This is a genomic window from Bradyrhizobium sp. UBA2491 (assembly GCF_002341725.1).
In the GTDB taxonomy this organism is placed as follows: domain Bacteria; phylum Pseudomonadota; class Alphaproteobacteria; order Rhizobiales; family Xanthobacteraceae; genus Bradyrhizobium.
Genome location: NZ_DDOP01000044.1, coordinates 14,810 through 123,461 on the forward strand (window position 1 = coordinate 14,810; position 108,652 = coordinate 123,461).

Annotated in this window: 99 protein-coding genes; 62 read left to right on the plus strand and 37 right to left on the minus strand. The window is 65.1% G+C overall.

Annotation, left to right across the window (positions count from 1 at the left end; translation table 11 throughout):
- Both B2W55_RS14590 and B2W55_RS14595 read right to left on the minus strand, forming a co-directional pair.
- The coding region (locus B2W55_RS14590) for an efflux RND transporter permease subunit (RefSeq protein ID WP_291532235.1) at window positions 1–2,900 on the minus strand (2,900 nt) is incomplete at its 3' end.
- A complete protein-coding gene (locus B2W55_RS14595) occupies window positions 2,897–4,066 on the minus strand; it encodes an efflux RND transporter periplasmic adaptor subunit (RefSeq protein WP_024582202.1) in 1,170 nt (389 codons plus the stop codon). The genes B2W55_RS14595 and B2W55_RS14590, both read right to left, overlap by 4 nt.
- Window positions 4,067–4,248: 182 nt before the next feature.
- Between B2W55_RS14595 and B2W55_RS14600 the strand changes: the two genes are divergently transcribed.
- The 7 genes from B2W55_RS14600 to B2W55_RS14630 all read left to right on the plus strand — a co-directional run bounded on the left by B2W55_RS14600 (window position 4,249) and on the right by B2W55_RS14630 (window position 10,924).
- Entirely contained in the window at window positions 4,249–4,710 is a 462-nt protein-coding gene (locus B2W55_RS14600; RefSeq protein WP_024582201.1) for a MarR family winged helix-turn-helix transcriptional regulator, read from the plus strand.
- A gap of 93 nt (window positions 4,711–4,803) precedes the next feature.
- Complete coding sequence (locus B2W55_RS14605) at window positions 4,804–5,043, plus strand: hypothetical protein (RefSeq protein WP_024582200.1); 240 nt, start codon at window positions 4,804–4,806, stop codon at window positions 5,041–5,043.
- A gap of 260 nt (window positions 5,044–5,303) precedes the next feature.
- Entirely contained in the window at window positions 5,304–7,883 is a 2,580-nt protein-coding gene (locus B2W55_RS14610) for a TonB-dependent receptor (protein WP_024582199.1), read from the plus strand.
- 20 nt (window positions 7,884–7,903) lie between these two features.
- Window positions 7,904–8,593 carry a Fe2+-dependent dioxygenase gene (locus tag B2W55_RS14615; RefSeq protein WP_024582198.1) on the plus strand — a complete coding sequence of 230 codons (690 nt, stop codon included), beginning with the start codon at window positions 7,904–7,906 and terminating at the stop codon, window positions 8,591–8,593.
- 3 nt (window positions 8,594–8,596) lie between these two features.
- Complete coding sequence (exbB, locus tag B2W55_RS14620) at window positions 8,597–9,649, plus strand: tonB-system energizer ExbB (RefSeq protein ID WP_024582197.1); 1,053 nt, start codon at window positions 8,597–8,599, stop codon at window positions 9,647–9,649.
- Window positions 9,650–9,652: 3 nt separating this feature from the next.
- Entirely contained in the window at window positions 9,653–10,117 is a 465-nt protein-coding gene (gene exbD, locus B2W55_RS14625) for a TonB system transport protein ExbD (protein ID WP_024582196.1), read from the plus strand.
- Window positions 10,118–10,129: 12 nt separating this feature from the next.
- The gene (locus B2W55_RS14630; RefSeq protein ID WP_024582195.1) at window positions 10,130–10,924 is read left to right on the plus strand and encodes a TonB family protein; all 795 of its coding nucleotides are present in this window, start codon (window positions 10,130–10,132) and stop codon (window positions 10,922–10,924) included.
- Between the two features lie 209 nt (window positions 10,925–11,133).
- On the opposite strand, the gene B2W55_RS14635 is transcribed toward B2W55_RS14630, so the two are convergent.
- Window positions 11,134–12,117 carry a DMT family transporter gene (locus B2W55_RS14635; RefSeq protein WP_200894420.1) on the minus strand — a complete coding sequence of 328 codons (984 nt, stop codon included), beginning with the start codon at window positions 12,115–12,117 and terminating at the stop codon, window positions 11,134–11,136.
- Window positions 12,118–12,194: 77 nt separating this feature from the next.
- On the opposite strand from B2W55_RS14635, the gene ftrA reads away from it, so the two are divergent.
- Complete coding sequence (ftrA, locus tag B2W55_RS14640; protein ID WP_024582193.1) at window positions 12,195–13,250, plus strand: transcriptional regulator FtrA; 1,056 nt, start codon at window positions 12,195–12,197, stop codon at window positions 13,248–13,250.
- Between the two features lie 27 nt (window positions 13,251–13,277).
- Here ftrA and B2W55_RS14645 read toward each other — a convergent pair whose 3' ends face one another.
- The 4 genes from B2W55_RS14645 to B2W55_RS14660 form a co-directional block, all read right to left on the minus strand.
- A complete protein-coding gene (locus B2W55_RS14645) occupies window positions 13,278–14,498 on the minus strand; it encodes an ABC transporter substrate-binding protein (protein WP_024582192.1) in 1,221 nt (406 codons plus the stop codon).
- A gap of 196 nt (window positions 14,499–14,694) precedes the next feature.
- Window positions 14,695–15,102 carry a hypothetical protein gene (locus B2W55_RS14650; protein ID WP_024582191.1) on the minus strand — a complete coding sequence of 136 codons (408 nt, stop codon included), beginning with the start codon at window positions 15,100–15,102 and terminating at the stop codon, window positions 14,695–14,697.
- A gap of 87 nt (window positions 15,103–15,189) precedes the next feature.
- On the minus strand, window positions 15,190–15,870 hold the full coding sequence (locus B2W55_RS14655; protein WP_024582190.1) for a site-2 protease family protein: 681 nt from the start codon (window positions 15,868–15,870) through the stop codon (window positions 15,190–15,192).
- An 86-nt stretch (window positions 15,871–15,956) separates the two neighbouring features.
- Entirely contained in the window at window positions 15,957–16,871 is a 915-nt protein-coding gene (locus B2W55_RS14660) for a DMT family transporter (RefSeq protein ID WP_024582189.1), read from the minus strand.
- A 93-nt stretch (window positions 16,872–16,964) separates the two neighbouring features.
- Here B2W55_RS14660 and B2W55_RS14665 point away from each other — a divergent pair, with 93 nt between their 5' ends.
- The gene (locus tag B2W55_RS14665) at window positions 16,965–17,834 is read left to right on the plus strand and encodes a LysR substrate-binding domain-containing protein (RefSeq protein ID WP_024582188.1); all 870 of its coding nucleotides are present in this window, start codon (window positions 16,965–16,967) and stop codon (window positions 17,832–17,834) included.
- Window positions 17,835–17,932: 98 nt separating this feature from the next.
- On the opposite strand, the gene B2W55_RS14670 is transcribed toward B2W55_RS14665, so the two are convergent.
- The 4 genes from B2W55_RS14670 to B2W55_RS14685 form a co-directional block, all read right to left on the minus strand.
- Window positions 17,933–18,679 carry an SDR family NAD(P)-dependent oxidoreductase gene (locus tag B2W55_RS14670; RefSeq protein ID WP_024582187.1) on the minus strand — a complete coding sequence of 249 codons (747 nt, stop codon included), beginning with the start codon at window positions 18,677–18,679 and terminating at the stop codon, window positions 17,933–17,935.
- 22 nt (window positions 18,680–18,701) lie between these two features.
- Complete coding sequence (locus tag B2W55_RS14675) at window positions 18,702–19,433, minus strand: SDR family oxidoreductase (protein ID WP_024582186.1); 732 nt, start codon at window positions 19,431–19,433, stop codon at window positions 18,702–18,704.
- A 129-nt stretch (window positions 19,434–19,562) separates the two neighbouring features.
- Entirely contained in the window at window positions 19,563–21,401 is a 1,839-nt protein-coding gene (locus tag B2W55_RS14680; protein WP_024582185.1) for an IlvD/Edd family dehydratase, read from the minus strand.
- A gap of 212 nt (window positions 21,402–21,613) precedes the next feature.
- Entirely contained in the window at window positions 21,614–22,642 is a 1,029-nt protein-coding gene (locus tag B2W55_RS14685; protein WP_024582184.1) for a LacI family DNA-binding transcriptional regulator, read from the minus strand.
- 205 nt (window positions 22,643–22,847) lie between these two features.
- Between B2W55_RS14685 and B2W55_RS14690 the strand changes: the two genes are divergently transcribed.
- From B2W55_RS14690 to B2W55_RS14760, 15 genes are all read left to right on the plus strand, one after another.
- Window positions 22,848–23,915 carry an ABC transporter ATP-binding protein gene (locus B2W55_RS14690; RefSeq protein WP_024582183.1) on the plus strand — a complete coding sequence of 356 codons (1,068 nt, stop codon included), beginning with the start codon at window positions 22,848–22,850 and terminating at the stop codon, window positions 23,913–23,915.
- Window positions 23,916–24,034: 119 nt separating this feature from the next.
- Window positions 24,035–25,357 carry an ABC transporter substrate-binding protein gene (locus B2W55_RS14695; protein ID WP_024582182.1) on the plus strand — a complete coding sequence of 441 codons (1,323 nt, stop codon included), beginning with the start codon at window positions 24,035–24,037 and terminating at the stop codon, window positions 25,355–25,357.
- Between the two features lie 107 nt (window positions 25,358–25,464).
- A complete protein-coding gene (locus B2W55_RS14700) occupies window positions 25,465–26,424 on the plus strand; it encodes a carbohydrate ABC transporter permease (protein WP_024582181.1) in 960 nt (319 codons plus the stop codon).
- Window positions 26,417–27,325, plus strand: a complete 909-nt coding sequence (locus tag B2W55_RS14705) for a carbohydrate ABC transporter permease (RefSeq protein ID WP_024582180.1) — start codon at window positions 26,417–26,419, stop codon at window positions 27,323–27,325. Before B2W55_RS14700 ends, B2W55_RS14705 begins: the two co-directional genes overlap by 8 nt.
- Window positions 27,326–27,372: 47 nt before the next feature.
- Complete coding sequence (gene denD / locus B2W55_RS14710) at window positions 27,373–28,359, plus strand: D-erythronate dehydrogenase (protein ID WP_024582179.1); 987 nt, start codon at window positions 27,373–27,375, stop codon at window positions 28,357–28,359.
- A 26-nt stretch (window positions 28,360–28,385) separates the two neighbouring features.
- Window positions 28,386–29,342 (plus strand): sugar kinase, encoded by a 957-nt coding sequence (locus B2W55_RS14715; protein ID WP_024582178.1) that lies wholly within the window; start codon window positions 28,386–28,388, stop codon window positions 29,340–29,342.
- The gene (eda, locus tag B2W55_RS14720) at window positions 29,339–29,989 is read left to right on the plus strand and encodes a bifunctional 4-hydroxy-2-oxoglutarate aldolase/2-dehydro-3-deoxy-phosphogluconate aldolase (RefSeq protein ID WP_024582177.1); all 651 of its coding nucleotides are present in this window, start codon (window positions 29,339–29,341) and stop codon (window positions 29,987–29,989) included. The genes B2W55_RS14715 and eda overlap by 4 nt, the downstream gene beginning before the upstream one ends.
- 45 nt (window positions 29,990–30,034) lie before the next feature.
- Complete coding sequence (locus B2W55_RS14725; protein WP_024582176.1) at window positions 30,035–31,204, plus strand: acetyl-CoA acetyltransferase; 1,170 nt, start codon at window positions 30,035–30,037, stop codon at window positions 31,202–31,204.
- An 18-nt stretch (window positions 31,205–31,222) separates the two neighbouring features.
- Window positions 31,223–32,761, plus strand: a complete 1,539-nt coding sequence (locus B2W55_RS14730) for a class I adenylate-forming enzyme family protein (protein ID WP_024582175.1) — start codon at window positions 31,223–31,225, stop codon at window positions 32,759–32,761.
- 141 nt (window positions 32,762–32,902) lie between these two features.
- Window positions 32,903–33,103 (plus strand): hypothetical protein, encoded by a 201-nt coding sequence (locus B2W55_RS14735; protein ID WP_024582174.1) that lies wholly within the window; start codon window positions 32,903–32,905, stop codon window positions 33,101–33,103.
- 166 nt (window positions 33,104–33,269) lie between these two features.
- A complete protein-coding gene (locus tag B2W55_RS14740) occupies window positions 33,270–34,469 on the plus strand; it encodes a CaiB/BaiF CoA transferase family protein (protein WP_024582173.1) in 1,200 nt (399 codons plus the stop codon).
- A gap of 11 nt (window positions 34,470–34,480) precedes the next feature.
- The gene (locus B2W55_RS14745) at window positions 34,481–35,647 is read left to right on the plus strand and encodes an acyl-CoA dehydrogenase family protein (protein ID WP_024582172.1); all 1,167 of its coding nucleotides are present in this window, start codon (window positions 34,481–34,483) and stop codon (window positions 35,645–35,647) included.
- 147 nt (window positions 35,648–35,794) lie between these two features.
- Window positions 35,795–36,931 (plus strand): thiolase family protein, encoded by a 1,137-nt coding sequence (locus B2W55_RS14750; RefSeq protein WP_024582171.1) that lies wholly within the window; start codon window positions 35,795–35,797, stop codon window positions 36,929–36,931.
- Window positions 36,928–37,287 carry a Zn-ribbon domain-containing OB-fold protein gene (locus B2W55_RS14755; RefSeq protein ID WP_024582170.1) on the plus strand — a complete coding sequence of 120 codons (360 nt, stop codon included), beginning with the start codon at window positions 36,928–36,930 and terminating at the stop codon, window positions 37,285–37,287. The genes B2W55_RS14750 and B2W55_RS14755 overlap by 4 nt, the downstream gene beginning before the upstream one ends.
- 457 nt (window positions 37,288–37,744) lie before the next feature.
- On the plus strand, window positions 37,745–38,272 hold the full coding sequence (locus tag B2W55_RS14760; RefSeq protein ID WP_024582169.1) for a carboxymuconolactone decarboxylase family protein: 528 nt from the start codon (window positions 37,745–37,747) through the stop codon (window positions 38,270–38,272).
- Between the two features lie 370 nt (window positions 38,273–38,642).
- Here B2W55_RS14760 and glsA read toward each other — a convergent pair whose 3' ends face one another.
- The 4 genes from glsA to B2W55_RS14780 all read right to left on the minus strand — a co-directional run bounded on the left by glsA (window position 38,643) and on the right by B2W55_RS14780 (window position 44,174).
- Window positions 38,643–40,502: a glutaminase A gene (gene glsA, locus B2W55_RS14765; RefSeq protein WP_024582168.1), complete on the minus strand. Its 1,860-nt coding sequence runs from the start codon at window positions 40,500–40,502 to the stop codon at window positions 38,643–38,645.
- A gap of 22 nt (window positions 40,503–40,524) precedes the next feature.
- Window positions 40,525–42,588, minus strand: a complete 2,064-nt coding sequence (locus B2W55_RS14770) for a TRAP transporter permease (RefSeq protein ID WP_024582167.1) — start codon at window positions 42,586–42,588, stop codon at window positions 40,525–40,527.
- 47 nt (window positions 42,589–42,635) lie between these two features.
- Window positions 42,636–43,799, minus strand: coding sequence for a TAXI family TRAP transporter solute-binding subunit (locus B2W55_RS14775; protein WP_024582166.1), 1,164 nt, complete (start codon window positions 43,797–43,799; stop codon window positions 42,636–42,638).
- A 153-nt stretch (window positions 43,800–43,952) separates the two neighbouring features.
- Window positions 43,953–44,174, minus strand: coding sequence for an acetyl-CoA carboxylase biotin carboxyl carrier protein subunit (locus B2W55_RS14780; protein ID WP_024582165.1), 222 nt, complete (start codon window positions 44,172–44,174; stop codon window positions 43,953–43,955).
- 130 nt (window positions 44,175–44,304) lie between these two features.
- Between B2W55_RS14780 and B2W55_RS14785 the strand changes: the two genes are divergently transcribed.
- Both B2W55_RS14785 and B2W55_RS14790 read left to right on the plus strand, forming a co-directional pair.
- Entirely contained in the window at window positions 44,305–45,276 is a 972-nt protein-coding gene (locus B2W55_RS14785) for an IclR family transcriptional regulator (protein ID WP_029879336.1), read from the plus strand.
- Entirely contained in the window at window positions 45,206–46,765 is a 1,560-nt protein-coding gene (locus B2W55_RS14790; RefSeq protein WP_024582163.1) for an acyl-CoA carboxylase subunit beta, read from the plus strand. The genes B2W55_RS14785 and B2W55_RS14790 overlap by 71 nt, the downstream gene beginning before the upstream one ends.
- 67 nt (window positions 46,766–46,832) lie before the next feature.
- Here B2W55_RS14790 and B2W55_RS14795 read toward each other — a convergent pair whose 3' ends face one another.
- Complete coding sequence (locus B2W55_RS14795; RefSeq protein ID WP_024582162.1) at window positions 46,833–47,996, minus strand: patatin-like phospholipase family protein; 1,164 nt, start codon at window positions 47,994–47,996, stop codon at window positions 46,833–46,835.
- 240 nt (window positions 47,997–48,236) lie between these two features.
- Here B2W55_RS14795 and B2W55_RS14800 point away from each other — a divergent pair, with 240 nt between their 5' ends.
- Window positions 48,237–49,022: an acetoacetate decarboxylase gene (locus tag B2W55_RS14800; protein ID WP_024582161.1), complete on the plus strand. Its 786-nt coding sequence runs from the start codon at window positions 48,237–48,239 to the stop codon at window positions 49,020–49,022.
- A 40-nt stretch (window positions 49,023–49,062) separates the two neighbouring features.
- On the opposite strand, the gene B2W55_RS14805 is transcribed toward B2W55_RS14800, so the two are convergent.
- Both B2W55_RS14805 and B2W55_RS14810 read right to left on the minus strand, forming a co-directional pair.
- Window positions 49,063–50,367 (minus strand): MFS transporter, encoded by a 1,305-nt coding sequence (locus B2W55_RS14805; protein ID WP_024582160.1) that lies wholly within the window; start codon window positions 50,365–50,367, stop codon window positions 49,063–49,065.
- Window positions 50,368–50,653: 286 nt separating this feature from the next.
- Window positions 50,654–51,850, minus strand: a complete 1,197-nt coding sequence (locus tag B2W55_RS14810; protein ID WP_024582159.1) for an acetyl-CoA C-acyltransferase — start codon at window positions 51,848–51,850, stop codon at window positions 50,654–50,656.
- Window positions 51,851–52,403: 553 nt separating this feature from the next.
- Between B2W55_RS14810 and thrS the strand changes: the two genes are divergently transcribed.
- Window positions 52,404–53,603 carry a threonine--tRNA ligase gene (thrS, locus tag B2W55_RS14815; RefSeq protein ID WP_024582158.1) on the plus strand — a complete coding sequence of 400 codons (1,200 nt, stop codon included), beginning with the start codon at window positions 52,404–52,406 and terminating at the stop codon, window positions 53,601–53,603.
- Between the two features lie 96 nt (window positions 53,604–53,699).
- Here thrS and B2W55_RS14820 read toward each other — a convergent pair whose 3' ends face one another.
- Window positions 53,700–54,209, minus strand: coding sequence for a ParB N-terminal domain-containing protein (locus tag B2W55_RS14820; RefSeq protein WP_024582157.1), 510 nt, complete (start codon window positions 54,207–54,209; stop codon window positions 53,700–53,702).
- Window positions 54,210–54,322: 113 nt separating this feature from the next.
- Window positions 54,323–54,490: a hypothetical protein gene (locus B2W55_RS14825; RefSeq protein ID WP_168200223.1), complete on the minus strand. Its 168-nt coding sequence runs from the start codon at window positions 54,488–54,490 to the stop codon at window positions 54,323–54,325.
- A 195-nt stretch (window positions 54,491–54,685) separates the two neighbouring features.
- Here B2W55_RS14825 and B2W55_RS14830 point away from each other — a divergent pair, with 195 nt between their 5' ends.
- The 8 genes from B2W55_RS14830 (at window position 54,686) to B2W55_RS14865 (ending at window position 62,668) form a co-directional block, all read left to right on the plus strand.
- The gene (locus tag B2W55_RS14830) at window positions 54,686–55,336 is read left to right on the plus strand and encodes a hypothetical protein (RefSeq protein ID WP_024582156.1); all 651 of its coding nucleotides are present in this window, start codon (window positions 54,686–54,688) and stop codon (window positions 55,334–55,336) included.
- Window positions 55,337–55,458: 122 nt separating this feature from the next.
- The gene (locus B2W55_RS14835; protein ID WP_024582155.1) at window positions 55,459–56,856 is read left to right on the plus strand and encodes an FAD-binding oxidoreductase; all 1,398 of its coding nucleotides are present in this window, start codon (window positions 55,459–55,461) and stop codon (window positions 56,854–56,856) included.
- Between the two features lie 14 nt (window positions 56,857–56,870).
- Window positions 56,871–57,278: a membrane protein gene (locus tag B2W55_RS14840; protein ID WP_035636128.1), complete on the plus strand. Its 408-nt coding sequence runs from the start codon at window positions 56,871–56,873 to the stop codon at window positions 57,276–57,278.
- Window positions 57,275–58,372 carry a hypothetical protein gene (locus tag B2W55_RS14845; protein WP_024582153.1) on the plus strand — a complete coding sequence of 366 codons (1,098 nt, stop codon included), beginning with the start codon at window positions 57,275–57,277 and terminating at the stop codon, window positions 58,370–58,372. The genes B2W55_RS14840 and B2W55_RS14845 overlap by 4 nt, the downstream gene beginning before the upstream one ends.
- A 28-nt stretch (window positions 58,373–58,400) precedes the next feature.
- Complete coding sequence (locus tag B2W55_RS14850) at window positions 58,401–58,664, plus strand: hypothetical protein (RefSeq protein ID WP_244468645.1); 264 nt, start codon at window positions 58,401–58,403, stop codon at window positions 58,662–58,664.
- Entirely contained in the window at window positions 58,661–59,677 is a 1,017-nt protein-coding gene (locus B2W55_RS14855) for an alpha/beta fold hydrolase (RefSeq protein WP_145987196.1), read from the plus strand. The genes B2W55_RS14850 and B2W55_RS14855 overlap by 4 nt, the downstream gene beginning before the upstream one ends.
- Before the next feature lie 181 nt (window positions 59,678–59,858).
- A complete protein-coding gene (locus tag B2W55_RS14860) occupies window positions 59,859–61,121 on the plus strand; it encodes an MFS transporter (protein ID WP_024582150.1) in 1,263 nt (420 codons plus the stop codon).
- Between the two features lie 134 nt (window positions 61,122–61,255).
- Window positions 61,256–62,668 (plus strand): sensor histidine kinase, encoded by a 1,413-nt coding sequence (locus tag B2W55_RS14865; protein WP_024582149.1) that lies wholly within the window; start codon window positions 61,256–61,258, stop codon window positions 62,666–62,668.
- Between the two features lie 30 nt (window positions 62,669–62,698).
- Here the strand turns inward: B2W55_RS14865 and B2W55_RS14870 are convergent, their stop codons facing one another.
- Both B2W55_RS14870 and B2W55_RS14875 read right to left on the minus strand, forming a co-directional pair.
- Window positions 62,699–64,972 (minus strand): FdhF/YdeP family oxidoreductase, encoded by a 2,274-nt coding sequence (locus B2W55_RS14870; RefSeq protein WP_024582148.1) that lies wholly within the window; start codon window positions 64,970–64,972, stop codon window positions 62,699–62,701.
- A 200-nt stretch (window positions 64,973–65,172) separates the two neighbouring features.
- Window positions 65,173–65,766, minus strand: a complete 594-nt coding sequence (locus B2W55_RS14875; RefSeq protein ID WP_029879328.1) for a DUF1349 domain-containing protein — start codon at window positions 65,764–65,766, stop codon at window positions 65,173–65,175.
- Between the two features lie 219 nt (window positions 65,767–65,985).
- Here B2W55_RS14875 and B2W55_RS14880 point away from each other — a divergent pair, with 219 nt between their 5' ends.
- The gene (locus B2W55_RS14880) at window positions 65,986–66,813 is read left to right on the plus strand and encodes an alpha/beta fold hydrolase (protein WP_024582146.1); all 828 of its coding nucleotides are present in this window, start codon (window positions 65,986–65,988) and stop codon (window positions 66,811–66,813) included.
- A gap of 80 nt (window positions 66,814–66,893) precedes the next feature.
- Here B2W55_RS14880 and B2W55_RS14885 read toward each other — a convergent pair whose 3' ends face one another.
- Together B2W55_RS14885 and B2W55_RS14890 are read right to left on the minus strand one after the other, a co-directional pair.
- Window positions 66,894–67,700: an IclR family transcriptional regulator gene (locus B2W55_RS14885; RefSeq protein WP_024582145.1), complete on the minus strand. Its 807-nt coding sequence runs from the start codon at window positions 67,698–67,700 to the stop codon at window positions 66,894–66,896.
- A 93-nt stretch (window positions 67,701–67,793) separates the two neighbouring features.
- Window positions 67,794–68,564, minus strand: a complete 771-nt coding sequence (locus tag B2W55_RS14890) for an enoyl-CoA hydratase (RefSeq protein ID WP_024582144.1) — start codon at window positions 68,562–68,564, stop codon at window positions 67,794–67,796.
- A 132-nt stretch (window positions 68,565–68,696) separates the two neighbouring features.
- Here B2W55_RS14890 and B2W55_RS14895 point away from each other — a divergent pair, with 132 nt between their 5' ends.
- Together B2W55_RS14895 and B2W55_RS14900 are read left to right on the plus strand one after the other, a co-directional pair.
- Window positions 68,697–69,236, plus strand: coding sequence for a PaaI family thioesterase (locus B2W55_RS14895; protein ID WP_024582143.1), 540 nt, complete (start codon window positions 68,697–68,699; stop codon window positions 69,234–69,236).
- A 60-nt stretch (window positions 69,237–69,296) separates the two neighbouring features.
- On the plus strand, window positions 69,297–69,908 hold the full coding sequence (locus tag B2W55_RS14900) for a TetR/AcrR family transcriptional regulator (protein WP_024582142.1): 612 nt from the start codon (window positions 69,297–69,299) through the stop codon (window positions 69,906–69,908).
- 36 nt (window positions 69,909–69,944) lie between these two features.
- Here B2W55_RS14900 and B2W55_RS14905 read toward each other — a convergent pair whose 3' ends face one another.
- On the minus strand, window positions 69,945–70,859 hold the full coding sequence (locus B2W55_RS14905; RefSeq protein WP_024582141.1) for a LysR family transcriptional regulator: 915 nt from the start codon (window positions 70,857–70,859) through the stop codon (window positions 69,945–69,947).
- 119 nt (window positions 70,860–70,978) lie between these two features.
- Here B2W55_RS14905 and B2W55_RS14910 point away from each other — a divergent pair, with 119 nt between their 5' ends.
- The 9 genes from B2W55_RS14910 to B2W55_RS14950 all read left to right on the plus strand — a co-directional run bounded on the left by B2W55_RS14910 (window position 70,979) and on the right by B2W55_RS14950 (window position 80,824).
- Window positions 70,979–72,475 (plus strand): CoA-acylating methylmalonate-semialdehyde dehydrogenase, encoded by a 1,497-nt coding sequence (locus B2W55_RS14910; RefSeq protein ID WP_024582140.1) that lies wholly within the window; start codon window positions 70,979–70,981, stop codon window positions 72,473–72,475.
- Between the two features lie 120 nt (window positions 72,476–72,595).
- On the plus strand, window positions 72,596–73,741 hold the full coding sequence (locus tag B2W55_RS14915) for an isobutyryl-CoA dehydrogenase (protein ID WP_024582139.1): 1,146 nt from the start codon (window positions 72,596–72,598) through the stop codon (window positions 73,739–73,741).
- Complete coding sequence (locus B2W55_RS14920) at window positions 73,738–74,820, plus strand: enoyl-CoA hydratase/isomerase family protein (RefSeq protein ID WP_024582138.1); 1,083 nt, start codon at window positions 73,738–73,740, stop codon at window positions 74,818–74,820. The genes B2W55_RS14915 and B2W55_RS14920 overlap by 4 nt, the downstream gene beginning before the upstream one ends.
- A 25-nt stretch (window positions 74,821–74,845) precedes the next feature.
- The gene (mmsB, locus tag B2W55_RS14925) at window positions 74,846–75,733 is read left to right on the plus strand and encodes a 3-hydroxyisobutyrate dehydrogenase (RefSeq protein ID WP_024582137.1); all 888 of its coding nucleotides are present in this window, start codon (window positions 74,846–74,848) and stop codon (window positions 75,731–75,733) included.
- A 132-nt stretch (window positions 75,734–75,865) separates the two neighbouring features.
- Window positions 75,866–77,590 (plus strand): AMP-binding protein, encoded by a 1,725-nt coding sequence (locus tag B2W55_RS14930; RefSeq protein ID WP_024582136.1) that lies wholly within the window; start codon window positions 75,866–75,868, stop codon window positions 77,588–77,590.
- An 11-nt stretch (window positions 77,591–77,601) separates the two neighbouring features.
- Window positions 77,602–78,081: a MaoC family dehydratase gene (locus B2W55_RS14935; protein WP_024582135.1), complete on the plus strand. Its 480-nt coding sequence runs from the start codon at window positions 77,602–77,604 to the stop codon at window positions 78,079–78,081.
- A gap of 142 nt (window positions 78,082–78,223) precedes the next feature.
- Window positions 78,224–78,370, plus strand: coding sequence for a hypothetical protein (locus tag B2W55_RS14940; protein ID WP_244442232.1), 147 nt, complete (start codon window positions 78,224–78,226; stop codon window positions 78,368–78,370).
- 313 nt (window positions 78,371–78,683) lie between these two features.
- The gene (locus tag B2W55_RS14945; RefSeq protein ID WP_024582133.1) at window positions 78,684–79,601 is read left to right on the plus strand and encodes an SDR family NAD(P)-dependent oxidoreductase; all 918 of its coding nucleotides are present in this window, start codon (window positions 78,684–78,686) and stop codon (window positions 79,599–79,601) included.
- Window positions 79,602–79,603: 2 nt separating this feature from the next.
- Complete coding sequence (locus tag B2W55_RS14950) at window positions 79,604–80,824, plus strand: NAD(P)/FAD-dependent oxidoreductase (RefSeq protein WP_080891138.1); 1,221 nt, start codon at window positions 79,604–79,606, stop codon at window positions 80,822–80,824.
- A 91-nt stretch (window positions 80,825–80,915) separates the two neighbouring features.
- Here B2W55_RS14950 and B2W55_RS14955 read toward each other — a convergent pair whose 3' ends face one another.
- Entirely contained in the window at window positions 80,916–82,133 is a 1,218-nt protein-coding gene (locus tag B2W55_RS14955) for an MFS transporter (protein WP_024582131.1), read from the minus strand.
- Between the two features lie 93 nt (window positions 82,134–82,226).
- Between B2W55_RS14955 and B2W55_RS14960 the strand changes: the two genes are divergently transcribed.
- The gene (locus tag B2W55_RS14960; RefSeq protein ID WP_024582130.1) at window positions 82,227–83,129 is read left to right on the plus strand and encodes a LysR family transcriptional regulator; all 903 of its coding nucleotides are present in this window, start codon (window positions 82,227–82,229) and stop codon (window positions 83,127–83,129) included.
- A 97-nt stretch (window positions 83,130–83,226) separates the two neighbouring features.
- Here the strand turns inward: B2W55_RS14960 and B2W55_RS14965 are convergent, their stop codons facing one another.
- The 3 genes from B2W55_RS14965 to B2W55_RS14975 all read right to left on the minus strand — a co-directional run bounded on the left by B2W55_RS14965 (window position 83,227) and on the right by B2W55_RS14975 (window position 86,741).
- Window positions 83,227–84,306: a D-TA family PLP-dependent enzyme gene (locus B2W55_RS14965; protein WP_024582129.1), complete on the minus strand. Its 1,080-nt coding sequence runs from the start codon at window positions 84,304–84,306 to the stop codon at window positions 83,227–83,229.
- A 112-nt stretch (window positions 84,307–84,418) separates the two neighbouring features.
- A complete protein-coding gene (locus B2W55_RS14970) occupies window positions 84,419–86,236 on the minus strand; it encodes an ABC-F family ATP-binding cassette domain-containing protein (protein ID WP_024582128.1) in 1,818 nt (605 codons plus the stop codon).
- Window positions 86,237–86,240: 4 nt separating this feature from the next.
- Window positions 86,241–86,741, minus strand: a complete 501-nt coding sequence (locus B2W55_RS14975) for a YaiI/YqxD family protein (RefSeq protein WP_024582127.1) — start codon at window positions 86,739–86,741, stop codon at window positions 86,241–86,243.
- A 135-nt stretch (window positions 86,742–86,876) separates the two neighbouring features.
- Between B2W55_RS14975 and B2W55_RS14980 the strand changes: the two genes are divergently transcribed.
- Window positions 86,877–87,680: a MaoC/PaaZ C-terminal domain-containing protein gene (locus B2W55_RS14980; RefSeq protein WP_024582126.1), complete on the plus strand. Its 804-nt coding sequence runs from the start codon at window positions 86,877–86,879 to the stop codon at window positions 87,678–87,680.
- Window positions 87,681–87,845: 165 nt separating this feature from the next.
- Here the strand turns inward: B2W55_RS14980 and B2W55_RS14985 are convergent, their stop codons facing one another.
- Window positions 87,846–90,218, minus strand: coding sequence for a xanthine dehydrogenase family protein molybdopterin-binding subunit (locus B2W55_RS14985; RefSeq protein ID WP_024582125.1), 2,373 nt, complete (start codon window positions 90,216–90,218; stop codon window positions 87,846–87,848).
- A gap of 210 nt (window positions 90,219–90,428) precedes the next feature.
- Here B2W55_RS14985 and B2W55_RS14990 point away from each other — a divergent pair, with 210 nt between their 5' ends.
- The 4 genes from B2W55_RS14990 (at window position 90,429) to B2W55_RS15005 (ending at window position 93,767) form a co-directional block, all read left to right on the plus strand.
- Window positions 90,429–91,472 (plus strand): Ppx/GppA phosphatase family protein, encoded by a 1,044-nt coding sequence (locus B2W55_RS14990; RefSeq protein WP_024582124.1) that lies wholly within the window; start codon window positions 90,429–90,431, stop codon window positions 91,470–91,472.
- Window positions 91,473–91,641: 169 nt separating this feature from the next.
- The gene (locus B2W55_RS14995) at window positions 91,642–92,334 is read left to right on the plus strand and encodes an RlmE family RNA methyltransferase (protein WP_024582123.1); all 693 of its coding nucleotides are present in this window, start codon (window positions 91,642–91,644) and stop codon (window positions 92,332–92,334) included.
- Between the two features lie 67 nt (window positions 92,335–92,401).
- Window positions 92,402–93,301 (plus strand): LysR family transcriptional regulator, encoded by a 900-nt coding sequence (locus tag B2W55_RS15000; protein WP_024582122.1) that lies wholly within the window; start codon window positions 92,402–92,404, stop codon window positions 93,299–93,301.
- Window positions 93,302–93,428: 127 nt separating this feature from the next.
- Entirely contained in the window at window positions 93,429–93,767 is a 339-nt protein-coding gene (locus B2W55_RS15005; protein WP_024582121.1) for an antibiotic biosynthesis monooxygenase family protein, read from the plus strand.
- On the opposite strand, the gene B2W55_RS15010 is transcribed toward B2W55_RS15005, so the two are convergent.
- Entirely contained in the window at window positions 93,752–95,239 is a 1,488-nt protein-coding gene (locus tag B2W55_RS15010) for a DHA2 family efflux MFS transporter permease subunit (RefSeq protein WP_024582120.1), read from the minus strand. The two genes, B2W55_RS15005 and B2W55_RS15010, sit on opposite strands and share 16 nt — an antisense overlap.
- A 141-nt stretch (window positions 95,240–95,380) precedes the next feature.
- Here B2W55_RS15010 and B2W55_RS15015 point away from each other — a divergent pair, with 141 nt between their 5' ends.
- The 4 genes from B2W55_RS15015 (at window position 95,381) to B2W55_RS15030 (ending at window position 99,020) form a co-directional block, all read left to right on the plus strand.
- Entirely contained in the window at window positions 95,381–95,626 is a 246-nt protein-coding gene (locus tag B2W55_RS15015) for a hypothetical protein (RefSeq protein WP_024582119.1), read from the plus strand.
- A 189-nt stretch (window positions 95,627–95,815) separates the two neighbouring features.
- On the plus strand, window positions 95,816–97,306 hold the full coding sequence (gene guaB / locus B2W55_RS15020; RefSeq protein WP_024582118.1) for an IMP dehydrogenase: 1,491 nt from the start codon (window positions 95,816–95,818) through the stop codon (window positions 97,304–97,306).
- Between the two features lie 279 nt (window positions 97,307–97,585).
- Entirely contained in the window at window positions 97,586–98,620 is a 1,035-nt protein-coding gene (locus B2W55_RS15025; protein WP_024582117.1) for an NADP-dependent oxidoreductase, read from the plus strand.
- Window positions 98,621–98,732: 112 nt separating this feature from the next.
- On the plus strand, window positions 98,733–99,020 hold the full coding sequence (locus tag B2W55_RS15030) for a hypothetical protein (protein ID WP_371412460.1): 288 nt from the start codon (window positions 98,733–98,735) through the stop codon (window positions 99,018–99,020).
- 6 nt (window positions 99,021–99,026) lie between these two features.
- On the opposite strand, the gene B2W55_RS15035 is transcribed toward B2W55_RS15030, so the two are convergent.
- Together B2W55_RS15035 and B2W55_RS15040 are read right to left on the minus strand one after the other, a co-directional pair.
- Window positions 99,027–99,863, minus strand: coding sequence for a metallophosphoesterase family protein (locus B2W55_RS15035; protein ID WP_024582115.1), 837 nt, complete (start codon window positions 99,861–99,863; stop codon window positions 99,027–99,029).
- A gap of 148 nt (window positions 99,864–100,011) precedes the next feature.
- Window positions 100,012–100,449 (minus strand): hypothetical protein, encoded by a 438-nt coding sequence (locus tag B2W55_RS15040; RefSeq protein ID WP_145987197.1) that lies wholly within the window; start codon window positions 100,447–100,449, stop codon window positions 100,012–100,014.
- Between the two features lie 157 nt (window positions 100,450–100,606).
- Here B2W55_RS15040 and B2W55_RS15045 point away from each other — a divergent pair, with 157 nt between their 5' ends.
- Both B2W55_RS15045 and B2W55_RS15050 read left to right on the plus strand, forming a co-directional pair.
- Window positions 100,607–101,029, plus strand: a complete 423-nt coding sequence (locus tag B2W55_RS15045; RefSeq protein WP_024582114.1) for an MAPEG family protein — start codon at window positions 100,607–100,609, stop codon at window positions 101,027–101,029.
- 22 nt (window positions 101,030–101,051) lie between these two features.
- Entirely contained in the window at window positions 101,052–102,350 is a 1,299-nt protein-coding gene (locus tag B2W55_RS15050) for an RsmB/NOP family class I SAM-dependent RNA methyltransferase (RefSeq protein WP_024582113.1), read from the plus strand.
- Window positions 102,351–102,438: 88 nt separating this feature from the next.
- On the opposite strand, the gene B2W55_RS15055 is transcribed toward B2W55_RS15050, so the two are convergent.
- Window positions 102,439–103,692, minus strand: coding sequence for an MFS transporter (locus B2W55_RS15055; RefSeq protein ID WP_080891136.1), 1,254 nt, complete (start codon window positions 103,690–103,692; stop codon window positions 102,439–102,441).
- A gap of 114 nt (window positions 103,693–103,806) precedes the next feature.
- Between B2W55_RS15055 and B2W55_RS15060 the strand changes: the two genes are divergently transcribed.
- Entirely contained in the window at window positions 103,807–104,259 is a 453-nt protein-coding gene (locus tag B2W55_RS15060) for a winged helix-turn-helix transcriptional regulator (RefSeq protein ID WP_024582111.1), read from the plus strand.
- A gap of 78 nt (window positions 104,260–104,337) precedes the next feature.
- Here the strand turns inward: B2W55_RS15060 and B2W55_RS15065 are convergent, their stop codons facing one another.
- Both B2W55_RS15065 and B2W55_RS15070 read right to left on the minus strand, forming a co-directional pair.
- Window positions 104,338–104,670 (minus strand): DHCW motif cupin fold protein, encoded by a 333-nt coding sequence (locus B2W55_RS15065; protein ID WP_024582110.1) that lies wholly within the window; start codon window positions 104,668–104,670, stop codon window positions 104,338–104,340.
- Between the two features lie 130 nt (window positions 104,671–104,800).
- Window positions 104,801–105,172, minus strand: coding sequence for a nuclear transport factor 2 family protein (locus tag B2W55_RS15070; RefSeq protein ID WP_024582109.1), 372 nt, complete (start codon window positions 105,170–105,172; stop codon window positions 104,801–104,803).
- 137 nt (window positions 105,173–105,309) lie between these two features.
- On the opposite strand from B2W55_RS15070, the gene guaA reads away from it, so the two are divergent.
- Entirely contained in the window at window positions 105,310–106,908 is a 1,599-nt protein-coding gene (guaA, locus tag B2W55_RS15075; protein WP_024582108.1) for a glutamine-hydrolyzing GMP synthase, read from the plus strand.
- Between the two features lie 684 nt (window positions 106,909–107,592).
- Here guaA and B2W55_RS15080 read toward each other — a convergent pair.
- Window positions 107,593–108,471 carry a toll/interleukin-1 receptor domain-containing protein gene (locus B2W55_RS15080; protein WP_024582107.1) on the minus strand — a complete coding sequence of 293 codons (879 nt, stop codon included), beginning with the start codon at window positions 108,469–108,471 and terminating at the stop codon, window positions 107,593–107,595.
- Window positions 108,472–108,652 lie beyond the last annotated feature (181 nt).

Consider the following 108,652-nt stretch of genomic DNA (forward strand, 5'->3'; position numbering starts at 1 on the left):
GCCATCGTCGTCATCATGATCGGGCGGAAGCGGAGCAGGGCGGCCTGGCGGATCGCCGCCACCGGTTCCATGTGCTGATCGCGCTCGGCGGCGATCGCGAAGTCGACCATCATGATGCCGTTCTTCTTCACGATGCCGATCAACAGGATGATGCCGATCAGCGCGATCAGCGAGAAGTCGAAGCCGGCCGCCATCAGGATCGCCAGCGCGCCGACGCCGGCCGAAGGCAGCGTCGACAGAATGGTGATCGGGTGGATGTAGCTCTCGTAGAGAATGCCGAGGATCAGATAGACCACCACGAGCGCCGCCAGGATCAGCAGCGGCACGGTCGACAGCGATTGCTGGAAGGCCTGCGCGGTGCCCTGGAAGCTCGAGCTCAGGGTCGGCGGCGCGCCGAGGTCGACCATCGCCTTCTGGACCGCCTCCGTCGCCTGGCCGAGCGCGACGCCCTGCGCCAGGTTGAACGAGATGGTGATCGCCGGGAATTGGCCCTGATGGCTGATCGACAGCGGCCGCACCGGCACGGTGGTCCACTTCGCAAAGGTCGACAGCGGCACCTGTTCGCCGGTCAGCGGCGACTTGATGTAGATGTTGTTCAGCGTATCGACCGAGCCCTGCAACTCGGGCAGCACCTCGAGGATGACGTGGTAGCTGTTGAGCTGGGTGAAGTACTGCGTCACCTGGCGCTGGCCGAACGCGTCATACAGCGTATCGTCGATCAGCTGCGGCTGGATGCCATAGCGAGAGGCGGTGTCGCGGTTGATCTTCAATTCGAGCGTGGTGCCGCTGCTCTGCTGGTCGGTGGCGACGTCGCGCAGTTGCGGCAGCGTCTGCATCTTGCTCAGAATCTTCGGCGCCCATTCGTTCAGTTCGGCGAGGTTGGCGTCCTGCAACGTGAACTCGAACTGGGTGCGGGTCGGGCGGCCGCCAAGGCGCACGTCTTGCGCGGCCTGCATGAACAGGCGGGCGCCCAGCACCTTTTCCAGCTTCGGGCGCAGCCGGGCAATGATCTGCTGCGCATTGGCGTCGCGCTCGCTCAGGGGCTTCAGCGTGATGAACATGTTGCCGTTGTTGCCGGCGCGGCCGCTGCCGCCGATCGCCATTGCCACCGTCGCGACGCCCGGATCCTGCATGACGATCTTGCTGAGCTCTTCCTGCTTGCCTTTCATGTCCGCGAAGGAAATGTCCTGGCCGGCTTCCGAGGTCGCGCTGATCAGGCCGACGTCCTGCTGCGGGAAGAAGCCCTTCGGGATGATGACGAACATGTAGATCGACAGCGCCAGGGTGGCGAAGAAGATCAACAACGTCGTGCGCTTCCAGCGCAGGGCAATGTCGAGCACGGTCTCATAGCCGCGCAGCATGGCATCGAAGCCGCGCTCGCTGAGCTTGTAGAGACGGCCGTGCCGTTCCTCATTGTGGGCGCGCAGGAAGCGCGAGGCCATCATCGGGGTCAATGTCAGCGACACGAACATCGAGACGAAGATCGTCATCGCCAGCACGACGGCGAACTCGCGGAACAGGCGGCCGATGATGCCGCCCATCAGCAGCAGCGGGATCAGCACGGCGACCAGCGAGATGCTGATCGAGACGATGGTGAAGCCGATCTCGCTCGAGCCCTTGAAGGCGGCCGCCATCGGCTTCTCGCCTTCCTCGATATAGCGGCTGATGTTCTCCAGCATCACGATGGCGTCGTCGACGACGAAGCCGACCGCGATCGTCAGCGCCATCAGCGACAGATTGTCCAGCGTGTAGCCGAACACCCACATCAGCGCGCAGGCGCCGAGCAACGCCAATGGCACCGTCACGGCGGGGATCACGGTCGCCCAGAAGCTGCGCAGGAAGGCGAAGATCACCATCACGACCAGGAAGATGGTCAGGAGCAGGGTGAACTGGACGTCCTCCACCGCGGCGCGGATCGTGGTGGTGCGGTCGGAGATCACCTCGATCTTGACCGCCGGCGGAATGGCGGCGACCAGGCGGGGCAGTGCCGCCTTGATCTTGTCGACTGTGTCGATGACATTGGCGCCGGGCTGCTTGAAGACGACGAGGAACACGCCGCGCTTGCCATTGGCCCAGGCGGCCTGCTTGGCGTCCTCCGGTCCGGTGACGGCCTGGCCGATGTCACGGATACGCAGCGGCCCGCCATTGCGGTAGGCGATGATGACGTCGTTCCAGGGCTCCGCGGTGAGCAACTGGTCGTTGGCATAGATGGTGTAGGCGCGGGTGGCGCCGTCGATATTGCCCTTCGGGCTGTCGACGGTCGCGATATTGATCGCGGCGCGGACGTCTTCCAGCGACAGGCCCTTGGCGACCAGCTTGGCGGGATCGATCTGGACCCGGACCGATGGCTTCTGCTGACCGCCGATGATGACCTGCGCGACGCCGGAAATCTGGCTGATCTGCTGGGCAAGCTGGGCGTCGACGGCGTCGCTGACCGTGGTCAGCGGCAGCGTCTCCGAGGTTGCCGACAGCAGCATGATCGGCGCGTCCGCCGGGTTGACCTTGCGATAGGTCGGCGGCGAGGGGAGGCTCTTCGGCAATTGGCCGCTGGCGGCGTTGATGGCAGCCTGGACGTCGTTGGCGGCGCCGTCGATCGAGCGGTTGAGGTCGAACTGGATGGTGACCGATGCCGTGCCGAGATAGCTCGTCGAGGTCATCTGCGCGATGCCGGGGATCTGCGCGAACTGGCGCTCCAGCGGCTGCGCGACCGAGGTCGCCATTGTCTCCGGGCTGCCGCCCGGGAGCGTCGCGGTGATCTGGATGGTCGGGAAGTCGACCTGCGGCAGTGGCGCGACCGGTAGCAGCGGATAGGCGACGAGGCCGACGAACAGGATGCCGGCCATCAGCAGCGAGGTGCCGATCGGGAAGCGAATGAATGGTGCGGAAATTCCGTCGCTCATTCCTGCGTAACCTTCGACTGGGACGGATCCGAGCTCGCCACCGCCGTGGTCACCAGGGTTCCCGGCGAGACCTTGTACTGGCCCGCGCTGATCACCTGCTGCCCCGGCGACAGGCCTTCGTCGATCACCGACTTGCCGTCGATCGACTGGCTGACCTTGATCTTGCGAAGCTCGGCCTTGTTCTCCTGATTGACAGAATAGGCGTAGAGGCCATCGGTGCCATGTTGCACCGCGTCATCGGGGACGACGGTGGCATCCTTCAAGGTTCTGACCAGGAGCCGGGTTGCGACCGACTGGCCCGGCCATAGCGCATGATCCTTGTTATCAAACACCGCCTTCAGCCGAACAGTCCCGCTCGTGGTGTCGACCTGATTGTTGATCAGTGCCAGCGCGCCGGTGGACAGCACCCGCTTGCCGTCGGTGGTCAGCGCAATGGTCTTGGGCGGCGCCACGGCCAGGGCTGCCTTGATATCGGGCAACTGGTCCTCAGGGGCGGTGAAGATCACGGTAATGGGCTCGATCTGGGTGATCGTCACGATGCCGGTCTGCGCCGAGGCATTGACGATGTTGCCGATATCGACCAGTCGCAGGCCGACGATGCCGTCGATCGGGGACTTCACGGTGGCGTAGTCGAGCTGGGTCTGGGCGTTGAAGATGGCGGCATCATCGGCCGCAATCTGGGCGGTGAGCTGGGCCACCGTGGAGCGCTGGGTGTCGAGCTGCTGGCGGGTCGCGAACTCGCCGAGCTTGGTGTAGCGCTGCAAATCGAGGTTGGCGTTGGCGAGATTGGCCTCGTCCTGGGCCTTCTTGGCCTTGGCCTGGTCGAGCGTCGCCTGATAGGGCCGCGGATCGATCTCGACCAGGGTGTCGCCGGCCTTGACGAACTGGCCTTCCTTGAAGGCGATCTTGGTGATCTGGCCGTCGACCCGGGTGCGGACCTGGACGGTGTTGAAGGCCTGCACCGTGCCGAGACCGGTCAGGTAGACCGGGAAGTCGGCCTTCTCGACCGGCGAGATCTTCACCGGAACCGCCGGCCGTTGGGCGGCGCGCTTCTGCGCAGCTTCGGCCGCCCGCTGGTTGTCCGTGTACTTCTGCCAGCCGAAATAACCGGCCGTGCCAAGCGCCGCGATCACTAAAACCCAACCGATGGAGCGTGACTTTGACATGCGGACTCTTAGGTTCGACGTAACAATAAAGGGTGATTGAAACGGTTCACAGAGCTTGCGGATATAATATGCGTGCACTTAATGTGTAAACACACCAAGGCTTGAGAATCCTAAACATTTGGAAAGGTTTAGGTCAGAAACGAGTGGAAACAATCCGTCTGGGAAACACACCGAGGACCCCTATGTCGCTCGATCTCAAACGCCAGTTCATTGCGCAGCTCGTCGAGAGTTCGAGGCTGCTGCGCAACTATATCGATCATCGTGCCAAGGCGCGAGGGACTACGCGCGCCCAGTGGATCGTGCTGTTCCGTCTGCGCGAGCAGGAGGGGCTGTCCCAGGTCGACCTCGCCGACGTGCTCGAATTACAGCCGATCTCGCTGGTGCGTCTGCTCGATCGCCTCGTCGAGCACGATCTGCTCGAACGCCGTCCCGATCCCAGGGATCGCCGCGCCAATCGGCTGTTCCTGACCAGAAGCGGACGCCGCCTGGTCGACGATCTCGACAGTCTGCGCGATGCAATCGCCTGTGACGTGCTGCGCGACGTATCGGACAAGCATGTCGAGAGTGGCCTCGCCACGCTCCGAGCGGTGAAGGACCGCATCAAGGCGCTTGGCGATGAGGCCGAGCACATCGCTGCGAAGTAGCGTTCAGCGGCTGCCGCCTGCGCGACCCGGTTGAAACGCATCGGGGTTGTCGTTCATATCGCGCAACGACGACGCGAGACGACGGGGGCGGCGATGGATGAGTTGAACGGGCGGATGATGGCTTGCCAGATCCTGGTCACCGGATTGATCGCGCGCGTCGCCAACGAGCAGCGCGATCCGCTGCGGTTTCTCACCGACTTTCGCGACGAGATCAAAGCGGTGGTCGATGGGGTCAATATCGCCGGGCTCGAGAACAGCGATCGGGTCCGGCAGGTTGCGCAACGGACCATCGATGAGTTGTTCGCGCTGATGAAGCCGCCGAGCGCCGAGTGATCGGTGTCGCTTCTGAGTGCAAATGCAGGGCCTCGCCGACCAAACGCGGACTCCATTTTAGAACGATTATTAGAACGCTTAAAAATTGCAGTTTAGAACGATTTCAAACCGTAGATTAGAATCGCTTTGAACTGAGGCGATTCAGGCGAACTGTGGCGCTGATCGCATTGATAAAGAAAGTCACGCTCGATAACCGAAGGTGACAGTTCGTCGCAGCTTCATTTCGCGATCGAACTTGCTTTTTTGGGGGCGTGCAAGAAATGAGCAATATGAGGGCGCCGAGGTCGCTGCGTTTCGAAGCAGCGACTGGTTCGGCTGATGAGACGAGCTATTCCGCCGCGAAGGTCTCCGCGGTCGCGAGCCTGATTGCGGTGGCATCGTTTTCGGGGGCCGAAGCCCAGCAATCGAACCTGCCGCCGGTGAACGTCGATGCTCCGGTTGCGCGTCCGCGCCCGGTCACGTCCAAGCCGACATCCGATCAGGTCCGCGCCCGTAACGCGCTGCGCCGTGCCGCGCGGCGCGCTAATCAACAGGCGCAACAGGCGCCGGTGCCGTTTCCCAACGCCGGCGGTCTTCCGCCCGACCGCAACCCCTACGCCGACCCGGCAGCGCCGTATAAGGGCGACCGCTTGCAGGCATCCTCGAAGTTTCCCGAGCCGATCCTGAACACACCGAAATCGGTCACGGTGCTGACCAAGGACATCCTCGAGGACAAGAACGCCACCTCGCTGAAGTCGGCGATCCTGAGCACTGCCGGCGTCACGCTCGGCACCGGCGAGGGCGGCAACGCGTTCGGCGACCGCTTCTTCATCCGCGGCTTCGACGCACGCAACGACATCTTCATCGACGGTGTACGCGATCCCGGCGTCAGCGTCCGCGAGAACTTCTTCACTGAGCAGGTCGAGATCCTGCGCGGCCCCGGCTCGTCGTTTGCCGGCCGCGGCACCACCGGCGGCGCGATCAACATCGTGACCAAGCAGGCGACGACGGAGAAGAGCTTCTACAACATGGACACCACGTTTGGCACCGACCAGACCAAGCGTGTGACGCTCGACGTCAACCAGGTGATCAGCCCGACGCTGGCGATCCGCGCCGGCGGCCTGTTCCAGGATGCCAAGGTCGCCGGGCGCAACAACACCACCGACGACCGCAGCGGGGCATTCGTCGCGGCGAAGTGGACGCCGATCGACGCAGTGAAGATCACCGCCGATTACGTGCACACCGACCTCCACGGTATTCCCGACTTCGGCGTTCCCTACTACCGGCCGGGTTCACCGGCGCCGGGAAACGTCTTCACCAGTACCGCGGGCGGACCGTTCCCGCAGTTCGGCTCGCCAGCCAACAATTTCTATGGCCTGGTCAATCGCGACTTCTTCAAGGTGCAGCAGGACATCGGAACGATCAGCACCGAGGTTCATGTCACGCCGGATCTCGTCCTCTCCGACAAGTTCCGCGCCTCGCGCGCCATGAACAACTACATCGGGACGATCGCCGAGTCGCCGGTCATCGCGACGCCGCTCTCGGCGTCCACGATCACGATGAATCCGCAGAGCCGCTATCAGATCACCGACGTGGTTGCAAACCAGAGCGAGGCGACCTACAAGTTCGACACTGGCGGCTTCAAGCACACGGCGGTCGGTGGCGTCGAGATCTCGCGCGAGACCTCGTATATCGACAAGTATACCGGCCTGAGTTCGGAGCTGACGACTGGTACGCCGTTCAACGGTGCCGGCTCGATTTCCGGCGTCAACGTGTTCTCGCCGCAATACACTTACGCGCCGTTCACATCGACGCCGACATTGAGCGGCCTGCCGACCAACCTCGCGATCGACACCGCCAGCGTTTATCTGCTCGACAGTGTCAACTACCACGACCTCGTCATCCTCAATGGCGGCATCCGCTACGACGACTACTCCATCAAGACCAGCGGATACGGCACGGTGGCTGGCGCGACGACGTTTGGCGCACAGAGCGCCGACTTCGGCATGCCGAACTTCAACCTCGGCCTGACGCTGAAGCCCGCGCCGAACGGCAGCGTCTACGCCGCATATGCGACCTCGTCGAACCCGGTGGGTGCCGAATTCGACGGCACCAGCACGGCGTATGGCGGCCTGTCGCCGATCCTCAACGGCAGCTCCAACCAGATCTTCGGGCCGGAAAAGAACCAGGCGATCGAAGTCGGCACCAAGTGGGAGTTGTTCGATCGGCACCTGCTGGTGACGGCGGCGCTGTTCCAGACCAACAAGGAGAATGCGCGCGAGGCGCAGAACGTCACGCCGACGACCGGCACGGCGACCTGTCCCTATCCGGTCACCAACCCGCCGACGACAGGCTCCGTATCGTGCATTACCGCAGGTGCGGCCTATTGGGTTCGTGGCATCGATCTCGGCGTCGGCGGCAAGATCACCGACAAGTGGAGCGTGTTCGGCGGCCTCGTTCTGATGCAGTCGCAGGTGACGAAGTCCAATGCGCCTTCGCCGCAGCCGCTGCTGTACCCGACCAATGTCGGGCTGCCGCTCGCCAACATCGCGCATCAATCGTTCAGCATGCTGACCAAATACCAGCTCACCGACATGTGGGAGCTCGGCGGGCAGGCGGTCTACCGCTCGAAGATTTATGGCGGCACGCTGCTCGCGGCCAACCAAGGCACCTCGCTGCCGAGCTACTGGCGCTTCGACGCCTTCGCCGAAGCGAAGGTCGACAAGCACTGGACCGTGAAGCTGTTCGTCAACAACATCTTCGACAAGCGCTACTACGATGCGCTCTACCAGAGTGCGACACCTTTCGTACTGGAAGCGCCGGGACGCGCCGCGTATCTGGTTGTTTCAGCGCGCTACTGACGAAGGCTTCGCGGCACGAGATGCTGGTCTGTGTTCCCAACGTATTGAGCAAGGCTGATGTGGCGGACTTCCGCCGCATCATGGACGCCAGCGGATGGGAAGACGGCCGCTCGACCGCAGGCGCTGCGTCCGCGCTGGTCAAGCGCAACGAGCAGCTGCCGCCCGACAGCGAGGTCGCGCGGCAGCTCGGCAACCGCGTCCTGACGGCACTGTCGGCGAGCCCGCGCTTCATCTCGGCGGCGATCCCACTTAGAATCTTTCCACCTTTGTTCAACCGCTACGCCGCAAGCGACGGGCACCATTTCGGCCTGCACGTCGACAATGCGGTGCGCGGCGACAAGCTGACGGGGTTGCGGATCCGCACCGATCTCTCGGTCACGCTGTTTTTATCTAATCCAGAGGATTACGATGGCGGCGAGCTGGTCATCGAGGACCTCTACGGATCACATGAAATCAAGCTGCCAGCAGGAGATCTCGTACTTTATCCTGCTTCCAGCTTGCATCTGGTAACGCCGGTCACGCGGGGGACCCGGGTTGCGTCTTTTTTCTGGCTCCAGAGCATGGTACGTGATGCCCACGCGCGCAGCCTGATCTTCGATCTTGATACTGCGATCCAGGCGCTGGTGGAGCGGCTGGGGCGCGATGACCCTGAAACGGTCAAATTGACCGGCATTTATCACAACTTGATCCGTCACTGGGCTGAAGTGTAACTGATGATGACATCCAAGTTCCTCGCTGCATCCGCCATGGTCGTCGCCCTGGCGATGTCCATGCTGACCGCGCCGGCTTCGGCGCAGCAGCAAACGGCACCTGCCGTGCAGCCCGCGCCCGTGACCCGGCCTCAGCCCGCGCCCGCGGCTCAGGTACCCGCCGCGCAGCCCGCGGCGATCGCCCAGCCTGCGGCCGCTGGCCAGACCGCGCCGGTGGCCCAGTCGGCGCCCGCGGTGCCGCCAGCGCAGGTTGCGCCAGCACCTGCGGCGGCTCCCGCACCGATGGCGAATGAGGCGTCCTTGACTGCCGCCGCGGGCGGCGATGCCAAATCGCCGAAGTCGACCAGCACCGGCCTGCACGAATTGTCGCCCTGGAATATGTTCCTGAACGCCGACATCATCGTGAAGGCGGTGATGCTCGGTCTCGCCTTCGCGTCGCTGGTGACCTGGACGGTGTTCATCGCCAAGATGGTCGAGCTGACCGTGGCGCAGAGCAAGCTGCGTGGCGCGCTGGCCAAGATCGCTGAATCGCGCTCGCTTGCGGAGGCGCAGTTCGCACTCGGCGCCAAGGGCAGCGTGTTGTCGTCGTTCATCGCAGCCGCGATGCGCGAGGGGCGGCTGTCGGCGGGCATCTCCAGCGACAGCGGCATCAAGGAACGCGCGGCGTCGAGCTTCGCCGAGATCGTGCGTGCCGAGGCCCGCAAGATCCGCATCGGCATGGGCCTGCTTGCGACCATCGGCGCGACGTCGCCCTTCGTCGGCCTGTTCGGTACCGTCTGGGGCATCATGAACAGCTTCATCGGCATCTCGAAGTCGCAGACCACCAACCTTGCCGTGGTGGCGCCGGGTATCGCGGAAGCGCTGCTCGCCACCGCGATCGGGCTCGTCGCGGCGATCCCTGCCGTGATCATCTACAACCACTTCTCGCGCGTCACGAAGGTGTATCTCGAGCTCGTCAACCGCGCCTCGGGCGCGGCGGGACGGCTGCTGTCGCGTGATCTCGATCGCACCCACGGCAGCGTTCCGCATGGTGCGCGTGCCGCGGCGGCGGAGTAGGCGATGGCAGTCTCGATCTCCGAGAACGATGGCGACGACGATTTCGCGGAATCCCACGAGATCAACGTCACGCCGTTCATCGACGTGATGCTGGTGCTGCTGATCATCTTCATGGTCGCGGCGCCGCTCTCGACCGTCGACCTGCCGATCGATCTTCCGACCTCCAGTGCGACGCCGCAGAAGAAGCCGGACAAGCCGACCTATGTCAGCATCAAGCCCGACCTCACGCTGGCGATCGGCGAGAACGCGGTGAAGCGCGCCGACCTGATCAATTCGCTGGATGCGGTGCCCGACATGAGCCGAGACAAATACGTGTTCCTGCGGGCGGACCGGATGGTCCCCTATGGCGAGCTGATGGGCGTGATGGAACTGTTGCGCGGCGGCGGCTACACCCATGTGAAGCTCGTCGCGCTCGAGGGCGTGCCGGGAGCGCCGGCGGCCCAGCAGGCCGAGCCGGCCAAGCCCTGACGGCGAAGCGCGATGTCGACCAACCCCGATCTCGACCTGCGTACCTCGAAGCGGCTCTGGGTGATCGCCGCGGTGATGGCGGTCGGGCTGCATCTCGGCGGCGTGGCGTTGGCACTGGCAAATTTGCGCGGCGACGACGGCGACGAGGGACTTGGCGCGGCCGGCGCGGAATACGCCGTCGAACTCGCCTCACCGGATGTACCCGAGGAAGCAGCACCGCCCGGCGCGCCGGCTGACGAGCAGCAGGCCGTTCAGGAGATGGCGCAGCAGAAGGCAGAGGTGAAGGACACCGACCTGCCTCAGGAAAAGCCTGTCGAGGCCGACGACCCCGACCGCATCGTGACGGAGGACACCGCCAAGAAGCAGAAGGAGGAGGAGGCCAAGGTCGCCAAGGTCGAGACCAACGCGCAGGAAGCACAGCAGGCCTCGGAGCAGGCCGCGCCAACCAAGCTGGAGGACGCGCGTCAGGCCGAGACCACGAAGGCGCCAAACCCCGGCATCGGCAAGGACAAGCTTGCGATGACCGCCAGATGGGGCAAGAAGATCAGCGCCTATCTCGACCTGCACAAGAAGTTTCCGGAGAACGGCAAGGTCAAGACGGCGAAGGTCAAGATCGCGCTCGTGCTCAATCGCGTCGGCAAGGTCCTGTCGGTCGCGGTGCTGGAATCGTCGGGAGACGCCGCCTTCGACGACGCCGCGGTCTCGATGGTCCACCGTTCCGATCCGGTCCCGGCGCCGCCGGCCGACCTGACCGAGGATCAGTTCTCCTTCAGCCTCGACGTCAACTACAACAAGTCGAAGCAGTAAGGGCCGCGTAGCTCGCGAGGATCGGCAACCCGGGATCCTCGACGCGGATCAGAAGCTCCTGAGCGTCGAACGTGCGCACTTTCCCGTCATCGGGAATCCCCAGGCCTTGCCGACGGAATGCCGCGTGACTGCGCGCACCGCCAGAGATCGGAGCGACCGCCAGTCGCGTGATCAAGTGCGTGGGGAGCCGCTTCGCATCCGGCGACTCGTCATGCGCGAAGCCGCAAATAGAGATTGTTCAGGATCAAGGCGACGCCGGTGATGCATGCGCCCGCGATCTGGACCCGCGTCGGTACGACGCCAATGATCGCCGAGACGGTGAACGCGGTGATCGGCACGACGTCCATGAAGAGCACGCCGTTCAAAGGCGTCAAAATCTTGTTGCCGAGATTCCAGCACAGCACGCCGGCGACGCTGGCAACGAGGCTCATGTAGAGAAGATGCGGAATGATGAAGAGCAGATCGGCCGCTGCCGGCAATGCGATCACCTGCGTCAGAGCGAGGATCGCGTTGATCGCGACGATCGTGGTCAGGCCGAGCGACATCGTCATGGTGGTGTATTTGAGGGCCGACCAGCTTGCGAAGCGTGCCGCGCTGAAGGTGTAGATCAGCCAGAAGATCATTCCGAGCACGATCAGCGCGTTGGCTGAATAGTTCTGCGGTTCGTGCAGCAGCCCGCCGACATCCCCCTTGGTGATGACGAGCGCGACGCCGCCAAACGACAGCAGCACCAGCAGCAGCGTGACGGGCGGCGGGAGAACCCTGCGGATCACCGAGATGATGAGGATGCCGAGCAATGGTTGCGTGGCGGCCATGATCGATGTCGTCAAGGCTCCGTCGCGTCCGGCCAGTTGCTGGCCGAGAAACACCAGGAAACCGAAGCCGGCGAACCCGATCGAGCCCAGCAGCCAGGCGAGAGCGATCGGCTCACCCTTCAGGTTCAGCGCGTCCGGCCCTTCCTTGATCCTGAGCAGGACGAGCGAGATTGCGGCCGCGATCAAATAGCGCAGCGACGTGAAGGTGAAGGGATCGACATGGGAGAGCGCGCTCGACATCACCGGAAACATCAGGCCGAACGAGACCGAGGCGGCGAGGCAATACAGAGTCCCCCTGAGGTAGACGGCGCGCGCGGAGCCGCGCTGGATGTCTGCGGACATCGATGGTGCCGGCGACGACGTGGCGGCGTTGGTCATGAACTTCTCCAGGCATGGCGGTTCGATCGCGAGGCTCGACCGTGCGCGCGAGACGCCATTCTTGACCATTGGCACGAATGACATATATCGTGAATATCGTGCCAAATTCGCAACATACGAAGCCGGCAGGCAGGGCCCGGCGGGACAGCGCCCGCAACAGGGTGGTCGCGCTGCTGGCCTATGACGGCGTCAATGCTTTCGAGCTCGGCATGGCGCTCGAGGTGTTTGGCCTGCCGAACATGGGCCGCGACTGGTATCGGGTCGCGGTGTGCGCGGAGCGGCCGGGTGTGCCGGTTGCGGCCGGGGCCGGCGTCAAGATCGTCGCCGACGTCGACTTCTCGTTCCTGTCGCAGGCCGGCACGATCATCGTGCCGGGCTGGCAGGACATCGAGGCGTCACCGCCCGAGGCGGTGGTCACAGCGCTTCGCCGCGCGCATGCGCGCGGGGTCCGCATCGCATCGATCTGTTCCGGCGTATTCGTGCTGGCTGGCGCCGGACTGCTGGAGGGCCGGCGCGTTGCGGCGCACTGGGCGCATGCCGAGCCGCTGGTGCACCGGCATCCTGCGCTGCGCGTCGATGCCAAGGTGCTCTATGTCGACGATGGGGACATCATGAGTTCGGCGGGACGTGCGGCTGGTCTCGATCTGTGTATCCATATCGTGCGCAAGGATTTCGGACCCGAGATCGCCAATGATGTGGCGCGGCGCCTGGTGATTCCGGCGCACCGCGAGGGCGGGCAGGCGCAGTTCATTCCTAATCCGGTGGTCCTTGCCGACGGCGATCCTCTCGCCGAACTCTGCGCATGGATGCGCAGGCATCTGGATCGCGACCTGACGATCGAAGGCCTTGCAGGCAGGGCGCGCATGAGCCGGCGCACCTTCATTCGGCGCTTCGAGACCGCAACCGGCATGTCACCCGGTGAATGGGTGCTGCAGGAGCGCATGACGCGGGCACGAGACCTGCTGGAAGCCACCGCCATGTCGGTCGAGGACGTCGCGACCGCGGTTGGCTTCGGCACCGCGGATGCGCTGCGCCACCATTTTCGCACCCGCCTCGACACCAGTCCGATGCGCTATCGGTTGGACTTCGCCCCGAAGGCAAGGCCGCCGCTCAAGGCGGGCCAGCGAAGCTGACCCGCCTGATAGGGCAATGACGACGTCTCAGTTCTTCTTCACCAGCGGGCAGGCGCTCTTCTCGAGCGGCAGGAAGGCTTCATCCGCCGGGATGGTCGCCATCAGCTTGTAATAGTCCCACGGATACTTCGATTCCGACGGCTTCTTCACCTCGAACAGATAGGCGGGATGGATCTTGCGGCCGTCGACCCGGATCGAACCCTTGCCGAACAAGGGATCGTCGGTCGGCAACTCCTTCATCTTGGCAACGACGGCGCGCCCGTCATGCGGATTGCCGCCGAGTGCTTCCAGCGCCTTGAAGTAGTGGATCAGCGAGGCATAGACGCCGGCCTGCACCATGGTCGGCGGGTTCTTCTTGAACCGCTCCATGAAACGCTTCGAAAAGGCGCGGGTCTGGTCGTTCATGTCCCAGTAGAAGCTTTCGGTGAAGTTCAGCCCTTGCGCGACGTTGAGGCCGAGCGAGTGCACGTCGGTCAGGAACATCAGCATGCCCGCAAGCTTCTGGCCGCCCGACACGATGCCGAATTCCGCGGCCTGCTTGATCGCGTTGGTGGTGTCGCCGCCGGCATTGGCAAGGCCGATCACCTTGGCCTTCGAGCTCTGCGCCTGCAACAGGAAGGACGAGAAGTCGGCGGTGTTGAGCGGGTGCTTGACGCTGCCGAGCACCTTGCCGCCGCCCGCGGTGACCGCGGCCGTGGTGTCGCGCTCGAGCGCCTGGCCGAACGCATAGTCTGCGGAGATGAAGAACCAGGTGTCGCCGCCGGATTTGACCAATGCCCGGCCGGTGCCGTTGGCAAGCATGTAGGTGTCGTACGACCAGTGCACCGTATTGGGCGTGCACTGCGAGCCGGTGAGATCGGACGAGCCCGAACCCGAGTTCAGATTGACGACGTTCTTGTCCTTGGCGAGGTTGGCGATCGCGAGGCCGACATTGGAGGCCGCGAGATCGACGAACACGTCGACCTTCTCGACGTCGATCCATTGCTTGCCGATGTTGACGGCGACATCGGGCTTGTTCTGGTGATCGGCCGAGATCAGGTCGATCTTCCAGCCCTTCGCCAGCAACCCGGAATCCTCGATCGCCATCTGCGCCGCCACCGTCGAACCGGGGCCGCCGATGTCCTGATACAGACCGGACTGATCGCCGAGTGCGCCGACCTTTGCGACCTTGTCCATCGTCTGCGCCAGCGCATTGCCGGCGAACACCAGGCTCGTGGTCATGACCAAGGCTGCAATGGAACGCTTCATCTTCCCTCCAGTATGATTTTGTTTTTTGAGTTCCTCATTATGCCCGGCATCGGGCGCATCGCCTAGGGCAGTGGCGCAAGCGATCGTGCGCGATATTCCACGCTGCGGCGATTGAAACGGCCGTTACGCGCGACGGGATGCCGCGGTGCGAGCTGTCGATGATGGAAGCCGGAAATGAGGTGTCGCGGCGACGGCGCTATTTCCAGTAGTAGCGGATCGCGACATAGACCACGACGAGGCACGCGAAGATCAGCGCCACCGGCAAAGGACGTTTGGCGTTGGGGTCGGATGTGGTCGCCTTCTTGGCCGGCAGGCGGCGGAACGCCGTGACGTTTCCGCTGTCGGCGACCGGTTCGCGCGTGCGCGCCGGAACCTCCGGCGCTTTGCCGGCGCCGCCCATCTCCGCGTAGTAGGTGCGGTACATCTCCTGGATGGTGGTCTCGCCGGCCTCGGCCTCGCTCATCTGCTCCAGCAGCTTCTTGTAGATGGCGAGGAAATTCTGCGCTTCGGGGGGCAGGGCTGAGGCGCCGTTCAGCTTGGCCATCATCTTCCAGGTCGCAAAGTCCGCCCGCGCGCGGGTGTCGGCGCGGCGTGCAATCAGCATATCGGCAGCTTTGATCACCATGGCCTCGAAGCGTTCCTGTCCCAGCGCACGGCCCCGGATCAGCATCGGGGCATGCTTGAAGCAAAGCTATGTGTTTCCCGTAATCAGGAGAAGGGCGTTCGCCACATAGCCGGTCAGAGTTCGCAGTATCGTTGAAATAACATCAAGATTTAGGCCGACCTGCCTGCCGATCACCGGCAGCAGGATCAACAGCCCGATCAGGATCAGCATGCCGTAGGGCTCCAGCCGGGCGAGCGGGATCGCCAGCGGCCGCGGCAGCAGCCCGACCGCGACCCGGCCGCCGTCCAGCGGCGGGATCGGCATCATGTTGAAGATCGCGAGCACGATGTTGATCAGGAATGCGTTTTTCAGATTGTCCGCGGTCCATTTTGCCGCATCTGCCGGCACCAATGGCAGTGCGTGGAATGCCAGCGCCGCCGCGGTCGCCAGGATGATGTTGGTCACCGGGCCCGCCAGCGCCACCCAGACCATGTCGAGCTTGGGGTGGTTGAGGTTGCGGAAATTCACCGGCACCGGCTTGGCGTAGCCGAACAGGAACGGCGAATGCGCGAGCAGCAGCATGGCCGGCAGGATCAGCGTGCCAAAGGGGTCGATGTGCTTCAGCGGGTTGAAGCTGACGCGGCCGAGCTTCCATGCGGTGTCGTCGCCGAACCGGTGCGCGACGAAGCCGTGCGCGGCTTCGTGAAACGTGATGGCGATGACGAGCGGCAGCACCCAGACGGAGATGTCGTAGAGGGAGATGTTCAATTGCGTGCCGCCTTGGGTTCGCTTGGACCGGACCCTCAGGCTAACACGGATTCGATAACGGCATTGCCGGCGAGCGCTGCGATGCCTCAGCGCGTGTCGGGTGCGACGGCCGGCTTGGCCGCGCGCGCTGCTTGCGGCTGGGTGGTCGCGATCCAGATGCCGGCGAACACGGCGACGATGCCAGCCATCAGATTCCAGCTCAGCGGTTCGCCGAGCAGCGCTGCGCCGACCACTGAAGCCGCGATCGGGTTCACGGTGACGGAGATCGCCACCCGGGTCGGCGTCGTCCGCTCCAGCGCGAAGGCCCAGAGATAGAAGGTCAGCGCCGCGCCGAAGGCCCCGAGATAGATCGCCCCGAACCATTGCGCCGCAGCGAAGCCGGCAACCGGCGCGAAACTGCCGCGCAGCAGCGATGCGACGATCAGCACCACCGCTCCGGCCGCCATCGCTAACGTGGTGAAGGGGATCGGGCCCGAGCGCCGGATGAAGGGTTTCGACCAGATGCTGTAGAGCGCCATGCACAGCGCGGCCGCGACCATCAGGAGATCGCCGCGCCAGGCGCCCGGTGGCGCCGTGGTGAGGCCGGAGAGCAGGGCCATCGCGACGCCGAAGATCGTGACCAGGACGCCCGTGGTCTTGCGTGCGGTGAGCGGCTCGGCGCCGAGCGCGGCGGCGACCAGCATCGTCAGCAGCGGCAGCGTCGAGAGCGCGAGCGCGCCGCGCGCGGCCGTGGTGAAGATCAGCGAGGCGTTGAACAGGACCGGGAACGCCGCAAAGAACAGCAAGCCAAGGCCGGCGACGCCCGGCCAGTCGCGCGATGGCGGCCAGCTTCCCCGTTGCAGCAGCGCGAGCGGCAGCAACAGCACGACGCCGATGCCGAAGCGGAACGCGCCGATCGCCAGCGGATCGATCGTGCCGACCAGAAACCGCGTTGCCCCGATCGAGGTTCCGCCGAGCGCGCTCGACAGCACCGCCGCCAACACCCCCCAGATTTCGCCCATCCCGTTCGATCCCGCTGTTTTACTTGCGCAATCTAGGGACATCGGCATAATCAGGGAATAGAATAAGATTGATCAATCAAATCACGGATTATTATGAGTTCGCCTGTCCTCGACCCGGATCTGTTGCAGGCCTTTGTTGCGGTGGCGGACCATCGTTCCTTCACCCGCGCCGCCTCGGCGCTGAACCGGACCCAATCGGCGATCAGCATGCAGGTGAAGCGGCTGGAGGAGCGGCTCCAGGCCGAGCTGTTTCATCGCAGCACCTCCAGCGTCGAGCTGAGCGCGGCCGGCGAGGGATTGCTCGGTTACGCCCGCCGCATCCTGAGCCTCAATGCCGAAGCGGTCGGCCGGGTGCGCGCGCACGGCACCGACGGCCGGGTCCGCCTGGGCGTGATGGACGACTACGGAACGCTGATCGTGCCGCCGTTGCTCAAGGATTTCATCGCCAATTATCCGTTGATCCATGTCGAGATGGAGACCGGGCTGACGTCGTCGATGACCGACCGGCTCGGCGAGGCCTATGATCTCGTGATCGCGATGCACCCGGAAGGGCGCGGCGAGGGCGAGTTGCTGCGCACCGAGCAGGCGGTGTGGGCCACGAGCGCGGCGCATCGTGTCGAAGACCTCGATCCGCTGCCGGTCGCGCTCTATCCGCAGGGCTGCCTGTTCCGAAGCTGGGCGATGCAGGCGCTCGACCAGGCAGGCAGGCCGTGGCGGCTCGCCTTTGTCAGCCACAGCCTGTCCGCGGTCGAGGCGATCGCCGCGCAGGGCCTCGCCGTGACCGTGGTCAAATCGGGCACCTTTCCGCCGACGCTGCGGCGCTTGAGCGCGCGTGAGGGCATGCCGCGGCTGCCGCGGGCCGAAATCCGCCTGCACCGCGCGCCAAACCTCGCGCGCGCTGCCTCGCTATTGGCCGACCATCTCGTGGCCGCGCTGCGGCAGCCGGCGAAACGAGCCAGCTAGAGCGTTTTCGAGCGAAGTGGATACCGGTTCGCGTGAAGAAAACGCGTCAACACAAGAACCTAGAGCCCCGTTCCGATTCCATCGGAACGGGAACGGCTCTAGTACGTAGCCCGGCCGCCGGAGATGTCGAACACCGCGCCTGTCGAGAACGCGCAGTCCTCCGACGCCAGCCACGCCACCATCGAGGCCAGCTCCTCGACCTGCACGAAGCGGGCCTTTGGAATCTTCGAGAGCATGAAGTCGATATGCGCTTGCGTCATCTGGTCGAAGATCGCGGTCTTCGCCGCCGCCGGCGTCACCGCATTGACCAGGATGTCGTGCTGCGCGAGCTCCTTGCCGAGCGATTTGGTCAGCGCGATCAGGCCGGCCTTCGACGCGGAATAATGCGCGGCGTTCGGATTGCCTTCCTTGCCGGCGATCGAGGCGATGTTGACGATGCGGCCGTATTTCTGGCCGATCATGGTCGGGACGATCGCCCTGCAGCAGATGAACGGACCCTCGAGATTGATGCGCATCACCCGGCGCCAGTCGTCGAGATCGGTTTCCCAGACCGGCTTGTTGGCGCCGGTGATACCGGCATTGTTGACCAGGATGTCGATCTTGCCGAAGGCCCGCAGCGTCTGATCGCGCGCGGCGTCGACCGCGTCGGGATCGGTGACGTCGGTCTTGATCGCGATCACGTTCTCGCCGATCGCGCGCGCGGTCTTCTCGGCCAGCGGCTGGTCGAAATCCCAGATCGCGACCCTGGCGCCGGAGGCGACAAAACGCTCGGTAATGGCGCGGCCGAACCCTTGGGCGCCGCCGGTGACGACGGCTGCGCGGCCGTTGAGATCGATCTTGTTCATGTTGGATGCCTTTGCGAGCCCATCAGAGCATGAAGCCGCCGTCGACGACCATGTCGACGCCGGTGGTGAAAGCAGCCTCGTCACTCGCAAGATACACAGCCATGGCCGCGATCTCGTCGGCGGTACCGAGCCGGCCCATCTTCTGGCGGGCGACGAACTTCTCGCGTCCGTCCGGGCCCGCGGCAGCTGCGCGCTCCAGCATCGAGGGTGTCTCGACGGTGCCGGGGCAGATCGCGTTGCAGCGGATGCCCTGGGTGATGAAGTCGAGCGCAACGGCGCGCGTGAGCAGCGAAACCGCCGCCTTCGACGCGCTGTAGACGTAGCGATTGGCCGGCGGCCGCAACGCCGCGCAGGACGAAATGTTGACGATGCTGCCGCCACCGCCTTCCAGCATCGCGGGCAGAAACGCCTTGATGGTCCGGTGCATGGATTTGACGTTGAGATCGAACGAGAAGTCGAAGTCTTCGTCGGAGCACTCCAGAATGGTGCCGTGATGCACGAAGCCCGCCGCATTGAGCAGGATGTCGATCTTGCCGACGCGCTTGGCGAAGCTGTTGACATCGGTGGTGCTGCGAACGTCGAGCCGCGCGGTCTCGGCGATGCCGTCCTTGCTGAGCGTGGCGATGCCGCTCTCGTTGATGTCGGTGGCGATCACGGTCGCGCCCTCGCGGGCGAATGCGATCGCGCATGCACGCCCGATGCCTGCCGCGGCGGCGGTGACGACGGCGCGCTTTCCCTTCAGTCTGTCTGACATGGAAGTCTCCTCGAAGTCCTGATTGGATTTGTTGCCGCCGTCATTGCGAGGAGAGAAGCGACGAAGCAATCCATACTTCCGCGGGGGAGAGATGGATCGCTTCGCTGCGCTCGCAATGACGATGCGGAGCTAGTGATTGTCGCGCGCGACGCCGACCCGGCCCGCGATGTCGTGGTAGCGCGTCGCGAGCTCGAGGCAGGCGCCGGTGGCGTGCTGGCCGACGGTCTGGCGGTAGAGCTCCTGCCACGGTGTCTGGTTGGCCGGGTGCGGGAAGCCGCCCTTGGCCTTCAGCTCGGCGCGGCGGGTGCGCAACTCGTCCTCCGAGATCATGATGTTGGCGCTGCCCTTGTTGAGGTCGATGCGCACCTTGTCGCCGGTCTTCAGGATCGCAAGCCCGCCATCGGCGGCAGCCTCCGGCGAGGCGTTGAGGATCGATGGCGAGCCCGAGGTGCCGGACTGCCGGCCGTCGCCGATGCAGGGCAGGGACAGGATGCCGCGTTTGATCAGCGCCGCCGGCGGCTGCATGTTCACGACCTCGGCGCCGCCGGGATAGCCGATCGGGCCGGTGCCGCGGATGAACAGCACGCAGTGCTCGTCGATACCGAGCGCGGGATCCTCGATCCGGTCGTGATAGTCCTCCGGACCCTCGAACACGATGGCGCGGCCCTCGAAGGCGTTGAGGTCCTTCGGGTTGGACAGGTAACGGTCGCGGAATTCCTTCGAGATCACGCTGGTTTTCATGATTGCGGAATCGAACAGATTGCCGCGCAAGACCAGAAAGCCGGCGTCCTTCACCAGCGGCTTGTCGTAGCCCCAGATCACGTCGCCGTCGGGCGCAGGCGCTTCCTTGCAGTTCTCGCCCATGGTGCGGCCGTTGACGGTGAGGGCGCCTTCATGGATGCGCTTGTGCTTGATCAACTCGCGCACGACCGAGGGCACGCCGCCGGCGCGGTGATACTCTTCGCCGAGATAGAAGCCGGCCGGCTGCATGTTCACGAGCAACGGCACGTCGTGGCCGTATTTCTGCCAGTCGTCGATCGACAGCTCGACGCCGACATGGCGCGCCAGCGCGTTGATGTGGATCGGCGCATTGGTCGAGCCGCCGATCGCGGAGTTGACCACGATGCAGTTCTCGAACGCCTCGCGGGTCAGGAAGTCCGACGGCTTGAGGTCGTCCCACACCATGTCGACGATGCGCTTTCCGGTCTCATAGGCGATCTGGCCGCGCTCGCGATAGGGCGCCGGGATCGCCGCGCAGCCCGGCAGCGAGAATCCGAGCGCTTCGGCGAGCGAATTCATCGTCGAGGCGGTGCCCATCGTGTTGCAATGGCCGACCGAGGGCGCCGAGGAGGCCACGATCTCGATGAACTGCTCGTAGTCGATCTCGCCCGCGGCAAGCCGCTCGCGGGCCTTCCACACCACGGTGCCGGAGCCGGTGCGCTGGCCTTCGTGCCAGCCGTTCAGCATCGGGCCGCCCGACAGCACGATCGCGGGCAGATTGACGGTCGCCGCCGCCATCATGCAGGCCGGCGTGGTCTTGTCGCAGCCGGTGGTCAGCACCACGCCGTCGAGCGGATAGCCGAACAGCACCTCGACGAGGCCGAGATAGGCGAGGTTGCGGTCGAGCGCCGCGGTCGGGCGCTTGCCGGTCTCCTGGATCGGATGGGTCGGGAATTCCATCGCGATGCCACCGGCGGCGCGGATACCCTCGCGGACGCGGTGCGCGAGCTCGAGGTGATGCCGGTTGCAGGGCGACAGGTCGTTGCCGGTCTGGGCGATGCCGATGATCGGCTTGCCCGACTGCAATTCCTCGCGGGTCAGGCCGTAATTGAGGTAGCGCTCGAGATAGAGCGCGGTCATGCCCGGATTGTGCGGGTTGTCGAACCATTCCTGGGAGCGGAGCCTGCGGCCCTTGCCCTTCTTGGTCTCGCCTGCGGCGCCGTGCCCGTTGGTGTGGGGTTTTGTCATTGGTTTCTCCCGCAATGCAAACTCTTGATCGGCCCATTCAAGGGCTCTGGTTCAACGTTGTTCTACCTTGCGCAAATCGTCGCGCATTACAAACCCAGCCGATCACGCACAGGTGTTTCACTGGATGGATTGGACCTTAGTTGAACCATCTTGGTTGCGCTATCATTTTATCATTTTCGTCTCCCGTGTGACGGGCCGGTGTCGGTCGGATGTCAGTTGCGTCGCGTCGAGCTTTGCCGTTCCATGACGCTGAAGCCGAGATCGACGACGGGGTCGGCAGGCCTGCGGCCTTCCAGCGTCTCGATCACCATGGTGGCGGCGTTTCTGCCCATTTCGTAGCGGTTGGTGCGCACGCTGCTCAGCGTTGGTTCGCTCGATGCCATGAATTCGAGGTCGTTGAAGCCGACGATTGCCATCTGCTCCGGCACCGCCACGTGCCGGCGCTTGCATTCGAACAGCGCGCCGAGCGCAAGGTCGTCATTGACGCAGAACACGGCGTCGATGTCGGGCGCCTTGGCGAGCAGGTCGGCAAACAATGTCCCGCCCAGCGTCACCGAGGTCGGTATCGCCGTGGTGACAATGAGTTGCGGATCAAGCAGCCCGGCGTCGGTCATCGCAGCGCGATAGCCGTCGAGCCGACGCTGTACCCTTGGATCCATCCGCGCGCCGAGGAAGCCGATCCGCCGGTAACCCTGCGCGAGAAGGTGGGCGATCGCTGCTTTTGCTGCGTCAAAATGCGAGAATCCGATCATCATGTCGATCGGCGAGGGGCCGACCTCCATGATTTGCACGATCGGGCAATCGACGGATTCCATGATGCGGCGGGAATCGGCGGTCTGGTTGATGCCGGTCACGATCAGCCCTGCCGGCTTCTGGGCCAGAAACAGACGCAGCAGGCGCTCTTCCTGCAGGATGCTGTAGCGGGTGTTGGCGAGCTGAATGCTGTAGCGGCTGCCGTCGAGTGCGTCATAGATGCCGCGCAGCACGTCGGAGAACACGTTGTTGGTCAGCGACGGGATCAGGACACCGATCACCTCGGTGCGCTGCGACGCCAGCGCGCGTGCCGCAAGATTGGGCACGTAACCGAGTTCTTTTGCCGCACTTTCGACGCGCGCGCGCTTGCCGGCCGAGAGGGCTTCCGGATTCCTGAAGAAGCGTGAGGCCGTAATCGGGCTGACGCCGGCGAGCTTCGCGACTTCGGCGAGCCGGATCTTGCCTGGCATGATGCGTTTTCGGGCCATTTGCCGCTCATACCACGACGTTCGTCGCAGACAAACCGATATTGACAGCGCTACCAAGCGGTTGCTAATCGAACGATTGCCAAAACCAGATAAACTGCGGACAATAACTTCAGTCCAACAGTGCCGTGCTCTCTGCGCGGCCGGAACAAAACAGAGCGGTGGCGGCACTCGTCGTACGCCGTCGGGAACGTGAGGAGGGAAGTGGATGTCGTCGGTCCAGATTCGCGACGTGCGGAAGTCGTTCGGCAATTTTGAAGTCCTGCACGGCGTGACGATTCCGATCGAGGACGGCGAATTCGTCGTTCTGGTCGGCCCCTCCGGCTGCGGCAAGTCGACCCTGCTGCGCATGCTGGCGGGACTGGAGAACATCACCTCAGGCACGATCTCGATCGGCGACCGCGTCGTCAACAATGTCCAGCCCAAAGAGCGCGACATTGCGATGGTGTTCCAGAACTACGCGCTCTATCCGCACATGACCGTCGCCGACAACATGGGCTTCTCGCTCAAGCTGCGCGGCGCCAAGCCCGAGGAAATCTCGACCGGCGTCAAACGCGCTGCGGAAATCCTCGCGCTCACCCCGCTGCTCGACCGCTATCCCCGCCAGCTCTCCGGCGGCCAGCGTCAGCGCGTCGCAATGGGCCGCGCCATCGTGCGCGATCCGCAGGTGTTCCTGTTCGACGAGCCGCTCTCCAACCTCGACGCCAAGCTGCGCGTGGCGATGCGCACCGAGATCAAGGAATTGCACCAGCGGCTGCGCACCACGACGGTCTACGTCACCCACGACCAGATCGAGGCCATGACCATGGCCGACAAGATCGTGGTGATGCATGACGGCATCGTCGAGCAGATGGGCTCGCCGCTCGAACTTTACGACAAGCCGGAAAACCAGTTCGTGGCAGGCTTCATCGGCTCGCCCGCGATGAACTTCCTCAAGGGCAAGGTCAAGGTTAACGGAGCTGCCTATTTCGAGGGGCCGAACGGCGTCAAGCTGCCGCTGAAATCGGCGCCGGCCAATTCCGACGGCAAGCCGGCGGTCTATGGCGTGCGGCCCGAGCATTTCACCATCGCGGATGACGGCGCCGAGGCCGAAATCGTGGTGGTCGAGCCGACCGGATCGGAGACCCAGGTGTTCGCCAAGCTCGGCGGCGAGCAGGTGGTCGCAGTGTTCCGCGAGCGCCATCTGTTCAATCCGGGCGACAAGGTTCGGCTCAAGCCGGATCCGGCGCTGGTCCATCTGTTCGACGATGGCACCGGCAAGCGGCTGAACAGCTGAGGAATGTGGCGCCCGCACTTCGCGACAGCGCATCCTCATGACGAGACTACCGGCCCGCCGTTTCTAGGCGGGACATGCGACGTCTGAAACGACAACCAAAAAACGGGAGAAAATTGCCAATGTCGATTTTTAGTACGGACCGCCGTTCGCTGCTCAAGGGCGGTGCGACCATGCTGGCTGCCGCGGCGACGATGTCGAGCGATCAGCTGCTCGGCTATGCCAAGGCCTGGGCGCAGACCTCGCAGTGGAAGCCGGAGCCGGGCGCCAAGATCAATCTGTTGCGCTGGAAGCGCTTCGTGGAAGCCGAAGACGCGGCCTTCATGAAGATCGTCGATGCGTTCCAGAAGGCCAACAACATCACGATCAACGTCTCCAATGAATCCTACGACGACATCCAGCCGAAGGCCTCGGTGGCGGCGAACACGGGGCAGGGCCTCGACATGGTCTGGGGCCTCTATTCGCTGCCCTTCCTGTTCCCGAGCAAGTGCGTCGACGTGACCGACGTCGCCGACTATCTCGGCAAGAAGTGCGGCGGCTGGGCGGATTCCGGCAAGGCCTACGGCATGCTGAACGGCAAGTGGATCGGCATTCCGGTCGCTGCCACCGGCGGCCTCGTCAATTATCGCGTCGCGGCCATGGAGAAGGCCGGCCACAAGGAATTCCCGAAGGACCTCGCCGGCTTCGCCGATCTCGTCAAAGGCCTGAACAAGAACGGCACCCCGGCCGGCATGGCGCTCGGTCACGCCTCGGGCGACGCCAATGGCTGGCTGCACTGGGCGCTCTGGGCTCATGGCGGCAAGCTGATCGACAAGGACAACAAGGTCGTCGTCAACTCGCCGGAGACGGCGAAGTCGCTCGAATACGTCAAGGGCCTGTACGACAATTTCGTGCCGGGCACCGCGTCCTGGAACGACAGCTCGAACAACAAGGCGTTCCTCGCCGGCCAGTTGCATCTGACCGTGAACGGCATCTCGGTCTATGTGACGGCGAAGAAGGAAAATCCGCAGATCGCGGAGGACATGAACCACGCCCATCTGCCGGCGGGTCTCGACGGCAAGACGCGCGAGTTGCATCTCGGCTTCCCGATCCTGATCTTCAACTTCACGAAGTATCCGCAGGCCTGCAAGGCGTTCACCGCCTTCATGCTCGAGCCGGAGCAGTTCAATCCGTGGATCGAGGCGGCGCAGGGCTATCTGTCGCACTTCCTGCTCGGCTACGACAAGAACCCGGTCTGGACCGCGGATCCGAAGACGACGCCGTATCGGAGCGTGGCGCAGACCGCGTCGACCCCGGCGGGCGAGGCGCAGATGAGCGAGAACGCTGCGGCCGCGATCGCCGATTTCGTCGTGGTCGACATGTTCGCGAACTATTGTACCGGTCGCGAGGATGTGAAGACCGCGATGGCTTCGGCAGAACGCGCGGCCAAGCGTATCTTCCGCTGAGCGACGGCCGGCGCTGCAAGGCGCCGGTGATCGGGATTGCAGCAATCGGAAGCGACACCCGGCCTGGACTGGTCGGGTGTCGCTGTCCGGTTTGGAGTTGAGGGCGAATGAGCACTGTCCAGACATCAATGCCGGCGCGCGCAGCCGCAACGGGTGAGCCGTCGGCCTGGTCGCGGCTCAAGGGAAACCGCAATTGGGCGGCGTTCTGGTTCATGCTGCCGACGGCGGCATTCCTGATCCTGTTCCTGGCCTATCCGCTCGGCCTCGGCGTCTGGATGAGCTTCACCGACGAGCGCATCGGGCGTGCCGGGGCCTTCATCGGGATCGAGAACTATCAGTGGCTGTGGGATGACTCGATCTTCTGGCTGTCGGTGTTCAACACCCTGCTTTACACGCTGATCGCAAGCGCCATCAAATTCGCGATCGGGCTCTATCTCGCGCTGCTCCTGAACCGGCACATGCCGTTCAAGGCGGTGATCCGGTCGATCGTGCTGATCCCGTTCATCGTGCCGACCGTGCTGTCGGCGATCGCGTTCTGGTGGATCTACGATTCGCAGTTCTCGATCATCTCGTGGTCGCTGATCAAGCTCGGGCTGATCCACACCAACATCAACTTCCTCGGCGACACCGAGTGGGCGCGGGCGAGCGTGATCTTCGCCAATGTCTGGCGTGGCGTTCCGTTCGTCGCGATCACGCTGCTGGCCGGCCTGCAGACGGTCTCGCCGTCGCTTTATGAAGCGGCCACGCTCGACGGCGCCACCAGCTGGCAGCGCTTTCGCTTCATCACCTATCCGCTGCTGACCCCGATCATCGCCGTGGTGATGACCTTCTCGGTGCTGTTCACCTTCACCGATTTCCAGTTGATCTGGGCGCTGACCCGCGGCGGCCCGGTCAACGCCACGCACCTGATGGCGACGTTGAGCTATCAGCGCGGCATCATCAGCGGCCGGCTGGGCGAGGGCGCCGCCATCGCCACTGCGATGATTCCCTTCCTGATTGCGGCCATCGCCATCTCCTGGTTCGGCATGCAGCGTCGCAAATGGCAGCAAGGATCGAGCAATGACTGATTCAACCTTGCAATCGAAGGCCATGGCCGGCAACACCGGCGATACCACCGAGGGCATGAGCTATCTGGAGTCGCTGCCGCGACGCCTGGTGACGCTCTATCTGCCGCTGTTCATCATCCTGGTGGTGCTGCTGTTCCCGTTCTATTGGATGGTGCTGACGTCCATCAAGCCGGACGAGCAGCTGATCGACATGGACAAGTTCAACCCGTTCTGGGTGGTGCATCCGACCTTCAAGCACATCAGCAAGCTGCTGTTCGAAACCCAGTATCCGCGCTGGCTCTGGAACACGATGTATGTCGCGGTCGGCGCGACGTTCCTCTCCATCGTCGCCAGCGTGCTGTCGGCCTATGCGATCACGCGGCTGCGTTTCAAGGGCGCGGAGGCCGTCGGCGTCCTGATCTTCTTCGCCTATCTGGTGCCACCGTCGATCCTGTTCATTCCGCTGGCGTCGGTGATCCAGGCCTATGGGCTGTTCGATTCGCCGCTGTCGCTGATCCTGGTCTATCCGACGCTGCTGATCCCGTTCTCGACCTGGCTGTTGATGGGATACTTCAAGACCATCCCCTACGAGCTCGAGGAGTGCGCACTGATCGACGGCGCATCGCGCTGGCAGATCCTGGTCAAGATCATCGTGCCGCTGGCGATCCCCGGCCTGATCTCCGCCTTCATCTTCTCGTTCACGCTGTGCTGGAACGAGTTCATCTACGCCTTGACGTTCCTGCAATCGACACCGAACAAGACGGTGCCGGTCGCGATCGTCAACGAGTTCGTCGATGGCGACATCTACAAATGGGGCTCGTTGATGGCCGGCGCATTGGTCGGGTCGCTGCCGCTGGTTATCCTTTACGCGTTCTTCGTTGAGCATTATGTGTCGGCCATGACGGGCGCCGTGAAGGAATAGCACGGCCCCATTCTGGAACTTGGAAGAACAAGAAAAGGAGCAGGCTCGTGCACATTCTGATTCTGGGCGCCGCCGGCATGGTCGGCCGCAAGCTGACCGACCGCTTGCTGCGCGAGGGCCGGCTCGGTAACCGCGACATCAGCAAGATGACGTTGCAGGACGTGGTCGAGCCGCAGAAGCCCGCGGACGCCAGGATCCCGCTCAAGGTGGTTGCTTCCGATTTCGCCGATGCCGGCGCCGCGGCGCCGTTGATCGCCGACCGCCCGGACGTGATCTTCCATCTGGCCGCGATCGTCTCGGGCGAGGCGGAGGCCGAGTTCGACAAGGGTTATCGCATCAATCTCGACGGTACCCGCTATTTGATCGAGGCGATCCGCGCCGTCGGCGGCGGCTACAAGCCGCGGCTGGTGTTCACGTCCTCGATCGCGGTGTTCGGCGCGCCGTTCCCCGAGAAGATCGGCGATGAGTTCTTCCATACGCCGCTGACCAGCTACGGCACCCAGAAGTCGATCTGCGAGCTCCTGATCAACGACTACACCCGCAAGGGGCTGCTTGACGGGATCTCGATCCGCTTGCCGACGATCTGCGTGCGACCCGGCAAGCCGAACAAGGCGGCGTCCGGCTTCTTCTCCAACATCATCCGCGAGCCATTGGCAGGCGAGGAGGCGGTGCTGCCGGTCTCCGAGGACGTGCGGCACTGGCATGCCTCGCCGAAGTCGGCGGTCGGCTTCCTGATCCATGCCGGCACCATGGACCTGAACGCGATGGGGCCGCGGCGCAATCTCAGCATGCCCGGGATGTCGGTCACCGTCGGCGAGCAGATCGCGGCGCTGGAGCGCGTTGCCGGCAAGAACGTCACCGCGCGGATCAAGCGGGTACCCGATCCGACCATCATCAGCATCGTCTCGGGCTGGCCGCGCGATTTCGCCACCGACCGCGCGTTGAAGCTCGGCTTCACCACCGCCGAGAAGACGTTCGACGATATCATCCGCATCCACATCGAGGACGAGCTCGGCGGCAAGTTCGCCGCTTAGTTTCGATCCGGCGCGCGGGTCTTATCATGACCAGGGTTGCCAGCATCGGCGAATGCATGATCGAGCTGCGTCAGGCGCCGGGCGGCCAGCCCGGCGGGCTGTATTCGCGCTCCTATGGCGGTGACACACTCAACACCGCGCTCTATCTGTCGCGCCTTGGCGTCGACATCGACTACATCACGGCGCTCGGCGACGATGCGCTGAGCGACGAGATGATCGCGGGCTGGGCAGTTGAGGGCATTGGGACAAAACGTGTCGCGCGGTTGGCGGGCAGGCTGCCGGGGCTCTATCTGATACAGACCGACGACCGTGGCGAACGGCGTTTCTTCCATTGGCGTGACAGCGCCGCCGCGCGCGAGCTGATGGACCTGCCGGAGACGGACGACATCCTGAACTCGCTCGCGACCTACGACATCGTCTATCTCTCCGCGATCACGCTCTCGATCCTGCGCGAGGACGGACGCGAGCGGCTGATGGCGGCGCTGAAGCGGGCGCGGCTGCTGGGAACACGCTTCGCATTCGACACCAATTTCCGCGCTCGCGGCTGGCCGGATCTGGGTGTCGCGCGGAAGGTCTTCAGCAGCGCGTTCGAGACCGCCGATATCGTGCTGGCATCGACCGAAGATCTGGCGCCGCTTTATCCCGGCGAGAGCAACGCCGCGCTGCTCGCCGGCATCTCGAGCCCCGAGGTCGTGCTGAAGCTCGCCGAGCCCGCCTGCATCGTGCGTTCCCGTGCGGGGACGAACGAGGTGCGGGCGGAGCCGCTCATCAAGCCGGTGGTCGATACCACCGCGGCTGGCGACAGTTTTGCCGCGGCCTATCTTGCCGCGCGGCTCGGTGGCGCCGAGCCCGTGGAGGCGGCGCGCGCCGGTCATCGGCTGGCCGGTGTCGTGGTGTGCTATCCCGGTGCGATCATTCCGCGTTACGCCATGCCACCGAGAAAGACGCCTCGTCCCCCACCATCGCGCAAGGCCTCCCAATGACAACGATATCGAAGCAGGACCGGATCGCTGAGCTGATCCGCCAGGCCACCGTGATCCCGGTGCTGACCATCGAGCGGCTTGCCGACGCCGTGCCGCTCGCCAAGGCGCTGGTCGCGGGCGGCGTGCGCACCCTCGAGGTCACGCTGCGCACGCCGGTCGCCGCCGATGCGGCCAAGGCCATCATCGCCGAGGTGCCGGACGCGGTGGTCGGGATCGGCACCATCCTCAACGCCGACGATCTGGCGCGCGCGGCGGCGCTTGGCGCCAAATTCGGCATCAGTCCCGGTGCGACACCCGAATTGTTGCAGGCGGCGGCCGCCAGCGGGTTGCCGTTCGCGCCGGGAATCGCGACCGCGTCCGAGTTGATGCAGGCGTTGGCGCACGGCTTCGACGTCGTCAAATTTTTCCCCGCCGAGCAGGCAGGCGGTATCAAGGCACTGCGGGCCTTGGCCGGTCCATTCCCGCATGTCAGGGTCTGTCCGACCGGCGGGATCGGCGAGGCCAATGCGGCGACCTGGCTCGCCGAGCCCAACGTGCTGGCGGTCGGTGGTTCCTGGCTGTGCCCGGCCACCGATATTCGCGCCGGCAACTGGGCCGGCATAACCGCCATGTGCGCCAAGGCGATGAAAACGCTGAAAGCCGCCTGAAGATACGCTACATAACTCCCTGAACAGGAACAGGGAGATACGGCCATGACCGCCAGCATCGTGGGTTGGGCGCACACGCCATTCGGAAAGTTCGACGCGGAAACCGTTGAGGGTCTCGTCGTCAAGGTCGCCAACGAGGCGCTGGCCGATGCCGGCATTGCCGCATCGGATGTCGACGAGATCATGCTCGGCCATTTCAACGCCGGCTTCTCGCCGCAGGATTTCACGGCTTCGCTGGTGTTGCAGGCCAATCCGGCGCTGCGCTTCAAGCCGACCACCCGGGTCGAGAACGCCTGCGCCACCGGCTCCGCCGCCGTGCATCAGGGTATCCGCGCCATCGAGGCGGGCGCCGCCAAGATCGTGCTGGTGGTCGGCGTCGAGCAGATGACCCGGACGCCGGGTCCGGAGATCGGCAAGAACCTCTTGAAGGCATCGTATCTGCCCGAGGACGGCGATACGGTTGGCGGCTTTGCCGGCGTGTTCGGCAAGATCGCGCAGGCCTATTTCCAGAAATACGGCGACCAGTCGGACGCGCTGGCGATGATCGCCGCCAAGAACCACAAGAACGGCGTCGCCAACCCCTATGCGCAGATGCGCAAGGATTTCGGCTTCGAGTTCTGCCGCGCCGAGAGCGACAAGAACCCGTTCGTCGCCGGTCCCCTGAAGCGCACCGATTGCTCGCTGGTGTCGGACGGCGCTGCCGCGCTGGTGCTGACCGATGCCGAGACCGCCAAGAGCATGGGCAAGGCGGTCAACATCCGCGCGACCGCGCACGCGCAGGATTTCCTGCCGATGTCCAAGCGCGACATCCTCCAGTTCGAAGGCTGCACCACCGCCTGGCAGCGCGCGCTGGACAAGGCCGGCCTGCAACTCTCCGATCTCTCCTTCGTCGAAACCCACGACTGCTTCACGGTCGCCGAACTGATCGAATATGAAGCGATGGGCCTGACGCCGAAGGGCCAGGGGGCGCGCGCGATCAAGGAAGGCTGGACCCAGAAGGACGGCAAGCTGCCGGTCAATCCGTCCGGCGGCCTCAAGGCCAAGGGCCATCCGATCGGCGCCACCGGCGTCTCGATGCATGTGATGACCGCGATGCAGCTCACCGGCCAGGCGCCCGAGGGCATGCAGCTCAAGAACCCGCAGATCGGCGGCATCTTCAACATGGGTGGTGCTGCGGTCGCCAACTACGTCTCGATCCTCGAGCCGGCCAAATAGCTTGACCGGTGAAGTAGCTTGAACATTGCCGAATGGCTGGCGGCGACGGCGCGGGCGCGTCCCGATGCGCCGGCGCTGCTGACCGGCTTTGATCTCGACGCCGACTACGCGACCTTCGCCCGCCGCGCCGCCTCGATCGGGGCGGCGCTGGCGCGCGATCACGGCATTGCCACCGGCGACCGCGTCGCGTTGTTTGCGTCGAACTGCACGCAATATCTCGAATGCCTCTACGGCATCTGGTGGATCGGCGCGGTAGCGATCCCGATCAACGCCAAGCTGCACGGCCGCGAGGCGGCGTGGATCTGCGGCAATGGCGGCGCCACGCTCGCTTTCGTCTCCGATGACACGATCGGCGCGCTGGCGGAAGCCAGGGACGATTGTCCCGCCGGCATGACCATGCTGTCGGTCGACAGCGACGCGTACCGGACGATGCGAGGCGGCGGGGGTACACCGGCGCCGCTATCGCGCGAGACCAATGACCTCGCCTGGCTGTTCTACACGTCGGGCACCACGGGCCGGCCCAAGGGCGTGATGCTGAGCCACGGCAATCTGCTGGCGATGTCGCTGTGCTATCTCGCCGACGTCGATCCGGCGACCCCGCACGATGCCTCGCTCTATGCCGCGCCGATCTCGCATGGCGCCGGCCTCTATAATTTCCCGCATGTCCGGATGGGCGGCCGCCACGTCGTCCCCGAAACCGGCGGCTTCGATCCGGACGAGGTGCTCAACCTCGGCCGCCAGCTCGACAATGTCGTGATGTTCGCGGCACCCACCATGGTGCGCCGCCTGGTCGATGCCGCCAAGAAGCGCGGCGAGAACGGCGAGGGGCTGCGCACCATCATCTATGGCGGCGGGCCGATGTACACCGCCGACATCCGCGATGCGATGGCGACGATGGGCCAGCGCTTCGTGCAGATCTACGGCCAGGGCGAGTCGCCGATGACGATCACGGCGCTGTCGCGCGACTGGCATGCGCAGAGCAATCATCCGCGCTATCTCGAACGGCTGGCGTCGGTCGGCACCGCGCAGAGCGTCGTCACCGTCCGCATCACCGACAAGGATGGCACGCCGCTGCCCGCAGGCGAGACCGGCGAGATCGAGGTCAAGGGCGCAACCGTGATGCTCGGCTACTGGAACAACCCGAAGGCCAATGCCGAGACGCTCAGGGATGGCTGGCTGCGCACCGGCGACGTCGGCCGGCTCGATGCCGACGGCTTCCTGACGCTGTCGGACCGCTCCAAGGACGTCATCATCTCCGGCGGCACCAACATCTATCCGCGCGAGGTCGAGGAAGCGCTGTTGACCCATCCCGACGTCCGCGAGGTCTCGGCGATCGGTGTGCCGGATCCGGAATGGGGCGAGATCGTCGTCGCCTGCGTGGTGCTGGAGGACGGCGCCAGCGCCGACGATGGCGGGCTCGACGCGCATTGCCTTGCCTCGATCGCCCGCTTCAAGCGGCCGAAGCGCTACGTCTATCTCGATGCCCTGCCGAAGAACAATTATGGCAAGGTGCTGAAGACCGCGCTGCGGGAGATGATGGCCAAGGGCATGGGCTAAGGCGATCGGGCCGGGCCAAATCGAAAACATCGAAAACAACCCCATGCAAAGCAGGGATTGGGGCGCTGGAGCCGTTAGGGGATAGGCCACAGCCCCCCGTCGCGCTAAGCTGCCTGCGCCTTGTCACCGGGAGAACGGACCATGGGTATCGAGACGTCCCTGTCGCTGTCGGAAGTGAACGATCGCATCGCGATCCTCCGGGACAATATCAGGCAGCTGATCGAGCAGGCCGCGGGCGCTGCCGGCGCCGAAGTCGAGGAACGCATCGCCGAGCGGCTCGAGCAGCAGAATGCGGAACTGGAAAAGCTCCTGAAGGCGCGCGAGGCGATGACCGGGCAGTAATGGACGAGGAACGGCGGGCGCCTGATCGGCCCGCGCTGCGTTCCGCCGCGCGGAAACGACCCAACCGCCGCCACGCATACGCCCATACGCCCGGTGCCGCTTGATCTCGGCAAAGACCTCCCGTTACTAGGCTTCAATCCAGAACAGCCGGGGAGCGAGCAGCACGATGGGACCATTGCAGGGTATCAAGGTCGTCGACATGACGACCGTGCTGATGGGACCCTACGCCACGCAGATGCTCGGCGACTACGGCGCCGACGTCATCAAGGTGGAATCGCCCGACGGCGACGTGACGCGGCAGATCGGCCCGACCCGGCATCCCGGCATGGGCCCGGTGTTCCTCAACACCAACCGCAGCAAGCGTTCGATCTGCCTCGATCTGAAAAAGCCCGCGGGCCGCGAAGCGGTGCTGCGGTTGATCGCAAAGGCCGACGTGCTGGTCTACAACGTGCGTCCGCAGGCGATGGCCCGGCTGCAACTCGGCTACGACGTCGTCGCCAAGGTCAATCCGCGGCTGATCTATGCCGGCGTGTTCGGCTTCGGCCAGGACGGGCCGTATGCCGCCAAGCCCGCTTATGACGATCTGATCCAGGGCGCGACCGCGCTGCCGGCGCTGATGGCGCAGACCTCGGACGGCGTGCCGCGCTACGTGCCGAATGCGCTGGTCGATCGCATCGTCGGCCTCACCGCGGTCGGCGCGATCTGCGCGAGCTTGGTGCATCGCGACCGCACCGGGCAGGGCCAGCGCGTCGATATTCCGATGTTCGAGACCATGGCCGGCTTCGTCATGGGCGACCACATGGGCGGGCTGACCTACGACCCGCCGCTCGACAAGGGCGGTTATGCGCGCCATCTCTCGCCAGACCGGCGGCCGTACAAGACGCTGGACGGCTACATCTGCGTGATCGTCTACAACGACAAGCAGTGGGAGAATTTCTTCAAGGCGACCGGGCGCGACGATCTGCGCAACGATCCGAAATTCGCCACCTTCGCCGGCCGCGCCACCAATATCGATGTGGTCTATGCCGAGCTCGCGCGCATCCTTGAGACCAAGACCACGGCCGAGTGGAACGAGATCCTCGAGAAGGCCGACGTGCCCGTGATGCCGATGCACGATCTCGAGAGCCTGCTCGAAGACCCGCATATGGTCACGACCGGCGTCTTTCCCGTGGTCGATCACCCGACGGAAGGGCGCATCCGCAGCATGACGCCGTCCGCACGCTGGTCGGAGACCAAGGTGGAGCCGAGCCGGCTGGCGCCGCGGCTCGGCGAGCACAGTGAAGCAATCCTGCGCGAGGCCGGTTTCTCGACCGAGGAGATCGCAGCGATGGTGCGCGACGGCGCAGCCAAAGCGGCGCAGGCATAGGAGCACGACAGATGGATTTCGCACTCTCCGCCAACCAGGAATCGATCCGCGACGCGGTGGCAAAAATCTGCTCGCGCTTTGACGAAGCGTACTGGCTGAAGAAGGACAAGGAGGGCGGCTTTCCGGCCGACTTCCACCGCGCGCTGGCCGATGCCGGCTGGCTCGGCATCTGCATCCCGGAGGAATATGGCGGCTCCGGCCTCGGTATCACCGACGCCGCGATCATGATGCGCACGATCTCCGAGTCCGGGGCCGGCATGTCGGGCGCGTCGGCGGTGCACATGAACGTGTTCGGGCTCAATCCGGTCGTCGTGTTCGGCACCAAGGAACAGTGCCAGCGCATGCTGCCGCCGATCATCGACGGTCGCGACAAGTCGTGCTTTGCGGTGACCGAGCCGAACACCGGCCTCAACACCACGCAGCTCAAGACCCGCGCGGTGCGCCAGGGCGACAAATACGTCGTCAACGGCCAGAAGGTGTGGATCTCGACCGCGCAGGTCGCCAACAAGATCCTGCTGCTGGCGCGCACCACGCCGCTGGAGGAGGTGCGCAGCCCGACCCACGGTCTCAGCCTGTTCTACACCGATTTCGACCGCAAGCGCGTCACCGTGCATGAGATCGAGAAGATGGGCCGCAAGCCGGTCGACTCCAACGAGCTGTTCTTCGAGAATTTCGAGATTCCAGTCGAGGATCGCATCGGCGAGGAGGGGCGCGGCTTCGAATACATCCTGCACGGTATGAACCCCGAGCGCATCCTGATCGCGGCCGAAGCGGTAGGCCTTGGCCAGATCGCGCTGAAGCGGGCGTCGGACTACGCCAAGGGTCGCATCGTGTTCAACCGCCCGATCGGCATGAACCAGGCGATCCAGCATCCGCTGGCGAAGTGCTGGATGGAGCTCGAGGCGGCCTGGCTGATGGTGCTGCGCGCCGGCTGGCAATATGACCAGAACCTGCCGTGCGGCCCCGCGGCGAACTCGGCAAAGTATCTGGCGGCGGAAGCCGGCTTCCATGCCTGCGAGCAGGCGGTGATGACCCATGGCGGCTTCGGCTACGCCAAGGAATATCACGTCGAGCGCTACTTGCGGGAATCACTGATCCCGCGCATCGCGCCGATCAGCCCGCAGCTCATCCTCAGCTTCATCGGCGAGAAGGTGCTCGGCCTTCCGAAGTCGTATTGATGGATGAGCGACGGATGTCTCCACTTGTCATTCCGGGGCGCGCCGCTTGGCGCGAGCCCGGAATCCATACTCACGATGGTGGTTATGGATTCCGGGCTCGTCGCTTCGCGTCGCCCCGGAATGACGCTCTGAGAGAGGTGCGCTGACATGAGCTTCGTCACCGGCGTCGGTCTCACATCCTACGGCAAGCATGAGGGCTCATCATCGCTCGACCTGATGAGCAAGGCGGCCGAGCTCGCGATCGCAGACGCCGGGCTGAAGCGTACCGACATCGATGGCATCCTGTGCGGCTATTCCACCGTCTCGCCGCACATCATGCTCGCGACCGTGTTTGCCGAGCATTTCGGCATCCGCCCATCCTATGCTCATGCCGTGCAGGTCGGCGGTGCGACCGGACTGGCGATGACCATGCTGGCGCATCAGCTCGTCGATGCCGGCGTGGCGAAGCATGTGCTGGTGGTCGGTGGCGAGAACCGGCTGACGGGGCAGAGCCGCGACGCCTCGATCCAGGCGCTCGCCCAGGTCGGGCATCCCGACTACGAGGTGACCTTGGGGCCGACGATCCCGGCCTATTACGGCCTGGTCGCGACCCGCTACATGCATGAATACGGCCTGACGCAAGAAGACCTTGCCGAGTTCGCGGTGCTGATGCGCAAGCACGCGCTGATGCATCCCGGCGCGCAATTCCATGAGCCGATCACGGTTGCCGACGTGATGGCCTCGAAGCCGGTGGCGATGCCGCTCAAGCTGCTCGACTGCTGCCCGGTGTCGGACGGCGGTGCCGCTTGCGTGATCAGCCGCGAGCCGACCGGCGAGCGGCGGGTCCGCGTCCGCGGCTGCGCACAGGCGCACACCCATCAGCATGTCACGGCTGCGCCCGCGTTGAGCGAACTCGGCGCGGAGATTTCGATCGCGAAAGCAAAGCAGGCAGCGGGTGTCGCGATCTCGGACGTGCGCTACGCCGCGGTCTACGATAGCTTCACGATCACGCTTGCGATGCTGCTGGAAGACCTCGGTCTTGCCGGGCGCGGCGAGGCGGCGGCGCGAGTCCGTGCCGGCTATTTCAACGGGGATGGCGAGATGCCGCTCAACACCCATGGCGGCCTGCTCAGCTACGGCCATTGCGGCGTCGGCGGTGCGATGGCGCATCTGGTCGAGACCCAATTGCAGATGACCGGCCGCGCCGACAACCGTCAGGTGCGCGATGCCTCGGTTGCGCTGCTGCACGGCGACGGCGGCGTGCTGTCGTCGCATGTCAGCATGTTCCTGGAGCGCGTGCGATGAGTGAACCGATCGCTGATTGGACCAAGGGCGCGGAAGCCATCGTCTACCAGACCTGCAACGCCTGCGGCGCGCGGCAATATTTCCGCCGCAGCTTCTGCGCTGCCTGCGGCTCGCCCGACCTCGCCGAGCATCGCGCCAGCGGGGCAGGGACGGTGTATGCGACCTCGCTGGTCTGCCGCGCCGCAACGCCGGAGACCCGGGCGCATGTGCCCTACAACATCCTGCTCGTCGACACCGACGAGGGCTTTCGCATGATGGCCCATGGCGACACCGACCTTGCGATCGGCGACAAGGTGTCGGCGCGCTTCACGCAGTTCGCAGGACGGCTGGTCCCGTATTTCGCAAAGGCGAAATAGCCCCGTCATTGCGAGCGAAGCGAAGCAATCCATGGTTGGACGGGGAGCATGGATTGCTTCGTCGCCGCGCTCCTCGCAATGACGGCCTTTACGCGTTACTCGACAGTCGTCACCGCCAATAGAGCACAACGCTGGCGATGACGAGCATCGCCGTCACCGCCAGCACCTGCGCAAGCGCTTCCGAGGCCGCCCTCCTTGTGGCTTCCTTCATGCGTTTCCCCTAAGACCTGGGCGTGACTCATCGTTGCGCCCGGAGAGCGCAAGACGGCCAGATTTTGAACTCGGAACACCCCGCGTCGAGCATTCGCTCTTGATGAGTCCCCACTCAGCGAATATCGACCGCGTCAGGGTTGTATGGGAATGCGGCGGCAATTTGACTCGCGCGTGTTGCTCCTGCGACGGCCGCCCGATACTGTTCGGAACCCAAGAGACACGACAGCAAGAACAAGGTTAGGAAATGGCCCGCATCGACTACTCAGATCCCGCGCAGGCAAGCCCGCGCACCCGCGAGATCCTCGACAAGAACCGCAACGCCAACATCTTCCGCATGATGGCGCACTCGCCGAGCTACTTCGAGCAATACTGCCGGCTCGGCGGCGCGATCCGCCACAAAGGCGAGCTCGATCCGGTCGTGCGCGAGCTTGCGATCACGCGCACCGGCATTCTCTGCGAGGCGCCCTACGAGATCGTTGCGCACAAGCGCATTGGCAAGAATGTCGGCGTCACCGACGAGCAGAACGCGGCGCTGGAGAACTGGCAATCGGCGAGTTGCTTCGATGAGGTGCAGCGCGCGGCGCTCGCCTTCACCGATGAAATCGTCAAGCTGAAGAAGCCGACGGATGCCACCTTCAAGGCGATCGCAGCCAAGCTGACGCCGGCCGCGCTGATCGAGCTACAGCTCTCGGTCGGCTTCTACATCATGACGTCGAAGTTCCTCGAGACGTTCGAGATCGACATGCAGCCGGTGACGGAAGTGGTGAGCTGATCCTCTCTTCGCCTCGTCCCGCCTGCGGGGAGAGGTCGGATAGCATGACATGCGATCCGGGTGAGGGGGGAGCCTCCGCGAGTCCAACTAGAACATGATGAGATTAGGTTGAGATGGAGCGGCGTCGAAGGTTCACCTTTCCCTTGGGAGAGGTCGATTTGCGTAGCAAATCCGGTGAGGGGTTTCGGTCTATCGAGAGCGCAAGAGCCCTCACCCGGCGCTTCGCGCCGACCTCTCCCCGACGGGGAGAGGCGGACCGAGACCGCGCCGAGCCGATTCAATCAAAGCTCATCCCGCTTTAGAAGTCATTTTGCGGAGTCGGCCCCCACCTTAACCCGTTCTCTGCAAGTGGGCGCGGGAGAAGAAAGACCTAGCCCGACGTCAGCAGATCGACCTTCGCATTGGCCACGATCAGCCGCTCGGCGAGGATCTGCGCGAGATTACGCATGATCCGCTCGCCGGCACGCGGGTGCTGCTCGCGGAAGCGTTCGAAATCCGCGATCGTCACCTCGTAGGCGGTTGCCGACATGTCGGCCACCACGTCGGCCGAGCGCTTCGGCTCCAACAGCGCCATCTCGCCGAACGCCATGCCGGCGGTCAGCGTTGCGAGCCGGATACCGTCGGGCAGGGTGACGTGGACCACGCCGCTGCGCAGGAAGAACAGCGAGCTCGCTTCGCTGCCGGCCGCGATGATCCTTTCATTCGGCTGGTAGGTCCTGACCGTGCAGAGCGGAGCAAGATCGGCGACCTCGTCCGCGCTCAATCCAGCAAGCAACGGTTGCTCGGCAAGCTCCGTGGTCTCGAGGAAATCGATCGAGCCGCCATAACGGTAGACGATCTGGTCCTCCGCCCATTCGATCGCGGTGTCGAGCAAATAGAAATCCCTGATATTGCCGAGCCGGTTGGTCCACTCGCTGATCGTCGCCCATTCGCGCGAGGTCCGCTTGATGCCTGAGAGGATCACGGTGACGCCGAGCTCGGCGAGTTCCTGGAAGGCTTCCGCGACCAGCCTTGCGCCGGCGCGGGTCGTCGCGGTGACGCGGCGCAGGTCGAAGATCACGAATTCGGGCCGCGGGCTGCCGGCGAGGCGGCGCGAGACATAGTCGACATTGGAGAGCGACAGCGTGCCGACCAGTTCGATCACGCGCACCTCCTGGAAGTGCCTGGCCAGGATCTCCTGCTCCTGCGGCCGGCGCAGCCGGCGGGACGGGTTCTTGCCGATGTTGTAATCGGCGATGATGCTGTGGCGGGCGTCGTCGCTGCGGTTCAGCATGTGCAGGTCGTAATGCGCCGACAGCGCTTCGCACACCTTGATGCCGCGCACGCTGTTGCCGTGCTTGTCGAGCTTCGGCGAATAGCTGCCGAGCCCGAGCCGGGCCGGCAGTGCCGCCAGGATGCCGCCGCCGACGCCGCTCTTGGCGGGAATGCCGACGCGGTAGATCCATTCGCCGGCGTAGTCATACATGCCCGACGAGGTCATCACCGAGAGCGTACGCGCGATCGCGTAGGGCGTCACGACCTGCTCGCCGGTCAACGGATTGATGCCGCGGTTGGCGAGCGTCGCCGCCATCACGGCGGTGTCGCGCGCGGTGACCAGGATGGCGCATTGCCGGAAGTAGACGTCGAGCACCGCGGGCACGTTCTCGGTGATCACGCTGTTGGTGCGCAACAGATAGCCGATCGCCCGGTTGCGGTCGCCGGTGGCGCTCTCCGAGGCGTAGACCGCCTCGTCGACGTCGAGCGCGCGGCCGGCGAAGCGGCCGAGCGCGTGGCGGATATAGTCGAACGCGCCGTCGCCCTTGTCGGCATGGAGTAGCCCGGAGCAGGCGATCGCCCCCGCATTGACCATCGCGTTGAACGGATGGTTGTCGGCATTGAGCCGGATCGAATTGAAGGGGTCGCCGGACGGCTCGACGCCGATCACGCTCTCCACCCGCTCGGCGCCCAGGGTGTCCAGCGCCAGCGCGAACACGAACGGCTTCGACATCGACTGGACGGTGAAGGGCACGCGGGTATCGCCGACCTCGTAGACGTGGCCGTCCAACGTCGTGAGGCTGATGCCAAAATGGGCAGGATCGGCCTTGCCGAGCTCGGGAATGTAGTCGGCAACCGCGCCGCCGGCTTCCGGGAGGAAGTCTGCGTAACAAGTGTGCAGAAACCGCAGCAGCGGCGGCTTCGAGTTGGACCAGGCCGTGGTGGTGGCGGTGACGGGAGGCGGCGATCGTTTCATCGCCTCCTGTTGTGCAACGCAATCAGGGCGCGCGCAACTGGTTCGGAACCAGTGCCTGGCGGCGGACCAGCATGAGCGCGACCAGCACCGTCGGGGTGAGGATCGCAAGCCCCAGCAGCGTCACCTGCACCTGCGACAGCGGGTTGATGCCGCCGCCGGGCGTCGCCAGCACGAAGCCGCCGATCACCAGCAGCACCCGCAGCGGCCATTCCAGCGCACCGGCGCCGCGGAGGTCGCCGACAAAGGCCTGATAGCCCTGGATGCCGCCGCAGATGAACAGCGTGCCGCAGGCCGCCAGCGCCATCAGGCCGAGGCCGGCGAGATAGGGGCTGTCACCCTGCATCACCAGCGCCGGGTTCAGCACGAAGAAGAACGGGATGAAATAGATGATGCTGCCGACCCACATCGATTCCCAGCCGGTCTTCATCGCGGGCGAGCCGGCGATGCCGGCCGCGGCAAAGGACGCGATCGCGACCGGCGGCGTGATCGACGACAGCATGCCCCAATAGAAGATGAACATGTGCACCGCCATCCGGTTCAGCCCGAGCTTCTCCAGCGCGGGGGCGACCAGGATGGCGAGGAAGATGTAGCAGGCCGTCGTGGTCAGACCGAGGCCGAGGATCAGGCTGGTGAAGGCGCACATCACGAGCAGCAGGAACGCGTTGTCGCCGGCGAGCGTCAGCAGGTCGTTGGCGAGGCTCGAGACCACGCCGGTCATCGAGAATGCGCCGATCAGGAGGCCGCAGCCGGCGAGGATGCCGACCAGTTCGACGAAGGTGCGGCCGTTGACTTCGAGAAACTTGCCGATCGTCGCGAACGTCCAGCGGGTGTCCCTGGAGAAGATCTGGTTGAGCACCAGCAGCAGCGCGGTGGCATAGAACGGCGCGTGGCTCTCGCGCTTGAAATACAGCAGCATCACGATCAGCAGCGCGATCACGAAGACGTAGTACCAGCCGTCCCTGATCGTATCCATCACCCGCGGCAGCTCGGCGCGCGGGATGCCCTTCAGCCCGTGCCGCGCGGCGTAGGAATCGACCTGCATGAACAGGCCGATATAGTACAGCGTCGCAGGGACGATCGCGGCGATCGCGACCTCGGCGTAGCTGATGTTGAGGAACTGGGCGATCACGAACGCGGTCGCGCCCATCACCGGCGGCGCCAGCACCGCGCCGGTCGAAGCGCAGGCCTCGATCGCGCCGGCATAGGAGGCGCGGAAGCCGCTCTTCTTCATGACCGGGATCGTCATGGTGCCGGCGGTCAGCACGTTGGACACGATCGAGCCCGACATCATGCCGAGCAGGCCGGAGGCGAAGATGCAGACCTTGGCGGCGCCGCCACGGAAGGTGCCGCACAGCGCGAAGGCGAGGTTGATGAAGAACTTTCCGGCGCCGGTCATCATCAGCGCGGTGCCGAACACCAGAAAGCCGATCACGGTGTCGGCGAAGGCCTGGATCGGAATCCCGAGCAGGCTCTCGCCGGACAGTACGTGATAGGCCGTGGCCTGGTCGAGCGTGAGCTGCGAGCCGCGGAACGGGCCGAGCCAGCCCGCTTCGGCGAACAGCGGATAGACCGTGAAGGGCAGCACGCTCAGCAGCAGGCTCCAGCCGCCGGTCCGACGCAGTGCCTCCATCAGCATCGCCCACATCACGAGGCCGGCGATGATGACGTTGCGCGGCGCGCCATCGGATTCCCAGCCATACTGCGCCGCCTTGCGCACGTTCAGCATCAGCCAGATCGAGGCGACGAAGGTCGCCACCGCGAGGGCGAGGTCATACCAGGGAATGCGCTTCAGCGGCGCACGCTCCGTTCCCGGGAAGATCAGGAACGTGAACGGCAGCATCAGTGCGATCAGGAGATAGAAATACTCGGTGTTGAGCTGGGTGTAGTCGACGAAGAAACGCAGCGAGAATTGCTGGTTGATGCAGAGCAGGATGGTCGCGGCGGTCGCCGCCACCAGCGCCCAGCGCCAAGGGCCGCGCAACGAGCGCACGCGGGTGACCTCGGCCTCCTGCAAATTGTCGAGGCCGGCATGCGGATCCTCGAACTCGATTCGCTTCGCAGGCGCAGCCGCGGCGTTATCCGGCATCACGCATCCCCCAGTGCTGTTGGTTTGGGCCGCAGGCTCGTCAGGTGTTACTCAAAGCCGTTGGGCAGGTCGGCTTTGGCGAGCGCGGTGGCGCGTGCCTTCATCCAGCCGTCGAGATAGGCCTTGTCGTCTGCGGGCGGGTTCGACTTGCCGTAGTCGGTCCAGGCTGTGGCCAGCACCTGCTGCCGCTTGTAAAGCGCGTTGTTGTGCGCCTCCTGCTCGTCGCTCCAATGGCCGGCCTCCTTGAGCGCCTTGACCGCGCCGGGATGCACGGGAACGACCCAGTTCCTGGTCTGGCGGTCGGCGCCGAGGCCGGCGGCCCCGGGCGCCGAGTCCTTGTAGGCGTCGTAATTGACGATCATCGCCTTGGTGATCGCGTAGATCTGATCGGCCGGCTGCGCGGCGTAGGCGACGAAGATCGGGTAGGGGTAGTTGCCGAGCTGGATCGGCTTGTCCGGCGTGATGCCGGCGCCGCAGGTCGCGGTTTGCGGGAAGAAGAACGAGCCGACCTTCTTCACCCGCGCCCAGCCTTCCTTGTCGTTGGCCGGCAGCGGCGGCCACATCAATCCGCGCGGCGAGGTCTCGGCTTCCTTGGCGGGACCGGTGATGGTGGTGCCGAAGGCAGCGTCGGCGTCGTTGTTGATCAGGCCCTTCCACATCGCGCCATAGCTTGCGAACTCGACGATCTTGACGTCCTTCTCGGTGAGACCGCCGAAGGCAAGCATCGCGAGCGCGTTCTGGTTCAGCGCCGGCGAGCCGACCACGAAGCCGACGCGCTTGCCGCGCAGATCCTTCATTTCCTTGACGCCGGCATCCGCCGCGACGCCGAGCGCGCCGCAATTGCAGTCGACCGACGACAGCAGCAGTTGCAACGGCTGTGGGCCCCATTCCCTGGCGCCGAACTCGAACACGCCTTCCTGTGCGAAATAGGTGCCGGATCCCATCGCCGAGGAGATCGCGCGCTTGGCGCGCAGCGGGGCGAGACGGGCGACGTCGTTGCCGGCCGGCAGCACGCGGACGTCGGTGCCGTATTTGTCCTTCATCATCTTGCCGACGCCGACCGCGATGTTGAAGCCGGCGGTGCCGGTGTCATAGGCGGTCACCGCCATGGTCGGCGGCAGCTTGATGTCCTCGGCCGAGGCGGGCAGGGCAGCGACGAGTGAAATGCCGGCAAGAGCGGCAGGCGCGAGCGCCATCAGCCGATGGATCATTATTCCTCCCATTGTTTCGCTGTGCGAAACTTTTGCGGGCGGGATGATTGCATCGCGATCCGGCGATGGCAACGCTACGTCAGGCGCAACTTGGCGATTTCGGGCGTTGCATCACCGGACAGATTGTCGCGGCTGGGCCGAAAGGGCGGGATCTCAGGTCTCGATGATCGCGACCGCCTGGCCCTCGGCGATGACATCGTCGATCTTGACCAGAATCGACTTGATTTTGCCTGCTGCGGTCGATGTGACCGGGATTTCCATCTTCATCGCTTCGACGAACGCAATCTCGTCGCCGCTGCCGACCTTGCTGCCGGCTTCAACGGGAAGAGCGCAAACGCGTCCGGCAACTTCGGTCACGACCTTGATCTCTGGCATTCCATTCTCCGATACCGTCTTGCGGAAATTTCATCCGGCGAACGGCTTTTTGTTGTGGCGGCAGATTGCCTGAGGTAGTTTCTTCTGCAAGTGGAATTTTATTCCGTCATGCGGAATGGAGAAAAACAAGATGGGAAGGCGCTCGGAACGGCTCAGCCGGCAGGGAATGCTCGCCAGCGAGACAGGCGATGGCGAGGTCATCCAGGTGGTGTCGCGCGCCTTCGATGTGCTGCGGTGCTTCGAGGGGCACGAGGCCCGGCTCGGCAATCTCGAAATCTCGAACCGCTGCGGGCTGCCGCGTTCGACGGTGTCGCGCTTGACGCACACGCTGACGCGGATGGGCCAGCTGGTCTATCTGCCGCGCGACCAGAAGTATCGGATCGGTCCGAGCGCGGTCGCGATGAGCACCTCGATGATGAAGGGGTTGCAGCTTCGCAACCTGATCCGGCTGCGCTTGCAGGATGTCGCCGATCAGCTGCCCGGCACGGTCGGCTTCGTCATCCCCGACCGCTTTCAGCTGGTCTATCTGGAGTTCGCCCGCGCCGCCAACGCGCTCGGCCTGCATGAAGCCACCGGCAGCCGCATCTCGATGGCGACCACCGCCGCCGGCCACGCCTACACCGCAGCGCTCGATCCCACGGTTGGCGATGCCCTGATCGCGGAGATGGAAGGCGAGTTGCCCGACGGCGCCAAGATGCTGACGCCGCGCATCGAGGCCAACCGCCGTCACCTTCAGGAGCACGGCTACGTCGTCGCCTGCGGCCTGTGGAGCCCGCACATCAACGGCGTCGCGGTGCCGGTGTGGTCACCGCAGTATCAGACCTACGTGGTCGCCACGATCGGCCTGCTCTCGGCGATGTATGACGAGGCGCGGCTGCACCGCGAGGTCGCGCCGCAGATGGTCGACCTCGCCGCCGCGCTCGGCAGCCTGCTCGAGGGCGCCGACGGCGACATCTTCAGCAATCGGATCGAACGCAAGTCGCTTCCGGTGACGGCCCATAACAACAAGATCATCAAGACGGAGGCACTGAATGAACTGGAAGCCGGAACTCGACGACCTCGCCCGGCGCGAAGCGTTCGCGCGGGAGATGGGAGGCGTTGACAAGGTCAAGCGGCAACGCGACCAGGGTCGGCTCACCGTTCGCGAGCGCATCGACAAGCTCGTCGACAACAGCAGCTTCCACGAGGTCGGTGCGATCTCCGGCATCGCCGAATATGACGAGAGCAACGAACTCAAGCATCTGACGCCGGCGAACTGCGTGTTCGGCCGCGCCAGGGTCGACGGCCGCACCGTGGTCGTGGTCGGCGACGATTTCACCGTGCGCGGCGGCTCGGCCGATGCGTCGATCTCCGCCAAGCCGCTGATGGCGGAGGAGATGGCGCACGACTTCCGCCTGCCGATCGTCCGCGTGATCGAAGGCTCCGGCGGCGGCGGCTCGGTCAAGACGATCGAGACCAGGGGCGCCGCCAACCTGCCCGGCGGCGTCGGCGGCACGCGTTGGTACTGGTACACGACCGCCAACCTGGCGCGCGTGCCGGTGGTCGGTCTCGGCCTCGGCTCGGTCGCGGGCCTTGGCGCCGCGCGGCTCGCGGCGACGCATTACTCGATCATGACCAAGAGCTCCGCGATGTTCGTCGCCGGCCCGCCGGTGGTGAAGCGGCTGGGTCAGGATCTGACCAAGCAGGAGCTCGGCGGCGCCGACATCCAGACCCGCGCCGGCGCGATCGACCAGGCCGTCGAGACCGAGGAGGAGGCGTTCGACCATGCGCGGCGCTTCCTGTCCTATCTGCCGTCGTCGGTCTACGATCTGCCGCCGACCATTCCCTGCACCGACGATCCGGAGCGCGCCGAGGAGTCGTTGCTTACGGCGGTGCCGCGCAATCGCAAGCAGGTCTACAAGATGCGGCCGATCATCGATGCGGTGGTCGACAAGGGCTCGTTCTTCGAGGTCGCGAGCAATTTCGGCCGCCCGGTCATCACCGGACTGGCGCGGATCGAGGGCAGGGCGGTGCTGCTGCTCGCCAGCGATCCGTTCCACTATGGCGGCTCGTGGACCGCGGATGCCTGCGCCAAGGTGGTGCGCTGGGTCGACTTCGCCGAGACCTTCCATCTGCCGGTGGTCTATCTGATGGACTGCCCCGGTTTCATGATCGGGCTCGAGGCGGAGAAGTCGGCGACCATCCGCCACGGCGTGCGGGCGATGGCCGCGGTCAACCAGAGCACGGTGCCATGGTGCACCATCATCATCCGCAACGCGTTCGGCGTCGCCGGCGTGGTGCATCAGCCGGCCAACCGCTTCTCGATGCGCTATGCCTGGCCGTCGGCCTATTGGGGCTCGCTGCCGCTCGAGGGCGGCATCGAGGCGGCCTATCGCGCCGAGATCGACGCGGCCGCCGATCCCGCCGCCAAGCTGCGGGAGATCGAGGACCGCCTCAACAAGCTGCGCTCGCCGTTCCGCTCGGCCGAGAAGTTCTGGGTCGAGGAGGTGATCGATCCGCGCAAGACGCGCTCGCTGCTCTGCGAGTTCGCGCGCCTTGCCGAGCCGATCCGCAAGGCCGGACCGCCGAGCAACATGTCGACGCGGCCGTAAGACCTCTCAACCGTCATTGCGAGCAGCTTCGCCTCGCTCGCAATGACGGCAGAAGAGACGATCTCTACTACTCCGCTTCGCGATGCACGTCGTGGATCACGATGCCCATGCCGTTCTCCGGCATCTTGATCCATTCGCGCCGCTTCAGCGAGCGCTTGGTGTCCTCGTGTCCGCTGGCCCAGTGCTCGCGCATCGAGGTGCCGGAGAACTCGTGGTCCTTGGCATCGCCCTCATAGGCCTTCTGCTGGTAGATCAGCTGCAACAGCGTGATCCCGGGCAGTCGGCTGTTCGCCTTCTTGAGCTGGCGTTCTTCTTCCGAGAGCTGATCGTCGGGGATTTTTCCCAGCGCGTTGTGCAGGGCAGTGCGCAGATTGTAGGTCTTGCGGTAGACGTCGGTGTTGTAGCGGGTGCGCGACGAATACATGATGTCCTTGTGGCGGGCCATCACGTCCTGGATGTCGCGCGGCAGCGCGCCGCGGGCCGAGAACAGGTCGACCTGGAACACCAGCGAGTTGGCGTTGTCCTCCTGGTCGAGCAGATGCTGTAGCGGCGTGTTGGAGACGATGCCGCCGTCCCAGAAATGATCGGTGCCGACCTTGACCATCGGCAGCGCCGGCGGCAGCGCGCCGCTCGCCATGATGTGCTCGGGGATGATCTCGTCATGGGCGTTGTCGAAATAGATGAAGTTGCCCGACAGCACGTTCACCGCGCCGACCGCGAAGCGCATCTTCTTGGAATTGATGCGATCGAAGTCGACCAGCTCGAGCAGCGAGTCACGCAACGGCGTGGTGTCGTAGTAGCTGGTGGCGGTGCGCGCGCCCGCCGGGCTGAACCACGGATTGGTCTGATGCGGGGTGAAGAAGCCGGGCTGCCCGAGCGTCGTCGTCATCCATGAGCTGGTAAGGTTGCGCGCCTTGCGGAAGATGTCGCCGTCCGGCGTGTAGTGCCAGATCTTGCGGCTGGTGATGCGGTCCCAGAAAATGTGCAGCCGCTCCAGCCGCTTTTCCGGCGGGTTGCCGGCGATGATCGCCGAGTTGATCGCGCCGATCGAGACGCCGCAGACCCAGTCGGGCTCGATGTTGGATTCGTGCAGCGCTTGATAGACGCCGGCCTGATAGGCGCCGAGCGCGCCGCCGCCTTGCAGCACCAGGGCCACGCGATCGCAACCCTCGGGGCGCCAGCCCGGCGTCGCATGATCGATATCGTCAAGGCGAGGGGATCGCGCATCCATATCAGGCCCTCCAAAATGCGCGGCGAGAATTCAGCGTGCCGATGACGCCGTGATGACAAGCCCGGCGCCCGTGCGCCGCGCATCCGCCATGCCTGCCTGCATGGTTAGCAATGGGCTCCGCCGCGCGACGCGGATCACACCAGCGCAACCGAGGTCACGCGCCTGACGGAAATCCCTCACATCGCTGTCAATCTCGGCCGATAGCCTCCGGGAGATATTTGCAAACAGGGGGTTATTGCGATGCGCAGGGAAGATCTGCTCAAGCTTCCGTCGATGCCGGCCGCCGGCCCGAGCTATCCTGCCGGTCCGTATCGCTTCATCGATCGCGAATTCCTTGTCATCACCTACGAGACCGATCCGGAGCTGATCCGCGCCGGCCTGCCTGAGCCGCTGGAGCCGATCGAGCAGGCGATCGTGCATTACGAATGGATCAAGATGCCCGACAGCTCCGGCTTCGGCAGCTACACCGAATCCGGCCTCGTGATCCCCGCGCGCCTGCACGGCGAAGAGGTCAACTTCGTCTGCCAGATGTATCTCGACGATGATCCGCCGATCGCGGCCGGGCGCGAGATCTGGGGCTTTCCGAAGAAGTACGCCCATCCCAAGCTCGAGATCGTCAAGGACACGCTGACCGGCACGCTGGAATATGCCGGCCAGCTCGTTGCGATGGGCACGATGGGTTACAAGCACGAGAGCATGGCGGGTAATGGAGACGTCACCCGCGCTACGCTGTCGAAGACCCAGGTCAATCTCAAGATGATCCCCGGCGTCGATGGCCATCTCGAGGTCTGCCAGCTGGTCGCGATCAACCTGACCGACATCGTCGTCAAGGGCTCGTGGATCGGGCCTGGCCGGCTGCATCTGGTGCCGCATGTCAACGCGCCGGTTGCGGATTTCCCGGTCAAGCGCGTGGTCGGCGCGCATCACTACATCGCCGACCTGACACTGCCGTTCGGCCGCGTCGTGCACGACTACAACAAGGAAGCCGCGGAGGCCGCCGCGCCGACCGGCCTCGCCGCCGAGTAGCGGCAGGCTGCCGACAGGGCCGGAGAACGGGCGCGGCCGCTCAGGCCGCAGCCGGTTTCGGCTCGGCCGCAGGCTTTGGCTGCGGCCGCGCGATCGCCAGCACGGACAACGCCGCAACGACGCAGAGTGCGCCGGCAATGAAGAACGCCGGCAGATAGCTCGCATAGAGTGTGCGCGATACTCCGGCGCCGAACGCGGCGGCACCGGCACCGAGCTGATGGCCGGCGAAGATCCAGCCGAACACCAGGTTGGCGCGCTCGGCGCCGAACCGCTGCGCGGTGAGGCGCACCGTCGGCGGCACGGTCGCGATCCAGTCGAGGCCGTAGAACATCGCAAACAGCGACAGCCCGTAGAAGGTGAAGTCGGAGTAAGGCAGGTACAGCAGCGACAGGCCGCGCAGGCCGTAGTACCAGAACAGCAGCTTGCGATTGTCGTAGCGATCCGACAGCCAGCCGGAAATGATGGTGCCGAAGAAGTCGAAGATGCCCATCGCCGCGAGCAGGCTTGCGGCCTGCACCTGCGGGATGCCGTAATCCAGGCACATCGGGATCAAGTGAACCTGGACGAGGCCGTTGGTCGAGGCGCCGCAGACGAAGAAGGTCGCGAACAGGATCCAGAACACCGACGATTTGGAGGAGTCGCGCAGCGTGCCGAGCGCGGCCGCCATGATCGGCGCGTTGGCCGGCGGCGGCGCGGGCAGGGGCGCGGTGCCGTCGTCGCCGAACGGGCGCAGGCCGACGTCGCCCGGCCGGTCGCGCATCAGCATCAGCACGGCGAATGCGGCGACGCCGAGCACGATGCAGACCGCGCCAAGCGCGATGCGCCAGCCGTAACGCTCGGTGATGGTCGCAAGCAGCGGCAGGAAAGCGAGTTGCCCGGTCGCGACGCTCGCGGTCATGATGCCGATCACGAGGCCGCGCCGCGCCACGAACCAGCGCGAGGCGATCGTCGCGCCGAGCACCAATGCCGTCATGCCGGTGCCGATCCCGATCACGACGCCCCACAGCAGGATGAGCTGCCAGACCTGCGTCATGGCGAGCGACGCCAACAGTCCGGAGACCACGATCAATTGCGCGGCGAGCGTGACGTTGCGCAGCCCGTAGCGGTTCATCAGCGCGGCGGCGAACGGCGCCATCAGCCCGAACAGGATGAAGCGGATCGACAGCGCCGAGGAGATTTCCGCGGTCGACCAGCCGAACTCATTCTGCAATGGCACGATGAAGACGCCGGGCGCACCGACGGTGCCGGCCGAGATCAGCGCGGCAAAGAATGTCACCCCGACCATCACCCAACCGTAGTGGATGTTGCGGCGGGCGAGGGCAGCGGCAAGCGAGTTCGAGATCATTGGGTTCCAGATCAAATGCAATGAGGTTTTATCGGTGATGCGCAATATGGCACGGGGTGCCTATGTCTAAAATGGCAAAGTTCCCTCATTTTCGGACATTGAGCTGAACGGTCGCGTCACGTCTCGACGGGCCTCTCGGAGAGGCCGGCATCTCTGCGCGTCGTTGCGAGCGAAGCGACTTGTCCGCCGGAGCCTTGGCGAAGGCGGAAGCAATCCATCGATCCGCATATGCGGATATGTGGATTGCTTCGTCGCTAGCGCTCCTCGCAATGACGGGGCTCGAGCCTCAGTGCGTGACCCGCTCCACCGCGATCGCGGTGGCTTCGCCGCCGCCGATGCACAGCGCCGCGACGCCGCGCTTCAGGTTTTGCGCCTCCAGCGCGTGCAGCAACGTCACGATCAGCCGTGCGCCGGTGGCGCCGATCGGATGGCCGAGCGCGCAGGCGCCACCATTGATGTTGAGCCGGTCTCTGGGGATGCCGAGGTCGCGCTGCGCCGCCATCGCGACCACCGCGAATGCCTCGTTGATCTCGAACAGGTCGACATCGCCGACGTTCCAGCCGACTTTGTCGAGCAGCTTGCGGATTGCAGGGATCGGCGCCGTCGTGAACCACTGCGGCTCCTGGCTGTGGGTGGCATGGCCCTTGATCTCGGCCAGCACCGGCAGCCCGTCGCGGTCGGCGAGCGAGCGCTTGGCCAGGATCAGCGCCGCGGCGCCGTCGGCATTGGCCGAGGAGGCGGCCGGGGTGATGGTGCCGTTGGCGCGGAACGCCGGCTTCAGGCCGGGGATCTTTGCGGGATCGACCTTCAGCGGGTGCTCGTCATTGGCGATGATGCGCGGACCGGCCTTCTCGCTCAACGTGATCGGCGCGATCTCGGCCTTGAAGGCGCCGCTCTCGACTGCCTTGCGGGCGCGGCTCAGCGTTTCCATCGCGAACGCGTCCTGGTCGGCGCGGGTGAACTGATACGCCTCCGCCGTCGCCTCGCCGAAATCGCCCATCGAGCGGCCGGTCTCATAGGCGTCCTCGAGCCCATCCATCATCATGTGATCGATGATGCGGTCGTGCCCGGCGCGGTAGCCGCCGCGCGCCTTCTGCAACAGATACGGCGCATTGCTCATGCTCTCCATGCCGCCGGACAGCACGATCTCGGCCGAGCCGGCCTTGATGATGTCGTGGGCGAGCATGGTCGCCTTCATGCCGGACCCGCAGACCTTGTTGACGGTGGTGGCGCCGGTGGCATCCGGCAGTCTGGCGCCGCGCGCGGCCTGGCGGGCCGGAGCCTGGCCCTGGCCGGCCGGCAGCACGTTGCCCATGAACACTTCGTCGATCCTTTCGGGCGCGAGTTTCGCGCGTTCGAGTGCCGCGCCTATCACATGCGAGCCGAGCTTGTGCGCCGGCAGCGAAGTAAGGTCGCCCATGAAGCGACCGAGCGGGGTGCGGGCGGCGGATAGGATGACGACGGGATCGACGCTGGTTGCCATGGCGGAACTCCGTTCAATGCGGGAATCTTATAGAATTATATGTATCATATGATGCGGTGCAAAAAATGCAACTGCGGCGGTCATGACAAAATGTCGTGTTCGGATGAATGAGCGGCGGAGCGTGGACGCCGGAGTTTTGGCGGAGTCGGCAAGCCGAGCAATGATATCGGAGTGTGCTCAACTCTTCCCGCATGTCGTCCCTGCGAAAGCAGGGACCCATACGCCGCGGCGGATGTCGTGGTTGGGACTCGTCGTTCCGACATCGCGCACCAACAACCATTTGTGGTTATGGGTCCTGGCCTTCGCCGGGACGACGCGGGACTACACGTCGCCCGCATTGACGCCCGCGCATTTTCCGGCCATACACCGGGCATGAACAAGCTTTTCTCAGCCGCATCGACCACCACCGCGACCGCTTACGGCGGATCGCCTGCTGGTTGCGCGCGCTAGAGAGAAGCGTCCTTCACCCAGAAAAGGCCCCGCCGGCGACGGACGGGGCCTTTCTGTTTCTGATGATCCCGTCCGCGCTCTGCCCCCGACAAGGAACGTAGCCATGGACGAACTCGATCACAGACATCTCGGCGTGCAATTGAAGCTCTGGCACCTGCAGGACGATGCGCCCGGCATGGTGTTCTGGCATCCGCGCGGCACCGCGCTGTACCGGGTGCTGGAAGACTATGTCCGACGCAGGATGCGTCGCGCCGGCTATGCCGAGGTCCGCACGCCGCAAGTGCTGCCTCAGGCGCTGTGGAGCCGCAGCGGTCACTGGGACAAGTTCGGCGCGCACATGTTCCGGATCGACGACGGCGAGGCGGCGATGGCGCTGAAGCCGATGTCGTGTCCCTGCCATGTGCAGATCTTCAACAAGGGGCTGCGCTCATGGCGCGAGCTGCCGATCCGCTATGCCGAATTCGGCGCCTGCCACCGCAACGAGCCGTCCGGTTCGCTGCACGGCATCATGCGGACGCGCGGCTTCGAGCAGGATGATGCGCATGTGTTCTGTCGCGAGCAGGACGTGGAAGACGAGGTCGCGCGCTTCATCGCCCTGCTCGACGAGGTCTACCGCGAGCTCGGCTTCCCCGACTATGAGGTGGCGCTGGCGACGCGGCCTGCGCTGCGCGCCGGGGACGACGCGACGTGGGACTGGTCGGAGGCGAAGCTCGGCGATGCCGCGCGGCGCTGTGGCCTCGTGCTTCGGATCAATCCCGGCGAGGGCGCATTCTACGGGCCGAAGCTGGAATTCGCGCTACGCGACCGGCTCGGGCGGTCGTGGCAATGCGGAACGGTGCAGATCGACGGCGTGTTGCCGCAACGGCTCGGGGCGTCTTACATCGCGCCCGACGGCAGCCGTGCAACGCCGCTGATGATCCACCATGCGATCTTCGGATCACTCGGCCGCATGATCGCGATCCTCCTCGAGCACTATGGCGGCGTGCTGCCATTCTGGCTCGCACCGGACCAGGTTGCGGTCGCCCCGATCTCGCAGGAGCAGGCCGGATATGGCCGGGACGTGCTGGCGGCATTCGAAGGTGCCGGTATTCGCGCCGTCGCCTATGACAGCGCCGACACGTTGTCGCGGCGCATCGTGGCGGCGCGTGATATGGCGGTGCCGGTCATGGCGATCGTCGGCGGGCGCGAGATGCGGGAAGGGCGGGTGAGCCTGCGCCAGCGCGACGGCGTGCAGGCCGACCTTGCAATGGCCGAGGCGGTCTCCTGCCTGCGGGCGCGCCTGACCGGGTGCGGTCGTGGTTGAGGCATCCATCTACGCCGACTGCCAGGCGTCGAGCAGGAGGAGTGATGGCGCGCCGGTTCGCTTTCGCGGCTGCTGCTTTGGCGGCCGAGCCGGCAGTCAATAGCGACCACCGTCGCGCTTCTGTTGCGTGATCCATTCCGACAGGGTTTTCGTTTTCGATCCTTGTCCGCCCGATGATCCCCGTCCGATGCTCTTGCCGGAACGGGCTGGCCGAGGCTCGGCCGACTTGGATTCCACGATTGTGGCCGCGGCCGTGGTCGATCTCTCGGCAGCTTCCTTTTCAAGACGCAGCTTCCTCAATCGCGCCATCTTGTCACGCTCAGCCTCGATCACTGCTGAGTCGGACAACAACGCCTTGGGGTGGACCTCCGCTGAACCCCGGACTCCGATGATCGTCGTCTCGCCGAGCGCCTTGCAGGCCTCGAGCCGATGCAATCCCTCGAGCAACACGAGCCTGCTCTCATCTGGTCGAACGAGAATCGGGATTTGTTGTCCAATTTCCAGGATACTCGCGGCGATCTCTTCGACGACCTCGGGCCTGAGGGTTTCCCTCTTCTTCAGGGGAACGTAGATCTGGTCGATTGGAAGGTTTTCCGGGCTGGGCACGGGGTTATTCCCTCCTCAGGGGCGGTCCAGAAGACAAAGTTCAACGATAAAGCGCTACGCCGTGGCCGCAGCCTTGTAAACCGGGCCGGCCTGAAGCGATCGGCCTACATGGCCTAATCCGATCGCCAGGCGCCGAGCAGAAATCGTCGCTTCGGCGCCGCGCCTGCCTGGTTCTGCACCTCGGGCAGATCGATGGCGTAACGCTTCATCAGCAGTTTGATTGCGATCCCGATGATCACGAACGGCGTCACATAGATTGCGAATACTCCGAAGGCCGTCATGGGCTGCTCCGCAGCTTTGGAACGGGCATGCTACCCCAAAGGCGCACACAGCCGTAGCTAAAACTGTATGGTGCACGCTCGGTTTGCGTTAACCGAATTCTCGCACGCCGGTAATCCAGGGTTGCGAGCTGGTGAGGCCGTTTACCGGCCGGGTGCTAAGCATCGCCGGTTGTGCAATGGAAAGTTCCCGCCGCAATGTCCGTTATCGCTGTCGAGCAGTCGCGCACGCGCATTCCGCTCTCCGTCAAGATCGGCTTCAGCGCCTTCATGGCCGTTTTGGTGCCGGTCTATACCTACTGGTACGGGCCGACCAATTTTCTCTATTTCTGCGACGTCTCCCTGATCCTCACCTTGATCGGGGTCTGGACCGAGAGCGCGCTGTTGATTTCGATGTGTGCCGTCGGCCTGCTGGTGCCGCAAACCTTCTGGGTGGTCGACTTTCTGGCGCATGTCGCCGGTGTCTCGCTGACCGGAATGACGAACTACATGTTCGATCAGGACCTCTCGCTGTTCCTCCGGTTCCTGTCGGGCTTTCACGGCTGGCTGCCGTTCCTGCTGCTGTTCCTGGTCTGGCGGCTTGGCTATGATCAGCGCGCGCTGATCGCCTGGAGCGCATTGGCCTGGGCGCTGCTGTTGATCTGCTACTTCGTGATGCCGGGACCGCGGCCGGACCCGGGCATGACCCCGGTCAACATCAACTATGTGTTCGGCATGAGCGACAGGGCGCCGCAAGACTTCGTGCCGCCGCTGGTGTGGCTCGCCGGCCTGATGATCGGCCTGCCGCTGCTGGCGTTCATACCAACCCACCTCATGTTGCGACGCGCGGTGCCGCGCATGGGCTTGTGATTCGCGAGAACGCCAGTCCGTTGTCGGGAGGATTTTTCCGGTAACATTCGCCAGACGAGTCGTTTGAGGAATTTCTTGTGACGCTATCGCGACGATCCGTCCTCAAGGGAGGACTAGCAACGGTGCTGGCTTCGGGAGTACCGGCGCACGCCGAGTTCACTCCGAGGCCCATCATCAACGACGCCAGCCGGCTCAATCCGACACCGGTGGCGCGCCACGTCGCGCTTAGGGCCGCGCCCGCCGACGACATCGTCGGCACGATCCGGCAGGAGATCGCCGCGGCCAGGACCGAGGGACGTCCGTTCGCCATCGGCGTGGCGCGCCACTCGATGGGCGGCCAGTCGATTCCGCGCGACGGGGTCGCGATCACCCTGACCGGCGGGCACATCGAGACCGATCGCGCCAACATGACCTATCGCGTCGGGGCGGGGATGCGCTGGTTCGAGGTGATCCGCGCGCTCGATGCGCAGGGCTTCTCGCCGGCGGTGATGCAGTCCAACAGCGATTTTGGCGTCGGCTCGACATTCTGCGTCAATTCGCATGGCTGGCCGACGCGCTACGGTCCGTTTGGCGCTACGGTGCGCGCGGTGAAGATCGTTATGTCCGACGGACAATTGGTCGAGTGCTCGCGGACCAAGGAACCGGAGCTGTTCGCGCTCGCGATGGGCGGATACGGCCTGTTCGGGGCCATCGTCGAGCTCGAGCTCGACATGGTGCCGAATGCGCTGATGCAGCCGACCTATACGAGGATGCAGCCATCGCAATTCGCCGATGCTTTCGTCAACGCGGTCGAGAACGATCCCGCGGTGCGGATGGCCTATGGCAGGCTTTCGGTCGCGCGCGAGAGCCTGTTCGACGAGGCCCTGATGATCACCTATCGGGCAGCCGCCACGCAGCCGTCGCCGCTTCCCGCCGTGGTCGACCATGGCGCGCTGACGGGATTCTCCCGCGACGTCTATCGGCTGCAAACCGGGCGTGAATGGGCGAAGAATTTCCGCTGGTTCATGGAAGCCTCGGTCAGCCCGTCGATCGCTGGCGCCGCCACCCGCAACACGCTGATGGTCGAGCCGGTGGTCAATCTGGCGTCGGGAGACGGCACGCGGACCGACATCCTGCATGAATATTTCGTTCCGCCGGATCGATTCAACGGCTTCGTCAATCTCTGCCGCGCGGTGATCCCGAAGGCGAAGTCGGAATTTCTCAACGTGACCTTGCGCTATGTCGATGCCGATCCGGTCGCGGTGCTGGCCTATGCGCCGCAGAAGCGGATCGCGGCGGTGATGTCGTTCTCGCAGGAGATCAGCCCGGAGGGCGAGGTCGACATGATGCGGATGACCGAAGCCCTGATCGAAGGCGTCAAGGATCTCGGCGGCGCGTTCTATCTGCCATACCGGCTGCATGCCCGGCGCGACCAGGTGCGGTCGATCTATCCGCGTACCGAGCAATTCGTCGCCGCCAAGCGCCGGCTCGACCCGTCATTGGTGTTCCGCAACATGATGTGGGACGTCTATTTCGCTTGAAGGAGCGCAGGATCATGGATCGCTCTCGTCTGGCCGCCGCGCTGCTCGGCGCCGCATTGCTGTTCGCTGCGGCGACCGACTACATCCCGGCCTTCATCGACACCGAAGGACGGGTGTTCGGCCTGTTCCATCTCGATATCTACAAGGATGCGCTGCATCTGGCCTCCGCAGCCTGGGCGATCGCGGCAGCAGCGATTTCGCGGCAGGCGTCGATCTTCTTCCTGAAAGTGTTCGGCACGCTGTATTTCCTCGACGGCGTGATGGGCGTGTTCACCGGCTCCGGCTATCTCGATCTCAGCATCTTCATTGATGGCGTCCGCTCGACCTCGACCTTCGTGAAGGTGGCCTCGAGCGTGCCGCATCTCGCGCTCGGCGCCTTCGGCATCGTGACCGGATTTTCGGCGAGGAGCCGGCTGGCATGAAATGGTTTCGGCGGATCGCGGCCGTCATCGGTGTCGCCGTTGTCGTGTTCGTCGCGGGCTGCGCGGCGCAGATCGGCTACGTCCAGTACGCCTGCACGCCGGACGATTCCCTGGCGCCCGCCACCGCGGCCTTCGGTGTCGACGATGCCAAATACGCGCGGGCGGAAGGCGATACGTTCCTGACCTATCCGGAGTGGTACATCGTCTATGCCTATTCCGATCTCGCCGGCGTGACCCGCGCGGCCTCGGAATCCTCGTTCGATTACTACCGCAGCGTCAGGGGCTTCTGGTCCAGCCTCTGCGGCGCGAGGCGCTCCTCGTCGTCGGCCCGGCCCGCCACGCCGGACCAGATGATCACCGACTACATCATCGGAACCAGCTTCACCGCCGAGATGGCGGTGCAGGGGCTCTATGAGCGCACCATCGGCGCGCTCACCGTGGCGTGGCGCGGGTCCACGCGCACCAAAGAGGACGAGTTCAACCAGGCGCTGCTCGACGACTACGCCAAGTTCCTCGAGCAGACGCCGTGGTACCGCTATCCGTTCGCCGACAAATTGTCGGCGCTCTGGCACGACGTGCCGTTCGAGCCGTCGCTGCGTTCGGTGGAGCGGCGGTTTTCGCTGTCGCTGCAATATGGCGTCAAATCGCTCTACGCGAAGGCGATCGGCGCGCTCGCGGGATTGTCTCCCGCCGATCTCGAGATCGGCAGCGTCGTGCTGGCGCCGTCGGCGCAGGCCCTGCCGCCGGATAGCCGGATCCGCCCGGTGCGCGAGGTGCGCGCGGCCGACGGCCGGCAGGGCGTGCTGATGATCACGCCGCGCTATCGCGAGTTCACCGGCATCATCAGGGAGATCGGCGCCAAGGGGCTGTCGTTCGGCGAGATCGCGGGCAACACCAGGATCCTGACGACGGTGCTGGTTCCCGCGGGACAGCTCCCGCAGGTCGGCGGCGCCAGGCCGATCTTCGAGACCGACGTGCAATCGATGCCCGGTTGGCGCAGAGTGGGCTACGATACCGAGGTCGCCACGGTGGCCGCGTTTCCGGCCACCGTCGAGGCGCTCGGCGCCAGGTTCGAACATGCCTACGACTACTGAGGCAAGGATTGCTCAGGCAAGGCGTCGCTTGCTTCGCTTCGCCGGCGGCGCCGCCGCGGTGCTGGTGGTGTGGTTCGTCGGGATGGCCGCGGCCGCGCTCGTCGTGACTCCCACCGTCGTGGTCGCGTTCGGCGATCCGGGCCGGCTGGCCGGCGCCGACGGCGATCTGCTTGCCTCCGGCCGCGGCTTCCTCGCGATGCGGACGGCCGACGAGGACACCGTCAAATCGCTCTACAGCCGTGGCGCGTGGCTGGTCTGGCCGGTGCTGACCGCCGGGTGTGGCCGGCGATGACGCGATGGATCCGCCGCTTCGCGATCGGTGCGGTCGTGGTCGTGACCGGCCTCATCGGCGTGCTCGCCGTTGGACTGGGCGCGCTGCGGCTGGCTGCGCATCTCAGGGAAACGGAGAGCGCAGCCGCGGCGGCGCCTGCCGACGGCAAGTTTGTCGACAGCGGCCACGGACGCCTGTTCGTGATGGATCCGGCGCCGCCGGGCGGCATTCCGGTGGTGCTGTTTCATGGCACCGCGGCCTGGAGCAAATTGTGGTGGCGCACGACGGCGGCGCTCAAGGCCGATGGCTACAGGCCGATCGCGCCCGACCTGCCGCCGTTCGGCTATTCCGAGCGGCAAGGCGGCTACACCCGTGCCGAGCAGGCCGCCCGCATCGACGGCATGATGACGGCGCTGGGGGTGGGGCGCGCCATCATCGTCGGTCATTCCTTTGGCGCAGGCGCGGCACTCGAATATGTCCTGCGCCATCCGGACCGTGCGATCGGGCTCGTGCTGGTGGATGCGGCGCTGGGGCTGACGCAGCCGCCGTCCGATCCGCCGGCGCTGCTCGCCTATCGTCCGCTGCGCGAGCTCGCGGTGGCGGCGACGGCGACCGATCCGCTGGCGACGCGCTTCCTGCTCTCCAAGCTGATCTACCGCAAGGACGCCGCGAGCGATGAAACGCTCGACATCCTCAAGGCGCCGATGCGCGTCACCGGGACGACATCCCATATCGCGGACTGGCTGCTGTATTTCACCGGCTCGGATCGTGCGGCGCTGAGTGCCTCGCGCGACGAGGTGTCGAAGATCAAGGTGCCGGTGGCGATGATCTGGGGCGATCGTGATGACGTCACGCCGCTCGCCCAGGCCAACGATCTCCGCGCGCTGATCCCGCAGGCGTCGCTCAAGGTGATGCAGGATGTCGGGCACATTCCGCAGATCGAGGATCCCGCCGCCTTCAACGCTGCGCTGATCGATGCGATCAGGCAGCTTGCGTCCGCCGATCCGGCGGTCGCGCACGCCGGGCGAAACTAGCCGGGCGGTGCAGCACGCCGTCGCGCATGGCGGCATGCGGCGGCTTCGATTGACACCGATGCTGTCGGCGCTACGCTTCCGGAACCGGGGTATTTCGCCAAGAGAATCAAGACCCAGAACAACCAGGCCCCGGACGAAACAAGCAAAGGGCAGGACACGCCGTGACACGCGTCATCGCGTCTTGAGCGGGACCACGCGGACCTCCGCGCTCGCGCCATTCCGGATTCGCAGCTATCGCTTTCAATGGCCGTCGGACCTGCTCACCTCCTGGGCGTTCGAGGTCGAGACGCTGGTGCTCGGCTGGTACATCATGGTCGAGACCGGATCGGTGCTGCTGCTGACCGTGCTTGCTTCGCTGCAATATGTCGGCACGCTGGTTGCGCCGGTCGTCGGCATGATCGGCGACCGCATGGGGCATCGCGATTTGCTGGCCGTGATGCGCTTCGCCTATACGGCGCTCGCCGGCACCATCATGACAATGGCGCTATCAGGACATCTCGCGCCGCTCAACGTCATGATCATCGTCGCGATGATGGGCGTGATCCGTCCGTCGGACCTCGGCGTGCGCGGCGCGCTGCTCGCCGACATCATGCCGCCGCAGCAACTGGTCGGCGCCATCAGCCTGGCGCGCACCACGCAGGATTCGGCGCGCATCGCCGGCGCATTGACCGGGGCGGGATTGTTCGCGGCGCTCGGCATCGGTTACGTCTATGTCGGGATCGCCTGCTTCTACTTCGTCGCCGCCATCCTGATGCTGTGCATGGAGCGTCCAGCCAAGACGCACAGCACAGGCGATCAAGCTGATATCGATCTGCCCGGCTCAAAACTGCTGCGCGACCTGAAGGAAGGCATCGTCTACGCCTGGAGCGGGCCCGGCATGCGTGCTGCGCTCTGCGTTGCGTTCCTTGCCAACCTCACCGCGTTTCCGCTGACCAACGGCCTGCTGCCATACGTCGCGCGCAACATCTTCCATACCGACCAGACCGGGCTCGGCTATCTCTCCGCGAGCTTCGCGGTCGGCTCGCTGATCGGCTCGATCACGCTCAGCATGGCCGGCGGCGTGCGCATCGCGCGGCTTTTGATCGGCGCGACGCTCGCCTGGTACGCGATGCTGCTGGTGTTCGTCGAGCTCAGGACCATGCCGGTGGCGATGGCCTGCCTGGTGCTGGCCGGCATCGCACAGAGCATGTCGATGATCTCGGCCGCCGTGATGCTGATGCGCAACGCCAGCGCCCATCTGCGCGGCCGCGTGATGGGCGTGCGCATGATGGTGATCTACGGCCTGCCGCTCGGCCTGCTCGCCGCCGGCAGCCTGATCGACCTGATCGGCTACACCGCGACCGGCACCTTGCTCGCCGCCGCCGGCTTCATCGCCATGCTCGCGATCGCGCTGCACTGGCGGGCCGATCTCTGGCCGACCCACGCGCCGGCGAATGCGCGGTAAGGGGCGCGGCGCGATGCCGCGCCGTGGCTGTGGATGCGCCAAAAGGGCGCGACAGCGTGGGCAAGCTGTCGTAGATCATTCTTTGCGCTGCAATTTCCCTATGCAAGATTTTCTCGACCGATTTTGATCCCGGAATGCTCGGCCTTTTGACCCGCCTTGGACTGCGCTTCGACGACATCGTCGAAGAGCGCCGGTTCGTGGACCAATATGTGCGGGGCAATATCGGCTGGACGCAGGTAGCGATGCTGCTCGGCGCGTTCACCTATGCCGGATATGCGTTCTGGGATTGGGTGCTCTATCCCGAGATCCTGCCGATCACGCTGGCGATCCGCGGCGGCACCGCGGTCTTGGTTCTGCTTCCGCTCACCGCGTTGCTCTGGATGCGGGCGATGAAGCCGTGGGCCGAAACGATCTTTCTGGTCTATTGCGTCATTCCAGGCTGCGTGCTGCCGAGCGTCTACTTGGTTCTGCCCTCGGGATTCACCTACGCGGCGCCTGGCGTGATGATGGTGATCCTGTTCGTCTCGACCATGCTGCCGCTGCGGATCGGTCCGCTGGCGGTGTTCTGTCTCACGGCATGGATTGCGCTGTGCATCGCTGAATCGCTCGCCCCGGCTTTGCCGCCGGGGCTGCGCTTCATCAATCATTCCCTCGTCCTCAACGCTTATGCCCTGTCGCTTTATGCCGTCGCCGCCCGTGAGTTTCGCGCGCGCCAGCAGTTTCGGACCGCGCAGGCCTTGCGGCTGGAAAAGGAGCGCTCGGAAGCCTCGCTGCGCGATTTGCATGCGACGCAATCGCAACTCGTGCAGGCCGAGAAGCTAGCCTCGCTCGGGCAACTCGTCGCCGGCGTGGCGCATGAAGTCAGCACGCCGCTTGGCCTCGCGCTCACCACGTCGACGACCATGGAAGCCGATCTTCGCGCGATGAACGAGGCGCTGAAGAGCGCCGCCGTCCGCCGATCGGATCTGACCAAGGGCATTGCGCGGATCGAGCAGGGCCTTCGACTGACCTCGGACAACCTGCATCGTGCCTCCGAGATGGTGCATAGCTTCAAGCAGGTGGCGATCCATCAAGCCGACGAGGAGCGTCATACGTTCGAACTTGGCGGCTGGTTGTCCGAGTTGGTGGCGAAGCTCGGGCCATTGCTGTCCCGTCAGGGATTGATCGTCGAGGTCGAATGCCCCCAGGGAATCATCCTCAACAGCTATCCTGGCGCGCTGGCGCAGGTGATCAGCAGTCTCGCGTTCAACGCGGCGGCGCATGCCTATCCCGATGGCGGAGGCGGGCGGTTCACCGTGACGGTCAGCCAGCTGGACCAGGCGCTGGCGCGGATCGCTTGTGCCGACCAGGGCGTCGGCATCCCCGAGGCGTTGCAAGCACGCGTCTTCGATCCGTTCTTCACGACCGGGCGAGAGCGAGGCAATATCGGCCTCGGCCTGCACATCGCGTTCAATACCGTTGTCTCGTCACTCAACGGCCGGATCGCGCTGGAGAGCGAGCCCGGTCGCGGCACGCTGGTGGCGATCGAGATACCCGTCTCGACCTGAGCGGTCCGCGCCGTCACGCGGCCGTGGCGGTTACTGCGCCGCCTTTCGGATGTGCACCGGCACCGACTTGTACGACGGTGTGCCGCTTTCCTTATCCTGATAGTCGAGTGGCACCAGGCCATTGGCTTCGGGATAATAGGCGGCGACCGAGCCGCGGGCGATGTCGTAGACGATCGCGGTGAGCGTAAGACGGCGCGGTGCGGGCGAGGGCAAGGCGGTCTCGATCTCGACGAGATCGCCATGCGCCAGGCCGCGCGCGGTGAGGTCCGCCTCGTTCGTGAATAGCACGTCGCGTCGTCCGAACACGCCGCGGTAGCGGTCGTCCAACCCGTAGATCGTGGTGTTGTACTGATCGTGGCTGCGGATGGTGGCGAGCTTGAGCACTGTGCTGTCCGCCAGCACCGGGTCCTCTTCGAGCCCGTCGAAGATCAGGAATTCGGCCTTGCCGGACGCGGTGGTCCATTTGCGCTCGGTCGGCGGCAGCGGCAGCCGGAAGCCGCCGGGCGTCCGGATCCGCGCGTTGTAATCCTTGAAGTCCGGGAACACGCCCTCGATGGCATCGCGGATGCGATCGTAGTCGGCGATCAGCTCGGTCCACGGCACCTTGCTCGACGGCAGGGTCGCCATCGCCATGCCGGCCACGATGGCCGATTCCGAACGCAAATGTTCGGACGCCGGATTGAGCCTGCCGCGCGAGGCGTGCACCATCGACATCGAATCCTCGACGGTGACGACCTGCGGCCCGCTCGCCTGGATGTCCTGCTCGGTGCGTCCCAGCACCGGCAGCAGGATCGATTGCTTGCCGACCAGGAGATGCGAGCGGTTCAGCTTGGTGCCGAGATGCACGGCGAGATCGAGCTTGCGCATGGCGGCGGTGCAGCGCTCGGGATCGGGCAGCGCGATGGCAAAATTGCCACCGAGACAAATCAGCACCTTTGACTTCCCGTCGTCGATCGCCTCCATCGCTGCGACCGCGTCGTGGCCGTGATGGCGCGGCGGCTTGAAGCCGAAGGTGCGCTCGATACCCTCGAACATCGGGATGTTGGGCTTCTCGGTGATACCGACGGTGCGGTTGCCCTGCACGTTGGAGTGACCGCGCAGCGGGCAGATGCCGGCGCCCGGCTTGCCGTAATTGCCCTTCAGCAGCAGCAGGTTTGCGATCTGCTGGACATTGTCGGTGCCACGCATGTGCTGAGTGATGCCCATGCCATAGGTGATGATGGTGGCGTTGGATTTCGCATAGGCGGCGGCGACCTCGCCGAGCTGGGTGCGGTTGAAGCCGGAGACGGTTTCGATCGACGGCCACGCCGTCGCGCGCAGGTCGGCGGCGAACGCCTCGTACCCATTGGTGTGCTCGGCGATGAAGCCGTGATCGAGCACGCCCTTCGTGGCGTCATCCATCTCGATCAGCGCCTTCATGATACCCTTGAGCACCGCGGCGTCGGCGCCGACCTTCGGCTGGTAGTAGGTCGAGGCGATCCGGGTCGAACCGAGCGTCGCCATCTCGATCGGGTCCTGCGGATCGGCAAAGCGCTCCAGCGCGCGCTCGCGCAAGGGATTGAACACGATGATCGGCACGCCGCGTCGCGACACCTCCCACAGCGTGCCCATCATGCGCGGATGGTTGGTGCCGGGGTTGTGGCCCATCGCGATGATCAGCTCGCAATGGTCGAAATCGTCCAGCGACACCGTGCCCTTGCCGATGCCGATCGATTGCGGCAGGCCGACGCTGGTCGCCTCGTGGCACATGTTCGAGCAATCGGGGAAATTGTTGCTGCCGTATTCGCGCGCGAAGATCTGGAACAGGAAGGCGGCTTCGTTCGAGGCGCGGCCCGAGGTGTAGAATTCGGCCATGTCGGGATCGGGCAGCGCGCGCAGCGTCTCGCCGATCCGCGCGAACGCGTCGTCCCAGTCGATCGGCTGGTAGGTGTCGCTCGCGGCGTCATAGGCGAGCGGGTGGGTGAGGCGGCCCTCGTTCTCGAGATGGAAGTCGCTCCAGCCGAGCAGCTCGGTGACGGTATGGGCGGCGAAGAACTCCGGCGTGACGCGCTTGCTGGTCGCCTCCCAGGTGACGGCCTTGGCGCCGTTTTCGCAGAACTGGAAGGTGGAGGTGTGCTCCTTGTCGGGCCAGGCGCAGCCCGGGCAATCGAACCCGTCGGGCTTGTTGGTGCGCAGCAGCGTGATCGGCGCCTCGACCAGTTCCATCTGATCGCGCACCGCGATCGCGGTGGCCTTGAGGGCACCCCAGCCGCCGGCGGGAGCATCATAGGGGCGGATACCGGGAACGTCGCGCTTTTGGACCATATGTCCTCCTGCTGCTCTTGAGTGGTGACCCCGTGCGTTTGTCCCGAATTCTTTGTTTGGTCTGATCGCAGACATCGGCGAGACCTCTGCTTCCATCGACGTTCTCGATGTGAGGCCTATGTCTCGCGCACAGCCTAGACTAATGGGCCAGCGCGCGTGGTCAACAGTCCGTCAGCCCGGATAGAGAGCGAGATGGTCCCTCAAGTGAGATCGTGCAGATCCTTGCCGAGCGGTGGCGTCAGTTGGAACGCGGAGAAGCTGACCTCGAGTCCGGCCCGCTCGGGCGTGCAGGCCATCGGCCCCACCAGATAGGATTTGACCTTCGGAAACGGCGCGAGCCGCATTAACGGCCAAAGCTTGCCGTCCGTTGAGACTTGCAGGCGCAGCACGCCGTTCGAAACCGTTGCGCGCAGCCGGAAGTCGCCGGCATCGTGCGCGTAGGGGGCCGTCGTCCAATCCGATTGCCCGTGGGTCAGCACGCTCGACAGCATCGCACGGCCGTCGGACAACTCGATCCCGGCCTTGACCCAGTGCTGCGCGTCGACCCGCACCATGATGCCGGCCTGATCGTAGAGTGCGGTGAAATTGCCCTGGACGCGCAGCTCCGCGGTGAAGGCGTCGGCGGTCTGGAAGCCAAGGAAATGCCCGCTGTCGCGGGTGAAGCCGTAATGCGTCTCGCGCCAGAAATCGCTGGCATTGCCGGTGACGATACGGAGGCTATCGCCGTCCGCAGTCCAGTGCTCCGGCTCGTTGAGCCAGACGCCGTCATGTCTGCCGAAGATTGCTTTGTTCATCCCGGACCTCGATCGCCCTCAGCGTAGCATGTCAGCGAATACCGGGGCATCCCGCGCGTCGCATCATATCTTTTGTACGCATATGAATTTCAATATTTGAAATTATATTCAAATATTGACATGAGGCGCGCTTGCTTCCTACTCTCGCGAGGCCAACGACAGAAAAACGCGCAAAGGCGTTGGGGGCACGGCACGTGCTCCCTGCACAGGAGGAACACCATGAGCCGGACAACCGGACTTCGAATTCGCGACACCATCCTCTGGATCGACGATACCGGTGAGAGCAATTTGCCAGCCGTGCTCTGCCTGCATTCGCTGTGGCTCGACCGCACGATGTTCGCGGACCTGGTCGCCGCTGCGCGCGGACGCTATCGGGTGATTTGCCCCGACTTCCGTGGCCAGGGACTGAGTGCGCCGAGCACCGACGAGACGGTGACGATGGAGGCTTGTGCCGAGGATATCGAGGCGCTGATCGCCGAGCTCGGGCTGCCATCCGTGCATGTGGTGGCGCAATCGATGGGCGGAGATGTCGCGCTTCGCGTAGCCGCCAAGCGCCCGGATCTGGTGGCGTCGTTGACGATGCTCGGGTCATCGGCACGGGGGGAGCCCCCTGAGCAATTGGCGTGGGCCGAGTCCTGGATGGAGGCTTCCACGAGGGATGGCGGCTTCAAGGGCGAGAATCTCGAAACGCTGATGGCCGTGATGTTCGGCGAGACTTCGCGGAACAGCGCGTCGAAGCGCGCGGTGCTCGATCACTGGCGGGCCAGGATGGAAGCCGGCACGCTGTCGCTCTGGCCGGCGATCCGCGGCGTGCTGTACCGAAAGAGCGCCGTCAATTTGCTGCCGCAGATCCAGGCGCCGACCCTGGTGTTCTCCGGCACCGAGGATATGCCGCGTCCGCCGGAATGGGCCGACGAGGTCGTGGCGGGGCTGCCGAACGCGCGGCTGGTGCGGCTGGAGAAGATCGGCCACAGCCCGATGCTGGAAGCGCCGGACCAGGTGGTCCCGAGAATCCTGGATTTCCTTGCCAGCCGGCAAGCCGCCTGAGCGCGCACTGCCGTCGGTGCGCGGCATTCGCGGCACGCCGACGGGTCTCGCGCGCGGGCTCACGTGACGCGTGGCCCTTATCAGGCGATCTTGGCGTAGGTCAGGAGCTCGATGGCCCGATCGCCGGCCTTCGACACGGCATCGACCAACGCGCGCTGCGCAGGTTTCCAGCGCGTCGTCGGCACGACGATGCCCAGCGCTCCGTAGATATTCTGACGGTCGTCGAAAATCGGAACGGCCACGCCGGTGACGTCAACCTGCGACTCCTCGGCGTCCAGGGCCCAGCCGCGCTGGCGCGTTGCGTCCATGGCGGCCGACAAACCCTTTGCCGCTCGCGCTCGGCCTTCTTCGGTGAAGCCGCGAAAGCACTTCTTGACGATGCGATCGCGGTGCGCCGGCTCGAGATAAGGAAGGATCGCGCGGCTGGATGCTCGCAGATGCTCGTTGCCGGTGACACCCACGAACAGACCGCCGACCCTGAGCGACTGCAAGCTGCCCTCGACCAGGATCTTCAGGACCACGGAGTCGCCGTCGGGTGCGGAAAAGAAAGCCGTCTCGGACGTCTTCTCGGCCAGTTGGCGGACGATCTCGTAGAGTTCCTGCGTTTCGTTCAGCCTTGAGCGATAGGCGCGGTACAAAGGCCCGATCGAGTTGCCGACGACCAGCGTGCCATTGCTCAGCCTGGTCAGATAGCCGCGCGCAACCAGCGTCCGCATCAGATGGTAGCAGGTCGTGATGTTCAGCCTCAGGGCTTGTGCGACCTGCTGAACCGTCGGTGGATCGCTGCTTGCGGCGACGTGCTCCAGGAAGGTGAATGCGCGTTCGACGGTCTGAAGCGTCGGCGTTCCCGGCCTTTCCGAAGCTCCGTCGTCGCCTTTCCTGATCATCGATGCGTCCTGGAGCGCGATTTGCGGCTTCGCATCCCGTCAGTTCTATGCGCTCCCGGCTGCGGCCACAAGATTTCGTGCCGGGGAGTCCGGCTATCGCTTCCGATCCAGGAATCCCTGCAACAACCGCTGCGGCTCGCCGGTCTGGAATGACTTTCCGAACACACCGACACTGAGGTTCACCGATTCGGTCAGCGGCAGTTCTTCCCATTGCCGCAGCAGATCCTTCTGGATGCGCAGTGCTTCGGGGCCGCATTCCAGCAGCGCTTTTACGGTGTGCTCGACGGCGTCATCGAGGCCGCCGGGTTTTGCCACGGCATCGACCAGGCCCCAGGCGAGCGCGGTCGGGGCGTCGATATTTTCAGCGGTCATCATCAGCCAGCGGGCGCGGCCCCAGCCGATCAGGCGCGGCAGCAGTGCGGCGTGGATCACCGAGGGGATGCCGACGCGCACCTCGGGCATGCCGAACATCGCATCATGCGCCGCGACGCGGACGTCGCAGGCGGCCGCGACCTCGAGGCCGCCACCGAGGCACCAGCCGGGCAGGCGCGCAATCACGGGCGCCGGGAATTTGCGGACGGCCTCGCAGAGGTCGCGCAGGCGGCTGATGAAGGCTTCCGCGGATGTCTGATCGAGCGTTGCCATCTCCTTGATGTCGGCGCCGCCGATCATGCTGCGCTCGCTTTCGCCGGCCAGGATCACCGCGCGGATGCTGCGGTCGGCGGCCAGATGCTCAAAGCCTTCGCGCACCCCATTGGTCACAGCCGAGCTGACGATATTCAGCTTGCCGGCGTTGCAGATGGTGAGGCGGACGACGCCTCTAGAGTCGCGGGCGATGCCGCAGTGGGGATTGAGCATGTCCATGGAAAAGTCCCGGCGCAGGAATTGATCGCGCCATGTCCCGGACAAAGCGGGTCCTTGTCAAGGCGCTGGGTTGTGGTTGCGTCGCGCGGTCCGGATCTATAGAATTATAATCATCATATAAATGGAGCTGTCATGACCGCCGCCGAAACCATTGATCTTCACTCGTCCGATCTCAAGCGAGTGCGCGTGGTGGAATGGCAGGCGCCGGGACCGGTCGCCGCGGCGGCCATGCCGATGTCCGGGATCGAGGCGATGCGCGCGATCCGTGACGGCCGCCTGCCGCCGCCGCCAATGGCGAAACTGATCGGATTCCGCATGGCCGTCGTCGACGAGGGGCGGATCGTGATGGAACTCGATCCGCATGAGAGCCTCGAGAACACCATCGGCCTGCTGCACGGCGCGACCGCTGCTGCACTTCTGGACACCGCGATGGGCTGCGCGATCTCGACCGTGCTGTCGGCCGGGCGGACCTCCGTCACCCTGGACCTCAAGCTGACCTATCTGCGTCCGCTGTCGGTGCGCTCGGGAACCATCGCGGCGGAGGGCAGGGTAATCAAGCTCGGTCGCCAGACCAGCTACACCGAGGGCTTCGTCCGCGACGGCAAGGGCAATCTTGCGGTGCACGCGACTGCGACATTTTCGATGCTCGGCGGGGAACCCAACCCGAAATAACTACAGCATTTCCAGCGCAAATCTGCTATTGTATGATTAGAAACATTCCATGAGACCGGCATGCGCTATTCGAAAGAACACAAGCAGGAGACCCACGCGCGGATCGTGAAGAAGGCCGCGACGCGGCTGCGCGAGAAGGGCGCCCATGGCATTGGTGTCGCCGACCTGATGAAGGACGCCGGCCTGACCCATGGCGGCTTCTACGCGCATTTCGATTCGCGCGAGGCGCTGGTGATCGAGGCCTTCAACTACGCCATGGACCGCGCCAATGAGCGCTGGCGCAAGGTCACGGCCGAGGTGCCGCCGGAGAAGCGGCTTGCCTTGATCGTGGACGGCTACCTGACAACGCTGCATCGCGACGAGCCCGGCCAGGGCTGCGCGGTGCCGGCGCTCGGCGCCGAAATCGCCCGCGAGAGCCCGAAGACCCGCAAGGCATTTGCGCTCAAGCTCGACCAGATGATCGAGATGATTGCCGACCAGATCCAGGACATGCCGCGCAAGGCCGCGCGCAAGCAGGCGATGGCGACCCTGGCGACCATGATGGGCACCATCGTGATGTCGCGGATCGCCGGCAATGGCGAGATGTCTGACGAGATCCTGTCGGCTGGCCGCGAGGCGGTGCTGGGACGAGCCGCCGCGGCGAAGGCGCCGGCGAAGAAGAAGGTGAATTAGGCAGCCTATCTCCCCATCGCCGGGACGACGGAGAGATTACACCCCGCCGAACAGCGCGCGATCGGCTTCTACGGTCTCGTAGATGTAATCCGCCACCGCGCGGATGCGGGCGAGGTCCTTGCTGTCGGCGTGCATCAGCAGCCAGAAGGTGCGCGAGATCCGCACCTCGTCAGGCAGCACCGGTTGCAGCTCGGGATGTGTCGACGCCATGAAGTGCGGCAGCACGGCGATGCCGAAGCCCGCGATGGTGGCGTTGAGCTGCGCGATCAGATTGGCGCTGCGGAATTTGGCGGAGATCTTCGGCGAGACCTGCGGCAGATAGTCCAGTTCCGGGGTGAACAGCAGTTCCTCGATGTAACCGACGAAGCGATGCCGCGGCAGGTCGGCGCGCGATGCAATGGCAGGCGCCTGCGCGAGATAGCGGGGTGCGGCATAAAGCCCGAGCGTGTAGTCGAGCAGCTTGCGGCCGACGATGCGGCCTTCCTTCGGCATGGTCAGGCTGATCGCGATGTCGGCCTCGCGCTTGGAGAGCGAGAACAGCCGCGCAGTGGCGACGAGCTGTAAATCGAGATCGGGATACCGCTCGGTGAACTTGACCAGCCGCGAGGCCAGGAAGTGACTGCCAAAACCGTCGGGCGCGCCGATCCGCACCGTGCCGGTGAGATGGGCGCGGGAGCCGCCGACCGCCTCCTGGTTGGCAACGATGGTGGATTCCATCGCCTCGGCGCTGTCGGCGACGCGCTGGCCGGCCTCGGTCAGCAGGTAGCCGGTCTTGCGCCGATCAAACAGTTTTGCGGAGAGGTGGCGCTCCAGCCGGTCGACACGGCGGATCACTGTGGCATGATCGACGCCGAGCTGCTTGGCGGCAGCCGACACCGATCCGCCGCGCACGATCGCAAGCACGAAACGGAAGTCGTCCCAGTCGATCGTGTCGCCGCCTTGATCCTGCATTTCCGCACATCTATGGTGCAATTTATCGGACTTGAATCCTATAAAATGCAGGGTCATTAGGATTTGTAAAGCGATCTCGCCGCGCGGAGCGGCGATTCCGGTCCCAAGGGAGGTTATCCATGCGCTCAGTCGGACATTTCATTGGTGGCAAGGAGGTCAAGGGCGCGTCGGGCCGTACGGCAGACGTCTTCGAGCCGATGACCGGTGAGGTCCAGGCCAAGGTCGCGCTGGCCTCCAAGGCCGCAGTCCGCGCCGCGGTCGAGAACGCCAAGGCGGCGCAGCCGGAATGGGCTGCCACCAATCCGCAGCGCCGCGCCCGCGTCATGATGAAGTTCGTCGAGCTGGTGCAGCGCGACTACGACAAGCTCGCCGAATTGCTGGCGCGCGAGCACGGCAAGACGGTGCCCGACGCCAAGGGTGATATCCAGCGCGGCCTCGAGGTCGCCGAGTTCGCCTGCGGCATCCCGCATCTGATGAAGGGCGAGTACACCGAGGGCGCGGGTCCCGGCATTGACATCTACTCGATGCGGCAGGCGCTCGGCGTCGTCGCCGGCATCACGCCGTTCAACTTCCCGGCGATGATCCCGATGTGGAAGTTCGCGCCCGCCATCGCTTGCGGCAACGCCTTCATCCTCAAGCCGTCGGAGCGCGATCCCGGCGTACCGATGAAGCTCGCCGAACTGATGATCGAAGCGGGCCTGCCGGCCGGCATCCTCAACGTCGTCAACGGCGACAAGGAGGCGGTCGACGCCATCCTCGACGATCCCGATATCAAGGCGGTCGGCTTCGTCGGCTCGACGCCGATCGCGCAATACATCTACGAGCGCGCGGCGCAGACCGGCAAGCGCTGCCAGTGCTTCGGCGGTGCCAAGAACCACGCCATCATCATGCCTGACGCCGACATGGACCAGACCGTCGATGCGCTGATCGGCGCGGGCTACGGCTCGGCTGGCGAGCGCTGCATGGCGGTGTCGGTCGCGGTCCCGGTCGGCAAGACCACCGCCGATCGCCTGATGGAGAAGCTGATCCCGCGCGTCGAATCGCTCAAGATCGGTACCTCGGTCGATCCGTCGGCCGATTACGGCCCGCTGGTGACCCGCGATGCGGTCGAGAAGGTCAAGAGCTACATCGACATCGGCATCAAGGAAGGCGCCACGCTGGCGGTTGACGGCCGCGGCTTCAAGATGCAGGGCTACGAGAAGGGCTTCTATCTCGGCGGTTCGCTGTTCGACAACGTCACCAAGGACATGCGGATCTACAAGGAAGAGATCTTCGGGCCGGTGCTCTCGGTGGTGCGCGCCCATGACTACCACGAGGCGCTGGCGCTGCCGTCGGAGCACGATTACGGCAACGGCGTTGCGATCTTCACCCGCGACGGCGACGCGGCGCGCGACTTCGCGGCCAAGGTCAATGTCGGCATGGTCGGCATCAACGTGCCGATCCCGGTGCCGATCGCCTACTACACCTTCGGCGGCTGGAAGAAGTCCGGCTTCGGTGACCTCAACCAGCACGGTCCGGACTCGATCCGCTTCTACACCAAGACCAAGACGGTGACCTCGCGTTGGCCGTCCGGCGTCAAGGACGGCGCGGAGTTCTCGATCCCGACGATGAAGTGATGGTGTAGCCCAGGCCGTCATTGCGAGCACAGCGACGCAATCCATGTCCCCGCGGAACGGAAGAATGGATTGCTTCGTCGCTTCGCTCCTCGCAATGACGACAACAGTGAGCAAACCATAATGCAGTTCGCTCTCAACGAGGACCAGATCGCGGTTCGCGACATGGCGCGGGCGTTTGCGGCCGAGAAGATCGCGCCGCATGCGCTCGAATGGGACGAAAAGAAGCACTTTCCGGTGGATGTGATGCGCGAGGCAGCAAATCTCGGCATCGGCGGCATCTACATCAAGGACGACGTCGGCGGCTCGGCGATGACGCGGTTCGACGCCGCGCTGATCTTCGAGGCGCTGGCGACGGGGTGCCCGACGGTGTCGTCGTTCATCTCGATCCACAACATGGCGTCCTGGATGATCGATGCTTATGGCAACGACACCCAGCGCCACAAATGGCTGCCGAAGCTCTGCACCATGGAGCTGCTCGCGAGCTATTGCCTGACCGAGCCGGGCGCCGGCTCCGACGCCGCCGCTTTGCGCACCCGCGCGGTCCGCGACGGCGATCATTATGTGCTCAACGGCCAGAAGCAGTTCATCTCCGGCGCCGGCAGCACTGACCTGTTGGTGGCGATGGTGCGCACCGGCGGCGACGGCCCCGGCGGCGTCTCGACCATCGTGATCGACGGCAAGACGCCGGGCGTGTCGTTCGGCAACAACGAGCGCAAGATGGGCTGGAACGCACAGCCGACCCGCGCCGTGATATTCGAGAATGCGCGCGTGCCGGTCGACAACCGGCTCGGCGAGGAGGGCATCGGCTTCAAGATCGCGATGGCCGGGCTCGACGGCGGCCGGCTCAACATCGCGGCGTGCTCGCTCGGCGGCGCGCAGGCGGCGCTCGACAAGGCGCTGGCCTACATGAAGGACCGCAAGGCGTTCGGAAAGCGGCTCGACGAATTCCAGGCGCTGCAATTCAAGGTCGCCGACATGGCAACCGAGCTGGAGGCCGCACGCACCTTCCTGTGGCGCGCCGCCGCCGCGCTCGACCGCAAGGATGCGGACGCCTCGATGCTGTGTGCGATGGCGAAACGCTTCGGCACCGATGTCGGCTTCGAGGTCGCCAACCAGGCGCTGCAACTGCATGGCGGCTACGGCTATCTCAGTGAATACGGCGTCGAGAAGATCGTGCGCGATCTGCGCGTGCACCAGATCCTCGAAGGCACCAATGAAATCATGCGGCTGATCGTGTCGCGCAAATTGATCGAGGGCGCGCGATGAACGATGTGACGGCCGCAGAGGGCGATCTGATCGTCCGCCGCGAAGGCGCGCTCGGCGTCATCAGGCTGAACCGGCCGAAGGCGATCAACGCGCTCAGTCTGGAGATGTCCGAGGGGGTCGACGCCGCGCTCGACCGGTTCGAGCATGATCCTGATATCGCGGTGGTGCTGCTCGAAGGCGCCGGCGAGCGCGGGCTGTGCGCCGGCGGCGACATTCGCGGGCTCTGGGAAAGCTCGAAGGCAAAGGGAGACCTCGGCAAGCGGTTCTGGCGCCAGGAATACATCATGAATGCGCGGATCGCGAAGTATCCGAAGCCGTATGTCGCGTTCATGGATGGCCTGGTGATGGGCGGCGGCGTCGGACTGTCGGCGCATGGCCGCCACCGTGTCGTGACCGAGAAGACCAAGCTCGCGATGCCGGAAGTCGGGCTCGGCTTCTTCCCCGATGTCGGCGGCACCTATCTGCTGTCGCGCACGCCGGGCGAGTTGGGCACGTATTTTGGCCTCACCGGCACCACCATGAATGGTCCGGACGCGATCTATGCGAAGTTCGCCGACGCGGTGGTGCCGAGCGCAAAGCTGCCGGCACTGCGGGAGGCGCTGACCAAGGCTGCGCCGGGGACGAGCTCGTCCGAGATCGACCGGCTGATCGCGGGCTTTGCGACCGGCGAGAAGGCAGGTCCCGTGGCTGCGTTGCAGGCCAGGATCGACGGTTGGTTCGCGCGCGGGCGGATGGAAGACATCGTCGACGCGCTGAAGGCCGACGACTCGGAGCTGGCGCAGGCCACGCTGAAGACGCTCGGCGAGAAATCGCCGCGCGGCATGGTGGTGACGCTGAAGCTGCTGCGGCTCGGACGCGCGACCGCGACGCTGGAAGAATGCCTGGTGCGCGAATATCGCGCGGCGCTCGAAGTGTTCGCCAGCGACGATTTCCGCGAGGGCGTGCGCGCCGCTGTCATCGACAAGGACCGCAATCCGAAATGGTCACCCGCGCGGATCGAGGACGTGACGCCGGAGCTGCTCGCGCCTTACTTCGCCGGGATCGGCGCCGACGAACTGACTTTCCCTGACAGCAAATAGAAACGTCGCAAGCGGAGGATCTTCCATGGCAAACGTCGCATTCATCGGGCTCGGCAACATGGGCGGGCCGATGGCGGCCAATCTGATCAAGGCCGGCCACAAGGTGACCGCGTTCGATCTGGTCGCGGCCTCGCGCGACCAGGCCAAGAGCGATGGCGCTGCGATCGCCGAGAGCGGCGTTGCCGCGGTGAAGGGCGCTGACGTCGTCATCACCATGCTGCCGGCCGGCAAGCATGTGCTCGGCGTCTGGAGCGAGGTGCTCCCGGCGATGGGCAAGGGCGCGCTGATCATCGACTGCTCGACCATCGACGTCGAAAGCGCCAAGCAGGCGCATGCGCTCGCGGCCAAGCATGGCATGGCCTCGGTCGACGCGCCGGTCTCCGGCGGCACCGGCGGCGCCAAGGGCGCGACGCTGACCTTCATGTGCGGTGGTGAGCCGAACGCCTTCGCGGGGGCCCAACCGATGCTGGCCAACATGGGCAAGAAGATCGTGCATTGCGGCGCCGGCGGCGCGGGGCAGGCGGCCAAGATCTGCAACAACATGATCCTCGGCATTTCCATGATCGCGGTCGGCGAAGCCTTTGTGCTGGCCGAGAAGCTCGGCCTGTCGCACCAGGCGCTGTTCGACGTCGCCTCGACCTCGTCGGGGCAGTGCTGGTCGCTGACCACCTACTGCCCGGTTCCCGGCCCGGTGCCGACCTCGCCGGCAAACAACGACTACAAGCCCGGTTTCGCCACCAACCTGATGCTCAAGGATCTGACGCTGGCCCAGGACGCCGCCAAGGCCGCCGGTGCCGCTACACCGCTCGGCCAGCATGCGCAGGAGATCTATAAGACCTTCGACACGTCGGGCCACGGCGGGGTCGACTTTTCCGGGATTATCCAGCACGTTAGGGCTCTTGCCCCGAAGTAAATCGCCGTCATCCTGAGGTGCGAGCGGAGCGAGCCTCGAAGGACGGAAAGACGGTGTCTGTGGCCATCCTTCGAGACGCCGCGCGCAATGCGCGGCTCCTCAGGATGACGTCAGCATACGTGGTGAAGCCGGATGACCACATTTCAAGACGCACGCGCCTTTCTACTCAAGCACCGCACCGACTACGACACCGCGGTGAGGGATTTCCGCTGGCCCGATCCGGCGCCGTTCAACTGGGCGCTGGACTGGTTCGATGCGGAGCTCGCGACAGCGCCCGACAGCCGCGACCGTCCGGCGCTGTGGATCGTCGATGCCGCGAGCGGCAACGAGACCAAACTGACGTTTGCCGAGCTGTCGCGCCGCTCCAACCAGGTTGCAAATTTCCTGCGCGCGCAGGGGCTGAAGCGCGGCGATCATCTGTTGCTGCTGCTCGGCAATGTGGTGCCGCTATGGGAGACCATGCTGGCGGCGATGAAGCTCGGCGTCGTCGTGATTCCCGCGACCACGCTGCTGACCGCGGATGAATTGCGCGATCGGCTCGACCGCGGCAAGGCCAAGGCAGTCGTTGCCACCCAGGATCAGGTCGCCAAATTCGCTGGCCTCGGCGGCGACAAGCTCGTCCGCATCGTGGTTGGCGCCTCGCAGGCGCAGGACGGCTGGCTGCCGTTCGAGCAGGCGACCAAGGCGTCCGATGCCTTCACGGCAGACGGCCCGACCAACGCCGACGACCCGATGCTGCTCTATTTCACCTCGGGCACCACGGCCAAACCAAAGCTGGTGCGGCATAGCCAGCGCAGTTATCCGGTCGGCCATCTCTCGACCATGTACTGGATCGGCTTGCAGCCCGGCGACGTCCATCTCAATATTTCGTCGCCCGGCTGGGCCAAGCATGCCTGGAGCTGCTTCTTCGCGCCGTGGAATGCCGGCGCAACGATCTTCATCGCCAACCAGCCGCGCTTCGAGGCCAAGGGGCTGCTCTCGATCATCGGCCGCTGCGGCGTCACCACGCTGTGCGCGCCGCCGACGGTGTGGCGGATGTTCATCCAGGAAGACCTCGCGAGCTTCAAGGTCTCACTGCGTGAAGTCTGCGGCGCCGGCGAACCGCTCAATCCCGAGATCATCGACCAGGTCAAATCGGCCTGGGGCCTGACCATCCGCGACGGCTACGGCCAGACCGAGACCACGGCGCTGGCCGGCAACTCGCCGGGCCAGAAGGTCAAGGTCGGCTCAATGGGCCGGCCGCTGCCCGGCTATCGCGTGCAGGTCACCGACAATGACGGCCATGCCGCCAAGGAGGGCGAGGTGACCTTGCTGCTCGGTGCCAACCGGCCGGCGGGGCTGATGCAGGGCTATCAGGGCGATGACGGCAAGCTGATTGGGACCGACGGCGAGATCTATCGCAGCGGCGACGTGGTGTTCACCGACGACGAGGGCTATCTGACCTTCGTCGGCCGCACCGACGACGTGTTCAAATCATCCGATTACCGCATCTCGCCGTTCGAGCTGGAGAGCGTGCTGCTGGAGCACGATGCAGTGGCCGAAGCCGCCGTGGTGCCGAGCCCGGACCCGATCCGGCTCGCGATCCCCAAGGCCTATGTGCTGCTGGTCTCAGGTGTCGAGCGCAGTCCGGAGACGGCGCTGTCGATCTTCCAGCACCTGCACACGCGGCTCGCGCCGTTCAAGCGCATCCGCAAGATCGAGCTGGTGACCGAACTGCCGAAGACGATCTCCGGAAAAATCCGCCGGGTGCAGTTGCGCCGGCTCGAACATGACGATAATCGCTCAGATGCGTTGCGCGGAGCCGAGTTCCGCGAGGAAGAGTTTCCGGAGCTGCAGAAGGTGCGGACCTCCGGTTAGGAGGTCAGCCAATGAATGAAGTCTGGAAGAAGCCGCCGGTGTCGCTGGAAACCTACCAGGGCATGGTTGGCAAGGAGATCGGCGTGTCCTCGTGGCACGTGCTCGATCAGGGGCGCATCAATACCTACGCCGACGTGATCGAGGATCACCAGTTCATCCACGTCGATCCCGAGCGCGCCAAGAAGGAGACCGCCTTCGGCACCACGATCGCGCACGGCTTCCTCACGATGTCGCTGCTGTCGATCATGTCCTACGAGGTGATGCCGGTGCTCGAAGGCACCGCGATGGGCGTCAATTACGGTTTCGACAAGCTGCGCTTCATCTCGCCGGTGCGCTCGGGCAAGCGCGTCCGCGGCCGCTTCGTGCTCGCCGAAGCCACGCTGCGCAAGCCGAAGGAGCTGCTGTCGCGCACCAACGTCACGGTCGAGATCGAGGGCGAGGAGAAGCCCGCGCTGGTCGCCGACTGGCTCGGCCTGATCTATTTTAGCTGAGAGATGGTTGAGTAACTCCACCTTTCCCCTCAAGCGGAGAGAGGTGGAGCGAGCCCGCTTCGTCGAAGTAGCGGATTGACGGCTTTGATTCCCGGTGTCCATCATGTCGCCTTTAGGCGGTGCGGTCCCGGGAGTGGCAGCCATGGTGCAGAACATCGTCGCCGGACTTGTCGTCGTCGCGTTGCTTGCGATCGGCTCGATCAGCTACGCGCAGGAACACCACGAGTGCTGGAGCGGGCATCTGCTCAAGAGCCTGAAGCCCTGCGGGTCGATGACCCCCGACGTCTAGCGCGCCCAAGCGCTGGGCCTTGATGCCCCCGGCCGGGCTTGACCCGGCCACCCATCGCTGCTCAAAAGCTGCCAATCGCGAGCGTTTCCACCCTCTCCCCTTGTGGGAGAGGGTGGCTTCGCGGCACGCGAAGCCGGGTGAGGGGTCTGTCTCCACGCAAAGACTCTCACATGCGCTCGCGGAGACAGACCCCTCATCCGGCGCGCCGCAGCCGACGCTGCGCGTCGGCGTTATATCAAGGACGGCGGCCGTAGGCCGCCTACGCCACCTTCTCCCACAAGGGGAGAAGGAAGTCAGAGCAGGAATGACAAGCATGGCAATCAGGTTTGACGGACGCGTCGCTATCGTCACTGGCGCGGGCAATGGTCTCGGACGGGCGCATGCGCTGGGGCTGGCCAGCCGCGGCGCCAAGGTCGTGGTCAACGATTTCGGCGGCGCGCGCGACGGCACCGGCGGCTCGCTGTCGCCGGCCGAGACCGTGGTCGAGGAGATCCGCAAGGCCGGCGGCACCGCGATGGCTGACGGCGCCGACGTCTCGAACTTCGAACAGGTCACCGCGATGGTCGAGCGCGCCACCAAGGAGTGGGGCAGTGTCGATCTGCTCTGCGCCAACGCCGGCATCCTGCGCGACAAGTCGTTCACCAAGCTCGAGGTCGCCGACTGGGACAAGGTGCTCGGCGTGCACCTGACCGGCACCTTCTACTGCTGCAAGGCGGTGTGGGCCGGCATGCGCGAGCGAAACTATGGCCGCATCGTGCTGACGACCTCCTCGTCCGGCCTGTTCGGCAATTTCGGCCAGGCCAATTACGGCGCGGCGAAGGCCGGCATGGTCGGCCTGATGAACGTGCTCGCCGAGGAGGGCCGCAAGAACAACATCAAGGTCAACACCATCTCGCCGACGGCGGCGACCCGCATGACCGAGGAACTGCTGCCGCCGCAGGCGCTCCAGTTGATGAAGCCGGAGGCGATCACGCCGGCGGTGGAATTCCTCCTCTCGGAGGATGCGCCGACCCGCACCATCATGGGCGCCGGCGCCGGCTCGTTCGCCGTGATCCGCGTGCTGGAGACCGAAGGCGTCAACCTGCCGCAGTCCGAATGGACGCCGGACGGCGTCGCCGCGCATTTCAAGGACATCAGCGACATGTCGACCGCGCAGGCGCTGCAAGGCGCATTCGAGCAGACCCAGAAATACGTCGCCCAGGCCGCCGCGCGGGCCGGGATCAAGCTCTGAGCATGCGTGTCGCCGTCATCGGAGCCGGTCCCGCCGGCCTGATGGCGGCGGAGGTGCTCGCGGCGGGCGGTGCACAGGTCATCGTCCACGACGCGATGCCGTCGGCGGGCCGCAAGTTGCTGATGGCCGGCCGCGGCGGGCTCAATCTCACCCACTCCGAGCCGCTGCCGGATTTCCTTGCGCGCTATCGCGAGGCGATGCCGCGCCTGAAGGCTCCCGTCGCGGCATTCCCGCCCGATGCCTTGCGCGCCTGGAGCGATGCGCTGGGGCAGCCGACATTCGTTGGCACCAGCGGCCGTGTGTTCCCGAAAGCCTTCAAGGCATCGCCCTTGCTGCGCGCCTGGCTGCGGCGGCTCGATGCGGCGGGCGTCGGATTCGCCTTCCGGCATCGCTGGGTTGGATGGGATGGGCAGGGCGCAGTGCTGTTCGAGACACCTGACGGCCGGCGTGCGGTGAGTGCGGATGCGACCGTGCTCGCACTCGGCGGTGCCAGCTGGCCGCGGCTCGGCTCCGATGGTGCGTGGGCGGACATTCTTGCCGCGAAGGGCGTTGCCGTGGCGCCGATGAAGCCGGCCAATTCCGGCTTCATCGTCGCCTGGTCGGAGATTTTCCGCGACCGGTTCGAAGGGCAGCCGCTGAAAGGCGTCGCGCTCACGATCGGCCCGCATACGGTGCGCGGCGAGGCGATCGTGACCCGCACGGGCATCGAGGGCGGCGCGATCTACGCCTTGTCGGCCGAACTGCGCGACGCGGTGCTGGCGAAGGGCCGGGCTGTGCTCAAGGTGGCGCTGCGGCCAGACGCGGCACCCGACGAACTGGTCTCACGGCTGTCGGCGCCGAGGGGCAAGCAGACCTTCTCCAACTTCCTGCGCAAGGCGGCGCAGCTCTCGCCGGTCGGCATCGGCCTGATGCAGGAGGCGGCGGCCACCTCCGGCCGATCGCTGGCCACGTTGCCGCCGGCCGAGCTTGCCACGCTGGTCAACGCGGTGCCGATCGAGCTATCCGGCGTGGCTCCGATTGCGCGCGCGATCTCGAGCGCCGGCGGCATCAGGTTCGATGAGCTCGACGCGCACTTCATGCTGCGCCGGCTGCCTGGCGTCTTCGCCGCCGGTGAGATGCTCGACTGGGAAGCGCCGACCGGTGGCTATCTGTTGCAGGCGTCGTTCGCGACCGGCGTCGCTGCCGGGAAGGGCGCTTTGAGTTGGCTCGCACGGAAATCGTAGGATGGGTAGAGCGAAGCGAAACCCATCAACTTCGCTCCGCGTGGAGACGTGATGGGTATCGCTTCGCTCTACCCACCCTACAAAGCGTGGTTCACTCCGAACCAGTCCTCGTCGCAAGATCGGTGATCAAGCCAAGTGCGCCGAAAGTCGCAGCCACAACGCACACCGCGCTCCAGCCGCCAAAACTCCACGCCGCGGACGCCGCCGCCGCGCCAACCGCGCCGCCGATGAAGAACAGCGCGACGAACAGCCCGTTGATGCGGCCGCGCGCCTCCGGCCGCAGCAAATTGACGGCGCGGCGGCCGAGCGTCTGATCCGTGGTGATGCCGAAGTCGAGCAGCACGGCGCCGATGCCCAGCAGCGTCAGGGCCGTGGCTCGCGATTCCATCACGCCAGCCCAGGCGCACAGCGCCAGCGCGCCGATGATCATCAGGTGCGCGGCGATCAGCAGCGGCCGCGCGAAGCCCTTGTCGCCCCAGCGGCCGGCGAGCGGTGTCGCTGTGGCGCCGGCGACGCCGATCAGCGCGAACAGCGCGATGCCCCTGGCGTCGAGCCTGAACGGCGCATCCGGCAGGCGGAGCGCGACCGCGGCCCAGAACGCGGTGAACGACGCCATCACCAGCGCCGCGGTCCAGGAGCGAACGCGCAGCACCGGCTCCTCGCGCAACAGGTCTGGAAACGACCGCAGCAGCGCGCCGTAACTGGCCTTCGCCGCCGGCTGCAAGCTCGGCAGATAGCGCGCCAACGCGCCGGCAAGCACGGTCATCAACACGGCCGACGTGATGTAGTAGCCGCGCCAGTTCCAGCTGTCCGCGATCACGCTTGCCGCCGGCCGCGACAGCAGGATGCCGATCATCAACCCGCTCATGACGTCGCCGATCGCCTGTCCCCGGCGCTCCGGCGGGACCATCGACGCCACCAGCGGCACCACCATCTGGATCGCGGCGCACGACGCGCCCAGCACGAAGGTGGCGGCGAGCAGGATCACCGGCGTTGGCGCCATCGCAGTGCCGATCGCGGCCACGATGGCGCAGGCCAGCGTGCGCAGGATCAGCCGTTTGTTCTCGACCAGATCGACCAGCGGCACCAGCAGCAACAGCCCGAGCGCGTAGCCGAGCAGGGTCAATGTCGAGATCAGCCCGGCCTGGAGCGTGGTCATGCCGAGCGAACGGCTGATCAGTCCGACCAGGATCTGCGGGGCGAACAGGTTGGTGACGACGGTGCCGGTCGTGATGGCCCCGATCCAGATCAGGGGGCGCACCGAGGCAGTGCGCGCCGGGGAGATTTTCGTGGCTTCGGAAATGGTCATGGAACCTCGCGATGGAATGGCGAGGCCCCCTTTAGGGGATCGGGATAATATGCTACAATTCAAATAAGATGATGCAGACTATGCGAGTTTGTTATGAACACCCATGACCTTGTGGCATTCGTCGCCGTGGTGGAAACCGGATCGATCGTCGCTGCGTCGGCGCGGCTGAACCTGACCCAGCCTGGCGTGACGCGGCGGATCCAGAATCTCGAGGAGATGCTCGGTGCGCAGTTGCTCGACCGGTTGTCGAAGCCGTTAAGGCCGACCGCGGCCGGCCATGAGGCCTATGAACGCGGCCGTCGCGTGCTGCGGATGCTCGAGGACCTCAAGTCGGGCGTCGCCAATGACGGCGTGGTGCGCGGCGAGTTCAGGCTCGGCCTGACGCCTTATCTGTCGGAGGCAGGCCTGGCGGGGCCGCTCGATGCCGTGCGTGGCGAATTCCCCGCGCTGGTGGTGCGGGTCGTGGCGGGCTTGTCGCCGCACCAGATCGAAGCCGTCTCGCGCAATGAACTCGACGCTGCCGCGATCTGCCTGCCCGACGGCACCACGCCGCCGGCAGACCTCGCCGCGGATGATCTCGGCGCACAGCCCGTCGTCTTCGTCGTCGCGCGCGACACCAAGCTGCCGAAATCCGTCGACCTCGAATGGTTGTCCCGGATGGGGTGGGTGATGAATCAAGATGGCTGCGGCTTCCGCCAGACCCTGAAGCGGCATTTCGAGGCGGCGCATCTGCCGTTCAACGTCGCGGTCGAGGCGCTGGACAGCGAATTGCGGTTGTCGCTGGTCGCGCGCGGGCTGGGCATCGGCGTCGTGACGCCGGTCGCGGTCAGGCGCAGTGCGATCCGCAGCCGGCTGAAGACGGTGCGAATCCGGGATTTCAATCCCGCGGTGCGCGCCTGGATCGTGCACCGTCCGCCCGCCGGCCGCCTGGCGCGGCCGATCGAGGTGTTTCGTTCGGCGCTGGATCAGGAGTTGCAGGCGCTCATGCGCGGGTAGATGCGTAGGATGGGTAGAGCGTAGCGAAACCCATCGCCTTTGATGCCTGCGGAAACATGATGGGTTTCGCTGCGCTCTACCCATCCTACCGTGTCGGCTAACGCAACTTGCCGCGCGCCGTCACCGGCAACGCGCCGATGATCTCGTCGCCGCGCACCATCACGACTTCGTCCATCATGTTGACGACGACGCAGACGTGATTGGGCACGATCCGCACCACGTCGCCGACATTGGGGCGGGTGTTGCTGCGGGAGAGATCGAGGAAGCCGTGCTCCTCGGCGAAGCGCGCGATCTTGGCCTCGGGATGTTCGAGGATCAGGCCATGGCCTTCGAGGCCGCCGGTATCCGTGGTCAGCGTCTTGGAGCCGGCATCGAGGATGCCGCGCTCGGGACCAGCGCGGCTGACCACGGTGGAATAGATGTGCAGGGCGCAGTCGTCCCAGGTCGCGCTGCCGGCCGCGACCTGCATGCGGTCGTTGTAGATATAGGTGCCGAAACGATGCTCGGTGCCGCCCTTCAGTTTGCCGAGGTTCTTCAGGTTCGGCGTGCCGCCGGTGGAAACGATGGTCGCATCCAGGCCGTGGGTGCGCACGCCGGCCAGCGCCTCGTCATAGAACTTCTGCGCGTCTGCCCAGCCGGTCTCGGTCGGATACAGCATGAAGCCCGCGAAGTGCAGACCCTTCGAGGCTGCGATCTCGCGCGCCAGCGCGATCGCCTCGGCCGGGGTCTCGACGCCGGCGCGCTTGCGGCCGGTGTCGCACTCGACCACCACCGAGAGCGGGCGGCCGGAGGCCGTTGCCGCCTTCGGCAGGTCGCCGACCACCACCGAATTGTCGGCCGCAACGGTGACGTTGGCCTTGCCTTGCAGCGCGCCGAGCCGCGCCATCTTCTCGTCGCCGAGCAGGTTGTAGCTGATCAGGATGTCGTCGATGCCGCTCTCCGCCATGATCTCGGCCTCGCCGAGCTTCTGGCAGGTGATGCCCTTGGCGCCGGCCTTGATCTGAAGCTGCGCCAGCATCGGATTCTTGTGGGTCTTGATGTGCGGCCGGTTGGCGATGCCGGCCTCGTCGCAGGCCTTCTGGATCCGCGCGATGTTGCGCTCGACCCGGTCCATGTCGATCACGGCGCAGGGCGTGCCGTAGTCCTTGGCGATCTTGGCGGCGAGGGGCGTGGTCATGATCTGTCCTTCTTCTCCGGCCTCGTAGGATGGGTAGAGCGAAGCGAAACCCATCGGCGTTTATCCGTATGGCGGCATGATGGGTTTCGCTGCGCTCTACCCATCCTACACATCACGCCTGTTCGATCTCTTCGCGCAGCACTTCGAGCTCGAGCCATCGGTCCTCGGCGGCGGCGAGTTCTTGCTGCGCCTTGGCGATCGCGGCGGACGCGGCGTCGAATTTCTTGCGATCCTTGGCATAGAGGTCGGGATCGTCGAGCAGCTTCTGTTGCCTTGCGATCTCGGCGTGGAGCTTGTCGATCGTCTTCGGCAACGTCTCCAGCGCGTGCTTCTCGTTGAAGTTCAGCCGGCGTTTTGGCGCGGCAGCGGGCACCGCGGCCCTGGCTTCCTTCTTCTCTTCGGCCACGATCTCCGTCTTGATCGTCTCACGCTTCACGTCGGCGCCGCGCTGCGCCAGCATGTCCGAGTAGCCGCCGGCATATTCGATCCAGCGTCCCTGGCCTTCCGGCACGATCACCGATGTCACGACGCGATCGAGGAAGTCGCGGTCATGGCTGATCAGGATCACGGTGCCGTCATAGTCGCCGAGCATCTCCTCGAGCACGTCGAGAGTTTCCAGATCGAGGTCGTTGGTCGGTTCGTCCAGGATGAGCAGGTTCGACGGCTTTGCCAGCGCGCGCGCCAGCATCAGGCGGCCGCGCTCGCCGCCGGAGAGCGCTTCGAGCGGCGTGCCGCGCTGCTCCTGCGCGAACAGGAAGTCCTTCATGTAGCCGATCACGTGCTTCGACTTGTCGCCGACCATCACGTGATCGCCGCGGCCGCCGGTCAGGGCTTCGGCGAGCGTCAGCTTCGGATCGAGGCTCTCGCGGTGCTGGTCGAGCGTCGCCATCTCGATATTGGCGCCGAGCCGTACCGTCCCGGAGTCGGGCGGATCGTTGCCGATCAACAGATGCACCAGCGTGGTCTTGCCGGCGCCGTTCGGGCCGACGATGCCGAGCCGGTCGCCGCGCTGGATCCGGGTCGAGAAGCCGTCGACGATCTTGCGCTCGCCAAACGCCTTGGCGATGCTCTTGGCCTCGATCACCAGGCGCCCGGATTTCTCGGCCTCGGCGGCGGCGAGCGTGGCATTGCCGGTGACGCCGCGATAGTCGCGGCGCTGGTCGCGCAGCGCAAACAGATTGCCGAGCCGCTTGACGTTGCGCTTGCGGCGGCCGGAGACGCCGTGGCGCAGCCAGTGCTCCTCGTTGACGATCTTGCGGTCGAGCTTGTGCTGCTCGCGCTCCTCTTCCTCCAGCACCTCGTCGCGCCACGCCTCGAAAGCGCTGAAGCCGCGGTCGATCTGGCGGATCTGGCCGCGGTCGAGCCAGGCGGTCGAGCGCGACAGGTTGGTCAGGAAGCGGCGGTCATGGCTGATCAGGACCAGCGCGCAGCGGCGGCTCTCCAGTTCGCCTTCGAGCCATTCGATGGTCGGCAGGTCGAGATGGTTGGTCGGCTCGTCGAGCAGCAGGATGTCGGGCGAGGGCGCCAGCACCCGCGCCAACGCCGCGCGGCGCGCCTCGCCGCCGGAGACATGCGCCGGATCTTCCTCGCCGCTCAGGCCGAGCTGTTCGAGCAGATAGCGCGCCTGGTAGTGATCGTCGCCGGGGCCGAGGCCGGCCTCGACATAGGACAGCGTCGTCTTGTGCTCGCCGAAATCCGGCTCCTGCGGCAGATAGCGGATGGTGGCGCCGGGCTGCACGAAACGGCTGCCCGCATCGGGCTCGACCAGGCCTGCGGCGATCCGCAGCAGCGTCGACTTGCCGGAGCCGTTGCGGCCGATCAGGCAGACGCGCTCGCCCGCGGAGACCGACAGTTCGACACCCGACAGCAGTGGCGTGCCGCCGAAGGTCAGGCTGATGTCCTTGAGCTGGATGAGAGGAGGCGGAGCCATCGCGCTAACTTTGCTGGTTCGTCGTCGCCTGCTCGGCGCGGCGGCGCTGGATGCGGCGGATGGTCTGGTCGAGCGTCGACAGAAACGTCGAGCGGTCGCGCGGCGAATAGGATTTCGGCCCGCCGGTGATTTCACCGGACGAACGCAGATCGGTCATCAGATTGCGTACCGCCAGCGTCATGCCGATCGACTGTTCCGTGAACGGTTTTCCATTTGGCGCGATCACATCGGCGCCGGCCTTGACGCAGCGGCTCGCCAGGGGAATGTCGGCTGTGATCACGACGTCGCCGGCGTGGGCGCGTTCGGCGATCCAGTCGTCGGCGGCGTCCATGCCGGAACCGGCGGCGATGCGCTCGATCAGCGGGTCCTGCGGGACGCCGATGAAATTGCCCGCGACCACGCTGACGGGCACGCCGAGCCGGATCGCGACGCGGTAGATCTCGTCCTTCACCGGACAGGCGTCGGCGTCGACATAGATGCGGGTGGGGGCAGTGGATTCAGTCATCGATTCAACGGTTCGCGGGCGCGGCCTGCGTGTACTCCATCGGGCGGAAAATTGCGAGCAAAACGAGAGGCTTGCCACGCGGATAGCTTCGACTACGATTGCCTGGGAAAAACAACCGAAATAAGGGGAAACCCCATGGATTCGAAGACGGCAGCGCAGACCTATCGCGTCTCGGCCTACAACACCTCGAAGCTCTCGGAGAACAAGATCCACGACGACACGGTGGCGCGGAAGTTCGGCTTTTCCGGCGGCCTGGTGCCCGGCGTCGATGTGATGGCCTACATGATGCACTTGCCGGTCGAGAAATGGGGCCGCGACTTCCTGGAACGCGGCCTGATCGAGGCGCGCTTCATCAAGCCGGTCTATGACGGCGAGACCGCGGAGCTGACCGGCCAGGAGACCGGCAATGGGCTTTCGATCGAGCTCTTCAGCCGCGGCGAACTCTGCGCCACCGGTACTGCGTCGCTGCCGGCCTCGACGCCAAAGGTCAATATCGGCGATTACAGGCAGGTGGCCGCTGTCGCGGAGCGCAAGCCGGTCAGTGCGTCGTCCTACGAACAGGGCAAGTGGCTCGGCGTCATCCCGCGCGACTGGTCGGGCGACGCAGCCAAGGAGTATCTCGCCGACATCAGGGAGACCGACCCGATCTATCTGCGTGAAGGCCTCGGCCATCCCGGGCTGCTGCCGCGGGTGATGAACAAGGTGCTGGTCGACAATGCGATCCTCGGGCCCTGGATCCATGTCGGCACCAGGATGCAGCTATTTTCGGCCGGCAAGATCGGCGACGAGCTGACGGCGCGTGCCAAGGTCACCGGCAATTACGACAAGAAGGGCCACCGCTTCGTCGAGCTCGACGCGCTGGTGCTCGGCAACGGCATCCCGCTCGCGCATTGCTGGCACATCGCGATTGTTCAACCGCGCGAGCAGGCGGCGGCGTAGCGGGAGGAGGCAAAACCTCGCCGCACCAACAACTGTCATCCCCCGCGAAAGCGGGGATCCAGTACGCCGCGGCTTCTCAGTAAGTAACTGCTGTCTCTGGAATACTGGATCGCCCGCTTTCGCGGGCGATGACGGCGGTGAGTGACGGTAGAGCAGGGCGCGCCGTTACGCCGCGTTCGCCTTGGCGTCCTGGATCGCGCGCCAGACGCGCTCCGGCGTCAGCGGCATGTTGATGTGCTTGATGCCGTACTCGGACAGCGCGTCGACCACGGCGTTGACGATGCAGACGAGGCTGCCGGCACAGCCGGCTTCGCCGCAGCCCTTGGTGCCGAGCGGATTGGACTTTGCCGGCGAGGGGTGATCGCCGACCTGCATCGACGGCACGTCACCGGCGCGCGGCAGTGCGTAGTCCATGAACGAGCCGGTGATCGGCTGGCCGGAGGCGTCGTAGCTGACTTCCTCCATCAGCGCCTGGCCGATGCCCTGCGCGACGCCGCCATGGAGCTGGCCGGCGACGATCATCGGGTTGACCACGGTGCCGAAATCATTGACCGCCGAGTAACGCACGATCCGCGTCACGCCGGTGTCGGGATCGATCTCGACCTCCGCGACATGGCAGCCGTTCGGGAAGGTCGACGCCGTCTCCTTGGTGGCGTGATCGACGTCGAGCGTCTCGGGCGTGCCCTCCGGCATCTTGCCCGTGCGCATCCGCTCGGCGAGCTCCATGATGCCGATCGAGCGGTCGGTGCCGGCGATGGTGAAGCGGCCCTGGCCGAACTCGATGTCGGCCTCGGACGCCTCCAGCATGTGCGCGGCCGCCTTCTTGCCCTTCTCGACGACCAGTGCCGAGGCCTCGACGATCGCCTGTCCGGTCGCCGTGATCGAGCGCGAGCCGCCGGTGCCGTTGCCGAACCGCACGAGGTCGCTGTCGCCCTGTTCGAGCGTGATCTTCTCGAAGGGAACGCCGAGCTGCTCGGACAGCACCTGCGCGAACGGCGTGGCGTGGCCCTGGCCGTAATCGAGGGTGCCGGTGGTGAGCTTCACCGAGCCGTCGGGCTCGAAGGTGATCTTGCCGAGTTCGCCGGACGGTGGCGCGGTGACCTCGAGATAGGAGCCGACGGCGATGCCGCGCAGCTTGCCGCTCTTTTTGCTCTCCTTCTTGCGCTTGGCGAAGTTGTCGTAGTCGGAGATCTCCAGCGCCTTCTGGAACACGCCGGCGAAATCGCCGCTGTCATAGGTGACGCCGGATGCGGCGGGGAACGGCAGTTGCGACGGCTTGATGAAATTGCGCTTCCGCAGGGTGAAGCGGTTGATGCCCATCTCGTCGGCGGCGGTGTCGATCAGCCGCTCCATGTAGTAATTGGCCTCGGGCCGGCCGGCGCCGCGATAGGCGCCCATCAGCGTGGTGTTGGTCACGACCGTCTTGATGTCGACGCCGAGCAGCGGCGTGCGGTAGACGCTGGCGAGGTTCTTGCCGGTGTTGAGTGACAGCGGGCCCGGCGCGACGCCGGTGATGTAAGCGCCGAGATTGCCGTAGCCGGACAGCCGCACCGCGAGGAATTTGCCGTCGGCGTCAAGTGCGAGCTCGGCATGGATCAGCTGCGCGCGACCCTGGCTGTCGGACAGGAAGCTGGTCGAGCGCTCGTCCAGCCATTTCACCGGACGGCCGAGCTCGCGCGCCGCATGCGCGATGCAGGTGTATTCGGGATAGTTCAGGTTCTTCATCCCGAACGAGCCGCCGACATTGCCGGTCAGGATCCGCACCTTGTCGGCCGGCACGTTGAGCAGCCGCGCCAGGATCGCCTTGTTGCCGGAGACGCCCTGGGTCGGCACCTGTAGCGTGAAGCGTTCGGTGGCCTTGTCGTAATGCGCCAGCGCGACGCGCGGCTCCATCGAGACCACGGCGACGCGGGTGTTGACGATGTCGAGCTTGGTGACGTGCGCGGCGGCGGCGAATGCCGCGTCGATCTTGGCCGCGTCGCCGTAATGGTAGTCCAGCGCGACGTTGTTCGGGATGTTGTCATAGAGCTGCGGCGCGCCGGGCTGGGAGGCCTCGGCCGCATCGGTCACCGCCGGCAGCGGCTCGATGTCGACCTCGACGGCCTCCGCGGCGTCGCGGGCCTGCGCCGCGGTTTCCGCGACCACGAAGGCGACGGGATCGCCGACGAAACGCACCTTGTCGGTCGCGAGCGCCGGTCGGTTGGTCTGTAGCAGCGGCGAGCCATCGCGGCTCTTCAGCGGCAGTCCGCAGGTGAAGGGCTTGTATCCGACCGCCTCAAGATCGGCGCCGGTCCAGACGCCGAGCACGCCCGGCATCGCCTTGGCGGCCGCCGTGTCGATCCCCTTGATGATTCCATGGGCATGGGAGGAGCGGACCATCCAGCAGATGGCCTGGCCGGGCAGGGAGAAATCGTCGGTGTATTTGCCCTTGCCGCGCACCAGGGTGTCGTCCTCCTTTCGTCGAACAGGCTGCCCGACACCGTATTTTTGCAGTGCGATAGCGTTGTCGAGGGAAGCGGGCGGCGTGTGATCTTGCATCGGAAAATGACCTGAAATGCCCGGATTTGCTGGGGTTTGGGGGCGCTGTGGAGATAACGCACACCCGCCTTAACGACAACGCCCGATTGGACATGGACCCAATGTGAACAGAGTTTGCGCAGGCCCTTGGCGCTGCTAAAGTTTCCGTGAACGGTAATTATTCGGCGGGCCCGATCGCTCGGCGGGCGGTCCTGCGGAAAGACAGTTTTGATGAAGGACGATTTGCGGCTTTGTGACGGCCCGCCGGCCGGCGAAGCCCCGTCAGGGTTGGTTGCGGCAGCCGCGGAAAGTGGCGTCTACGCCGCGCTCGACCTTGGCACCAACAATTGTCGGCTGCTGATCGCCTGTCCCACCGGCGATGGGTTCCGCGTGGTCGATTCCTTCTCGCGGATCATCCGGCTCGGCGAGGGTATCGCCGCGACCGGTTCGATCAGCGAGGCGGCGATCGAGCGCGCGATCGCCGCGCTCGCCATTTGCAGCGACAAAATCCGCTATCGCAAGGCCCGCCGGCTGCGGCTGATCGCCACCGAGGCCTGCCGCGCCGCCGGCAATGCCGACAGCTTCCGCGCCCGCGTCGCGGCCGAAACCGGCATCGAGCTCGAGGTGATCGATCGCGAGACCGAGGCGACGCTTGCCGTGATCGGCTGCTCGCCGCTGCTCGATCCCAGGGGACGGGGCGCCATCCTGTTCGACATTGGCGGTGGCTCGACCGAACTGGTCCGGATCGAGCGCGATCCCGATGCGCCGGGTACGCCGCCGCGCATCAGGGCGTGGATGTCGATCCCGCTCGGCGTCGTCACGCTGGCCGAGCATTTCGGCGGCAAGGTCGTCACCAAGGACCTCTATGCGCGGATGATCGACGAGGTCGCCCGCCATGTCGCGCCGTTCGCCGCCGAGCACGGCAGGGACCTGCGCGACATGCACATGCTCGGCACTTCGGGCACCGTCACCACGCTCGCCGGCGTGTTCCTCAATCTGTCGCGCTACGACCGCCGCCGCATCGACGGCATCTGGATGGACGATTGCGAGGTCACCGCGACGATCCAGAAGCTGCTCGGCATGAGCTATGAGGCACGGGTCAACAACAATTGCATCAGCGTCGAGCGGGCCGACCTGGTGCTCGCCGGCTGCGCGATCCTCGATGCGATCCGCAACGCGTTCCCGCTGCCGCGGCTGCGGGTTGCCGACCGCGGCTTGCGCGAGGGCATGCTGGTCGAGATGATGCGCGAGGACGGCGCGCTGCGGGCGTGCTAGAGCTTCTCTTGCCTCGCCCCGCTCGCGGGGAGAGGCCGGATCTTGCGCGAAGCGCAGGATCCGGGTGAGGGGACTCTCCGAGAATGCATCTCTCACTTTCCTTGACGAGGCAGCCCCTCACCCCAGCCCTCTCCCCGCAAGAGCGGGGCGAGGGAGAAGAGAAAATAGAATGGCGAAAGACACCACCGGGCGGCTGCACGTCACGGTCAAGAGCGGCGGCAAGCGCAAGCTGTCCTCGAAACTCTGGCTCGAGCGCCAGCTCAACGATCCCTACGTCGCGAAGGCCAGGGCGATGGGCTACCGCTCGCGCGCGGCCTTCAAGCTGCTCGAGATCGACGACAAATATCGCCTGCTCAAGCCGGGCATGACGGTGGTCGACCTCGGCGCCGCGCCGGGCGGCTGGAGCCAGATCGCGGCCAAGCGTACTGGAGCCGCCGACGGCAAGGGCAAGGTGGTCGCGATCGATCTGCTGGAGATGGGCGAGATCCCGGGCGTCACGTTCGCGCAGCTCGACTTCCTCGATCACGACGCGCCGGAAAAGCTGATCGCGATGATGGGTGGCCGCGCCGATTTCGTGATGTCCGACATGGCAGCCAACACCACCGGCCATCGCAAGACCGACCAACTGCGTATCATCGGCCTGGTCGAGACCGCCGCGCATTTCGCCGGCGAGGTGCTCAATCCCGGCGGCACGTTCCTGGCAAAAGTATTCCAGAGCGGCGCCGACGCCGAGTTGGTAGCGCAGCTGAAGCGCGATTTCGCCGCTGTGCGCCACGTCAAGCCGTCCGCGAGCCGGCAGGATTCGTCCGAGCGTTACGTGCTCGCGACGGGGTTTCGAGGGCAGCAGCCGCCTCCGTCGTGAATTCGTGACGGAGAGCCGTGTCTTTGATGCTTTCTGCATAATCAAGGATTGATTATAATTCCTGTTTATGAACTTGCAGGACATCGAAGCTTTCGTAGCAGTCGCCGAAACGGGGTCCGTGAACCGCGCGGCTGCGCGTCTCAATCTGACGCAGCCGGCCACGACCCGTCGCATCCAGAACTTCGAGGCGGCGATCGGCGACGCGCCGCTGTTCAATCGCGCCGTCAAGCCGGCGGTTCTCACCACGCTCGGGAACCATGTCCTCGAACATTGCCGGAAGGTTCTGACCGCGGTCGCCGAACTGGAGAGCTGCACCACGAACGCGGCTGATCCAGCCGGCGATCTGAAGGCCGGGATCGCGCATGGTCTTGGCGAAATCGTCCTGACCACGCCGCTCGATGCTCTACGGCGGACGTTCCCTCGGATCAGATTGCAGATCAGCTCGAATTGGAGTGCTGGTCTCATCGAAGATGTGCGCAACGGATCGCTCGACTGCGCAATCGGCCTCTTGACCGATGCGCATACGCTTCCGCCAGGGTTGACTGGCGTAGCGCTCGGCGCCGAGCAGGTCGTCATCGTCGGCCCCGCGAAATTATCGGCGAAGCGCCGCGACGATCGTTATCGGCTGCGTGACCTTTCGGGGCAGGGTTGGTTCCTCAACCCGCCGGGCTGCGGTTGCCGCGCGGCTCTGATCAAATTCTTCGACCGGCTCCACCTGCCAATCCACGTCGCGGCTGAGGTGTTTGGTGAGGATCTCCAATTGTCGCTGCTTGCTCAAAGCGGCGGATTGGGTCTGGTGCCGCGTCGTCAATTCGAGCAAAGCCCGCACCGCCGCGCGCTGCGCATCTTGGACGTGATGGACTTCTCGTTGCCTGCCGTGGTGACCTTGATCCGCAACGCGGCACCGGGGCGTTTCGACCCGGCGATCGCATTGCTGACTGACGAATTGAAAGCGAAGCTGGCTTAGATTCTTTGCATAATCATAATCGGGAGTATGCATTTGATTTGGTGTGCTGGCTGGCGGCATAGTTTGCGGCGTCGGGGGTGGCGGACGCCTCCGGCGATCTCGAACGACTGTGCACAGGAAGGCGCTCATGATCGTCACCATATTTCGCTCGCGACTGAATCCCGGCGTTCAAGACGAATACGGGCCGATGGCAAAGCAGATGAGCGAGCTGGCCCGGACCGTCCCCGGCTACATTGCCCACAAGGGCTTCGTTGCCGAAGACGGCGAGCGCGTGACGATCGTCGAGTTCGAAACCGAAGAAGCGCTGGAGCAATGGCGACGTGATCCCGAGCATGCCAAGGCCAAGCGGCGCGGCATTGCGGACTTCTTCAGCGACTACAAATTCCAAATCTGTAGCGTGATCCGGCATCGCACCTGGGCGGCCGGATCGAGGCCGTCACCCCGGCTCGATCACCCCAGTCGCTGATCCCGCGCGTTCTGGGTGTTCTCGGTCGCCGTCTTGACGGCGTCGGTGGCGGCGCGTTTCTCGGCGCCCTTGCGGCTCGAGATGTCGAGCGGCTTGCGGCCGGAGATTTCATTGCCGGCATCGGCCGGCATCTGCCAGAAGAACCAGGCCGAAGCCGCCGAGATCAGCGACACCACGATGAAGGCCGGCCCGAACACGTCGGCGGAGAGCTCGGTCTGGTGATGCATTGCCAGCACGGTTTCGACCGAGAACGCGCCGACCGCGACGCCGGCGGACACCGCGAGCTGCTGGTTGACGCTGACGAGGGTGGTGGCGCGGCTCATCTGCGGCGCCTCGACCTCGGCATAGGCGACGGTGTTGATCGCGGTGAATTGCAGTGAGCGGAAGAAGCCGCCGACCACCAGGATGGTGAAGATCAGCATCAGCGGCGTCGAGATCGTGAACAGCGCGCAGGCGGCGAGGAAAGCCGAGCTGACCACCGCGTTGACCGTCATCATGTTGCGGAAGCCGAACGCCTTGATGATCCGCGCCGCCAGCGTCTTCATGCCCATGGCGCCGACCGCGGAGGCAAACGTCACGAGGCCGGACTGAAACGGCGACAGGCCGAAGCCGACCTGCATCAGCAGCGGCAGCAGGAACGGCAGTGCGCCGATGCCGAGCCGGAACATGAAGCCGCCGACGATCGAGGCGCGCATGGTCGGCAGCCGCAGCAGCGAAAAATCCAGCACCGGCGATCCGGTCCGCCGCGCATGCAGCACGTAGAGCGTCATCGAGATCGAGCCGACCCCGACCAGCGCCGCGACGATCGGCCACGGCAACAGATTGAGGCCCGCGACCGACAGCCCGAACGCGATGCCGGCAAGGCCGATGCCGGCCAGCACCAGCCCCATCAGGTCGAAACGCTCGGGGTCTTCGCTCTTGATCGGGTCGATATATTTCAGCGCCAGGAAGATGCCGAGCAGCCCGATCGGGATGTTGATCAGGAAGATCCAGTGCCAGGAGAAATAGGTGGTGATGAAGCCGCCGAGCGGTGGCCCGATCACCGGGCCTACCAGCGCCGGCACCGTCACCCACGCCATCGCGTTGACCAATGCGCTCTTGTCGACCGAGCGTAAGAGCACCAACCGCCCAACAGGCGTCATCATCGCGCCGCCGAGGCCTTGCAGGATGCGCGCGAACACGAAATCGGTCACCGAGGACGACAGCGCGCAGCCGATCGAGCCCAGCATGAACACGGCGACCGCGCCGGCGAACACGATGCGGGCGCCGAAGCGGTCCGCGGTCCAGCCGCTCGCCGGGATGAACACCGCGAGCGACAGCAGGTAGGACGTGATCGCGAGCTTCAGCGTCAGGGGGCTGGTGCCGATATCGGCGGCGATCGCCGGCAGCGAGGTCGCAATCACCGTGGAGTCCATGTTTTCCATGAACAGGGCAGTGGCCACGATGAGCGGGATCAGGCGTTGTTTGTTCATCAAAATAGGACGGCTGTGCTGAAAAAGGCGGGCGAGGGGGCTGTATCATCCTGCCTTCGGCCACGCTATTGCGGAACCGGCCAAACGCCCTAAATCCTGCGTGACGCTGCTATGCATCCGCCAGCGTTGGAGGTGTGCGCCGTGATCTACGTCCTTGCCGCTCTGCTGCCGCCGATCGGGCTGCTCCTGAACGGACAGCCGTTTTCGGCCATCTTCAATCTGGTCCTGATAGTATTTTGCGCGATTTTCGGGCTGTTTTTCCACATCTTGCTGCTGGTGCCGTCGGCCCATGCGCTGATCGCGGTCCACATGAAGCGGGAGGATCGCCGCCACCGCGAGGTGGTCGAGGCGATCCGCCGGTATGGGCCGCCGCAGGGTTATCGTTGAGCGGGCCGCCGGGCCCCGTAAAAAGCCTGTGCATGGCTGGCAAACACTTTGATTCGTCATGCCGCCATGCTATCGACCAGCGTCAACCCCACCGATGGGCGCCGATTCGACGGTGACGCAGCGAGCGTCGCCGCAGGCGGCGTTCATCCGTAAGACCATCGCGGCTGGACCGCAGATAAGGAGTTGGCAATGGCCACGGGATTTCCGGCTATCCGCGAAGCCTTCACGTTCGACGATGTGCTTCTGAAGCCCGGTCTGTCCGACATTCTTCCATCGGAAGCCGATATCCGTTCGCGCGTCACCCGCGCGATTTCGCTCAATATCCCGATCATGGCGTCCGCGATGGACACCGTCACCGAAGCGCGCATGGCGATCGCGATGGCGCAGGCCGGCGGCCTCGGCGTCATCCATCGCAACTTCGATCCCGAGGGGCAGGCGGCCCAGGTGCGCCAGGTCAAGAAGTTCGAATCCGGCATGGTGGTCAATCCGCTGACCATCGGCCCCGACGCCACGCTGGCCGACGCGCTGACGCTGATGAAGGAAAACGGCATCTCCGGCATTCCGGTCGTCACCGGTGCCGCCAAGAACGTGCCGGGCAAGCTGGTCGGCATCCTGACCAACCGCGACGTACGCTTTGCCAGCGATCCCCGCCAGAAGGTCTCGGAGCTGATGACGCACGAGAACCTCGTCACTGTGCGCGAGGGCGTCAGCCAGGACGAGGCGAAGCGGATGCTGCACCAGCATCGCATCGAGAAGCTCCTGGTCGTCGACGACCAATATCGCTGCGTCGGCCTGATCACCGTCAAGGACATCGAGAAGGCGGTTGCCCATCCGCTGGCCTGCAAGGATGCGCAGGGCCGTCTCCGCGTCGCTGCCGCCACCACGGTCGGCGAGACCGGCTATGAGCGCACCGAGCGGCTGATCGACGCCGGCGTCGACGTCGTCGTGGTCGACACCGCGCACGGTCATTCGCGCCATGTGCTCAACGCCGTCAACCGCATCAAGCGGCTCTCCAACGCGGTGCAGGTCGTCGCCGGCAACGTCGCCACCGAAGGCGGCGCGCAGGCCCTGATCGATGCCGGCGCCGACTGCATCAAGGTCGGCATCGGCCCGGGCTCGATCTGCACCACGCGCATCGTCGCCGGCGTCGGCGTGCCGCAGCTCACCGCGATCATGGATGCGGTGGCGGCAGCGAAGAAGGCCGACGTGCCCGTGATCGCCGACGGCGGCATCAAATATTCCGGCGACCTTGCCAAGGCGCTCGCCGCCGGCGCCGACATCGCGATGGTCGGCTCGCTGCTCGCCGGCACCGACGAGACGCCGGGCGAAGTCTTCCTGTGGCAGGGCCGCTCCTACAAGGCCTATCGCGGCATGGGCTCTGTCGGCGCGATGGCGCGCGGCTCGGCCGACCGCTACTTCCAGCAGGACATCAAGGACTCGCTGAAGCTCGTGCCTGAGGGCATCGAGGGCCAGGTGCCGTACAAGGGCCCGGTCGGCAATGTGATGCACCAGCTCGCCGGCGGCTTGCGCGCCGCGATGGGCTATGTCGGTGCCAAGGACATCAAGGACTTCCACGACAAGGCCGAATTCGTCCGCATCACCGGCGCCGGCCTGCGCGAAAGCCACGTCCACGACGTGACCATCACGCGCGAAGCCCCGAACTATCCGGGCGGGGTGTAAACACCAACTGTCGTCATTCCGGAGCTCGCGAAAGCGAGAGCCCGGAATCCATCGGGCTGCGTCGTTGGTGGAGGAATGGATTCCGGGCTCGTGCTTCGCACGCCCCGGAATGACGACCTTGAGAGTCTGCGTTTGCGCCCTTCCGAAATGACGCCCGTCATTTCAAACAACATTTCAAACAGCATCGCACGAAAACAGCAAATCCATCTCCCTTGCGGGGAGGTGGATTGCGTGACTACGTGTGCGCCACGAAACCAATCACCTCGAGAGGAAATCCGCATGTCCCAAGGAAAATCAGAAGGAAAGCGCATCGTTCTGGCTTCGCGTCCGCACGGCGAGCCCACGCCGGCCAATTTCAGGCTCGAGGACTACACGCCGCCGGTGCCGGGTGATGGGCAGGTGCTGCTCCGCACCATCTGGCTGTCGCTCGATCCCTATATGCGCGGCCGCATGGCCGACGGTCCGTCCTATGCCGCGCCGGTGCCGGTCGGCGGCGTGATGGAAGGCGGCACCGTGAGCGAGGTGATCGCGTCCAACAATCCCGGCTTTGCCAAGGGCGATATCGTGCTGTCGCGCGCGGGCTGGCAGACCCATGTGCTGTCGGACGGCAAGGGCCTCGCCAAGATCGATTCGAAGATCGCGCCGATCTCGACCGCCGTCGGCGTGCTCGGCATGCCCGGCATGACCGCCTATACCGGCCTGCTCGAGATCGGCAAGCCGCAGCCGGGTGAGACGGTGGTGGTTGCCGGTGCCTCCGGTGCGGTCGGATCGGCGGTCGGCCAGATCGCCAAGATCAAGGGGGCGCGCGCGGTCGGCATTGCCGGCGGCAAGGACAAGTGCGCCTACGTCAAGAACGAGCTCGGCTTCGACGAGTGCCTCGACCATCGCGATCCCAATCTCGCCGCCAAGCTGAAGGAAGCCTGCCCGAAGGGCATCGACGTCTATTTCGAGAATGTCGGCGGTGCGGTGTTCGACGCGGTGTTTCCGCTGCTCAATGCGTTCGCGCGGATTCCGGTCTGCGGCCTGATCGCGCATTACAACGACACCGAGGCGCACGCGCCGAAATGGGCCGGCGCGATGATGCGCAACATCCTGACCAAGCGGCTGACCTTCCGCGGCTTCATCGTCAGCGACTTCGCCGCCATGCATGGCGACTTCCTGCGCGACATGTCGCAGTGGGTGCGCGAGGGCAAGGTCAAGTACAAGGAGTTCGTGACCGAGGGCCTGGACAGCGCGCCGGAGGCCTTCATGGGCCTGCTCAAGGGCGCCAATTTCGGCAAGCAGCTGGTCCGGGTCGGGCCGGACAAGGCCTGAGCTAAGGGGGGCCCGAAGCTCTTATTCCGCGCAACAAAGTATCAAATACGCCACATTGGCAGGCTTTTGGGGGCTTTTCGGCCCCCATTTGCTTGACGGGGACCCGGGGCAGTTGATTCAGTATGGCTATATTTCAGGTGTAGCCATGGTTTTTGAAGCTGTTGTCTTCGCGGTCATCCTCCTCGCCGTTGGCTATTGGGCGACGATGTTCGTCATGGGCCGGCGCGACGACGTCCTGCACGGAAAATTCGTGGAGCATGAGGCGAGCGCCGAACCGATGCGCTCGCCGCCATCGCCGCACGCGCGTCCGGCAGTCTCAGCACCGCAGCCCGACAAGGACTCGTTGCAGGCGCTGCTCACCGTCATCAAGCGGGACCTGCACGACGCGGCGCGAAGCTGACGCCGCTCAGGCCGGCTGCTTGCCGTGCAGCATGTCGAGGTCGACATCGACCTGACCCTTCGCCCTGACATGGCGAACCTCGAAACTGTCGGGCTGGAAGCGGTACTCGACCAGGCCGACTTCCTTGATGCCGATCACCTCCTGCTTCGCATCCGGGATGATGAAGCCGGCCGAGGGTGCCCAGACGTGCCTGACATGCTCGAACGTGTAGTCGCGGCGCTGGTGCACATGGCCGCTGCCGACCAGCCGCCAATCGACCTTGCCGAACATCTCGATCAGGCGGCGCCGCGCCGGCTGCGGCACGTAGCGGAACGAGGTCTCGGCGCGCTCGGCATCGTAGGGCACGTCGCGATAGAGCGGCTTGTGCACGAACAGCGCCACCGGCTTGCCGACCGCCTTGTCGAGCGCCGCGGCAAGCCATTCGAATTGCTCGGCCTCGCTGTCGAGGCCGGTGTTCATGATCAGGGAATTGAGGCCGATGAAGCACCAGCCGGCGGCGTCGAACTGCCAATGGTCCTCGCCGAGCACGGCGGTGAAGGCACCGCATGTTTCCTCGGTCGGCAGTTGCGAAGGCACAGGCCCGGCCGCGCACGGATTGTCGCCGATGTCGTGATTGCCGGGCAGATAGAGGCAGTCGACCGGCAGCGCGTCGTGCAACTGTTTGGCGAACACCATGTCGTTGCGGCTGGTCGGCCCGTCGAACGAGACGTCGCCGCTGTTGAGCACCAGGTCGGGCCGCGTCGCGTCGATGTGCTCGCTGACGCGATGAAAATTGTCGATCAGCAGCGTGTGATGGCGAGCGAGGTGGGTGTCGGAGATCTGGGTCAGGCGAAACTGGGACATGCATCGATCCTTTCGTCCGAAGGATAGGTCGGCGCGAAGTCGGAACGATGACGATTTCGACGTCTTGTTCGGTGCTCTGTTTGATGGCTTGTTTGAAGTGTTGTTTGACGGCGCTTTCGATGCGTCGGCGCGATCCTGCCACCGAACCCTAGATCGAGAGCCGGTTCATCCAGCGCGGCGGCGGGGCAGGCGGGCTCACGCGGCTTCCGAATAGTCCGGTGTCGGGCAGGTTGGTTCCGGCGACGGCCGGCTGCGCGTTGAGCCCGAAATAGTCGCGCACGTCATGCCGCATGTCGTAGACGGCAAAGCCGAGCAGGCCGAGCAGCAGCGCGGTGGCGACGCCGTGCTTGACGATGTCGGCGGTCGAGCGATAGCCGCTGCGGAAATAGATCGAGAGCAGGATCGCGACCAGCAGCGCCGCGGCGACGCCGGCCAGCCCCGACATCATCATGCCGAGCCCGCCATCCGCCGCGTCGCCGAGCCCGCCGGCGCCGGGGCCGATCGTTTCGAACAGGGGCGCGAGGATGGTGCCGAGCGCCTCGGCCACCTGGGCCGCGCCGTCCAGGATCGGGCTGATGATGCTCATCGCGTCATCCGTGAAGGGCTGAAACCGCCATTGGTCCTGGGAGTTGGTCACCGAGGCTCGGAGGATGGTTCAACCCCGTCTCCGGGCGCTCGATTGTATTGGGCGGCCGTGGCGGCTAAGAGGGCGGCCGGGCGCCCGCGGCTGAGGGAGGTTTTTCGTGTCGGTTCAAATGGTTCTATTGCCGGTCTTCATCCAGATTGGTCTCACCTTCGCGCTGCTGTTCGGGATGGCGACGCTGCGCACGCGGACGCTGGCGAGCGGCGAGACCAAGATGGCCGACATCGCGCTGCGCGAGCCGAACTGGCCGGCGAAGGCGACCCAGATCGGCAACTGCTTCGCCAACCAGTTCGAGCTGCCGGTGCTGTTCTACGCCCTGATCGCCATTGCGCTGCCGCTGCGCCATGCCGATCTGTTCATCGTGCTGATGTCCTGGGTGTTCGTGGTGACGCGGTTTGCCCATGCCGGGGTATTCGTCACCTCCAACGACGTGCGGCCGCGCTCGCTTGCCTGGTTCGCCGGCGTGCTGGTGTTGGCGGCGATGTGGCTGTATTTCGCGCTCAAGATCCTGCTGCTGATTTGACGCGCCCAACCGAAAGAGAACGATGACTCCCGCTGCCCGGCTTTCTGCCGCGATCGAATTGATCGCCACCATCGACGCACAGCGCATTCCCGCCGCCAAGGCGCTGAAGGAATGGGGCACCGCGCACCGTTATGCCGGCTCCGGCGATCGCGCGGCGATCTCCGGGCTGATCTGGGACGTGCTGCGCCGGCAATCCTCGGCGGCCTGGTTGATGGACGATGCCAGCGCCCGCTCGCGGGTGCTCGGCATGCTCAAGCTCGAGCGCAGCATGGATGTTGCGACCATCGCGGCGCTGTGCGACGGCGGCCGGTTCGCGCCGGAGCCGCTGACCCCAGCGGAAGAGGCCGCGCTGACCTCGCGCTCGCTCGCCGATGCGCCGGCGCATGTCGCGGGCGATTATCCTGATTGGCTCGACCCGCATCTGGCGAAGGTGTTCGGCGACGACCGCGCGGCGGAAGCAACCGCGATGGCCAGCCGCGCGCCGCTCGACCTGCGCGTCAACACGCTGAAGGGCAAGCGCGAGAAGGTGCTGCCGCGGCTGTCGCATCTGGGTGCCAGGGAAACGCCGTGGTCGCCGCTCGGCCTGCGCATCGAGCTCGGCGCCGACGCGCGCAATCCCGGCATCCATGCCGAGGAGGACTTCATCAAGGGCGCCATCGAGGTGCAGGACGAGGGCTCGCAGCTCGCCGCGCTGTTCTCGGCGGCCAAGCCCGGCGAGCAGGTGATCGATCTCTGCGCCGGCGCCGGCGGCAAGACGCTGGCGATCGCAGCTCAGATGCAAGGCAAGGGCCGGCTGATCGCGACCGACAGCGACAAGCGCCAGCTGGCGCCGATCCACGAGCGGCTGTCGCGCGCCGGCGTGCACAATTGCGACGTCCGCACGCCGCGCGGCGAGGACGAGGTGCTGTCCGACATCAAGGCCTCCGCCGATCTGGTGCTGATCGACGCGCCGTGCACCGGCACCGGCACCTGGCGCCGTAACCCCGACGCCAAATGGCGGATGCGGCCCGGTGCGCTCGAGGTGCGGCTGAAGGACCAGGCCGAGGTGCTGGCACGCGCCGCGCCGCTGGTGAAGGCCGGCGGCCGCATCGCCTACATCACCTGCTCGGTGCTGGCGGAGGAGAACGGCGAGCAGGTCAGGGCCTTCATCGCCGGGCATCCGGAGTTCTCGGTGCAGCCGCCGGAGCAGACCGCATCGGTGCTGTGGGACAAGGCTGAGGCGTTCAGCGAGGCTGCGTTGCTGTCGCCGGAGGGCCTGCTGATGACGCCGCGCCGCACCGGCACCGACGGGTTCTTCGTCGCGGTGCTGAAGAAGGCCTAGCTTCGTAGGGTGGGTTAGCCAAAGGCGTAACCCACCATCTTTGTGCCGCATGCCGCGATCGGTGGATTACGCAATCCACCCTACGATTTTACGACGACACGGAGCACGCCCCCACAGGCGCCGGCATCCGGCTCACCACGATCACCCAGTACAGCAGCGCAACCGCGCTGATCGAACCACCCAGCGCGCAGACGCCGAGCCAGCCCGCGGCCGCATAGACGATGGTCGAGGCGATCGCGCCGAGCCCGCTGCCGATCGAATAGAACACCATGTAGACCCCGATCAGGCGGCTCGAAGCCTCGGGACGGGTGGCGACGATCAGGCTCTGGTTGGTGACATGGATCGCCTGCACCGCGAAGTCGATCATGACCACGCCGACCAGCACCAGCCAGAGCGAGGTGTTGAGGCAGGCGATCGGTGCCCAGCCGGCGAGCATCAAGAGCAGCGACAATCCGGTGGTGCGCTGGCCCCAGCCGCGATCGGCGAGGCGGCCGGAATTGCGCGCCGCCAGCGCACCGGCGAGGCCGGCGATCCCGAGCATCCCGATCGTGGTGTGCGACAGCGACAGCGGCGGCGCGGCCAGCGGCAGCACGATCGAGCTCCAGAACGCGCTGAAGCTCGCGAATGCCAGCAGCGCGAACACCGCGCGTTCGCGCAGCACCGGCTCCTCGGTGAACAGCGTGGCGGTCGAGCGCAACAGCTTGGCATAGGACGCGCCGGCCAGCGGCTGCGGCGCCTGCCGGGGCAGAGCACGCGCGAGCAGCGCCGCCATCACCAGCATCAGCGCCGCCGAGGTCAGGTAGACCACGCGCCAGCCGCCGATATCGGCCAGCGCGCCCGAGGCGAAGCGGGCGAGCAGGATCCCGGAGACGACGCCGCTCTGGATGGTGCCGATGGTCTGCCCGCGCTCGGCCGGCGCGGCCAAGGTCGCTGCGAACGCGACGATCACCTGGATCACGACGGCGAGCAGCCCGACCAGCGCCATTCCGCCGAACAGCACGACGGCGTTCGGCGCGGTGCCGACGACGACGAGCGCGATCGCCGACAGCGCGATCTGGCCGACGATCAGCTTGCGCCGGTCCCAGAGGTCGCCGAGCGGCACGATCAGCATCAGGCCGAAGGCGAGGCCGATCTGGGTCAGCGTCACCACGATGCCGATCGCGGCCGGGGTGATGCCGAGATCACTCGCCATGGTGTCGAGCAGCGGCTGGGCCGAATAGACGTTGGCGACGCTCAGCCCGCAGGCGATCGCGAACAGCAGCACGATCGCGGGGGAAAGCCGTGGTCCGGCCGTGGCGCCGGACGTATCCGGTCCAGCCGTCGTTGCATCCTGGGTGGTCATTGCACGTCCGCTCCACATTCCAATCTGGTCTTATAATGAGACCAGTTGCGTCGAGCGCTGTCTAGTCTTATTTTAGGACCAGTTCGGAATCGTGATCGAGGGAGGGTGAGCGCGATGAAGCGGACCGGATTCGCCAAGGCGGAATGCCCGGTGGCGCGTGCGCTGGACGCGATCGGCGACTGGTGGTCGCTGCTGATCGTGCGCGACGCGTTCGACGGCCTGCGCCGGTTCGGCGATTTCCAGGCCAATCTCGGCATCGCAAAGGGCATGCTGACGGCGCGGCTGCGCAAGCTGGTCGAGCTTGGCGTGCTCGAGCAGGTCGCGGCCTCGGACGGCAGCGCCTATCAGGAATATGTGCTGACCAGGCGCGGACACGACCTGTTCCCGATCGTGGTGGGCCTTAGGCAATGGGGCGAAGCGCATCTCTATGCGCGCGGCGAGACCCATTCGGTGCTGCTCGACCAGGCCGGCCACGCCGTCGGCCAACTCGTGCTGCCGTCGAAGAGCGGCAGGCCGCTGGTGTGGTCGGAGACCAAGGTGAAGAAGGTTGCGGGGCGGAGAAGGTGAGCGTCGAGTTCCCTCCACGTCATTACGAGCAACGAAGCGACGAAGCAAGCCACGCAATGACGAAGGAACCGCACCAGCTCAATCCACGATAAACAGGGTCGCGCCGGTCTTGGTCGACGACCGATGCGCGGCGTCGCCGAAATCGGAGACCTGGTAGCTCATGCCGGGCTTCAGCGTGAATTTGCGGCCGTCGCGCAGCTCGGTGTCGAGCTCGCCCTTGACGACCAGGAGCACATGGCCGCGATCGCACCAGTGATCGGCGAGATAACCGGGCGAATACTCCACCATCCGCACCCGCAGCTCGCCGATATCGAGCGTGCGCCACAGCGCCTGTCCGGTCTCGCCGGGATGCACCGAAGGCTCGACTTGGCTCCAGTCGGTGACGGTGAAGGGCAAGGTCGGGATTTTCATGATGCGCGGGCTCCTGATCGAGACGCCGGTGCGTAGGGTGGGTTAGGCGAAGCCGTAACCCACCGACTTTCTCATCGCGTGGTTCGGCGGGTTACGCCTGCGGCTAACCCACCCTACGATCCATACACCCTCAATGCACCGGATGGTTCGCCGAACCCTGCCTGATCCTGCCCTGATCATCGAGCCGCAGATACTCGCAGATCTTCTTGCCGCGTTCGTTCCGGTAGAACACCACGACGCTGTCGGGCGACACGTAGAGGTCGATCAGCTCGAAATGCAGCTCGGGCAGCTTCGCCAGCGCCGCGCTCCAATAGGCCCGCAGCTGCGCCTTGCCGCGCACCGTGCCCGATGCGCCGAAGCCGAATGCCGGGATCCGGTCCGAGGTCATCTCGGTATCATCGGAATACAGCGCCAGCACGCGCTCGAGGTCGCGCGCGTTCCAGGCGGCGATCCAGTCGTGGCCGAGCGCCAGCAGGCGCGACGGGTCGTGAAACTCCGGCATCGGTTTCCTCCTTGTTGCTTATGGTCAAATTAGGTCAATAATACTGACCTATATCGCTTTGTCCATGCCCAAAGAAGAATGTGGGCGCGCCTCTGAGCGCGGTTGCGGGGGCGGGCGGTGTCGCGTATCTGCTTGCCATGACAGCCCAGCACACAGCCCGTGAATCGTCGACGCCCGCCGTGGCCTCGGCGCATGACAAGATTCTGATTGTCGATTTCGGCAGCCAGGTGACGCAATTGATTGCCCGCCGCGTCCGCGAGATGGGCGTCTATTCCGAGATCGTGCCGTTCCAGAAGGCGGAGGCCGCCTTCAAGGAGATGAAGCCGAAAGCGGTGATCCTCTCCGGCGGTCCGGAGTCAGTCCACGAGACCGGCTCGCCGCGCGCCCCGCAGTTGATCTTCGAATCCGGCGTCCCCGTGCTCGGCATCTGCTACGGCCAGATGACCTTGGCGGCCCAGCTCGGCGGCGAGGTCGAGGGCGGACACCATCGCGAATTCGGCCGCGCCGATGTCGAGGTGAAGACCGACAGCTGCCTGTTTGACGGCATCTGGAACCACGGCGAGAAGCACCAGGTCTGGATGAGCCATGGCGACCGCATCACCAAAATGCCGCCCGGCTTTTCCGTCGCCGGCACCTCGCCGAATGCGCCGTTCGCGATCATCCAGGACGAGAAGCGGAAATATTACGGCCTGATGTTCCACCCCGAGGTGGTGCACACGCCCGACGGCGCCAAGCTGCTGCGCAACTTCGTGCGCAAGGTCGCGGGGCTCTCCGGCGACTGGACCATGCGCGCCTTCCGCGAGGAGGCGATCGAGAAGATCCGCGCCCAGGTGGGCAAGGGCAAGGTGATCTGCGGCCTCTCCGGCGGCGTCGATTCCGCTGTCGCCGCGGTGTTGATCCACGAAGCGATCGGCGACCAGCTCACATGCGTGTTCGTCGATCACGGCCTGCTGCGGCTCGACGAGGCCAAGACCGTCGTCGACCTGTTCCGCAACCACTACAACATCCCGCTGGTCCATGTGGACGCGTCGAAGGAGTTTCTCGGCGAGCTCGATGGGGTCACCGATCCGGAAGCGAAGCGCAAGACCATCGGGCGCCTGTTCATCGACGTGTTCGAGGCCGAGGCCAAGAAGATCGGCGGCGCGCAGTTCCTGGCGCAGGGCACGCTCTACCCCGACGTGATCGAGAGCGTCTCCTTCACCGGCGGCCCGTCGGTGACCATCAAGTCGCACCACAATGTCGGCGGCCTTCCGGCCCGCATGAACATGAAGCTGGTCGAGCCTTTGCGCGAATTGTTCAAGGACGAGGTGCGCGTGCTCGGCCGCGAGCTCGGCCTGCCCGAAGTGTTCGTCGGCCGCCACCCGTTCCCGGGCCCGGGCCTCGCGATCCGCTGCCCCGGCGACATCACCAGGGAAAAGCTCGACATCCTGCGCAACGCGGACGCCGTCTATATCGACCAGATCCGCAAGCATGGCCTCTACGACGCGATCTGGCAGGCTTTCGCGGTGCTGCTGCCGGTCAAGACCGTCGGCGTGATGGGCGACGGCCGCACCTACGAATACGTCGTGGGCTTGCGCGCCGTCACCTCGACCGACGGCATGACCGCCGACTTCTACCAGTTCGACATGAAGTTCTTAGGCGAGACCGCGACGCGCATCATCAATGAGGTGAAGGGCGTGAACCGGGTGGTGTACGACGTGACGAGCAAGCCGCCGGGGACGATTGAGTGGGAGTGAGGGGGCTCAGGTAAGGTCTGAGGCCATAAACTCTCGCGCCGCGCAAGTGCTTGTATGAGGATAGGAAGGCAGGATCGGCCTTGGGGGGCCCAACAATGAAACTTTATTCGTTCGCGTCGGAAGATCTTACGAACATATGGGCGGGAATCGGTGCTGGACTATGGGCGGTAGGTGAAAGTGAGAGCCCTAATTTCGTTAGAGGACGTCTCACTAAGGCTTCGCGGATGCCGATTGGTGCATTCGGTGTTCTCTACTGCAATGCGACTGGCAGTTTAACAGTGCCATTCGTTGTCCATTCGAAGGCGAATCCCGATCGCACGGAGAGAGAGGTCTGGTCTAAGGCATGGGTACTGCCATTTGCGATCAAGCCGCTGGGAAATCCCCGGAGGCAACTCTCCCGCGAACGTGCACGGGAAGTGCTTCCTTCTTTAAAGGATAAGTCTTTTGAGAAACTCTTTCTCGTTCAGGGGCAATTCGCTTTTCAGTCTACGGAAGTAACCGACGCGGATTGGGCGATCCTGATTCAAGAACTTTCCGCTTAAGGCGCCGCTCTCTTTTGCGGTCGTTTGTTAGCCGCCCACAACTGATCTGGTGCAGCGAGCGTAGTCCGGACGAGCGAAGCGATATTCGAGCTCTCGATTGGCGCACCGAGACATTTCTCGCATGTCGTCCCGCTCATGCAGGCTACGCGGTTGGCTGGCGGATATCATCCGGCGGCACATAGTTTAGGGCGGCTACAATCTTCCGTGCGACTTCTTCCACGCCAAGGGCTGCAGGAATACCTAACGTATCGAGCAGTATTGGCGAATAATCGTAGACGTCTTGCTTGTCGACATCGAGCCAGATCGGGATCATGAGGCGCTTACCCTCAAGGATCTCTCTCGTGTAGACTGTATCAAATTCCCGCTTAGTCCAGCCAGGGTTGCCGAAGAAATTCTTAGACAGCACGATGATGCATTTGGGGCATGTCTTGAGACCGCGCTCAATGTTCTCGCGCAGGCCGTCTCCGGGATGGAGATTGAATTCGTCATACCAAACAGGACAGAGCATGCTCGCTAGCTTGTTCGCAAGCTCGCGGACGAATGGGTCTTTGTCGCGCGAGTCGTGTGAAATAAAGGCGAGGGGCTGCTCGTACGTCGCACGAGTGGCGACGTACTCACCGTCTCGGACTAGAAGATGAAGCCCATTCTCCTTCATCTGCGTGGCAAGATTCGACCATTGCTGGGACGACGTGATGTTCGGCGTGTAAACAAGCACGCGGCCACTAAATCGAAGGTCGAGATTTGAGATTTTCTCCGCCGTTCCCGCAAGGCCGGCCGTGACTATGACCTCACTCTCCGGCTTCCAGATCAGTTCGTCGGCGTGAGCCAGAATGTGGGCGAGAAGGGCTTCTGGCGCATTGGCTGGAGGTATGTATATCTTCAAGTACTTTGAGCCGCCGTCGAAGTCCTGAACGACTTCGACGCGTACGTCGAACGACTCACCGTCGGCGGCAGCTAGAGTCACTGTCCGACCAAATTGCATGAAGACCGACTTGTCAAAATACTCGCGTGCAGTCGCCATAACTTGATACCTCAGGGCGTAGTCCTATATTGCAAAGCGTAACCTAGGCACAGGCGCATATCAGCGGGTGTCTTGTCGGCGTGCAAGCCTGCTTTGCACAGCCCGGCCGATCTGCCTCATACGCAAATCAAATCTCACCGCACCTCCTGCGACAAATCACCCCGACGGGCAACTCAGCAAA

Coding starts and splice junctions, on each gene's coding strand:
- B2W55_RS14595 (WP_024582202.1), bottom strand. CDS start 4,066: ATGTCAAAGTCACGCTCCATCGGTTGGGTTTTAGTGATCGCGGCGCTT.
- B2W55_RS14600 (WP_024582201.1), top strand. CDS start 4,249: ATGTCGCTCGATCTCAAACGCCAGTTCATTGCGCAGCTCGTCGAGAGT.
- B2W55_RS14605 (WP_024582200.1), top strand. CDS start 4,804: ATGGATGAGTTGAACGGGCGGATGATGGCTTGCCAGATCCTGGTCACC.
- B2W55_RS14610 (WP_024582199.1), top strand. CDS start 5,304: ATGAGCAATATGAGGGCGCCGAGGTCGCTGCGTTTCGAAGCAGCGACT.
- B2W55_RS14615 (WP_024582198.1), top strand. CDS start 7,904: ATGCTGGTCTGTGTTCCCAACGTATTGAGCAAGGCTGATGTGGCGGAC.
- exbB (WP_024582197.1), top strand. CDS start 8,597: ATGATGACATCCAAGTTCCTCGCTGCATCCGCCATGGTCGTCGCCCTG.
- exbD (WP_024582196.1), top strand. CDS start 9,653: ATGGCAGTCTCGATCTCCGAGAACGATGGCGACGACGATTTCGCGGAA.
- B2W55_RS14630 (WP_024582195.1), top strand. CDS start 10,130: ATGTCGACCAACCCCGATCTCGACCTGCGTACCTCGAAGCGGCTCTGG.
- B2W55_RS14635 (WP_200894420.1), bottom strand. CDS start 12,117: ATGACCAACGCCGCCACGTCGTCGCCGGCACCATCGATGTCCGCAGAC.
- ftrA (WP_024582193.1), top strand. CDS start 12,195: ATGACATATATCGTGAATATCGTGCCAAATTCGCAACATACGAAGCCG.
- B2W55_RS14645 (WP_024582192.1), bottom strand. CDS start 14,498: ATGAAGCGTTCCATTGCAGCCTTGGTCATGACCACGAGCCTGGTGTTC.
- B2W55_RS14650 (WP_024582191.1), bottom strand. CDS start 15,102: ATGCTGATTGCACGCCGCGCCGACACCCGCGCGCGGGCGGACTTTGCG.
- B2W55_RS14660 (WP_024582189.1), bottom strand. CDS start 16,871: ATGGGCGAAATCTGGGGGGTGTTGGCGGCGGTGCTGTCGAGCGCGCTC.
- B2W55_RS14665 (WP_024582188.1), top strand. CDS start 16,965: ATGAGTTCGCCTGTCCTCGACCCGGATCTGTTGCAGGCCTTTGTTGCG.
- B2W55_RS14670 (WP_024582187.1), bottom strand. CDS start 18,679: ATGAACAAGATCGATCTCAACGGCCGCGCAGCCGTCGTCACCGGCGGC.
- B2W55_RS14675 (WP_024582186.1), bottom strand. CDS start 19,433: ATGTCAGACAGACTGAAGGGAAAGCGCGCCGTCGTCACCGCCGCCGCG.
- B2W55_RS14680 (WP_024582185.1), bottom strand. CDS start 21,401: ATGACAAAACCCCACACCAACGGGCACGGCGCCGCAGGCGAGACCAAG.
- B2W55_RS14685 (WP_024582184.1), bottom strand. CDS start 22,642: ATGGCCCGAAAACGCATCATGCCAGGCAAGATCCGGCTCGCCGAAGTC.
- B2W55_RS14690 (WP_024582183.1), top strand. CDS start 22,848: ATGTCGTCGGTCCAGATTCGCGACGTGCGGAAGTCGTTCGGCAATTTT.
- B2W55_RS14695 (WP_024582182.1), top strand. CDS start 24,035: ATGTCGATTTTTAGTACGGACCGCCGTTCGCTGCTCAAGGGCGGTGCG.
- B2W55_RS14700 (WP_024582181.1), top strand. CDS start 25,465: ATGAGCACTGTCCAGACATCAATGCCGGCGCGCGCAGCCGCAACGGGT.
- B2W55_RS14705 (WP_024582180.1), top strand. CDS start 26,417: ATGACTGATTCAACCTTGCAATCGAAGGCCATGGCCGGCAACACCGGC.
- B2W55_RS14715 (WP_024582178.1), top strand. CDS start 28,386: ATGACCAGGGTTGCCAGCATCGGCGAATGCATGATCGAGCTGCGTCAG.
- eda (WP_024582177.1), top strand. CDS start 29,339: ATGACAACGATATCGAAGCAGGACCGGATCGCTGAGCTGATCCGCCAG.
- B2W55_RS14725 (WP_024582176.1), top strand. CDS start 30,035: ATGACCGCCAGCATCGTGGGTTGGGCGCACACGCCATTCGGAAAGTTC.
- B2W55_RS14735 (WP_024582174.1), top strand. CDS start 32,903: ATGGGTATCGAGACGTCCCTGTCGCTGTCGGAAGTGAACGATCGCATC.
- B2W55_RS14740 (WP_024582173.1), top strand. CDS start 33,270: ATGGGACCATTGCAGGGTATCAAGGTCGTCGACATGACGACCGTGCTG.
- B2W55_RS14745 (WP_024582172.1), top strand. CDS start 34,481: ATGGATTTCGCACTCTCCGCCAACCAGGAATCGATCCGCGACGCGGTG.
- B2W55_RS14750 (WP_024582171.1), top strand. CDS start 35,795: ATGAGCTTCGTCACCGGCGTCGGTCTCACATCCTACGGCAAGCATGAG.
- B2W55_RS14755 (WP_024582170.1), top strand. CDS start 36,928: ATGAGTGAACCGATCGCTGATTGGACCAAGGGCGCGGAAGCCATCGTC.
- B2W55_RS14760 (WP_024582169.1), top strand. CDS start 37,745: ATGGCCCGCATCGACTACTCAGATCCCGCGCAGGCAAGCCCGCGCACC.
- glsA (WP_024582168.1), bottom strand. CDS start 40,502: ATGAAACGATCGCCGCCTCCCGTCACCGCCACCACCACGGCCTGGTCC.
- B2W55_RS14770 (WP_024582167.1), bottom strand. CDS start 42,588: ATGCCGGATAACGCCGCGGCTGCGCCTGCGAAGCGAATCGAGTTCGAG.
- B2W55_RS14775 (WP_024582166.1), bottom strand. CDS start 43,799: ATGATCCATCGGCTGATGGCGCTCGCGCCTGCCGCTCTTGCCGGCATT.
- B2W55_RS14780 (WP_024582165.1), bottom strand. CDS start 44,174: ATGCCAGAGATCAAGGTCGTGACCGAAGTTGCCGGACGCGTTTGCGCT.
- B2W55_RS14785 (WP_029879336.1), top strand. CDS start 44,305: ATGGGAAGGCGCTCGGAACGGCTCAGCCGGCAGGGAATGCTCGCCAGC.
- B2W55_RS14790 (WP_024582163.1), top strand. CDS start 45,206: ATGAACTGGAAGCCGGAACTCGACGACCTCGCCCGGCGCGAAGCGTTC.
- B2W55_RS14795 (WP_024582162.1), bottom strand. CDS start 47,996: ATGGATGCGCGATCCCCTCGCCTTGACGATATCGATCATGCGACGCCG.
- B2W55_RS14800 (WP_024582161.1), top strand. CDS start 48,237: ATGCGCAGGGAAGATCTGCTCAAGCTTCCGTCGATGCCGGCCGCCGGC.
- B2W55_RS14805 (WP_024582160.1), bottom strand. CDS start 50,367: ATGATCTCGAACTCGCTTGCCGCTGCCCTCGCCCGCCGCAACATCCAC.
- B2W55_RS14810 (WP_024582159.1), bottom strand. CDS start 51,850: ATGGCAACCAGCGTCGATCCCGTCGTCATCCTATCCGCCGCCCGCACC.
- thrS (WP_024582158.1), top strand. CDS start 52,404: ATGGACGAACTCGATCACAGACATCTCGGCGTGCAATTGAAGCTCTGG.
- B2W55_RS14825 (WP_168200223.1), bottom strand. CDS start 54,490: ATGACGGCCTTCGGAGTATTCGCAATCTATGTGACGCCGTTCGTGATC.
- B2W55_RS14830 (WP_024582156.1), top strand. CDS start 54,686: ATGTCCGTTATCGCTGTCGAGCAGTCGCGCACGCGCATTCCGCTCTCC.
- B2W55_RS14840 (WP_035636128.1), top strand. CDS start 56,871: ATGGATCGCTCTCGTCTGGCCGCCGCGCTGCTCGGCGCCGCATTGCTG.
- B2W55_RS14845 (WP_024582153.1), top strand. CDS start 57,275: ATGAAATGGTTTCGGCGGATCGCGGCCGTCATCGGTGTCGCCGTTGTC.
- B2W55_RS14855 (WP_145987196.1), top strand. CDS start 58,661: ATGACGCGATGGATCCGCCGCTTCGCGATCGGTGCGGTCGTGGTCGTG.
- B2W55_RS14865 (WP_024582149.1), top strand. CDS start 61,256: ATGCTCGGCCTTTTGACCCGCCTTGGACTGCGCTTCGACGACATCGTC.
- B2W55_RS14870 (WP_024582148.1), bottom strand. CDS start 64,972: ATGGTCCAAAAGCGCGACGTTCCCGGTATCCGCCCCTATGATGCTCCC.
- B2W55_RS14875 (WP_029879328.1), bottom strand. CDS start 65,766: ATGAACAAAGCAATCTTCGGCAGACATGACGGCGTCTGGCTCAACGAG.
- B2W55_RS14880 (WP_024582146.1), top strand. CDS start 65,986: ATGAGCCGGACAACCGGACTTCGAATTCGCGACACCATCCTCTGGATC.
- B2W55_RS14885 (WP_024582145.1), bottom strand. CDS start 67,700: ATGATCAGGAAAGGCGACGACGGAGCTTCGGAAAGGCCGGGAACGCCG.
- B2W55_RS14890 (WP_024582144.1), bottom strand. CDS start 68,564: ATGGACATGCTCAATCCCCACTGCGGCATCGCCCGCGACTCTAGAGGC.
- B2W55_RS14895 (WP_024582143.1), top strand. CDS start 68,697: ATGACCGCCGCCGAAACCATTGATCTTCACTCGTCCGATCTCAAGCGA.
- B2W55_RS14900 (WP_024582142.1), top strand. CDS start 69,297: ATGCGCTATTCGAAAGAACACAAGCAGGAGACCCACGCGCGGATCGTG.
- B2W55_RS14905 (WP_024582141.1), bottom strand. CDS start 70,859: ATGCAGGATCAAGGCGGCGACACGATCGACTGGGACGACTTCCGTTTC.
- B2W55_RS14910 (WP_024582140.1), top strand. CDS start 70,979: ATGCGCTCAGTCGGACATTTCATTGGTGGCAAGGAGGTCAAGGGCGCG.
- B2W55_RS14915 (WP_024582139.1), top strand. CDS start 72,596: ATGCAGTTCGCTCTCAACGAGGACCAGATCGCGGTTCGCGACATGGCG.
- B2W55_RS14920 (WP_024582138.1), top strand. CDS start 73,738: ATGAACGATGTGACGGCCGCAGAGGGCGATCTGATCGTCCGCCGCGAA.
- mmsB (WP_024582137.1), top strand. CDS start 74,846: ATGGCAAACGTCGCATTCATCGGGCTCGGCAACATGGGCGGGCCGATG.
- B2W55_RS14930 (WP_024582136.1), top strand. CDS start 75,866: ATGACCACATTTCAAGACGCACGCGCCTTTCTACTCAAGCACCGCACC.
- B2W55_RS14935 (WP_024582135.1), top strand. CDS start 77,602: ATGAATGAAGTCTGGAAGAAGCCGCCGGTGTCGCTGGAAACCTACCAG.
- B2W55_RS14940 (WP_244442232.1), top strand. CDS start 78,224: ATGGTGCAGAACATCGTCGCCGGACTTGTCGTCGTCGCGTTGCTTGCG.
- B2W55_RS14945 (WP_024582133.1), top strand. CDS start 78,684: ATGGCAATCAGGTTTGACGGACGCGTCGCTATCGTCACTGGCGCGGGC.
- B2W55_RS14950 (WP_080891138.1), top strand. CDS start 79,604: ATGCGTGTCGCCGTCATCGGAGCCGGTCCCGCCGGCCTGATGGCGGCG.
- B2W55_RS14955 (WP_024582131.1), bottom strand. CDS start 82,133: ATGACCATTTCCGAAGCCACGAAAATCTCCCCGGCGCGCACTGCCTCG.
- B2W55_RS14960 (WP_024582130.1), top strand. CDS start 82,227: ATGAACACCCATGACCTTGTGGCATTCGTCGCCGTGGTGGAAACCGGA.
- B2W55_RS14965 (WP_024582129.1), bottom strand. CDS start 84,306: ATGACCACGCCCCTCGCCGCCAAGATCGCCAAGGACTACGGCACGCCC.
- B2W55_RS14970 (WP_024582128.1), bottom strand. CDS start 86,236: ATGGCTCCGCCTCCTCTCATCCAGCTCAAGGACATCAGCCTGACCTTC.
- B2W55_RS14975 (WP_024582127.1), bottom strand. CDS start 86,741: ATGACTGAATCCACTGCCCCCACCCGCATCTATGTCGACGCCGACGCC.
- B2W55_RS14980 (WP_024582126.1), top strand. CDS start 86,877: ATGGATTCGAAGACGGCAGCGCAGACCTATCGCGTCTCGGCCTACAAC.
- B2W55_RS14985 (WP_024582125.1), bottom strand. CDS start 90,218: ATGCAAGATCACACGCCGCCCGCTTCCCTCGACAACGCTATCGCACTG.
- B2W55_RS14990 (WP_024582124.1), top strand. CDS start 90,429: ATGAAGGACGATTTGCGGCTTTGTGACGGCCCGCCGGCCGGCGAAGCC.
- B2W55_RS14995 (WP_024582123.1), top strand. CDS start 91,642: ATGGCGAAAGACACCACCGGGCGGCTGCACGTCACGGTCAAGAGCGGC.
- B2W55_RS15000 (WP_024582122.1), top strand. CDS start 92,402: ATGAACTTGCAGGACATCGAAGCTTTCGTAGCAGTCGCCGAAACGGGG.
- B2W55_RS15005 (WP_024582121.1), top strand. CDS start 93,429: ATGATCGTCACCATATTTCGCTCGCGACTGAATCCCGGCGTTCAAGAC.
- B2W55_RS15010 (WP_024582120.1), bottom strand. CDS start 95,239: ATGAACAAACAACGCCTGATCCCGCTCATCGTGGCCACTGCCCTGTTC.
- guaB (WP_024582118.1), top strand. CDS start 95,816: ATGGCCACGGGATTTCCGGCTATCCGCGAAGCCTTCACGTTCGACGAT.
- B2W55_RS15025 (WP_024582117.1), top strand. CDS start 97,586: ATGTCCCAAGGAAAATCAGAAGGAAAGCGCATCGTTCTGGCTTCGCGT.
- B2W55_RS15035 (WP_024582115.1), bottom strand. CDS start 99,863: ATGTCCCAGTTTCGCCTGACCCAGATCTCCGACACCCACCTCGCTCGC.
- B2W55_RS15040 (WP_145987197.1), bottom strand. CDS start 100,449: ATGAGCATCATCAGCCCGATCCTGGACGGCGCGGCCCAGGTGGCCGAG.
- B2W55_RS15050 (WP_024582113.1), top strand. CDS start 101,052: ATGACTCCCGCTGCCCGGCTTTCTGCCGCGATCGAATTGATCGCCACC.
- B2W55_RS15055 (WP_080891136.1), bottom strand. CDS start 103,692: ATGACCACCCAGGATGCAACGACGGCTGGACCGGATACGTCCGGCGCC.
- B2W55_RS15060 (WP_024582111.1), top strand. CDS start 103,807: ATGAAGCGGACCGGATTCGCCAAGGCGGAATGCCCGGTGGCGCGTGCG.
- B2W55_RS15065 (WP_024582110.1), bottom strand. CDS start 104,670: ATGAAAATCCCGACCTTGCCCTTCACCGTCACCGACTGGAGCCAAGTC.
- B2W55_RS15070 (WP_024582109.1), bottom strand. CDS start 105,172: ATGCCGGAGTTTCACGACCCGTCGCGCCTGCTGGCGCTCGGCCACGAC.
- guaA (WP_024582108.1), top strand. CDS start 105,310: ATGACAGCCCAGCACACAGCCCGTGAATCGTCGACGCCCGCCGTGGCC.
- B2W55_RS15080 (WP_024582107.1), bottom strand. CDS start 108,471: ATGGCGACTGCACGCGAGTATTTTGACAAGTCGGTCTTCATGCAATTT.